This is a genomic window from Streptomyces sp. NPDC058470, from assembly GCF_042721055.1.
In the GTDB taxonomy this organism is placed as follows: domain Bacteria; phylum Actinomycetota; class Actinomycetes; order Streptomycetales; family Streptomycetaceae; genus Streptomyces.
Window position 1 is genome coordinate 1 of sequence record NZ_JBHXMF010000027.1, and the last position, 115,343, is coordinate 115,343.

Here is a 115,343-nt window from a genome sequence, read left to right on the forward strand (position 1 = left end):
GGCTGACGCCTGGCCCGTCCGGCGTTTGAGGACGAGCGCGTTCAGCGCGATATGGGGTCTGGGGCGGAGCCCCCAGGGGACGCCCGCACCCACCCCGGGTACCCCACCACCCCACAGCGAGCGCAGCGCCGACGTACGCTGGAGGACCCCGGCCCGGAACACGTGTCGGGTCGTTCGCGTTGCCCACTCCCCGGGATGGAAGCCCTTCATGAGCCTGCACGGTCTGCTCGACGCCGTCGTCAAGGACGCCGCCCTCACGGAAGCGGTGAAGGCCGCCGGCGACGGCAACCGGATGCACATCGACCTGGTCGGCCCGCCCGCGGCCCGTCCCTTCGCGGTGGCGGCACTGGCCCGTGAGGCCGGCCGCACCGTACTGGCGGTGACGGCGACGGGCCGCGAGGCCGAGGACCTGGCGGCCGCGCTGCGTTCCCTCCTCCCGTCGGAGGGAATCGTGGAGTACCCCGCCTGGGAGACGCTCCCGCACGAGCGGCTGTCCCCGAGGTCGGACACGGTGGGCCGCCGCCTGGCCGTACTGCGCCGCCTGGCGCACCCGCGCCCCGACGACCCGGAGACCGGCCCGGTCTCGGTCGTCGTCGCGCCGATCCGCTCCGTACTCCAGCCGCAGGTCAGGGGCCTCGGCGACCTGGAGCCCGTCGCCCTTCGCACGGGCCAGAGCGCCGACCTGGGCGAGATCGTCGAAGCGCTCGCGGCAGCCGCGTACTCCCGGGTCGAGCTGGTCGAGAGGCGCGGCGAGTTCGCGGTCCGCGGCGGCATCCTCGACGTCTTCCCGCCCACCGAGGAGCACCCCCTGCGGGTGGAGTTCTGGGGCGACGACGTCGAGGAGATCCGCTACTTCAAGGTCGCCGACCAGCGCTCGCTGGAGGTCGCCGCGCACGGGCTGTGGGCCGCGCCCTGCCGTGAACTGCTGCTCACGGACGAGGTACGGGAGCGGGCGGCGCGGCTGGCGGAGGAGCACCCGGAGCTGGGCGAGCTGCTCGGCAAGATCGCCGAGGGTATCGCCGTAGAGGGAATGGAATCGCTGGCTCCGGTCCTGGTCGACGACATGGAGCTGCTGATCGACGTACTGCCCGAGGGCTCGATGGCCGTCGTGTGCGACCCGGAGCGGGTGCGGACGCGGGCTTCGGACCTGGTGGCGACCTCGCAGGAGTTCCTGCAGGCGTCCTGGGCGGCGACCGCGGGCGGCGGCGAGGCGCCCATCGATGTCGATGCGGCGTCCCTGTGGTCCATCGCCGACGTACGGGGCCGGGCGCGCGAGCTGGACATGATGTGGTGGTCGGTGTCGCCCTTCGCCGCCGATGACGAGCTGGACGCGGACACGCTGAAGCTCGGTATGCACGCCCCGGAGACCTACCGCGGCGACACGGCCAGGGCGCTGGCCGACACCAAGGGCTGGCTGGCCGACGGCTGGTGCACGGTGTACGTCACCGAGGCGCACGGCCCGGCCGCCCGCACCGTCGAGGTCTTGGGCGGCGAGGGCATCGCGGCCCGGCTGGACACCGATGTGGCCGACATCAGCCCCTCGATCGTCCATGTCTCCTGCGGCTCGATCGACTACGGCTTCATCGACCCGGCCCTCAAGCTCGCCGTCCTGACGGAGACCGACCTCTCCGGCGCGAAGGCGGCCGGCAAGGACGGCGTGCGGATGCCGGCCCGCCGCCGCAAGACCATCGACCCGCTAACGCTGGAGATGGGCGACTACATCGTCCACGAGCAGCACGGCGTGGGCCGCTACATCGAGATGGTGCAGCGCACCGTCCAGGCCGCGACCCGCGAGTACCTGGTAGTCGAGTACGCCCCCGCCAAGCGCGGCCAGCCGGGCGACCGCCTTTACATCCCCACCGACCAGCTGGAACAGATCACCAAGTACGTCGGCGGAGAGTCCCCGACCCTGCACCGGCTCGGGGGCGCGGACTGGACGAAGACCAAGGCGCGGGCGAAGAAGGCGGTCAAGGAGATCGCCGCGGACCTCATCAAGCTGTACTCCGCCCGCATGGCGGCCCCCGGGCACGCGTTCGGTCCCGACACGCCCTGGCAGCGCGAGCTGGAGGACGCCTTCCCGTACGCGGAGACCCCCGACCAGCTCACCACCATCGCCGAGGTCAAGGACGACATGGAGAAGACGGTCCCGATGGACCGGCTGGTCTGCGGCGACGTCGGCTACGGCAAGACGGAGATCGCTGTCCGCGCCGCCTTCAAGGCCGTACAGGACGGCAAGCAGGTCGCGGTGCTCGTGCCCACCACGCTGCTCGTGCAGCAGCACTTCGGGACCTTCTCCGAGCGCTACTCCCAATTCCCGGTCAACGTACGGGCGTTGTCCCGCTTCCAGACGGACACGGAGGCGAAGGCGGTCCTTGAGGGCCTGCGCGAGGGCTCGGTGGACCTGGTCATCGGCACCCACCGGCTCTTCTCCGCGGATACCAAATTCAAGGACCTGGGCCTGGTCATCGTCGACGAGGAGCAGCGCTTCGGCGTCGAGCACAAGGAACAGCTGAAGAAGCTGCGCGCCAACGTGGACGTACTGACGATGTCGGCCACCCCCATTCCCCGCACGCTGGAAATGGCCGTGACCGGCATCCGCGAGATGTCGACGATCACCACCCCGCCGGAGGAACGCCACCCGGTGCTGACCTTCGTCGGCCCGTACGAGGAGAAGCAGATCGGCGCCGCGATCCGCCGCGAACTGCTGCGCGAGGGCCAGGTCTTCTACATCCACAACCGCGTCGAGTCGATCGACCGCGCGGCCGCCCGCCTCCGCGAGATCGTCCCCGAGGCGCGCATCGCCACCGCCCACGGTCAGATGTCGGAATCGTCCCTGGAACAGGTGGTCGTCGACTTCTGGGAGAACAAGTTCGACGTGCTCGTGTCGACGACGATCGTCGAGTCGGGCATCGACATCTCCAACGCGAACACGCTGATCGTGGAGCGCGGCGACAACTTCGGCCTCTCGCAACTGCACCAGTTGCGCGGGCGGGTCGGCCGAGGCCGTGAGCGCGGATACGCCTACTTCCTGTACCCGCCGGAGAAGCCCCTGACCGAGACGGCGCACGAGCGCCTCGCGACCATCGCCCAGCACACCGAGATGGGCGCGGGCATGTACGTCGCCATGAAGGACCTGGAGATCCGCGGCGCGGGCAACCTGCTCGGCGGCGAACAGTCGGGCCACATCGCGGGCGTCGGCTTCGACCTCTACGTACGCATGGTCGGCGAGGCGGTGGCCGACTACCGGGCGTCCCTGGAAGGCGGCGTCGTGGAAGAGCCGCCCCTGGAGGTCAGGATCGAGCTCCCGGTCGACGCACACGTCCCCCACGACTACGCGCCGGGCGAGCGGCTCCGCCTCCAGGCCTACCGCTCCATCGCCTCCGCCAACACGGAGGAGGACGTCAAGGCCGTACGCGAGGAACTCGTCGACCGCTACGGCAAGTTGCCTGAGCCGGTGGAGAACCTGCTGCTCGTCGCGGGCCTGCGGATGCTCGCCCGCGCCTGCGGAGTCGGCGAGGTCGTCCTCCAGGGCAACAACATCCGCTTCGCACCCGCGGAGTTGAGGGAGTCCCAGGAACTGCGGCTGAAGCGGCTGTACCCGGGCACGGTCATCAAGCCCACCGCACATCAGCTGCTGGTACCGCGCCCCAAGACGGCCAAGGTGGGGGGAAAGCCGTTGGTGGGCCGGGAGTTGCTGGGGTGGACCGGGGAGTTCTTGGCGACGATTCTCGGGTCGTAGGAGTCGTAGGAGTCGTAGGAGTCGTAGGCGTTTGGCGGGGTCGCGGGGGGTTTTGATGGGGTGGGGGGCAGTGGTGCGGATCGGTGAACTGGGGCGGGTTACGGGCGCGACTCCCCGCGCCCTGCGCCACTACGAGCACGCGGGTCTGATCGAGTCGCGGCGTGCGGCGAACGGCTACCGCCTCTACGAGGAAGGGACCGTCACCCGCGTACGCAACATCCGCCACCTCCTCGCCGCGGGCCTCACCCTCGACGACGTGCGCGTCTTCCTGCCCTGCTTGGACGGGGACATGACCTCCGGGCCCGCGTCCGGCAAGGCGCTCCAGGTCGCGCTGGAACGCCTTGCCGTGATCGACGAGCGGATCGCGGCGCAGCAGGCGGTTCGTGAGCGCCTGGCCGATGCCTTGCGCGAGGTCACGGGGCGGGTTGTGGGTCCTTCGGTCGGGTGAGGGCGGTTTCTGAGGCTTGTTCTACGTGGGGGCGGCTTCGTGTGGGGCTTCCTGCACGTGGGGACGGCTCTACGTGAGTACGGCGCCTCCGTCCACCGGGAGTACGACGCCGGTGACGAAGGAGGCTTCGGGGGAGGCGAGTCGGGTGATCGCCCAGGCCACTTCCTCGGGGCGGCCGATGCGGCCCAGCGGTGTGTGGGCGAGCTGCCACTCGCGCATCGCGGCGCTGTACTCCGGGGTGAAACCGGAGTGCTGGGCGATGGGTGTCGCAATGGCGCCGGGAGCGACCGCGCAGACGCGGATGCCGTGCGGGGCGAGTTCGACGGCCCAGCTGCGGGTGAGGAGTTCGAGGGCGGTCTTCGTGGCGGCGTAGAGGGAGTTGCCGGGCCAGGCGCGCTGGCCCACGGACGTACTCACGTTGATGATCACGCCCTTGCTCTCGGTGAGTGCCGGGAGGGCGGCCTGGGTCAGGAAGACCGGGGCGGTGAGGTTTGTGGCGAGCAGCGGGTCGATGGACGCGCGTGTGTAGCTGCCGAGGGACTCCGTCCGTACGATCCCCGCGTTGTTGACCAGGACGTCCAGGCGGCCGTGGGTGTCGAGGACGGTGCGGATGAGCTGGGCGGGGGCCCCGTCGGCGGTGATGTCGGCGGAGAGTGCGGTGATCCCCGGATGGCCTTCGGCCGTCTCGGCGAGGGGCTCCGGGCGACGGCCGACGACGATGACGCGGGCGCCCTGCGCGGCGAACGCGTGGGCGGTGGCGCGGCCTATGCCGGTGCCGGCTCCGGTGACGAGGACGGTTCTGGGGCTGTGCATGTCGCTTGTGCCGGTCGTGTTGATGGTGTGGTTCGCGGTGTTGGCGCTGGTTTCGTTCGTGTCGTTCGTGTCGTTCATGGAGAGATCGTCGAACCCTGACGCCGGCGTCAAGGTCAAGCCCGATTTCAAGGCCAGGGACTGAAGGCCAGGGACTGAGGGGCAAGAGGCAAGGCCAAGCCGGTCAGGCTGACTTGGGCCGGAACAGCATTTCCGACAGCGTGCGGAAAACCTCCTCGGGATCCTGGTCGCCGACCGGGCCGTCCAGGTTGTGGCCGAGGAGCAGCGTGGCGAAGCCGTGGGCCAGGGACCAGGCGGCGACTCCGGCGAGGCGGGCGTCGACGCCGCGGCCCTCGGGCGGGACGGCGGACACCGCGGTGCGCAGGCGTTCGCCCGCGAGGGTGCGGGCGGTGATCAGCTCCAGGTCGTTCGCGCGGAGCAGCTCCGGCGTGAACATCACCTGGAAGTGCGCCGGGTGCTCGCGTGCGAAGCGTACGTAGCGGACGCCCCCGTCCTTGAGATCCGCGGCCTCCGACAGCGTGGCCGCCAGCAGCTCGTAGCCCTCGGCCGCGATCGCGGTGAGCAGGCCGGTGCGGTCCTTGAAGTGGTGGGCCGGCGCCGCGTGCGAGACGTCGGCGCGGCGGGCCAGGTCACGCAGGCTCAGCGCGGACGGACCGTCGGCGCTGATGACGTCGAGCGCGGCATTGAGGATCGCGCGGCGCAGGTCGCCGTGGTGGTAGGGGCGGGGGCCCTCACCGGTCATGGCGATGGCATCGGTGTCGGCGCGGTTGGGGGTATCGCTACTCGCGTTGGTGTTGGCAGGGGCCATGGTCAGCAGCGTACGCGGAATCTAGGCATTGACAAGTTGCGGAGATTTCGGCAATCTTGTCAGTGTCAAGTTATGGGGTGCATCGCGACGATCGATGCGGGGCGAGGGGGTGGGTCATGTCTGAGAACGTCAGCGAGGCGAGCAAGCGTGGCGCGGTGGAAGGCGACCGCGTCGAACTCGGCCGGGTGCGCCAGCTGTGGCACCTGCTGGAGCCGCTGCACGCCGTGCTGTATTACGCACCGGAGGCCTTCGAGGAGGCGGCCGCGCTCGGGTACGGGATCGAGGAGCGCTGGCCGAGCTACTTCCCCTTCCGCGCTGCCCCGTTGGGGGAGACCGGGAGCGGGCGCGTGACCTCCGCCTTCTACAGCTTCAGCCCGCGCATGGTCAGCGAACACATGGACTCCGCGTGGCGGACAGCGACTGCTGAGCAGGTGCTGAGGGCACGGGAGCGGGCTGTCGACCGGGCTTACCGCGCGATATTCGGCGAGCGCATATCCAGTCCCGAACTGGCGCAGGCCGCCTCGCTGGCCCGCCGCGCAGCCGAGGCCGCGAACACCGCAGGTCGCCCACTGGCCGCCGCCAACGCGGAGTTGGCATGGCCGAAGGCTCCGCACCTCCAGCTGTGGCACGCGGCAACGATCCTGCGTGAGCACCGGGGAGACGGCCATCTCGCGGCCCTGCTTGTCGCGGGGCTGGACCCCGTCGAATCCCTCGTCTCCTTCGCGGCGATCGGCGCGGCCTCCGTGGAGCGCTTCGAGAGCCGTGGGTGGAACCCCGAGGAATGGGCCGCCGCACGCCAACGGCTCGTCGGGCGCGGCCTGTTGACCGAGACGGGTACCGCCACTGACGCCGGCCGCGAGCTGCGCCGCCAGGTCGAACAGCACACGGACGAGCTGGCCGCAGCTCCCTGGCAGGCGATCGGACCCGACGCCGTGGGACAACTCGCAGAACTTCTGGGTGAGTTCTGGGTCGCGGTGCTCGGCTCGGGGCTGCTGCCTTCGGAGACGACGCTGGGAATTGGGAAGGTTTGACGGGGGCTGGGGAGACTGACGCGTAGAAAAGAGGGGAGACGGGAGGGAGCCAGAAGGCGCTCATCCAGAGGTCCTTTCAGAGGTGACTCGCGCCGGCCGTGCACCCGGCGTGCACCTCTTGCCCGTTGAGGGCAGGTATGGCGCGAACATTCGGGCCGTTACCGTGGGGCCGGGGGACACGCGTTCGTACAGGTCCTAGACAGTTCGTACAGGTCCTAGACAAGGGGAGAGCGTCGTGGCGCGTCTGCGGGGTGGGGGTGCGGGGTCCGCGCTGATGGTGTTCGTAGTGGGCGTCAGCCTCGGTGTCAGTGGCTGCAAGGTCGAGCCCGAGGACGGAGCCGCGGGCCCGGAGGAGACGGTGGCAGGCGGCGCCGCTCTCACCGCCGTGGACTCACTGACCGTCAAGGGGCGTGCGCCCAAGACGGGTTACACCAGGGAGAAGTTCGGCACGGCCTGGGCCGACACGGACTCCAACGACTGCGACACCCGCGACGACATACTCAAACGGGACCTGGATGACGTGAAGTTCAGCGATGGCGACTGCAAGGTGTCCTCCGGGGTGCTCAACCCGGACCACTACACGGGCAAGGACGTGACGTTCACCCGCGGTCGCAGCCTGGTGGACATAGACCACGTCATCGCGCTCTCGGACGCCTGGCAGAAGGGCGCCAAGTACTGGGACGCCGGCAAGCGGATAGCTCTGGCCAACGACCCGCTCAACCTCCGTGCCGTCGACTCCAGCACCAACCGCAGCAAGGGCGACGGCGACGCGGCGACCTGGCTCCCGCCGAACAAGGCGTACCGCTGCACGTATGTCGCCGCCCAGGTGGCCGTCAAGAAGAAGTACGAGCTGTGGGTCACCAGCAGCGAGAAGGCCGCGATGAAGCGGGTACTCGCAAGCTGCCCCGACCAGAAAATACCGTCCGGCGGCAACCCGACGGACGCACCGGCCCGCTTTCACGCGGACTGAGGGCGGCGCCGGTGATGCTGGGCGCCATCTCGATCGTGGTCGCCCCGCACGCCCAGGGCGGCGGTCTGTCGGCCCGGATGCTCCGGGCGATGCGGGACAACGCCTACGCGCACGGCTTCGGTGAGATCGTCGCACCCGTCCGCCCCAGCGCCAAGCACCTGGAACCGCGGACGCCGATGGAGGAGTACGCGTTCCGCAAGCGCGCCGACGGGCTGCCGCACGACCCGTGGCTGCGCGTCCACGTCCGGGCCGGCGGTGTCATCGAGGCGGTGGCGCAGGCGTCGATGACCGTGGCGGCCTCGCTGGCGGAGTGGCGCGACTGGACGGGGCTGCCCTTCGACACGGAGGGCCTCGTCGAAGTTCTCGGCGTACTGGTGCCGGTGCACTGCGAACGGGGCCGGGGATACGCCGTGTACGTCGAGCCCAATGTGTGGGCGCGACACACCCTTTGACGCATGCCCTTTGACGCATGCCCTTGACGTATCCACGTGACGTATCAACCGCCACCCGGCCGAGCAACCGTCGAGTTCCAGAGACTCCCAGGGGGTCCTCAGGGACTCTCTGAGGTTCCCTGGACTCCCTGGGACGCGGGCGAAGTGATCGGCCCGGCAACGGTTCGGTACAAGCCGGGACCGGTTGTCCTTGTCGGCCTATACGCTCGGACTTCGAACTTGTCGGTCCTTCCTCATCAGTCCGTCCCCATCAGGTAACCGGGAGAAGTCATGTACGGCCACGGCGCGGCGCCGCCCTCCCGTAGTTCGGGCACCGTCATCACCCTCCGTGTGCTGATCGCCGCCGCCGGATTCCTCACCTGCGGACTGCTCGCGTGCGTCCCGCTGTTCAGGGTGGCCGTGCTGCGCGGCAAGTGGTTCGACTGGGCACTGGCCTGGGTGAGTCTGCCTCTCGCGATCGGCGGTCTCGCCGTGATCGGCTCGCTGCCCGAGGAGGACGCCAGGACCGACGTCGCGCTGGCCGTCATCCTGCTGCTCGGCGCGTTCGCCTCCGTGCACTTCCTGATCGCCGACATCCAGCACCACCGTCAGGGGCCCCCGTTCCCCGGCTACATACCCCAGCGGCCGCCGGTCGCCGGATACGGCTACCCACAGGCCGCTTCCCCGTACGCCGCCACGCACTCACAGACGCCGATACCGCCGACTCCCGCGCCGCACACCGCCGTTCCGCCGCACACCCCCGTCCCGCCGCACGCGCCGCCGCAGCGCCCCGCGCCCGCCCGGATAGACCAGGTGCGCGCCGAACTCGACGAGCTCAGCGACTACCTGCGCAAGCACGAGAGCAACCCCGAGGACGGCCGGTGAGCGTGGCGGCAAAGCGTATGGTCGCCGACCGCTATGAACTGTCCACGCTCATCGGGCAGGGCGGCATGGGCCAGGTGTGGACGGCCTACGACCAGCGCCTGGACCGACGTGTCGCGGTCAAACTGCTGCGCCCCGACAAGGTCGCGGGCCAGGAGGCCGACGAGCTGCGCCGCCGCTTCGTGCGCGAGTGCCGCGTCACCGCGCAGGTCGACCACCCCGGCCTGGTCACGGTTCACGACGCGGGCAGCGAGGGCGAGGAGCTGTTCCTCGTCATGCAGTACGTCGACGGGGCCGACCTCTCCGACCACCTCGCCGAACACGACCCCTACCCCTGGCAGTGGGCCGTCGCGGTCGCCGCGCAACTGTGCGCCGTGCTGAGCGCCGTGCACGCCGTCCCGATCGTCCACCGCGACCTGAAGCCGCGGAACGTGATGGTCAAGCAGGACGGCACGGTCACCGTCCTCGACCTCGGGGTCGCCTCCGTCATGGACACCGACACCACCCGCCTCACCCACACCGGCTCACCCATCGGCAGCCCCGCCTACATGGCACCCGAGCAGGCGATGGGCGGCGCGGTCGGGCCGTACACCGACCTGTACGCACTCGGCGTGCTCCTCCATGAACTCCTCAGCGGAGACGTGCCGTTCTCGGGCTCGACCGCCCTCGGCGTCCTGCACCGGCACCTCTACGAGCCGCCGCTCCCGGTGCGCCAACTGCGCGCCGAGGTCCCGCCCGCCCTGGAGGACCTCGTCCTGCGCCTGCTCTCCAAGGACCCCCAGCACCGGCCGGCGTCCGCGCAGGAGGCGTACGAGCAACTGCTCCCGCTGCTACCGGCGCGTGGCATGCCCACCGGCGCCCCACTTGACCCCATGCGCCCCTTCCTGCGCCCGCACGCCCCCTGGCCGGACCGTGCGCGCACGCCCGCTCCCCAGCCACAGGCCGCGCCCGCGGTGGAGAAAGCGGAGAGGCCGGACGTCGTGGGCGCCGTCGACGAGGTCAAGCGTCTCCTCGGTGAAGGGCGCATCACGCAGGCCGTCGACATCCTCGGCGCGATCCTCCCGGCGGCCGCCGCCGAGCACGGCGCGCACTCCGCCGTCGTACGCACCCTGCGCAAGCAGTACGCCGCCACGCTCATGGACGACGGCCAGTACCGGCGCGCGCTGCCCGAACTGCGCCGTCTCGCCGACGAACGGGCAAGCGAGGCGGGCCAGTCCGACCCGCAGTCCCTGCGCTTCCGCTACGAGGCCGCCCAGTGCCTCGAACAGCTCGGCGAACCCGCTGCCGCGCTCGCGGAGTACCGCGCGCTGCTGCCGTACTACGAGAACCAGTACGTCGCCGGTGACCCCGAAATCTCTCTCGAAGTCCGCCGTCGCATGGGCCACCTGCTGCTGGCGCTCGGCGACCGCGGCGCCGCACACGACACACTGGTCCGGCTGATGCACGACGTGGAACGCCTGTGCGGGCCCGGGTATCCGATGGTGGCGGAGATCAGGCGGACCTTGCAGTGGCTGGGGCAGGTGCGCGGATAGAGCGCGCACGGGGTGAGAACACGGACGGTTTTGCGCCGGCTTGGCCGATTCTTGTGATGATCAGGGCCCGGGGTTTTCCGAACGCGGGTGCGGCACCGGATACCGTGCGATCCGCCTCCGTGTCGCAGCGGACGCAAAGCCGGCACACAACCAGAGCGCGACCAGAGCGCCCAGAGAACTGCCAAGCACCAAGAACAACCTGAACACAACTAGGGGTGGGGTCACGCATGTCCAGCCATCGTCAGTCCAAGAAGCGCAGATACGTGGCATGGGCCACGGCCGGTGTTGCCGTGGTCGCCGGAGCCGGGATCGCCGCGCAGAACTCGATGGCGGCCACCACATGGCCCGCCCAGCGGACGTACACCGGCCGCGCCTTCGACGCCTGCACCGCGCCCTCCCTCAACGCGATGAAGGCGTGGCACGGCGGGCTCTACGGCGCCGCCGCCGTCTACATCGGCGGCAAGAACCGCGGCTGCGCCCAGCCCAACCTCACCGCCTCTTGGGTCAAGTCGGTCAGCACGGTCGGCTGGAAACTCATCCCGCTGTACGTCGGCGCCCAGCCGCCCTGCCAGACCGGCTCCAGCCCCGAGAAGATCACCGCCGCCACCGCCGCCTCACTCGGCGCCACCGACGCCGCGGACGCCGTGACGAAGGCCTCCGCCCTGGGTATGAAGGCCGGCAGCCCGATCTACCTGGACATGGAGGCGTACGACATCACCAACACGGCCTGCAACAAGGCGGTACTGACGTACGTGCGCGCCTTCGACAAGGCCCTGCGCGGCAAGATCTACCGCTCCGGCTACTACGGCTTCTCCAGCTCCAGCGCCAAGGCCATCGCCGTCGAGACCGACCGCACGGACCTGCCGGGCAACATGTGGTACGCCCTATGGGACAAGCAGAACAGCACCACGACCGACTGGCCCTTCGCGGCCAGCCTGTGGACCAACCACAGCCGCGCCCACCAGTACATGGTGAACAGCAAGGAGACCCGCGGCGGTTACACGATCACCGTGGACCGCAACGCGTGGGACGCGCCGGTGGCGATCACCGGCTGACGACGCGCTCCGGGGGCGGGTCAAGCCATGGGCTCAGGACGCGGGCTCAGGACGACGTGCTGGTGCGGCGGTGCCTGAACTGCTTGCGAATCGTTGGTCGAATGGGTGGCCGAGAGCTGGGCCACTGCCTACCATCGATCACCGCAAGACTTTGTGCACCGCCGCACAATCTCCTCGGGAGGCTTCCTTGCACCGCCGCCGCACCGCGCTCGTCCTGTCCGCCGCGATCGTCGCCGCGGCCCCCCTTCTCACCGCCTGCGGCAGCGAGGCGCACCCCGGTGCCGCGGCCGTCGTCGGCGGGCAGCGGATCACCGTCGCGCAGCTGGAGAGCCGCGTGAACGAGGTGCGCACGGCGCAGCGCGCCGCCTCCACGGACGAGGCCCAGTACAAGCAGGCCGTCTCCCAGACCAGCAGCCTCACCCGCGACACCCTGCACACCCTGGTCCTCGACCGGGTCCTCGACGAGGCCGCGGAGAGTGCGGGCGTGAGCGTCACCCGCAAGGACACCCAGCAACTGCGCACGTCCCTGGAGCAGCAGGCGGGCGGCGCGAAGGCGCTGGAGTCGGCCTGGCTGCAGCAGTACGGGGTGGCGCCCAAGCGTCTCGACGACAGCCTCCGCACCGAGATCGAGGCCCAGAAGCTCGCCGCTGCGATCGGCGCCGACATGAACACCACCGAGGGCCAGGCCACCTTCTGGAAGGCGATGTCCGAGGCCTCCAAGAAGCTGGACGTCGACCTGAACCCGCGCTACGGCGCCTGGGACGTCCAGAAGAGCAGCCGCGTCGACGTGAAGACGCCGTGGCTGCGGGAGGTTACGGCGGCCCAGACGCCGGAGACGGCGTAACGGACAGCCCGGAGGGCCGGGGCCGGGGCTGTGGATAAACGGTTCCGCGGCCGGGCCCGCTGCCGGTGTCGTGCGGCCGCCCGACCTGGGGACGGGCGGGGTGGCCGCCTGGCCTGTGGACAACTGGTGGGGTGGTCGGCGGCGTGGGTTACGTTCGAGGGGTGAACGCAACCAGCTTCGACGGCGGCCCGGACGCGACCGGCACCGGTACGCCGGTGCCCGACGCCGCTGCCCCCGCGCCCGGCACCGATGCCCTTGCCCCCGGCCGTATCGTCCTGCTCACCACCAGCCACCGCGTCGCCCCCGGTCTGCTGTCCTGGCCCGCCTGGCAGGCGTTGCGCGGCGCCGACCAGGTGCTGTGCGCGGACGGCGCGCACCCGCAGCTGCCCTACCTCCGCGAGGCGGGCATCACCGTCGACGAGACGGCGCCGCACGCGCAGGAACTGATCGACGCGTGTGCCGGCGGCCGCACCGTGGTCGTCGTCGCCACCGGTGAGGGTGAGCCCCGGCTGACCGACGGGCTGTCCCGGCTCGCGGGCTCCGGTCGCATACAGATGCCGGACCTGGAGCTGCTCCCCGCCTCGTACGACCTGCCGGGCGCCCGCTTCCTCGACCTCGTCCAGGTCATGGACCGCATTCGGGTCGAGTGCCCCTGGTCGTCCCAGCAGACCCACGAGGGCCTGGCGAAGTACGGCATCGAGGAGGCGTACGAGCTCGTCGAGGCGATCGAGGAGGGCGACCGGGACGAGCTGCGGGAGGAACTCGGCGATGTCCTGCTCCAGGTCGTCTTCCACGCCCGGATCGCCGAGGAAGGCGGTCCGGAGGACGAGGACGACCCCTTCTCCATCGACGACGTCGTCGGCGGCATCGTCACGAAGCTGATCCACCGCCACCCCCACGTCTTCGGCGACGAGACCGCCACGACCCCCGAGGAGGTCAAGGAGCACTGGCTGCGCACCAAGGCCGAGGAGAAGCGCCGGACGTCCGTGACAGAGGGGATCCCACTGGGCCAGCCGGGCCTGGCCCTGGCGGCAAAGCTGGCATCCCGGGTGCGCACGGCAGGACTTGAGGTCGAACTCCCCCGAGGAGAAGGCGTCGGATACGAGCTGTTGGCCATAGCCGCCCGCGCCGAGGCCGAGGGCGTGGACCCGGAAACAGCACTGCGAACGGCGGCCCGCGCCTACCGCGACGCAATCCGCGCGACGGAGCGACCCGGGGAGGGGTGAGGGGCGGGGCCGAGCAACCTGCCGGGTTGCGGGTCGGAGTCGAGTGACCGGTCGGGGTGCGGTCGGTCGGGGCCGGGGCAGCCGGGGGATAGGGCGGGCGGAGTGCGGCGACTCGGGTGGGTTGCGGGTCGGAGTCGGGTGACCCGCGGGGTGCGGTCGGTCGGGGCCGGCGTAACCGCCGGGGATGCGGGCGGCCGGAGCCAAGCCACCCGCCGAGGTGTGAGGTCCACCCCCGGCGCGGGGGGCACGCGCTCACGCGCTCACGCGCTCGGTGCGCGGCCCGACGGGTTGTGCCAGGTCGGCTGGGGACGGTCGAGCAGCCACTCCGCCGTGCCCAGCGGCCGGGTGCGGTCCTCGGCGGTCGGCGCCAGGACGTCGTGGAAGATCCGCTCGGCCGGAGTGCCCAGCCCGGGAAGCTCGGCGCCGATCTCCTCGACGAGCTTGGGCGGACCGGCCAGATAGACCTCGTGCCGCTCCCAGCCCGCGCGGTTGCCCAGCGCGGTCAGCAACCGCTCGGTCGCCTCCGCCTTGGGCCGGCCGGGCGCAGGGGTGATGAACGTGACGGAGAGCAGCGGAAGTCGGGCCTGAAGTCGTTCGACGGCGGACCGGTCGTAAAGATAGGAGGTGTCCCGGGCGACGAGGAAAAGCCGGGCCTCGTGCGTGGCGTCGAGCTGCTGCAGCAGCGCTTTGACGGGCGCCCACCCCGTACCGGCCGCGATGAAGGTCAGCGGCCGCTCGACGGGTGGCCGCAGGGTCATCCCGCCGCAGGGCGCGCCGAGCCGCAGGACGTCCCCCTCCCGCGTCTGCCGGACCAGGGCGGTGGAGAGCACCCCGCCCTCGACCCGGCTGATGTGCAGGTCGACGGTGTGGTCGGCGCGGGGCGCGTTGCCCAGCGAGTACGGCCGCCAGATGCCCGGCAGATGCGGGGCGTTGACGCTGACGTACTGGCCGGGGGAGAAGCACAGTCGCCGGTCGGGCCGCAGGGTCAGTACGGCGAGATCGTCACCGTGCCGGGTCCGGGCCACGACTTCGGCGTCCCACCAGGGCGGTTCACCGTCCTGCTGCGCCTCCCAGGCGCCCTGGAGCATGACATTGGCGATCGCCCCGTACGCCTCGGCCCACGCCTTCTCGACCTCTGTGTTCCACGCCGACCCCGCCACGAAGGTGAACGCGGCGATCAGGCTCGCCCCCACGGCGGCGTAATGGTCCGGCTCCGCCAGGTACTTCCGGTGATCTCGCCCCAACTCCCGCAGGTATCCCGGCAGTGCCGGATCCCCCAGTCGCTCCATCACATACGTCAGCGCCGCGAACAGCCGGTCCCGCTGCCGCTCCATGTCCTCCGGAAAGTCCAGCGGAAACAGCCCGCGTACGTCCGGGTTGTGCCGGAACAGATGCGAGTAGAAGTACTTGACCGCGAACTCGGCCCGTCTCTCGACGACCGCGAAGCTGGATCTGAGTATTTCGGGGTCCACTTCGCGACTGTAGGGACTTGCCGAGTCGCGAAGTCAACCAGCAGGTGATTTCCGGACAGCTCGGGGTGAAGAGGGTGAGAGACCGAGAGGGGATCGCTGAGTACCGTTGGCTGAGGGCGCTCGCCCAAGCCTCCCGCCTCCATGCGTACCGCTTCCGCGCTCTTCCGCTGCTCCGAGCCGGGCTGGTCAGCCTGCGTCAGGCAGACGTGAACTCCACAGGAAGGTTCCGCAGTCCGCGCATGATCAGGCCGCCACGCCAGCGCAAGTCCGCGGGGTCGGCGGCAAGCTGAAGATCGGGTAGGCGGCGCAGCAAGGTGGCCAGCGCGGTGCGGCCTTCGAGGCGGGCGAGCGGTGCGCCGATGCAGTAGTGGATGCCATGTCCGTATCCGAGGTGCTGGTTGTCCCGGCGGGAGAGGTCGAGTGTGTCCGGCTCATGGAAACGAGCCGGGTCACGGTCGGCAGCGGCGAGGACCACGAGCACGGGATCACCGGAAGCGATTCTCTGTCCGCCGATCGTGAGGGGCTCGGTTGCGTAGCGCCAAGTAGCGAGTTCGACCGCGCCGTCGTAACGAAGTAGTTCTTCGATGCCTGTGTCGAGCAGTTCCTGATCTCCGTGCTCGATCGACTTCTGTAGTTGTGCTCGCTGTGTCGGATTGCGCAGCAGCGCGTAGGTGCCGTTGCCGATCAGGTTCAATGTCGTTTCGAAACCTGCGAACAGTAGTACGAAACACATGGCTGCTGCTTCGTTCTCGGTGAGGTGCTCGCCGTGGTCGGAGGCGCGGATGAGCCCGGAGATGAGGTCTTCGCCGGGGCCGAGTGTGTCCGAGAGCGCCTCCCGCTTGCGCTGGATCAGCTCGGCGAGATAACTGCGCATCTTCTTCACGGACCGCCCGACACCGCCCCTGGGCCCACCGCCGTGCCGGATCATCATCCCCGCCCAGTCCCGGAAGTCGTCCTGGTCCTCGCGGGGGACGCCGAGTAGGTCGCAGATGGCGTAGATGGGGAGGGGGAAGGCGAACTCGTGAATGAGGTCGGCGCTTCCGGTATGCGCAAACTGATCGATGAGCTGGTCGGTCAACTCTTGGACTCTGGGCTCGAATTCGGCCACCCGGCGGGGTGTGAACGCCTTGGAGACGAGTCGGCGGAGCCGCGTGTGGTCCGGCGGGTCGATGTTGAGCAGATGGGTCATGAGGTTGGCGCTGCGCTCGCCGGGGATGCCCGTCTTGCTCTTGCCGTGGGCGTCTTCGGAATGGTGGGCGGGATTCTTCGAGAGCCGCTGGTCGGCGAGAGCCTCCTTGGCGTCCGCGTACCGGGTGATCAGCCAGGCCTCCACCCCACTGGGGAGCGTGGTTTGGTGCACGGGCGAATGCTCGCGGAGCCACGCGTAGGCAGGGTAGGGGTCGGTGGCGAACTCCCAGGTGAAGAGTTCGGGTTTGTTATGGGGGGCGTTCACGGGCTGACGGTACCGGGCGCCGTGTTGCGCGGGTGAGATCGCCGAATTGTGCAATTTCCCTTCAACTGCACAGAGTGACAGGGAAAGTTCCCCAAAACGGCACCGGCCCCAGCGCGCTTGCATCAGCGCAAAGGAGCCGGAACCTTCCCGCCGGTGCTCGAACACCCCGGGGACGGAACAGTCTCGGAGGACTGAACACGCCCACTGTGGTGCGCCCATGCCTTGCCGCCCCGGCGTCCGTGGTCCGTGGTGTGGTCGCTGAGGACACGGGGGCGCGGCGGTAGCCAAACCCAGTGCCGGGTCTGCGGCCGACTCATTTCGTGACACTCCGTGGCCCTGCACACCTCACCGAATTCGGCTTACCCCGCCTCCCCGCGCCGGGGAGGCCGGACCACCCGCCTCCCGACCTCCAACTCGCAAGGGATTCCGCCGATTTGCACTGACGCGGGGGGCGCATTATACGTGGATTGCGTACGATTCCAGTGGAGTTCACGGCTCCGCTCCAGTTGTCCGCCGGGTGGGCCTGAGGCGGTTCGGGGGCTGCGGAAAGCTGACGATCCATCAACATTGTGATCTTCACGTGATCTACGCTGCATCGACTTGTGACAAGCGTTCGCGTGCGGATACGTTCGACGAACAGCGCGGATCATGCGTCGCAGACGTCGGCTGGCGTCGCCGTATGTCGCTGTAGTCACCTGCTGTCACATGAAAGGGCTTCCGCATGCTCTCCGGGAACGGTCGCCATCGTCGCCCCCGTCAGGCCCCGGCTCTCCTTGTCGCGGCAGGAGTGACCGGATCGGCGATCGCGATCCCGTTGCTCGGTGCCGCGAGTGCGAGTGCGGCCGACACCACTACTTGGGACCGCGTCGCGGAGTGCGAGACGGGTGCCGCCTGGAGCGACAACGCCGGTGACGGGTACTACGGCGGGCTGCATGTGACCCAGTGGGACTGGGAGAACTACGGCGGCCTCGAGTACGCCCCGAGCGCCGACCAGGCCAGCCGCTCGCAGCAGATAGCCGTCGCCGAGAAGATCCTCGACGGCCGGGGGCTCGTCGCCTGGCCCACCTGCGGACCCCTCTCCGGGCTCAGCAAGGACTCCGCCTCGGTGGAGGTCGACACGGGCGTGGTGGACGACTCACCGTCGGCCACGCCCGGTTCCGCGGACCCGTCCGCATCGTCCAGCCCTTCCCCGTCCGCATCGTCCAGCCCCTCCCCGTCCGGCTCGCCCTCCGCGGACGCAACCGAGGACACCGGAAACCCCACCAACTCCGACGCTCCGGAGGTGGAGGCGAGTGCGGACGCGAGCGCCGACCCAAGTGCCACGAAAAGTGATGAATCGGATAAGTCCGCCCCGGCCGACGATTCTTCGAGTGCGCCCGAGGATGAGGCGACCGCCGGGCGTCACCGTGGTGACACCGCCACCGAGGGTGCGACCGACGGCCGTACGGACGACGCCACCTCCGGACGGCACGCCTCACGTGACTCCGACACGGCCCGCGCCGTCGTCGACGGCTCCTATGTCGTCCAGGCCGGCGACAGCCTCTCGGTCATCGCCGACGCCCTTGGCCTCGACGGCGGATGGACCCAGCTGTACGACGAGAACAAGGAGACGGTCGGCGCCGACGCGGACCTCATCCTCCCCGGTCAGAGCCTGGCAGTTGGTGCTGAATAGGGTGAAAAGCAGCGGGAGTTCGCGTCATGGTTCGCCATAGAATGTCCAGTTTGGCGAGAATGAGAGATGGATCTCAGACCCCCTGATCGTCTTTGATATTCCGCCGATCGCCTGCCTACGGTCGTGACCGCTCGCCACAGTGAGCCCCGACGGTCGCAACGCCGAATCCTGCCAGCGGCCGTACGGGAACAGTCGTCGCGTCAAGCGCCGTAGGCAGGAGCGGGGGACCCAAGGTAAGCGCCGCGCCCGGTAGTTGACCGGGAGTGGCTTGGGGTGAAGCCGTGCATCGAAGGGTGCGCGACCGGGCACTCACCCGCCCGAACCCGACAGCTCACCTCGTAGGCGTCGGTGAGGGGATCACTTCATGCTGCGTTCGTGCAAGGGCAAGCACCGTCGCCCGTCCAAAGTCACCCGTATCGCCACGCTCGCCGGAGTGACCGGCGTCGCCGTCGCCGCTCCGCTGATGGCGGCCGGCACCGCCTCCGCCGCCACCACCTCCGAGTGGGACACCGTCGCCCAGTGCGAGTCCGGTGGCAACTGGTCCATCAACACCGGCAACGGCTACTACGGCGGCCTGCAGTTCTCCTCCTCCACCTGGTCCGCGTACGGCGGCAGCTCGTACGCCTCCACCGCCGACCAGGCCTCCAAGTCCCAGCAGATATCCGTCGCCGAGAAGGTTCTCGCCGCGCAGGGCAAGGGCGCCTGGCCGACCTGCGGCACGGGCCTGTCGAACGCCGCGAACGACGCCGGCAGCACCACCCCTTCGCAGCCGAGCACGCCGAGCACGCCGAGCACGCCGAGTGCACCGAGCTCGGGGACCGACGAGCAGCGTGCCTCGCGTTCCTCGGAGCGGGAGACCGCCAAGAAGGAGACCGTCGAGACCCCGACCGGTAAGACGGTCAAGAAGGGTGACGGTGAGTACAAGGTGAAGAAGGACGACACCCTCAGCGAGATCGCCGAGGCGAAGAACGTCAAGGGCGGCTGGCAGAAGCTGTTCGAGCTGAACAAGGACATCATCGACGACGCGGACTTCATCTACCCGGGTCAGCAGCTGCACCTCAGCTGACGGCCCGGGTCGCCGGCCGACGGCGGTCGGCCGGCGACTGACAGGCAGCTCGCGGTTGAACCACAGCCCGCTCCCATACGTGGTCTCCATACTGAAGGCCTCGTGTGGGTCACCCCCGTCCCCCACGGGCTCCCCGCTCCGGTGCGTGTTCCCCCGTACGCACCGGGGCGGGGCTTTTCATTTCCGGCACCGGTCCCGGCGACGCCACCCTCTTCCCCACCTTTTTGTTCCGTTCGGGAACAATATGTGCTCTCAGTTCTGCACAAGAGGGGGTAGACCGGCTGGCCGATCCCTCGGAGCCGGTTAGGCTCATCTACGCGGGGCTGCCACAGTCCCGCGTACCCGCGTCACATTCCTGAAGGAGATGCTCGTGCCGTCCATCGACGTCGTCGTAGCCCGGGAAATCCTCGACTCGCGAGGGAACCCCACCGTCGAGGTCGAGGTCGGCCTCGATGACGGCAGCACCGGTCGTGCCGCCGTCCCGTCCGGCGCCTCCACCGGAGCCTTCGAGGCCATCGAGCTGCGTGACGGTGACCCCAACCGTTACGGCGGTAAGGGTGTCGAGAAGGCCGTCCTCGCCGTCATCGAGCAGATCGGCCCGGAGCTCGTCGGTTACGACGCCACCGAGCAGCGCCTGATCGACCAGGCGATGTTCGACCTGGACGCCACCGACAACAAGGGCTCGCTCGGCGCCAACGCCATCCTCGGCGTCTCCCTCGCCGTCGCGCACGCCGCCTCCGAGGCCAGCGACCTGCCCCTCTTCCGCTACCTGGGCGGCCCGAACGCGCACCTGCTGCCCGTCCCGATGATGAACATCCTGAACGGCGGGTCGCACGCCGACTCGAACGTGGACATCCAGGAGTTCATGATCGCCCCGATCGGTGCGGAGTCCTTCTCCGAGGCGCTGCGCTGGGGCGCCGAGGTCTACCACACCCTCAAGAAGGTGCTGAAGACCAAGGGCCTGTCCACCGGCCTCGGCGACGAGGGCGGCTTCGCCCCGAACCTGGAGTCCAACCGCGCCGCGCTCGACCTCATCATCGAGGCCATCAAGCAGGCCGGTTACATCCCCGGCGAGCAGATCGGGCTCGCGCTCGACGTCGCCGCGTCCGAGTTCTACAAGGACGGCAAGTACGAGTTCGAGGGCAAGTCCCGCTCGGCCGCCGAGATGACCGAGTACTACGAGGAGCTCGTCTCCGCGTACCCGCTGGTCTCCATCGAGGACCCGCTGTACGAGGACGACTGGGCCGGCTGGAAGGTCATCACCGACAAGCTGGGCGACAAGGTCCAGATCGTCGGCGACGACCTCTTCGTCACCAACCCGGAGCGGCTGGCCCGCGGCATCGAGGAGGGCTCCGCGAACGCCCTGCTCGTCAAGGTCAACCAGATCGGCTCGCTGACCGAGACCCTGGACGCCGTCGAGATGGCGCAGCGCAACGGCTTCAAGTGCATGATGTCCCACCGCTCCGGCGAGACCGAGGACACCACCATCGCCGACCTTGCCGTCGCGGTGAACTGCGGTCAGATCAAAACCGGCGCCCCGGCCCGCTCGGACCGCGTCGCCAAGTACAACCAGCTGCTGCGCATCGAGGAGATCCTCGACGACGCCGCGGTGTACGCCGGCCGTAGCGCGTTCCCCCGCTTCAAGGGCTGAGCCGGGCCTCGTAGGAAGCGTCGTACGTACGTCCCCGTACTCGGTCCCGTACCGTGTGCGGGGACGTACGCACGTGCTGGCAGGGACGTATCGGGGAGGCGGGATACATGGCCGTGAAGGACCGGGACCGGTTCTCCACCGCGACCAGGCTGAAGCTGCTCGGCGAGCAGACGGCGGCCCGGGTCTACCGCTCCCAGACCAAGCGGCAGGCCCGCCGCTCGCGGCTCACCGGGCGGGCGGCGCTCCTCGCCCTTGTCCTGTGCTCGCTGGTGGTGGCCCTCGCGTACCCGATAAGGCAGTACGTGTCCCAGCGCGCCGAGGTCTCCGACCTGGTGCGGGAGCGGGAGCAGGCCCGCGCGCGGGTCGAGCAGTTGCGTGACCTCAAGGCGCGCTGGCAGGACGACGCGTACGCGGAGCAGCAGATCCGGGACCGGCTGCACTATGTGATGCCGGGGGAGACCGGCTACATCGTGATCGACCCGGACGCGGCGAAGCAGTCCCGCGTCGACCAGGGGGCGGCCGACCGTCCCTGGTACGCGAACGTGTGGGACGGCGTGGACAGAGCCGACGCCACCGACCGGTGAACGAACCGATCGACCAGTTCACCGGTGGGCCGCTGACCGACCGGCTGGCTGAATCGGCGGACCGACCGGACCGACCGGACCGACCGGACCGATCGACTGACTGAATCGATCGACTGACTGAATCGGCAGACCGGCCGATTGACCGTTTGACTGACTGACCGTTTGGCTGACTGACCGTTTGACCGGCTGACCAGAAAGACATGTGACTCACGGCATGGAAACGCCACCGCCGCCCACCCCGCGCACCGAGCCGACCGACGCGGATGTCGAGGCCTTCAAGCAGCAGCTGGGGCGACCGCCGCGCGGGTTGCGCGCGATCGCGCACCGCTGTCCCTGCGGTCAGCCGGACGTGGTGGAGACGGCGCCCCGACTTCCCGACGGGACGCCGTTCCCGACGACGTACTACCTCACGTGCCCGCGTGCCGCCTCCGCGATCGGCACCTTGGAGGCCAACGGGGTCATGAAGGAGATGACGGACCGGCTGGCGAGCGATCCCGAGCTGGCCGCCGCGTATCGCGCCGCTCACGAGGACTACATCGCCCGGCGTGACTCCATCGAGGTCCTGGAGGGCTTCCCCAGTGCGGGCGGCATGCCGGACCGGGTGAAGTGCCTGCATGTGCTGGTGGGCCACTCGCTGGCGGCGGGGCCCGGCGTGAACCCGCTGGGCGACGAGGCCATCGCGATGCTGCCGGAGTGGTGGCGCAAGGGGGCCTGTGTGGTCCCGTCACCCGAGACGCATCAGCCCGGCACCCACCCCTCCCTCGCCGAAGAGGAGGCCGCCAAGTGACCCGTGTCGCCGCCGTCGACTGCGGTACGAACTCCATCCGCCTGCTCGTCGCCGACGCGGACCCGGCGACGGGGGAACTCGTCGACCTGGACCGGCGTATGACGATCGTCCGGCTCGGCCAGGGCGTCGACCGGACCGGGCGGCTCGCCCCCGAGGCGCTGGAGCGGACCTTCGCCGCCTGCCGCGAGTACGCGGCGGCCATCAAGGAACACGGCGCTCAGCGGGTGCGGTTCGTGGCGACCTCGGCTTCCCGTGACGCCGAGAACCGGGACGAGTTCGTGCGCGGGGTGCTGGACATCCTGGGCGTGGAGCCCGAGGTCGTCACCGGTGACCGGGAGGCGGAGTTCTCCTTCACCGGCGCGACCAAGGAGCTGACCGGCCGGGACGACCTCGCCAGGCCGTACCTGGTCGTGGACATCGGCGGCGGTTCCACGGAGTTCGTCGTGGGCGACGACCAGGTGCGTGCCGCCGCGTCCGTCGACATCGGCTGTGTACGGATGACCGAGCGCCACCTCGTGCACGACGGCAAGGTCAGTGACCCGCCGACGGCCGCCGAGGTCGAGGCGATCCGTGCCGACATCGAGGCGGCCCTGGATCTCGCCGAGCGGACCGTGCCGCTGCGAGAGGCGCGCACGCTGGTCGGGCTGGCCGGCTCGGTCACCACGGTCTCGGCGATCGCGCAGAACCTTCCCGTGTACGACTCGGCCGCCATCCACCACTCCCGGGTCTCCTACGACCGGGTCCGTGAGATCACCGAGTCCCTGCTGACCTCGACGCACGCCGAACGCGCCGCGATCCCCTCGATGCATCCGGGCCGCGTCGACGTCATCGCCGCCGGCGCCCTCGTACTGCTCGCGATCATGGAGCGGATCGGCGCGGCGGAGGTCGTGGTCAGCGAGCACGACATCCTCGACGGGATCGCGTGGAAAGCGGCGGAAGAGCTCGAGTAGCGCATCGCCCGCGCTGCCCGACGGGGTCGCGTGGGCGGTCGCGTAGCCGTGTGCTCGGCCTCTCCTGAGCAGGTCGAACAACGTATGAGCGCACTTGAGGGGTCCGGAAAACGCCTCGGCGACACGCCGCCGGAAAAGTTCGTGAAGTTCTTCACAAGGAAAAAGGCCCTGTTGGACGAGGATTTCGTTCCTCTGGCCCTTCGGGGCGGCTCACCGGGCAGGGGAGGGTGCTCACTGGAGCGTTCGGGGCGTGTTTCGGGCGTGTGAAACGGGGGCCGCTCCGGCCCGTTCGCGGGACCCTCGCGGAGGCGGAGCGGCAGCTCACGCGGTGTTGACAACGGTCCGAACCGTACGCGGGTTCCCTCGTGGCGACATGACCTCGGTCACGTGGGCGGCGCAGTGTAGCAGAGGTGCCGACCTTGCTTGTGAAGGGGCTCACGAGCGACCCCCCTGGGGCAGGTGGATACTCGATGGCATGAGCACCACGGAGCGTCCCAGGATCCTCGTAGTAGGCGGTGGGTACGTAGGCCTGTACGCAGCTCGGCGCATTCTCAAGAAGATGCGCTACGGAGAGGCGACCGTCACGGTTGTCGACCCCCGGTCGTACATGACCTACCAGCCCTTCCTCCCCGAAGCCGCCGCCGGCAGCATCTCCCCTCGGCATGTCGTCGTCCCGTTGCGACGCGTGCTGCCCAAGGCGGAGGTCCTCACCGGTCGGGTGACCACCATCGATCAGGACCGCAAGGTCGCGACGATCGCCCCCCTCGTGGGTGAGGCGTACGAGCTGCCTTTCGACTACCTCGTCATCGCGATGGGCGCGGTCTCGCGCACCTTCCCGATCCCCGGTCTCGCCGAGCAGGGCATCGGTATGAAGGGCATCGAGGAGGCCATCGGCCTGCGCAACCACGTCCTGGAGCAGCTCGACAAGGCCGACTCGACCACGGACGAGGAGGTCCGCCGCAAGGCGCTCACCTTCGTCTTCGTCGGCGGTGGCTTCGCGGGTGCGGAGACCATCGGCGAGGTCGAGGACATGGCCCGCGACGCGTCGAAGTACTACACCAGCGTGTCCCGTGAGGACATGCGCTTCGTCCTCGTCGACGCGGCGGACAAGATCCTTCCCGAGGTGGGCCCCAAGCTCGGCCTGTACGGCAAGGAGCACCTGGAGAGCCGGGGCGTGGAGATCTACCTCTCCACCTCCATGGACTCCTGCGTCGACGGCCACGTCGTGCTCAAGAACGGCCTCGAGGTCGACTCCAACACCATCGTCTGGACGGCCGGCGTCAAGCCGAACCCCGTCCTCTCCCGCTTCGGTCTGCCGCTCGGCCCGCGCGGTCACGTGGACACCCAGACCACCCTTCAGGTGCAGGGCACGGACTACGTCTGGGCCGCGGGCGACAACGCCCAGGTGCCGGACGTCGCCTCCCGCAAGGCCGGTGTCGAGAACGCCTGGTGCCCGCCGAACGCGCAGCACGCGCTGCGGCAGGCGAAGGTGCTCGGCGACAACGTGATCTCCGGTATGCGGGGCTTCCCGCAGAAGGAGTACGCGCACGCCAACAAGGGCGCGGTGGCCGGGCTCGGCCTCCACAAGGGCGTTGCGATGATCGTCATGGGCAAGGTGAAGATCAAGGTCAAGGGCCGTCTCGCCTGGTACATGCACCGCGGCTACCACGGTCTCGCCATGCCGACGTGGAACCGTAAGATCCGCGTCTTCGCGGACTGGACGCTCGCGATGTTCCTCAAGCGTGAGGTCGTCTCGCTCGGTGCCATGGAGACTCCTCGCGAGGAGTTCTACGAGGCCGCCAAGCCGGCGCCCGCCCGTGCTGCCGCGGCGGCGGCAGCGCCTGCCAAGACCGAGGAGAAGGCCAAGGCCTCCTGACCTCCGGTCGCCGAACGCCGGTCGCCGAACGACGAACGCCGAACGCCCCGAAGGGGCCTCCCGCCATCCGTGGTGCGGGAGGCCCCTTCGGCGTTTCCGCGCCCGCCGTACCGGCGATAAAAGCACCGCCCCTTCGACGTCGAAAGCATGGTCTCTGCACCTATTTTGCGAAGCCGTAACGCGGAAGAGGGACTGCACGAAGAGCATGTTGGTGTTTACGTGGGTGTTGGAGCGTTCGGGAGTGTCGTCACGGAGGTGTGCGCCATGCAGGACGCCGCGCTGCGGCTCAAGAGCCTTGTCGAACAGTTGCTGGGAGCCCCGCTCCCGCTGCGTATCCGCGCCTGGGACGGCTCGGAGGCAGGGCCGCCCGCCGCCCCCGTACTCGTCGTACGGAATCGACGGGCTGTACGGCGGCTGCTGTGGAAGCCGGGGGAACTCGGTCTCGCCAGGGCGTGGGTCGCCGGGGACCTCGGCGTGGAGGGCGACCTCTACACCGCCCTCGGCCTGATCTCCGGGCTCGTGTGGGAGCGGGGAGAGGACGCCAGGGGGTCGGCGGAGGCGCTGCGGGACCCCGAGGTACGTGCCGCTCTGCGTGGGCTGGTGAGGCTGGTCGGGCCGCTGCCGCCCGCCCCGCCCGGAGAGGAGGTGCGCAGACGCCGTCACCTGCACACCAAGCGCAGCGACCGGCGGGCCATCAGCCACCACTACGACGTGGGCAACGACTTCTACGAGGTCGTCCTCGGCCCGTCGATGGTCTACTCGTGTGCCTACTGGGAGTCCGGGGAAGCCCCTCTTGAGGACGCGCAGCGCGACAAGCTCGACCTCATCGCCCGCAAGCTGGACCTGAAGGCGGGGCAGCGGCTCCTCGACGTCGGCTGCGGCTGGGGTTCCATGGCCATCCACGCCGCCCGTGAGTACGGCGTCAGCGTGGTCGGCGTGACCCTGTCGCAGGAGCAGGCCGCGTACGCCCGCAAGCGGGTCGCGGAGGAGGGGCTGACCGACCGGGTGGAGATCCGGGTGCAGGACTACCGGGATGTCGCGGACGGGCCGTTCGACGCCATCTCCTCGATCGGCATGGCCGAACACGTGGGCGCCGAACGGTACTTGGAGTACGCCGAGGTGCTGCACCGGCTGCTGAGGCCCGGCGGGCGGCTGCTCAACCACCAGATCGCGCGCCCGCCGCGTCGGGACGAATCGGCCTACTCCGTCGACGAGTTCATCGACGCGTACGTCTTCCCGGACGGCGAACTCGCGCCGGTCGGGACGACGGTGACCCAGTTGGAGCGGGCCGGCTTCGAGGTCCGCGACGTCGAGTCGATCCGCGAGCACTACGCCCTCACCCTGCGCCGCTGGGTCGCCAACCTGGAAGCGCAGTGGGGGCGTGCCGTGCGGCTCACCAGCCCCGGCCGGGCCCGCGTCTGGCGGCTCTACATGGCCGCCTCCGCCCTCGCCTTCGAGCGCAACCGCATCAGCGTCAACCAGGTACTGGCGGTCAGGACACCGGAGGCTTCGGGGACGTCCGGGATGCCGCTGCGGGCGCGCACCTGGAACTGATCCCCGTACAGGAAGGCTGGATCCCGTACAGGAAAGCCTGATCCCGTACGAGAAAGGGGCCCCGTCCGATCGCCGGACGAGGCCCCATCTCGCGTCCCGCTATTCGGACTTGATGGCCGACAGCATGTTCAGGCGGGCCGCCCGCCATGCAGGCCACAGCGCGGCCAGTACGCCGACCGCCGCCGCGAGGAGCAGGAAGAAGCCCATCCTGGCCCAGGGCAGGACCAGTTCGTACGTCGGCATGCTGCTGCCGAGGAGTTCACCGGCGGCCCAGCCGAAGAACACGCCCAGGCCGATGCCCAGTACGCCGCCGAAGAGCGAGATGACCAGGGACTCCAGACGGACCATCCGCTTGATGCCCTTGCGGTCGAGGCCGATCGCGCGGAGCATCCCGATCTCCTGCGAGCGCTCGAAGACCGACATGGCCAGGGTGTTGATGACACCGAGGACGGCGACGATGACGGCCATCGCGAGCAGGCCGTAGAGCATGTTCAGCATCAGGGTGAAGATGCTCGCGATGCCGTCGGAGATGTCCTTCTTGTCCTGGACCTGGATGGCCGGGTTGTCGCCGAGAGCCTTCTCGATCCTGTTCTTCGTGGCGTCCGACGCGCCGCTCGCCGTCTTGAGCATGACCTGCATGTCGAAGGCGTCCGTGGTGTGCGGCGTGAGCGTCGAGTTGTCGAGCATGATGCCCGAGATCATCTCGTTGCCCTGGTAGACGCCGGCCACCGTCAACTGCTGCTTGCTGCCGTCCTCGTACGAGACGGTGAACTTCGAACCGGCCTTCCAGCCGTGCGACTCGGCGGTGCGGTCGTCGACCACGACCTGGGTCCCGCCGACCTTGAACGAGCCCTCGTCCAGGGTGAGCTCGGTGAGCTTGGCGATGGACGCGCCGTTGACGCCCGTCAGGTACTCGGACTTCTGGTCGATGCGCGAGGGCGAGTTGCGCAGCGCGCTGGTGTCCGTGACTCCGTCGAGGCCGGCGAGCGTCTTCTCGACGTCCGGCGAGAGGGGGCGGCCGTTCGCCATCGAGACGACGTAGTCCGCCTTGATCGCCGAGCTGGCCATCTTGTCGATCGACTTCTGCAGGCTGCCCGCCATCACCGTCATGCCGGTGATCAGGGTCAGGCCGATCATCAGCGCCGAGGCGGTCGCGGCGGTGCGGCGCGGGTTGCGCACCGAGTTCTGGCGGGCGAGCTTGCCGGAGACCCCGAAGATACGGAGCGCCGGGGAGGCGGCCGCGATCAGCGGGCGGGACAGCAGCGGCGTGAGGATGAAGACGCCGAGGATGAGCAGGACCGCGCCGAGACCCATCGGGGCCTGGCCGTCCGAGCCGCTCATGGTCGTCGCGTACAGGACGACGGCGATGCCAGCCCCCGCGAAGAGGGCGCCGATCGTGTTCCGCAGGACCAGGGACTTCGTGGTCGCCTGCGCGTGCACGCTGCTCATCGCGGCGACCGGCGGGATCTTCGCCGCGCGGCGGCCCGGCAGCCAGGCGGCGAGCATCGTGATGAGGATGCCGACGATCAGGGCCGTGGCGACGGTGCCGGGCGAGATCACCAGCGGGCCGTCCGGTACGGGTGCGCCGAGCGTGCCGATCAGGGAGCGCATCCCGGCGCCGATGCCGATGCCCGCGACCAGACCCGAGACCGCGGCGACCGCGCCGACGAAGAACGCCTCGACGAGTACGGACCGGGTGACCTGCCTGCGGGAGGCACCGACGGCGCGCAGCAGCGCAAGTTCCTTGGTGCGCTGGGCGACCAGCATGGTGAAGGTGTTGGCGATGATGAACGTACCGACGAACAGCGCGATGCCGGCGAAGACCAGCAGGCCCGTCTTCATGGCACTCATCCCCGAGGAGATCCGCTCGGCCTGGTCGGCGGCGGCCTTCTCGCCGGTCGTGGTGGAGGCGATGTCCTTGGGTACGACCTTGTCGAGCTGGTTCCGCAGGGCGGTCTGGCTGGTGCCGGCTGCCGCCTTCACATCGATCTCGCCGTAGCTGCCGACCGAGTCGAAGAGCTTCTGCGCGGTGGCCGTGTCGAAGAGGGCCAGGCTGCCGCCGGCCGCGACATTGCCGTCGTCGGTGGTGAAGATGCCGGTGACGGTGGGCGTGAGGACGGGCCCGTCGACGGACAGCCGTACGGTGTCGCCGACCTTGTACCCGGCCCGCTTCGCGGTCTCGGAGTCGATCGCGACCTCGTTCGGGCCGCGCGGGGCGCTGCCGCCGATCAGCGGATACCGGAGGTCCTTGTCCTCCCAGTAGTTCCCGCCCCGCGACTGGAAGCCGCTGCCGACGAGCTTGCCGTCCTTGTCGGCTATGGCGGTGAAGCCGTTGACGACGCCTATGGCGGAGGCGGCACCCGGGACGGCGGCGGTCTTGTCGAGCAGCTCCTGTGTGAGCTTCTGCTCCTTGCCGACCGTGTCGCCGGTGTCGTCCTGGTACTCCGGCTCGATGACGACGTCGATCTGGTCGAAGCCCTTGGCCGAGCTCTTCTGGTAGGCGTCCGAGATGGTGTTGGTGAAGACCAGGGTGCCGGACACGAACGCCACGCCGAGCATCACGGCGAGCACGGTCATCAGGAGCCTGGCCTTGTGCGCGAGTACGTTGCGCAAGGCGGTACGGAACATGGGGTTGTCTCAGTCCAGGGAGGTAGGAAGTCTTCGGGTCGGCGCGACGGGTGCGCGGCCCTGTCTTCGGGGCGTTGCGACGGTGCGCGGCCTTGTCTTCGGGACGGCGCGATACGTGCGCGGGCCTTGCCTTGGGAGCGGCGCGACGGGTGCGCGGCCGGATGGGCAGGCGGGCGGGCGGGCGAGCGTCAGCTCGTGCGGCCCTTCGCGTCGAACTGCTTCATCCGGTCGAGGACGGCGTCCGCGGTCGGCTTGAGCACCTCGTCGACGATCCGGCCGTCGGCCAGGAAGATGACGCGGTCGGCGTACGCGGCGGCCACCGGGTCGTGGGTGACCATGACGACGGTCTGCCCCAACTCCCGTACGGAGTTGCGCAGGAAGCCGAGTACCTCCGCGCCGGCGCGGGAGTCGAGGTTTCCGGTCGGCTCGTCGCCGAAGATGATGTCGGGCCGGGAGGCGAGCGCGCGGGCGACGGCGACGCGCTGCTGCTGGCCGCCGGAGAGCTGGGAGGGCCGGTGGGTCAGGCGGTCGGCGAGGCCGATCATCTCGATGACCGTGTTCAGCCACTCCTTGTCGGGCTTGCGGCCCGCGATGTCCATCGGGAGGGTGATGTTCTCCAGGGCGGTCAGGGTCGGCAGCAGGTTGAACGCCTGGAAGATGAAGCCGATCTTGTCCCGGCGCAACTTGGTGAGCTGCTTGTCCTTGAGGGAGCCGAGTTCCGTCTCGCCGATGCGCACGGAGCCGGAGGAGAACGAGTCCAGTCCGGCCACGCAGTGCATCAGCGTGGACTTGCCGGACCCCGAGGGACCCATGATCGCGGTGAACTCCGCCTGCCGGAAGTCGACGGTGACCTGGTCGAGGGCGACCACCTGGGTCTCGCCCTGTCCGTAGACCTTGGACAGTTCCGTGGCACGGGCGGCCACCGTGGTGGCCCGGTCGGCGGTGCGAGTGGCGGTCACGGGAGGGGTGGTCACGGGAGGGTGCTCCTGTCGGGACGACGACGATTTCCGGGGACGTGTTGTCCATCGTCCCGGCTGTTTCGGGCCGTGTAGTCACCCGCTGTTCCGGTTCCTAGGGCGACTTCGGTCGCACCACGAGCGCCCGTGTCATACCTGGGGATGAGGACCGTCCCTGAGAGCGCCGGTGACGGCTGCTGTGCGGGCCGGATGTTCGGACGGTGAAATTCCGTCATTCCGTATGCGGCGCCGGAAGTCACCCGAAAGGCTATCTGGCATGTGCGGATGGTCCGTACCGGGTGCTGATGGACCCTCAGACATCAATAAAATAAGACAACTTCGGTCCGACCGACCGGAGTTCGGGGGGTGAGCCCCGATAGGCTCGGGAGACCTCGATGCGGAGCCCATGGCCTGCCCGGATGGTGGAATGCAGACACGGCGAGCTTAAACCTCGCTGCCCCTCGCGGGCGTACCGGTTCAAGTCCGGTTCCGGGCACCTCCCGCACTTGCGACACAGGCGCGGGTCACGACGGGGTGAGGAGTCCTCCCCCCACGTGATCTTTGGTCGGGTCTGTTGAAATTCGAGTCTGTTGACAGAGGACGTACGCAGTCGGAGACTCAAGGCAGAAAATGGTGAAGGAAATTTCACTGGGCGAACGCAAGTGATCTGAGGAACGCGAAGGGGCGTGCCGATGCGTACCACCGTCGGGATCATCGGGGCCGGGCCGGCCGGGCTGTTGCTGGCGCGGCTGCTGCACAACGCGGGGATCGAGTCCGTGGTCCTGGAGAGCCGGGACCGGGCCTACGTGGAGCATCGGCAGCGGGCCGGGATCCTGGAGCAGGGGACCGTCGACGTGCTGCGGGCCGCTGGGGCCGGGGAGCGGATGGACCGGGAAGGGCTGCGGCACGACGGGATCGAGCTGCGGTTCCAGGGACGGCGGCATCGCGTCGACTTCCCCGGGCTCACCGGGGGCAGCTCCGTGATGGTGTACGCGCAGACCGAGGTGTGCAAGGACCTCATCGCCCTGCAGTTGAAGGAGGGCGGACCGCTGCTCTTCGAGGCCGAGGCGCTCGAGGTGGAGGGGGTCGAGGGGGACCGGCCGCGGATCCGGTTCACCTACGAGGGGCGCGAGGACGTGCTCGAGTGTGACTACGTGGTCGGGTGTGACGGTTTCTGGGGGGTCGCGCGGAACGCCGTGCCCGCCGATCTCTCCCGCGTCTTCGAGCGGACGTACCCCTTCGGCTGGCTCGGGATCCTCGCCGATGTCCCGCCCTCGCACGACGAGCTCGTCTACGCCCGCCACGACCGCGGCTTCGCCCTGCTGAGCATGCGCTCGCCCACCGTCTCTCGCCTCTACCTCCAGGTGCCCGAGGGCACGGACGCCGAGGCATGGGGCGACGAGGAGATCTGGGACGAACTGGAGCGGCGGTTCGAGACCGAGGACGGGTGGCAGCTCCGGCGTGGGCCCATCACCGCCAAGTCCGTCACCCCGATGCGCAGCTACGTCCACGAGCCGATGCGGCACGGGCGGCTCTTCCTCGCCGGGGACGCCGCGCACATCGTCCCGCCCACCGGCGCCAAGGGACTCAACCTCGCGGTCGGCGACGTCGTCACCTTCGCCCGTGCCCTGGTCCGGCTCCGTGACACCGGATCGGCCGAACTGCTCGACACCTACTCGGCGACCTGCCTGCGCCGGGTCTGGCAGGCCGAGCGGTTCTCGTACGACATGACGACCATGCTGCACCGCGCCCCCGAAGCGACCCCCTTCGAGGACCGGCTCCAACTCGCCCGTCTTGAGCGGGTCGTCGGCTCGCGGGCGGCCGAGACCGACCTCGCGGACGGGTACACCGGGTTCCCCCTGGACTGACCCGGATCCCTCGGTCCGATCATCGGCCGGTCTCGGTCGTGTCCCGGGTCGGTCATGGATTGGGTGCTCCGTCGCAGGGAATGAGGCCAGCACGTAGCGTGTTCCGCGTCACGACAAGGGAAAGATCCTCCCCAAGCACTAGGTTCTTCCCTTTGCCTACCTATTACTCTTGAGCCAACGCCACGCACGGTGGCCATGGAGGAGTGAAATGAGGAGCAGCAACCCGGTCTTCTCGCGACGGGGGTTCAGCCGCGACAACGGCTACGCGGGATTCAACGCGGCGCCGCAGGCCGGGGGACCCGCTGTCGGCACGCAGGCCAACCCGTACGCCCAGCAGGGCGGCGGCAATCCGTACGCGCAGAACCCTTACGCGCAGCAGGACCTGCAGCACGGCGCTCCGCCGCAGGCTCCGGTCACCACCGGCCGTATGACGATGGACGACGTCGTGATGCGCTCGGGCATGACGCTCGGCACCGTCGCCGTCGGCGCCATCCTGGCCTGGGCCCTGCTGCCGGTCACCAGCACCAGCTTCGGGCTCGCCATCGGCTCCGCCCTCATCGCCTTCGTCCTGGCGATGGTGCAGACCTTCAAGCGCACGGCCTCGCCCGCGCTGATCCTCGGTTACGCCGCCTTCGAGGGCGTCTTCCTCGGGGTCATCAGCGAGATGTACAACAGCCAGTGGTCCGGCGCGCCCTTCCAAGCGGTGCTCGGCACCATGGCGGTGTCCGGCGCGACCCTGCTGGTCTACAAGGCGGGCTGGATCCGTGTGACCGCGCGGTACGCGCGCATCGGCATGGCCATCGCCATCGCCTTCATCCTGGTCATGGCGGTCAACCTGCTGCTCGTCGCCTTCGGCGGGGTCGAGGACGGCGGACTGCGCAGCATGGGCCCGCTGGGCGCGATCGTCGGCATCATCGCGATCATCCTCGGCGCGTTCTTCCTCACCCTCGACTTCAAGCAGATCGAGGACGGCATCGCGTACGGTGCGCCGCGCGAGGAGGCCTGGCTGGCCGCGTTCGGCCTGACCATGACCCTGGTGTGGATCTACGTCGAGATGCTGCGGCTGGTCGCCATCTTCAGCGGTGACGACTAGTCGGGCCGGCCGGTAGCAGCACCGGTCGTCAGTGACTTGAGGGCCCGCGAACCCACCGGTTCGCGGGCCCTTTGTCATGCGGATGCCTGCCGTCTCGGTGGTGCGCGCTCAGAGCAGTTTGCGCGCGGCCCTCCTCAGGTCGTACTCGTGGATGATCGCCTTGGCATGGCCGTATGCGAGGTCGTGCTCGGCGCGGAGCCAGCTGACCTTTTCCTCGAAGCGGAAGAGCGCGGGGCCTTCGTCGACGGTGCGCAGCCAGTCGGAGATCTCACGACCGGTGCAATGGGGGATGCGGGCGAGCAGGTTGCGGTGGGTCTCCTGGGAGAACACTTGGGACATCGGCGCCTCCGGACGCAATGGGGATGTAAGCCGGTCCTTCACGCCACCGTGCCTGAGGGTTGGGTCGTTGGCAACAGTCCTGCTGCGGCGCGTACGCTCGCCGCGTGCTTGATACGACGCCTCTGACCCGTGCCGTGGACCACTTCGCCGACCGGCTGCGGGCCGCGCCACAGAGCCGGCTGCAGCGGGGGGCCGCCGCCGAGGCACTGGGCCTGGCCAGGGAGTTGGCACGGTGGGCCCAGCGTGTGGAGGACCCGTCCGGGGAGCCCCGGGAGATGCCGGACGCGGGGATGTTCGCCGCCGCCGACCAAATCATGGTCGCCGCGCATGATTTGGCGCTCGTACTGAAAGACGAGCGGGAGCTCGCGGAAGCGGTGGGGCTTGTGGCGGAGGCGCAGAAACGCGCCGGAGTCTGATCGACTCCGGCGCGGATGAGAGTTCGTGCGGCTCGTGACTCCTACTTCGTGCGGCTCGTGGCTCGTGGCTCGTGCTTCGTACAGCTCGTGCTTCGTGCGGCTCGTGCTTCGTACGGCTCGTAACTCTTGCCTTGTACGGCTCGCGGCTCCTACAGGGACGCTATGACGCGGTCCGCCAGGATGTAGATGTTCTCGTCGCCGCACGCGAAGGTCAGTGCGTACGCGCCCGAGACGCCGGAGCCGCCGAGGAGGACCGGGGCGGCGCCCGCGTGGAGGGCCGCGGCGAGTTGCTCCGCGGTCTCGCGGTGGCCCGGGGTCATGCACAGGGTCGTACCGTCGGCGAAGACGTAGACGTCGAGGGTGCCGAGCGGGCCGGGGCGGACGTCGGCCAGTGCCGTGCCGGACTCGGCGAGTTCCTCCAGGCAGGCCACCGTGCGCTCATGGTCGTTCACGACGGGTGACTGCACCGGGATGAAGTCCGGGTGGGAGGGGTGGCGGCGGCGGGCCGCGGCGAGTTCGGGGGAGTCCCCGGCGAAGTCGTCGGCGTCCGGGCCCGGCTCGGGCACCGGCTCCAGGTACTCGAGGCCGACGAAGTCCGAGTGGCGAGGCAGGAACGGTTCGCCGTCGGGCAGACCGAGCAGCGAGGGCAGATCGGAGGCGTCACGCGCCTCCTGGGCGGCCCAGAACGCCCGCGCCTCGGCAAGCTCCCGCTCCCGCTCCTCGGCGAGCGCCTCGGCCACGGCAGCGCGTATCTCGTCCGTGTCCGCGGCCGAGCGGGCGGCGGGCACGAGGCCTCTCGCAGCTGTGGCGCGGTTCGCGGCGAGTTCGGTGTGCAGGGCCGTGACCTGCCGGCGCAGTCCCTGAAGGGTGCGCAGAACGGCGACGCCCACGACCGCGGTGGCGGCCGTGGTGAGCAGCAAAGCAATCGGCATGGCGCTCACTGACGTACTCCCGGTTCAAAGTCGACCCCCGACTTCCTACATCAGCTTGAAGGGCGGACTATCCCGCTGTCAGTGCGTAACGTCACGAAAGGGACAGGACTTTGGGCCTGGTGTTTAGTCGCGCAACGGCTCTGACCTGCGTAAATCGCTCTCCGGAGGGAGATAGGTCACATCTTGGGGGGGATTGGATCACAAATCGGCCCAGAGTCCCTGCGGGTACAGGGATCCGGGCCGATTCGGTCACGCTGGGTTCAACTCCCGTGACAGGGACGGTACTAAGCCGTCCTAGCTGAGGCGCTCGATGACCATCGCCATGCCCTGGCCGCCGCCGACGCACATCGTCTCCAGGCCGAACTGCTTGTCGTGGAACTGAAGGCTGTTGATGAGCGTGCCGGTGATGCGGGCGCCGGTCATGCCGAAGGGGTGGCCGACGGCGATGGCGCCGCCGTTCACGTTCAGCTTGTCCAGCGGGATGTTCAGGTCGCGGTAGCTCGGGATCACCTGGGCGGCGAACGCCTCGTTGATCTCGAACAGGTCGATGTCGTCGACGGTGAGGCCGGCGCGCTTCAGGGCCTGCTTCGACGCCTCGACCGGGCCGAGGCCCATGATCTCGGGGGAGAGGCCGGTGACGCCGGTCGAGACGATGCGGGCGAGCGGGGTCAGGCCGAGCTCGCGGGCCTTCGTGTCGGACATGATCACGAGGGCGGCGGCGCCGTCGTTCAGGGGGCAGCAGTTGCCGGCCGTGACGAGTCCGTCGGGGCGGAAGACCGGCTTCAGCCCCTGGACGCCCTCCAGCGTCACACCCGCGCGGGGGCCGTCGTCCTTGGAGACGACCGTGCCGTCCGGCGTCGTGACCGGGGTGATCTCCCGCTCCCAGAAGCCGTTCTTGATGGCTTCCTCGGCGAGGTTCTGCGAGCGGACGCCGAACTCGTCCATGTCCTGGCGTGTGACCCCCTTGAGGCGGGCCAGGTTCTCGGCGGTCTGGCCCATCGCGATGTACGCGTCCGGGACGAGGCCGTCCTCGCGGGGGTCGTGCCAGCTCGCGCCCTCGCTGGCGGCCACGGCGGCGGTACGGGCCAGCGCCTCGGCGAAGAAGGGGTTCTGGGTGTCGGGAAGACCGTCGCTCGAGCCCTTGATGCTGCGCGACACCATCTCGACGCCCGCCGAGATGAAGACGTCGCCCTCGCCCGCCTTGATGGCGTGCAGGGCCATGCGGCTGGTCTGGAGCGACGACGAACAGTAGCGGGTGATGGTGCAGCCCGGGAGGTGGTCCATGCCCATCTGCACGGCGACGATGCGGCCGAGGTTGTAGCCCTGCTCGCCGCCGGGGAGGCCGCAGCCGAGCATCAGGTCGTCGATGTCCTTCGGGTCCAGCTCGGGGACCTTGGCGAGGGCGGCCTCGATGATCGTGGCGGTCAGGTCGTCGGGTCGCACCTCCTTGAGGGAGCCCTTGAAGGCGCGGCCGATCGGGGAGCGGGTGGCTGAGACGATCACGGCTTCGGGCATCGACGGCTCCATTGGCGTACGGGGGTTGGGTATGGCTGCTTGCGAAGTTACCCGTACGTACGGTGTAGGTCACGGGGGTGGGGGTGTGACTCGGGCCGCAATTTCTAAGCGCTTGCTTTTTTCTGGGTGGGCGCCTTTCACTGGCAGGGCGCCCTGCATCGGGGGCGCGGCCGGCTTCTTTCGCCCCCTCCGCCCCTTCCCGTCCCGTTCCTGGGGCTCCGCCCCAGACCCCGCTCCTCAAACGCCGGAGGGCTGAAATTCTTCAGCCAGCGGGGGTCTGGGGGCGGCAGCCCCCAGATACGGGACGGGTAGGGGCGGAGGGGGCGAAAAAACGCCCCTGCTCACGCCGACGGCGCCGGTGTCGGGTCGGTCGCCGGGACGCGGCGTCGGCGGCGGCGTTTGAGGAGGGCCCAGGGGCCGCGGGGGCCGGTGGGCATCGCGGCCGTCACCTCGGTGCCGGGCTCGGAGGCCGCCTCCGCCGCCGCGCGGGCGACCGGCAGGAAGCCCTCACGACGGGAGGCGTCCGGCCGCTCCTCCTCCGCAGGCCAGAGGCTGAGGGCTGCGCAGACCGTCGGGAGGAGCGCCATCGCGGCGGTGGCGTACCCCTCCGCCGAGGGGTGGTAGTTGTCGGGGCCGAACAGCTCCCGCGGATTCGCCGCGAACTCGGGACCCAGCAGGTCGCCCAGCGACACCGTACGACCGCCCTGCTCGACCGTACCGATCGTCTGCGCGGCGGCAAGCTGCCGCGAGGCCCGGCGCGCCAGCCACCGCAGCGGCTGCTGGACCTGCTCGACCGTGCCCAGGTCGGGACAGGTCCCCACGACGACCTCCGCACCGGCCGTGCGCAGCCGCCGTACCGCCGAGGACAGATGACGCACGGAACGCGTCGGCGGCATCCGATGCGTCACATCGTTCGCGCCAATCATGATGACGCAGATATCGGGTACCCGTGAGGTGTCCGCGAGGGTCAGCGCTACCTGGCGGTCCAGGTCGTCTGACTGGGCCCCGGGCAGCGCCACGTTCCGTAGCTCCACCGGACGCTCGGCCACCGCCGCGAGCCCGGACGCGATGAGCGCCCCCGGAGTCTGCCGGGCCCGGTGCACACCCTGGCCGGCGGCCGTCGAGTCCCCGAGCATGGTCAGCCGCAGCGGCGGACCGTCCTGCCCGGCGTATCCGTACCCGTACAGGCCCTCACCGCGCGGCGCGTGCGGTGTGTGTCCGTTGCCCACCACACGTTTCGCCATCTGTACCTCGGCCAGCAGCACGCCGACCGCGGCCGCGCCCACCAAACCGATCCCGCCACCGCCGTACGCAGCGCCCGCCGCGATCCGCCGGGCCACCCTCGCCCTCGACATACCCGCCATGCGTCGCCGTCACCTCCTCATAGCCGTACATCCAGTGCTTGCCCCGTGAAGGCCGTTCTCCAATCTCACCGGTGCGTGAACGGTCATCCGACGCCTTACGCTGACGGGACCATCCCTTTTGAAACACAGCTCCGGAGACAACGGTGCAATTCCACGACTCGATGATCAGCCTCGTCGGCAACACCCCGCTGGTGAGGCTCAACAACGTGACCGCGGGCATCCAGGCGACCGTCCTCGCGAAGGTTGAGTACTTCAACCCCGGCGGGTCCGTGAAGGACCGCATCGCCCTGCGGATGATCGAGGCCGCGGAAGAGAGCGGAGCCCTCCGGCCGGGGGGCACGATCGTCGAGCCGACCAGCGGAAACACCGGAGTCGGGCTCGCCATCGTGGCGCAGACGAAGGGGTACAAGTGCATCTTCGTGTGCCCCGACAAGGTGAGCACCGACAAGATCAATGTGCTCCGGGCGTACGGGGCCGAGGTCGTCGTCTGCCCCACCGCGGTCGACCCCGAGCACCCGGACTCGTACTACAACGTCTCCGACCGGCTCGTGCGCGAGACGCCCGGCGCGTGGAAGCCCGACCAGTACTCCAACCCCAACAATCCCCTCTCGCACTATCACTCCACCGGCCCCGAGCTGTGGGAGCAGACGGAGGGAAGGATCACCCACTTCGTGACGGGCGTGGGCACCGGCGGCACCATCTCCGGGACCGGGCGGTACCTGAAGGACGCCAGTGACGGCAGGGTGCAGGTCGTGGGCGCCGACCCCGAGGGGTCCGTGTACTCCGGCGGCTCCGGGCGGCCGTATCTGGTCGAGGGCGTGGGCGAGGACTTCTGGCCCACCGCGTACGACCGGTCCGTCGCCGACGAGATCGTCGCCGTGTCCGACAAGGACTCCTTCCAGATGACGCGCCGGCTCGCCAAGGAAGAGGGGCTGCTCGTCGGCGGTTCCTGCGGCATGGCCGTCGTCGCCGCGCTGCGGGTGGCCGAGCGGCTCGGGCCCGACGACGTCGTGGTCGTGCTGCTGCCGGACAGCGGGCGCGGCTACCTCAGCAAGATCTTCAACGACGAGTGGATGGCCGACTACGGGTTCCTGGAGGACACCGGGCCGAACGCGCGCGTCGCCGACGTCCTCAACGACAAGGAGCACGGCCGCATCCCGACGCTCGTCCACATGCATCCGGAGGAGACCGTCGGCGAGGCGATCGAGGTGCTCCGCGAGTACGGCGTCTCGCAGATGCCGATCGTCAAGCCGGGCGCCGGGCACCCGGACGTGATGGCCGCCGAGGTCATCGGGTCCGTCGTCGAACGGGAGCTGCTCGACGCGCTGTTCACCAAGCGGGCCTCCCTGGAGGACCCGCTGGAGAAGCACATGTCGGCGCCGCTGCCGCAGGTCGGTTCCGGTGAGCCGGTCGGCGACCTGATGACCGTGCTCGGCGTCGCCGACGCCGCGATCGTCCTCGTCGAGGGCAAGCCCACCGGGGTCGTCAGCCGCCAGGACCTGCTGTCCTTCCTCGCCAAGGGCGGGTCGAAGCAGTGACGGACCGGGGCGGCATCCGGGCCGACCTGGGCGAATGCTTCTGAGCGGCGCTTTCGGTAGGGAACTTCGCGGAAGTGGTACGAGCGCGTCACGTCCGCGCAGCACCGGCTTAACACGGATCCGGCACATTGGTGGATGTCGGCAAGGGCGGGAGCGGCTCCCCGCCCCGGCCGACACCAAAACGGCGTCAAGGACCTCCGGAGCGGCTCCCGGACCTCCATGGACGCCACGGACGCGTAAGCCCGGCCCTGACCCGGCTCGCGTCCCTCGCGGGGACCGCCGTCGTCCCGCCCCCCGGTATCGGGGGTGCGGCGGTCCCCGCGCAAGCTTCGAAGGGCCCGGCACCTGTTGATTCAGGTGGCCGGGCCCTCTTTGTGCCTCTTTGTGCCTCTTTGCGCCTAAACCGGCGCCGCTCTCGCGGACCTGGTTGCTCGCGGTCGTGGTTCCTCAATTGATGGCTGCGGCCGTCCTCGCTCTCAAGACAGCTCGCTCAGTTCTCCCAGTCGCTGTTCTGGGAGGACTTGCGGCGCCTGCCGAAGAAGTTCGGGTGGAGACGCGCGGCCTGGACGATGTTGACCCCCACGATGCCGCCCCAGGCGACCAGGAGGCCGGGCAGCCCCGCGACGCCGCCGCCGATCCCGGACAGGGGGATGGCGAGGACGAGAGAGACGATCCCGAAGCCGAAGCGCTCGCCGAAGGAGTCGCTGGACTGGGGGGTGCGCTCTCCGCGGGCCACCACCATCTGCGTTTCCGCGAGCTGGCGGCGCACCCGGCGGTCGACCACGCTGTCAAAGCGCTGTTCGACCTTCTCCAGGAACGAGTCGACCAAGGCGGACTCGTACTCTTCGCCCAGTTCCTTGCGTGCGTGCAAGGTGGCGTCGAGTTCCTTCTTCAGTTCGGCGTCGCCGTGGGTTTCCATACCGGTCATGGTGTCCACGTTAGGGAGCCGACGGCCCCGTGACACTGGGGTTAGCCCCCCTGTTCGGAGGGGGCTACGCCTCGTCGCCGCATCGGGCTCCGGCTATGTGGCCGACCCGTGCCTGGGGTCGGAGGGTCCTCGTCCTGTCCCTGACCGGAGGATCCGGCGAGTACGGTCACGCCGCCTTCCGGCATCCGCAGGGAGGGGGCGTGGACTGCTGTGGTGCCATTCGGGAAGCGATGGTTGACCGAGTCGAACTGGATTGTGCGGCGTGATGATGCGGTGCCCCTTGCTCGGTCTGCATATCGTCATGCAGAGTTCTCTATGTCTGAATAGGTTGCCAACGGTCAACGGTCCGGCGTTGATCGTCGGCTACTTATGGCCGTCGGGCGAGATCCAATGTTCGGAGTGAGGGAGTTTGCGCTCTATGTCGTCTCGGAATGTGGACGTGCCGAGTGGGGTGAACACCGGTCTCGTGGTGCTGGACGGCTGTAGCACGGGTGTTGCCGACATCGTCCGGCTCGCCGACGGGGCCGCGCGGCCGGTTCCCGGCACCGAGGCGATGAAGCGCGTCGAGGAATCCTGGGACGCGGCCCGGCAGATCGCCGCGAGCGGGCGCGTGTACGGGCGGTCCACCGGCGTGGGCGCCAACCGGAACGAGGATGTGCCGACGGCGTCCGCCGCGGGGCACGGTCTGCGTCTCCTGCGCAGCCACGCCGGGGCGATCGGCGAGGAGCTGCCCGCCCGGCAGGTCCGCGCGATGCTCGCCGTACGCGCCAATCAGCTTCTCGCGGGCGGGGCGGGGCTCCGGCCCACCGTCGTCACGGCCCTGTGCGAGGCACTGGAGACCGGGGTGTACCCGGTGGTGAACGAGTTCGGATCCGTGGGTACGGGGGATATCGCGGCGCTGGCGCAGGTGGGGCTCGCGCTGGCAGGGGAGCATCCTTGGCGGTCCTCCGGGGTGGGTGTCGGACGGTCTCCTGAGGTGGGTGCCGGATGGTCACCCGAGGGACGGTCACCCGACGGGCGGTCTTCAGAGGGACGATCTTCAAGGGGACGGTCTTCAAAGAGACGGTCCTCAGAGGGGCGCCCTGCTGAGGGGGTGGGCCCCGAGCCCCAGCCCCTCGACAACAACGACGCCCTCGCGCTCATCAGCAGTAACGCGCTCACCCTCGGGCAGTCCGCCCTGGCGCTGGACGAGTTGCGTGGGCTGATCGGGGCGACGCAGGTTGTCGCCGCGCTCTCGCTGATCGCGGTGGACGGCTCGCACGAGGCGTACGCGTCGCCCGTGCACGCCGCGCGGCCACACCGCGGGTCGGTCGAAGTGGCGCGGCGGATGCGGGAGTTGATCGGGGCGGCGGACCGGCCGGTGCCACCGCTCGGGCGGATCCAGGACCCGTACGGCTTCCGCTGCGTGCCGCAGATCCACGGGCCCGCGCAGGACGCGGCGGACGCACTGGAGGGCGTCCTCACCGTCGAGATCAACGCCGCCGCCGAGAACCCCCTGATCTCCCCCGAGGACATGGCCGCCTACCACCACGGCGGCTTCTATCAGGCCCAACTCGCCCTCGCCCTGGACCACTTCAGGCTGGCCGTCACACAGGTGGCCCGCCTGTCGACCTCCCGGCTCTCCACCCTCAACGAACCCGCCTACACCCGCCTGCGCCCCTTCCTCGCCGACAGCGAACCCGCGTCCTCCGGCGTGATGATCCTGGAGTACGCCGCCGCGGCCGCCCTCGGTGACCTGCGGGCCTTCTCCGCGCCCGCCTCCCTCGGCCACGCTGTACTCTCCCGGGGCGTCGAGGAACAGGCCAGCTTCGCCTCGCTCGCCGCACGTCAGACCCTGCGGGCCTGCGGTGCGTACCGTCTCGTCGTCGGCTGCGAACTCGTCGCCGCCGTACGGGCGTTGCGCCAGCGCCAGCTGCGGCCGGATCCGGAGCTGCCGGCCGGGCGGGCGCTGGAGCTCGCCGAGTCGGTGCTCGACCCGGAGCACGCCGACCGGCCGCTCACCGACGACGTGGGCGCGGCGGCCGCACTGCTCGACCGGTTCACGGACATCTGGAGGGGGAGCGCGTCATGAGCGGTGTGGACGCAGGTGCCGACGCGGGTGCAGACGCAAGTGCCGACGGGATCACGGGTGTTGACGGGAGTATCGGTATGACGACGGACGGTCCCGCCGCGCGGCTTCAGGCGCTCTTCGAGGGACACCGGCTGACGCCGACCCAGCGGCGGATCGCGCACAGCATGGTGCGGCGCGCCACCGACGTGCCGTTCCTGTCGAGCGTCGAGCTCGCCGAACTCGCCGGGGTCAGCCAGCCGTCCGTCACCCGCTTCGCGGTCGCGCTCGGCTTCGACGGCTACCCGGCGCTGCGCAAGCACCTGCGCGAGGTCGCGCCCGCCGAGCAGAGCGCGGGCTCCGCCTCGTACAACGAGTACCAGCAGGCCGTCGAGGCCGAGATCGAGAACCTGAAGCACCTGGCGGAGGTGCTGGCGGACCCGCGCCCGGTGGCTCGTGCCGGGCGGCTCCTCGCTGCGAGCAGACCGCTGCCCGTGCTCGGTCTGCGCGCCGCCGCCTCCCAGGCGTACGGCTTCGCGTACTTCGCCGCCAAGGTCCACCCCGACGTACGGCTGCTGCACGAGGGCGGCACGATGCTCCACGACCGCATCGACGCGGCCGTGCACGCCGGGGCCACGGCACTGCTCTGCTTCGCGCTGCCTCGGCATCCGCGCGAGGTGGTGGACTCGCTGGCGTACGCCAAGGCGGCCGGCCTGACGGTGGTGACGGTCGCGGACTCGGCGTTCGCGCCGGTGGCGAAGGTGTCGGACCTGCTGCTTCCGGCCGCCGTCGGTACCGGTCTCGCCTTCGACACGGCCTGCGCCCCGATGCTGCTCGGCCGCGTCCTGCTGGAGGCGATGTGCGACGACCTGCCGGACGCGCAGGCGCGCCTTGAGGAGTTCGACGCGCGGGCGGCCGCCCGGGGACTCTTCGTGGAGTAGATCGGATTGGACGGAGTGGGGTTGGAGTAGTCACGGTTTGGTTGAGCCGCCGTACTTCTCAGGTTCGTCTCACCTTCGCTCGCTAGCGTGCTCGCCCGGAGAACTGGGACGCACAAGGAGGCGGAACGTGGGGCGCGGAGGGCAGGGACTGGCCCGAGTGGCTGTCGTCGTGAGAGCGGGCGCCGCACCGCTGTGGTGGTGCGGAGTGTTCGCGGCGGGTATCGGCGTGGTGTTGCCGGGGATCACCGGGCGCCGGATCGGGGTCATGGCCGGGGCGGTGCTGTTCATCGTCGCGGCCGTCGTGGTGGCGTACCGGCGCAGGAAGCGGTACGCCGAACTGGCCCGCTCCGCCGCCCGCGCCAGCAAGCACGATGTGCTCCAGGACCGCGCGGTGACCGTACGGAACTGGCGCCGGGGGCACCGCTGGTGGCTGCTGCTCGCCTTCGTGGCCGCGCTGGGCAGCTCGTTCGCGGTGCCCGCCGCGGGCGGCATGCTGCTCGCCGGCGTGGGCGTCGGCCTGTGGCTGAAGGCGGGCTGGCTCGGGCGACGCGAACGTGCCGAGCAGGAGCTGATCTGGGTGCGCGTCGACTGGCTCGGCAGGGGTGCGGGCGGCCCCGCGGGCAAGCCGGTCAAGGCCTGCCGGGCCACCGGTGTGGCGGCCGGGGACGCCGCGCCCGGCGGAGCGCGGCGCCACTGACGGCGGCCCTGGCGGTACCGGCCGTTGGCCCACACCCGTTGACCAACAGTTGTTGGTCAACGGGTGTGGGCCATCATTCGTTGACCATCGGTTGTTTGCCATCAGCCGTTTGCCATCAGCCGTTGGCCGTTGGCCGTCGGCTTGGCTACACCTCCAGGTCCGCCTCGATCCGGCGCAGCTGGTGGCGGGCCATCGCCAGTCCCGTGGGCGTGTGGGCATCTGCCCGTCAGGCATGAGGGCATGAGGGCATGAGGGCATGAGGGCATGCGGGCATGGGGCATGCGGGGGTGGGCTGTGCGTGCTGCTGTCTGCCTGTTCCGGTGGTACGTCGGTCCGCGGTGCGTCGGTTCGCCGGGGCCGCCAGGAGCTGTCGTCAAATGTCACGCCCACATCAGCAGCGAGGCAAGGGTGACGGCGGCCTGGTAGGCGCCAACGCCGCGCACATGAAGGTCGAGGACTTCGGGCCGGCGCGCCTCAAGGCCCGGTCGACGTACGACTGTTCCTGACCTCACGGGCGTCCTGTGTGGCTTCCGTCGGGCGCGGCGTCGGCTGAACCTCCGGAGCGGGCGTTGCGTATCAGTTCCAGGGGGACAGCTCAGGTCTCCACCACGGGACGGAAGGAGAGCGCAGTGCCCGCACCGCCCGCGTCCGACCCACCGGACGACCGCCCAGCGCTGGAACCCATCCGCGTGCTGCGCCCGCGCCGCACCGACGCGCTGGCCCAGCTGCTCGACGAGATACGCCAGGACAAGGACTACCGCAGCCACGAGACCGTGACCGCACCCGTCCCACACTCCCGGACCGGCGGCAGGACGGAGGAACTCCCGCCTGTCCCTGGCGGCAGGACGGAGGAACTCCCGCCTGTCCCCGGCGGCAGGACGGAGGGACTCCCGCCTGTCCCTGGCGGCAAGGCGGAGGGACCCCCCGCAGCCGGCGGCGACGCCCGCCCGCCGCGTCCCGCAGGTCACCCGCGCCTCGGGCCAGGACAGCGCCGGGCAGCCGTGGTGATCGCGGTCGTCGCGGCGGCCGTCGTCGGCTTCGGCTGCTCCCTCCTGATCCCCGGCCGTACCGACACCACCCCGGCCGCACCCTCGCCGAACGCGTCGGCCGCCCCGACGCCGGCCGCCCCTGGCGTGGTCGGGTCCACCGACGTCCTGACCAACCCCGGCTTCGAGTCGGGCAACCTCGCGCCGTGGAGCTGCACCGGCAACCCGGGCTCGATCATCTCCTCCCCCGTCCACGCGGGCGCCAAGGCCCTCCAGGGGACGGTGAGTTCGAGCGACACCGCGCAGTGCAACCAGACCGTCGAGGTACGACCGAACACCACCTACTCACTCAGCGGCTGGGTCCGCGGCTCCAACGTCTACCTGGGCGTGAACGGCGGTGCCTCCACCTGGACCACTTCCCCCTCCGCATACAGCCCACTGACCGTCTCCTTCACCACAGGCCCCTCCCAGACCAGCGCAACAATCTACGTACACGGCTGGTACGCACAGGGCAGCTATTACGCCGACGACATCACCCTGGACGGGCCCGCCGACGACGGTGACGACTAGGTCGTGTTGTGGAAGTGGCTCCTGTGTCTCGCCTTGTGCCGTGATGATCTCGGCGTGGGTCGAGGGATCTATGGGATGGCCAGTGGACCACCTTGGAGCCGTTGTTGCCGGTCGCGGTGCTGGGCCGACCGTCGTCATGCCGGCGGAAATGGACCCTGGGCCGGGTCAGTACCCGATGGCCTCTCGGAGAAGCAGCACGGTGCCGCGCCCTGGGCGGGGTTCCGCGTTGAGGATGAGCAGGCGGTTGACGGCGCTGGGCATCCCGTACACCGCCTGGGCGCGGGCGTTCTCCAGCGGGAGGGCGTGCTCCTCGATGCGGCGCAGCGCTGTGCTCAGGTCGGGCACCACCTTTTGCGCGCCGACGATCCAGACCGCGTGGGCGGCGCCGCCCGCGTTGGCAGGGAGTTGGCTGCCGCTGCCCGAGGCAAGAACGAGCGAGCCGGTCTCGGTGACCGCGGCGACGCTGTTGACGACGAAGTCGGGGCCGGCGACCAGCCTTCGGATCTCGTCGGCGCCGGTGGCACGGTCGATGGCCAGGACGCGCGGCCTGATGGCGTCGTACCGGCCGCCGGCGTTGATGTCCTCGTCGATGCCGGACAGTCGGAGGGTCTCGCTGGCTCCGGTGAGTACGCCGGCGCCCTCGGGGACCAGGTCCTTGATGCGGGCGCGCGCTTCTGCGGCGTCGTCGAGGATCTCGGCGGCGAAGCCGTTGGCACGCAGCGCGGCGGCTACCCGCTCCAGTCGTTCGGCCGATGCCGGCTCGGTGAAGGATGCGGCCGGAGCCGGGGTGGCTGTGGCGTCGGCCGGGTTGGTCCCGGAGCCCCGCGCCGCGTGGGGCGCCGTACCTGCCAGCGGGGAGGTGTCGAGGTACCTGACCTCGTACGTCCGCTCGGCGAACTTCCAGCCCTCCTCGGTGCGCTGGTATCGGTCGTGGTAGACGGCGTAGTTCACACCCTGGCGTCCGTCGAGGGTGCGCGCGAGTTCCTGGATGTAGGCGCGGCCGGTCGCGGTGTCGCCGTCGAGCAGGATCGTGCCGGGGTGTGTGGTCTGCACGAAGAAGTCCCACTGGCTCTGCAGCCGCTCGCCCCCGGCACGGATCTCCTCTCGGCCGACCTGCTCGACGGGGATGTTGGGCATGCGCAGGGCACCGTCCGGTGTGAACAGCGACGCCAGGCGGGGTCGGTCGCGCATCATCGCCGCGTCGGTGAACTCGCCCCGCAGTGCCTCGATCTCGACGCGGTCCGCGATGGCCTGGAAGTCGTTCATCGAAGTCCCCTCTCCCTCTCGTCCGTCTTGTTGTCGTCCTCTCCGTTACGACAACGCAGCACTTCGGAATGTGAGGCGGCGCGTCGGCCTCACAGTCCGGTGCGCTGTCTTGTCGTAACGGGGAGAGGCACAGAAGCGAGCGAGGGAGACGGCCAGACCATGACCACCGGAGCCGGGCCCGGCGACGATCAGAGCGATCCGGGCCTCAGCGCGATCATGAGCGAGCGGCGCCGGCTGATCAACCTCGCCTATCGACTCCTCGGGTCCCTTGCCGACGCCGAGGACGTCGTGCAGGAGACCTACGCCCGCTGGTACGCCATGTCCGCTCGGGAGCGGCAGGCCATCGAGTCGCCCGGCGCCTGGCTGATGACGGTCGCCAGCCGCATCTGCCTGAACCTGCTCGGCTCGGCACGGGTCAGGCGGGAGACGTACGTGGGCGACTGGATCCCGGAACCGCTGCCCCAACCCACGGAGTGGATCAATGGGCGCTCCGACGTTGGCGGGATCGACCCGGCCGACCGGGTCACCCTCGACGAGTCGGTGACGATGGCCTTCCTGGTCGTCCTCGATTCGATGACCCCGGCCGAGCGCGTCGCGTTCGTCCTGCACGACGTCTTTCGCTACCCCTTCGGCGAGGTCGCCGAGATCGTCGGCCGCACTCCGGCGGCGTGCCGCCAACTGGCCTCGTCCGCCCGCCGTCGCATCCGCACTGCGCAGACCCCGGCGGGCCTGAGTGCCGGGCAGGCCGGCATCGTCAGGCAGTTCAGAACGGCGTGGGAGTCCAAGGACATCGACGCCCTGATCAGCCTGCTCGACCCCGATGCCACCGCGACCGCCGACGGCGGCGGCCTGGCCGTCACCCACCTTCACCCGATCGTGGGCGGTGAGCAGATCGCACGCGCCTACGCCAAGATCGCGCGTCTGTGGGGCGGCCGCACCACGTTCCGCGAGTGCACGGTCAACGGTCTGCCCGGCTTGGTGGCGCAGCAGGACGGCACCATCGCGACCGTGTTCGCGTTCGAGGTCGCGGGCGACCGGATCAGGCATATCTGGGCGGTGCGAAACCCCGAGAAGCTCCGACCCTGGCGGATCAGCTGAGGAGCGATCCGGACAGCAGCGATCGGATCGTGACCAGCACCAGCACCAGCACCAGCACCAGCACCAGCATCAGCCCGCACCGAGCCCACATGTACAACCTCACCCTCGCCACATGATCAGAACACTCGATCCCGGGTCCTGACCTGCCAGATCACCGGCTTCTGCAACACGCTTCAGAGCCCCGTGAGCGCCGAAGCTCGCGCCCCGCCCGACTCCGCGACGATCTCGTCGAGGGTCTGTGGCCTACGTGCGACGGCGAAGCGGACGCCGCCCCTGCCGTCCGGCGCGAAGCCGTAGATGCCCGGCCGGGCGAGGGAGTTGTACGCGTAGTGGTGGGCGAAGTAGTACGCGCCCGTGTCCAACGCGGCCGCGTAGTCGCCCTGTTCGAGCAGCGGCAGCGCGCGCCCCTCGGCGAGGAGGTCCCCCGCGAAGCAGGCGGGGCCCGCGATGTCCTGGACGACGTCCGGGCCGGCCTTGGGGCGCCCCTTCGCGTCGTACGCCGCGATCCGCAGCGGCCAGGACGCGGGCGCATACACCGTGCGGGCGGCGATCTGCACGCCCGCGTGTGTGACCGCGACCGCTCGGCCCCCGGCGGACTTCGTGTACTCGACCCGCGCGATCACGGTCCCGTGTTTGGCGAGGAGGGACCGCCCGAACTCGGTGACCAGCCCGTACCGCCCGTCGAACAGCCCCGGCATCACCCCGGCGAGCAGCCGCGCGTACTGCGCGTACGTCGGGGCGGTGGCGTCGGAACCGAAGTTGACCGGCAGCCCGCCGCCGATGTCGATCGTGTCGATCTGCCGCCGCCCGAGGTACTGGTTGATCTCCTCGGCCAGTGCGTACGTCTCCGCCACGCCCTGCGCCATCAGCGACAGCGGGACGCCCTGCGACCCGGTGTGCGCGTGCAGCCGGGTCAGCCAGGGGCGGTCGGCGTACGCCCGCACGATCCACTCCCGCGCCCCCTCGTCCCGCAGCGCGACCCCGAACTTGGAGGTCGCCGTGGCCGTCGACAGCGCCTCTATGGAACCTCCGCCGACCTGCGGGTTCACCCGGATTCCGAGGGGAGATCCGGTCGCCGCGGACCGTACCAGGGCGTCGATACGGTCCAGCTCCTGCGGGTTGTCCACGTTGACGGCGATGCCCAGCGCCAGTGCCTCCCTCAGCTCGGCGGGTGTCTTGGCGGGGGAGTCGAGGACCGTCTGCGCCGGTGCCACTCCGGCCGCCCGGGCGAGGGCGAGCTCCCCGGGGCTCGCCACCTCGGCGCCGATACCCTGCTCGCGCAGCAGCCGCAGCACGGGCACGAGCGGGGTCGCCTTCACCGCGAACGCGTGCAGCACGGGCGTGCCGGGAGCGGTCACCGCGTCGAAGGCGGCGCGCAGGGCGGCGGCCGAGGCCCGGATACCGGGGACGTCGAGGAGGGCGACGATGGGGGTCCCCGGTGTGAGGAGACCTTGCTCCACGGCGGCCCGGACGGCATCGTCGCGTCGCAGGACGCGATCGCCGTCCGTGTCGCCGGTTCGGCCTGAGGGGTTCGCCGCTGCGTCCGTGTCGCCGGTTCGGCCTGAGGGGTTCGCCGCTCCGGACGCATCGCCTGTACGGGCCGAGGAGTCCGCTGCCCCGGACGCATCGCCGCCCGTACGGCCCGACGAGTCCGCAGCCCCGATTGCTCCGTCTGCTCCGTGCACGTCGTTGCTCACCGGATTCCCCGCCCTGTCCCTGTCTGCGCCCATACGTACCAGCCAAACATCCACGGCGTGGCCGCGCTTGCCTGTGCGGCTATTGACTAGCTCTATTCAAGAAGTCAGGATGTGAATATCTACGGCAACAGTCCGCTTAGGAGGCAGACCATGTCAGGACCCCGCCCCGTACGAGCGCCGCGCGGTACGGAACTGAGTGCCCTGGGATGGCAGCAGGAAGCCGCCCTGCGGATGCTGCAGAACAACCTCGACCCCGAGGTCGCCGAGCACCCCGACAAGCTCGTCGTCTACGGCGGTACGGGCAAGGCCGCCCGTGACTGGCGCTCCTTCGACGCCATGGTGCGCACCCTGCGGACCCTGAAGCAGGACGAGACGATGCTCGTCCAGTCCGGCCGCCCCGTCGGCGTCATGCAGACCCACGAGTGGGCCCCGCGCGTCCTCATCGCCAACTCCAACCTGGTCGGTGACTGGGCGAACTGGGAGGAGTTCCGGCGCCTTGAGGCCCTCGGCCTGACCATGTACGGGCAGATGACCGCCGGTTCGTGGATCTACATCGGCACGCAGGGCATCCTCCAGGGCACGTACGAGACGTTCTCCGCCGTCGCCGCGAAGAAGTTCAACGGCACGCTCGCGGGGACGATCACCCTGACCGCCGGTCTCGGTGGCATGGGTGGCGCCCAGCCGCTCGCCGTGACGATGAACGACGGCGTCGCGATCTGTATCGACGTCGACCCGCGGGCCATCGAGCGCCGCATCGAGCACCGTTACCTCGACGTGAAGGCCGACTCCCTGGAGCACGCCCTCCAGCTCGCCGTCGAGGCGCGCGACGCCCGCCGTCCGCTGTCGATCGGCCTGCTCGGCAACGCCGCCGACCTGCTCCCGCGCATGCTCGCCGAGGGCGCCCCCATCGACATCGTCACCGACCAGACGTCGGCCCACGACCCGCTGGCCTACCTTCCCGTCGGCGTCGACCTCGACGACATGGCCTCGTACGCGGCGAAGGACCCGGCCGGGTTCACCACCCGCGCCCGTGAGTCCATGGCCCGTCACGTCGAAGCCATGGTCGGCTTCATGGACGCCGGTGCCGAGGTCTTCGACTACGGCAACTCGATCCGCGGCGAGGCCCAACTCGCCGGGTACGAGCGGGCGTTCGCCTTCCCCGGCTTCGTCCCCGCCTACATCCGGCCCCTCTTCTCCGAAGGCAAGGGCCCCTTCCGCTGGGCGGCCCTCTCCGGTGAGGCCTCGGACATCCACAAGACGGACAAGGCGATCCTCGACCTCTTCCCGGAGGCTGAATCCATTCAAAACGCGTCCCTGCACCGCTGGATCAAGCTGGCCGGCGAGCGCGTCCACTTCCAGGGCCTGCCCGCCCGTATCTGCTGGCTCGGCTACGGCGAGCGCGACAAGGCCGGCGAGCGTTTCAACGACATGGTCGCCTCCGGTGAGCTCGCGGCGCCCCTCGTCATCGGTCGCGACCACCTCGACTGCGGTTCCGTCGCCTCTCCGTACCGCGAGACCGAGGCCATGCTCGACGGCTCCGACGCGATCGCCGACTGGCCGCTGCTGAACGCCATGGTGAACGTCGCTTCGGGCGCGTCCTGGGTGTCCATCCACCACGGCGGCGGCGTCGGCATGGGCCGTTCCATCCACGCCGGCCAGGTCACCGTCGCCGACGGCACCGAGCTCGCCGGCGAGAAGATCCGCCGGGTCCTGACCAATGACCCAGGGATGGGAGTCATCCGGCACGTGGACGCGGGCTACGACATCGCCGAGTCCGTGGCGGACGAGCGCGGTGTGCGGATCCCCATGCGGGAAGGCGAGTCCGCGTGACCCAGCGAGAAGGCGCGCCCGCGGCGCGGGGCGGCAACCCCCCGCCGGGGGCGGACGCCTCGTCGCCGCCCGCGGGCCCGGCTGTGCCCACCCGTTCCGCCCTGCGGAACGACTGCCCACAGGCTGGAGCGGCTGGGATCGGCAACCATGCCCAGCCCTCCGGCCGGCCCGGACCGGCCGGCGCTGCCTCCTTCCACAAGATGTGGCATGACCTGAAGCCCATCGGCCGACACCCCGTCTCCGGTGGCTACCGGCGCTTCGCCTGGACTGGTGCCGACGCCGACTGTCGGGCCTGGTTCCGGGCGCAGGCCGAGGGCCGTGGGCTCGCTCATGAGATCGACCGGAACGGGAATCAGTGGGCGTGGCTCGGTGACCCGGCGGCAGGGAACGCCGTCGTCACCGGGTCCCACCTCGACTCCGTGCCGGACGGCGGGGCCTTCGACGGGCCCCTCGGGGTCGTGTCGTCGTTCGCCGCGCTGGACGAACTGCGCGCACGGCACGTGGAGTTCACCCGGCCCCTCGGCATCGTGAACTTCGGTGACGAGGAGGGCGCCCGGTTCGGGCTCGCGTGCGTCGGCTCGCGGCTCGCCGCCGGACAGCTCACCGTCGAGCAGGCGCACCGGCTGACGGACGCCGAGGGCATCACGCTGCCGCAGGCCATGGAGCGGGCCGGGTACGACCCGGGCACCCTCGGACCGGACCCCGAGCGGCTCGCCCGCATCGGCGCCTTCGTCGAGCTGCACGTCGAACAGGGCCGTGCTCTTGACCTCTCCGGCGACCGCGTGGGCATCGCGAGCGCCATCTGGCCGCACGGCCGCTGGCGGTTCGACTTCCGGGGCGAGGCCAATCACGCCGGCACCACCCGGCTGGCAGACCGCCGGGACCCGATGCTGTCGTATGCGGAGACCGTCCTGGCGGCCCGCCGCGAGGCCCGACTCGCCGGAGCCGTCGCCACCTTCGGCAAGATCGCCGTCGAGCCGAACGGGGTGAACGCCATCCCCTCCCTCGTCCGCGGCTGGCTCGACTCCCGCGCCGCCGACCAGGCGAGCCTGGACACGGTCGTCACCGGCATCGAGAAGGCGGCGCGCGAGTACGCGGCGGCGCAGGGCGTCGAACTCGACATCGTCCGTGAGTCGTTCACCCCCGTCGTCGAGTTCGAGCACGCCCTGCGTGACGAGCTCGCCCGCATCCTGGGCAAGGAGGCGGACCTGCGGGTTCCCGTCCTGGGCACCGGCGCCGGACACGACGCCGGAATCCTCTCCGGGACCGTCCCGACCGCCATGCTGTTCGTACGCAACCCCACGGGTGTCTCGCACTCCCCGGCCGAGTACGCCGCCGAGGACGACTGCGTGGCCGGGGTGACCGCACTCGCCGACGTACTTGAAGGGCTGGTCCGCAGGTGACGCAGACGTACTGGCTGGAACACGCCTGGCTCGACACCAACGTCGAGCCGGGCGTGGCTCTCGACGTCCACGACGGCCGCATCACCGCCGTCCGCACCGGCGTCGACACCCCGCCCCCCGGCGCCGAGATCCTCCGCGGCCTCACTCTCCCCGGGCTCGCGAACGCCCACAGCCACGCCTTCCACCGCGCCCTTCGCGGCATCGTCCAGGTCGGCTCGGGCACCTTCTGGACCTGGCGCGAGATCATGTACTCCGTCGCGGACAGGCTGACCCCGGACACCTACCACGCACTCGCCCGCGCCGTGTACGCGGAGATGGCGCTCGCCGGGGTCACGGCCGTCGGCGAGTTCCACTACGTGCACCACGCCCCGGGCGGCACCCCCTACGCCGACCCCAACGCGATGGGTGAGGCGCTCATCACGGCGGCGGGCGAGGCCGGGATCAGGATCACCCTCCTCGACACCGCCTACGTCTCCGCGGGCTTCGGACAGCCCCCGAACCGGCACCAGCTCCGCTTCTCCGACGGCAGCGCGGACGCCTGGGCGGAACGCTCTTCACTTCTCAAGGACCGTGATCACGCGCGGATCGGTGCGGCCATCCACTCCGTACGGGCCGTGCCGGCCGGGCAGTTGGCGACGGTGGCCCGGTGGGCCGAGGAACGGCGGGCCCCGCTGCATGTGCATCTGTCCGAGCAGACGGCGGAGAACGACGCCTGCCAGGCCGCGCACAGCCGCACCCCCACCCAACTGCTCGCCGACCACGGCGTCCTCGGCCCGCGCACGACCGGCGTCCACAACACGCACCTCACCCGTCAGGACATCTCCCTGATCGGCGGATCCGGGACCGGGACCTGTATGTGCCCGACCACCGAACGGGACCTGGCCGACGGCATCGGCCCCGCGGTCGCCCTGCAGAAAGCGGGCTCGCCGCTCTCCCTCGGCTCCGACAGCCACGCCGTCATCGACCTCCTCGAAGAGGCCCGCGCCCTGGAGCTGAACGAGCGCCTGCGCACCCGCACCCGCGGCCACTGGACGGCGGCCGCGCTCCTGCGCGCCGCCTCCGCCGACGGCCACGCGGCCCTGGGCTGGGACGGCGCGGGCAGCCTGGAGGCGGGCGCGCTCGCCGACTTCACGACGATCGCCCTCGACTCGGTCAGGACAGCGGGACCGGTGCCGCGCCTCGGCGCCGAGACGGCCGTATTCGCCGCGACGGCGGCTGACGTACGCCACACGATCGTCGGCGGGCGGCACGTCGTACGGGACGGCGCGCACACCCTCGTACCCGATGTGCCGACAGCTCTCGCGGAAGCCGTCGACGCCCTGCGCGCCTGATGACCGCCCACCGCAGCCCGAGCCCCCACGAGGACGCCATGAGCAGCACCACCGACACCACCGACACCAACGCCACGACCGGCACCAGCACCGTCATCACCAACATCGCCAGTCTGGTCACCAACGATCCCTCCCTCGGTGACAGGTCTCCCCTCGGTCTGATCCAGGACGCGGCGCTCGTCATCGACGGCGACCGCATCGCGTGGACCGGTGATTCAAGAAAAGCACCCGCCACTGACAACCGGGTCGACGCCGGAGGGCGGGCGGTGATCCCGGGCTTCGTGGACTCCCACTCGCACCTCGTCTTCGCGGGCGACCGCACGCAGGAGTTCAACGCCCGTATGTCGGGCCGCAGCTACACGGCCGGCGGCATCCGCACCACCGTCGCCGCCACCCGCGCCGCCTCCGACGAGGACCTGGAACGCAACCTCACGCGCTACCTCCGCGAGGCCCTGCGCCAGGGCACCACCACCTTCGAGACGAAGTCGGGCTACGGCCTCACCGTCGAGGACGAGGCACGAGCACTGCGCATCGCGGCGGCGCACACCGACGAGGTCACCTACCTCGGCGCGCACATCGTCCCGCCGGACCACGCCGACGACCCGGCCGCGTATGTCGCCCTGGTGACCGGCGAGATGCTCGACGCCTGTGCCCCGTACGCCCGTTGGATCGACGTCTTCTGTGAGAAGGGCGCCTTCGACGGCGACCAGGCCCGTGCGATCCTCACGGCGGGCAAGGCGAAGGGCCTGCACCCGCGCATCCACGCCAACCAGTTGTCCTACGGCCCCGGCGTCCAGCTCGCGGTCGAACTGGACGCGGCGAGCGCGGACCACTGCACGCACCTCACGGACGCCGACGTGGACGCCCTGGCCTGCGGGAACACCGTCGCGACCCTGCTCCCCGGCGCCGAGTTCTCCACCCGTGCCCAGTGGCCGAACGCCCGCCGACTGCTCGACGCGGGCGTCACCGTGGCCCTCTCCACCGACTGCAACCCGGGCTCGTCCTTCACCTCGTCCGTCCCGTTCTGTGTCGCGCTCGCGGTACGGGACATGGGGATGACCCCCGACGAGGCCCTCTGGTCGGCCACGGCGGGCGGAGCACGGGCCCTGCGGCGCACGGACATCGGCGCGCTGACCCCGGGTGCCCACGCCGACCTCGCGTTCCTCGACGCCCCGAGCCATGTCCACCTCGCCTACCGGCCGGGCGTGCCCCTGGTGTCGGAGGTCTGGCGGCGCGGGGTTCCGGTCACCTGACCGGTGAAGCGGGTCACTCGGCGGTGGCGCCGGCCTGCCACCGCTGTTCGTCGGTGTCCACATCCCCGTCCCGGATCAGCATGAGCCGGTCGCCGAACGGCGTGACCGCAAAGCCCGGGAAGATGTCCGCGCTGATCCTGCCGCGCGAGTCCACCGTGAAGTGCAGGTTCTTGCCGTTGGGCTCGTAGTCGTCGGCGGCCGTGCACTCCCAGACGCCGACGCCCTTGTCCGTGCCACCGCGGCTGTCCAGGCAGAAGCGGCCGTCGGCGTACGACTGGAGGACACCGCGCCCGGCGTCGACACGCCACAACTGGGAGCGGGACGAGGTACAGCCGGCCGCGACGACGTCCGTGCCCAGGCTCATGACGCCGTCGCGGACGTCCATGCAGAGTCCGGAGCCCACGTTCACGACCTGGGCGTAGGTGCTGTTCGGGGGGCGCGGGGTCGGTGACGGCTTCGGTGTCTTCGAGGGCGTGGGTGTCTTCGAGGGTGACGAAGTGGGCGTGGGGGATGGGGACTTGGTCGTCGGAGTGGGGGACGGCGGCGGAGTCACCGAGACCGTCGCGGTCACCGTCACCGGGGGTGGCGCCGCCGGTGTGCCCACCGTGCTCACCGCCTGGCCGGGGTCCGATCCGCCCGACGTCAGCAGGTACAGCAGCAGCGGCGCCAGCGCGACGCCGAGCGCGGCCGAGGCGAGGACGAGGCGCCGGGAGGGCGGCCAGGACGCCGAAGCCGCGCCGCGGGCCGCCGGGGCCCTGCCACCCGCGGCGCCCAGGACGTACGCGCCGCCGCCCCACGGCAGCAGTCCCTCGGCCAGTGCCGTGCGCGGGGTGTCGCGCAGGGCGCCCAGCTCCTCGTACGCGGCGGCGCAGTGCCCGCAGTGCACCATGTGGGCGTTCAAGTCGGGGCTGTAGCGCGGGTTCTCGGGGTGTGCCGCCTCCTCGATCAGCCGGCGGAAGTCCTGGCAGCGGGGGTTGCCGGAGCGGGCGAGGCGGGTCTTGAGACAGGCCTGGCGCAGGGCCTGGAACGCGGGCTGCTTGCCGTACGCCACGTCCTGCGGCACGGCCCCGATGAGGGCGGTGGTCCTGGCGTCGGGCTCCTCGTCCACGATGCCGTACCAGATGAGGCCCTGGACGCGGCTCGGGAGCGAGTGGAACGCGTCGAGCATGGGCGGTACGGGCCCCTCGGCACCGTCCGACTCGCGGAGCCGGGCGAGCAGACCCGGATCGAGGCGGCTCGCGCGATGGTCCAGGGGAGCGGCCCAGGAGGCGGCCACCCGGCCTGTCAGGAGCAGTAGTTGGTGGCGCCAGGGCCCCCGCGGGTCGATGCCGCGTGCCGTTTCGCGGGCGGCGAGCGCGAACGCCTGAGCCGTCAACTGCCGTGCGGCGGACTCGCCGACGGTGCACAGACGGGCGTACGAGAGGACCGCGGGTCTGTGGCGCAGGCGAAGTTCGCGCAGCGCCGGGTACGCGGTCGGGGTGTCGGCGCGCAGCAGTTCGGTGAGCTGCGCGTCGGACGCCGTGGAGTACATGCCACCGCTCCCGGAGCCGGAGCCGTCGTACGCGCCGTCTCCGTCGGACCCGTCGGACCCGCTGTACTCGTCGAATCCATCAGACCCGCTGTACCCGCCGTGTCCGCCGCGTCCGTCGGTCCGGCCGGACCCAGCCATCCCCGTGCCTCCTCGCACCCCGCGCTCTAGGCCCGCCGGGGTTGTGGGGTACCGGCGGTCATGGGGATGCTCATAGTGGTGGAAGGCAACTGGTGGGGAAAGAGGTTTCCCGGGGTAACCATGGCCCGCCGCCAAGCTGTGACTACGGCCCGCGCCCCCCAGCTACTACCGGGGCGCGGGCCGTAGTCACAGCTACCGGACGCGGTCACCGCTGCGGCACCGTCACTCCTCGACGGTCAGCCCCTTGCGCAGCCGCACCAGCGTGCGCGAGAGCAGCCGGGAGACATGCATCTGGGAGATGCCGAGTTCGTCGCCGATCTCGGACTGTGTCATGTTGGCGACGAAGCGGAGCGAGAGGATCTGGCGGTCGCGGGAGGGGAGTTCGGCGATCAGCGGCCTCAGGGACTCCACGTACTCGATGCCTTCGAGCCCGTGGTCCTCGTAGCCGATGCGGTCCGTGAGCGCGCCCTCGGAGTCGTCCTCCTCGGGCTGGGCGTCCAGCGAACTCGCCGTGTAGGCGTTCGAGGCGGCCATGCCTTCGACGACCTCTACGTTGGAGAGGCCCAGGTGCTCCGCCAGCTCTCCCACCGTCGGGGCGCGATCGAACTTCTGGGCGAGTTCGTCGCCCGCCTTGGCCAGGTCGAGGCGGAGTTCCTGCAGTCTGCGCGGTACGCGCACCGACCACGACGTGTCGCGGAAGAAGCGCTTGATCTCGCCGATGATGGTCGGCATCGCGAAGGTGGGGAACTCGACGCCGCGGCTCATCTCGAAGCGGTCGATCGCCTTGATCAGGCCGATGGTGCCGACCTGGATGATGTCCTCCATCGGCTCGCTGCGGGAGCGGAACCGAGAGGCGGCGAACTTGACCAGCGCGAGGTTGAGTTCGACCAGCGTGTTGCGGACGTACGAGTATTCGTAGGTGCCTTCTTCGAGGGACTCCAGCCGCTCGAAGAGAGTCTTGGACAGGGCCCGTGCGTCCACCGGCCCCACCTGGTCGAAGGGGGGGATCTCAGGAAGTCCCTCCAGCCCGACGAGGGAGCGAGAGTGTTCCGGAAGGGATGCCGACGTCGCCGTCTGGGTATGCGATTCGTCGAGCCGGGGTGACATGGTGTCCTCCATGGTTCTCGGCATAAGGCCGCCGATGCCAATGCGTGCACAGCTGTGTGCGGCGCCTCCGAAGCCGGTCGTGTCGAATAGGTGTCGCTACTAGCCCTACCCGCTCGCACGCGGTTGTCGCAAGTGTGCTTAGTAGTGAAATGTCCGATTCGTGGCGGTTGTTCGGGTGTCGGGGTGTGTAGAGAAGGCGTAGTGTTCGAGTGCCTATATCAACAGTCACGACGCTCAGGAGAGAGACGGCATGGACCGCGGGACAGTCGGCAGCGCCCAGTCGGGCCGACTTCTTGTCGAAGTGCGGGAAGAGGGCCTCAGTGCCGTCGTGACTCCCGCGGGTGAGCTCGATCACCACACGGCCGATTTGTTGCGTGAGCCACTCGATGACTGCCTCGAAAAGGGGTACGCGCGGCTGGTCGTCGACTGCTCACGCCTTGAGTTCTGTGATTCCACCGGGCTCAACGTGCTGCTCGGTGCCCGGCTGAAGGCCGAGGAAGCGGGTGGCGGGATCCATCTTGCCGCGATGCTGCCGGTGGTGGCCCGCGTCTTCGAGATCACCGGGGCGGAGGCCGTTTTCACGGTCCACGACACCCTCGCCGCGGCCTTGGCCGACTAGGGCGGGGCGGGTGGATCGTCTCAAGGGGCGGGTGGATCGTCTTAAAGTGATGCCCCGGATGTCCCAGTGTGATCGTCGGGTTACGCGCGTCACAGGTTTCGGGTCGAATAATTGGGTGTTCGGACGGTTCGGCCGGGCAGGAGACATCCTGGATATGTCGGCCGTCACAGTGGCGGCCACGTCGCGGACCGGTCAGGGAACCGGTCGGTGGCGGGTGGGCCCTCGATCAACGTACTGAGTGCTGAGTCTTGATTTGTGAACTGGTGAATCGGTGAGGTGAAGCGCTGATGAGCACCACCCGGCCTTACCCGCCGGGAGACCGCGGCCCGGAGTCGGGCGACGGCGGTGCTTCCGCGGTGTCCGGCACGGGCGCGTCCCCGGGCGACGCCCCCGCCTCCTCCGCAGGCACCGACGGCAGCAGCGGCACCGGGGTCCCTTCGGGTCGCCAGGCCCGCAGGCTGAGCTTCGAGGGCCAGGGCGGCGTTGTGCCGCTCGCTCGCGACTTCGCCCGCCAGGCGCTGTACGCGTGGGGCTGGCTGCCCGCCGAGAGCGCCGACCGCCGCGCCGCCGCCGAGGATGTCCTCCTTGTCGTCTCCGAACTCGTCACCAACGCCTGTCTGCACGCCGAGGGCCCGGAAGAGCTCCGGATCGCGTGCGACAGGAAGGTGCTCCGTGTCGAGGTCTCCGACCGTGGCGCCGGCCAGCCCGCCCCGCGCACCCCGCACCGCGCCGGGCGCCCGGGCGGTCACGGGATGTTCATCGTGCAGCGACTGTGCCTGGACTGGGGGGTCGTGCGGATCTCGGGGGTCGTGGGCAAGACCGTCTGGGCCGAACTCGGGGCGCCGGCATAGCGCTGCGGCCCACCCGGTAACTCCGACCTTGGGTTACCCGCGGTTCGCATCCTCATTCGCACACTGACTGGTATGCCACCGCCCGCGCGCCGGATCTCCTCACATCCGGCGCGCGCTTTGTCTTCCCTCCACAAGTCCCCGGGCGTACCTTGACGGCCGATCTGATGTTCCGTCAGATGTCCAGTCAGGAATGAGGCCCCGAGGTGTCGTACCGGACGTACCAGAAACGAACCGCCGCGCTCGCGTTCGCCGCGGCCCTGGCCGGCTCCGCGGTGCTGATGGCCGCCCCCGCCGCCCATGCCGACGTGGTGGACGTCAACTACCAGTGCAAGACGCCGATCGGTGACAAGAGCGCCGTCTCGCCCATCGACATCAAGAGTGTCAGGAGCGGCAGCGCCTACAAGCTCACCATGTCCTGGCAGAAGGGCGTCTCGTCCAGCCCGGTGGAGCTGGGCAAGGGGGCGATGAGCCCGAGCGCCGTGATCCAGGTGGGCGGCGCGGACAGCGGCACGGTGGCCGTGAGCGGCCCGGCCAACGCGGCCGCGATCCCGGCCAACACCCCCATCAAGATCAGTGACTTGAGCGGCACGTACACCCCGAAGGGGACCGGAGAGGTCACCTTCACCGCGGGCGTCCTGACCATCAAGGCACTGGGCACGACAACCACCTGCACCCCTTCGAACGATCCCGATCCCTCACTCACCCTCGACGTCGCGGCCGCGAGCGGAAGCAGCGGCGGCTCGACCTCGGGCGAGTCCCAGAGCGGCACGGACTCCGGCGGCGAACTCCCGCAGACCGGCCCCGAGGACTCCGCGATCGCCCTCGGCACGCTCGGCGGCACGGTGCTGCTCGCGGGCGCCGCTGGCGTGCTGTGGCTGACGCGCAGGCATCAGGCGGTACGCCGCTGAGAACGCGTACGCCCACCCGTCGCCCGACCGCCGCCCCTCAACGAGGCTCCCGCAGAGCCGCATGCCTGGAGGGACCCCCACCGCGCCGCCCCTTCTGAACGGGAGCCGCTGATGCCGTACGCCGTACCCCGTCTACTGGGCCTGGCCGCCGTGCTGTTGCTGGGCGCCGCACCCATCGCCGTGGCCGACGCGGGCTGGTCCGTCGTGCCGTCGGCGAACGGGCCGGAGGGGCGGCCGTACGTCTACGCGGAGGGCGTGCCCGGCACGGTCCTCCAGGACTCGGTGTCCGTGCTCAATCCGGGCGCCGCGCCGGTCACCGTCAAGCTGCGCGGCGCGGACGCGGACAACACGGCGGACGGCGGGTTCACGATCCGGGAGAAGTCGGCGGACGCGGGCGCGTGGATCAACTTCGCGGGCGGCACGAACGGAAGGCGGACCCCGGTGGCTTCGCTGTCCGTACGCGTCCCCGCACACACCCGCGCCGACGTCCCCTTCACGCTGAGCGTCCCGACGGGGGCTGTGCCCGGCAACCACCCTGGCGCGATCGTCGTGAGCGGCGACGACGGCCGGTCCTCGGCGGTCCGGGTCCAACTACGGGTGGCCGGACCGGCGTTGCCGGCGATCGCCGTCGAGCACGTCACCGTGCGCGCGCGGCGGATCTCGTACGAGCTGGTCAACCGTGGCACCACCGTCCTCACCCCGAAACTCGCCGTCCACGCCGACGGCGCCCTCGGCGAGCTCCTCGACCGCGCCCCGCGCACCCTGCCCGTCGAACTCCTGCCGGGCCGCCGCGTCACGCTCAGCGAACCGTGGCGCGTCACCCTCGCACTGGACGCGGTCGACGTGCGGCTGACGGTCACGGCGGCGGGCGGGGCACGCGACACGGCGTCCGCGTCGGTGCGGTTCGTGCCCTGGGGCGCGGTGGCGGGGATCGGGTGCGCGCTCGTGGCGGTCGCCGCGCTTCTCGTCGTACGGCGTCACAGGCGTCGTCCGACGGGTGGTGTACGGCGTCCGGGGCGTCGCGTGCTGGGTGGTGTACGGCGTCTCGGGCGTCGCGTGCTGGGTGGTGTACGGCGCTTCGGGCGTCGTTTGCCAGGTGCTGTACGGCATCCTGGGCGTCCTGCGCCTATCGGCGAGACGCGTGAACAGCCGCGTACGGAAGTCGAGTTGACAGGAGCGGTGTCGTGAGCGGAGTCGTGGGCGGCAGGGTACGGATGACGGTGCTGGCGGCGGTGCTCGCGCTCCTCGTGCCGACCCTCGTGGGGGCGCCCGCGGTCGGCGCGGACAAACCCTCCGTCAAGCTGTCCAAGTCCCAGGCCGGGACGGGGGGTTCGATCACCGTCACCGGTGCCGGATGGCGGCCGAAGACACTGCTGATGATGCTGATCTGCGGCCAGTCGGTGCCGTCCCGGGGTGTGATCGGCGGCACCAACTCCTGTGCCAACGCGGCCGGCCGGGCCGTCACCACCGATGCGAAGGGCGACTTCAGCAAGGAGCTGCCGGTCGCCGAGCCTCCCGAGCCGTGCCCGTGCGTGGTCCATGTCGCCACGGTCACCGGGGAGAAGGCGGAGGCGGACGCCATCTTCATGGTCGCGGGGCACTCGGTCGAGCCGCTGCCCGAGGAGGAGAGCGGCGCACGGCTCTCGGTGCTCACGGACACCCGACTCGACGGATCGAGCGGGCTGCTCACCTCCTTCGGCGCCCCGCCCTCCCGCACGCTCGTCTTCACGGTCGGCAACGTCGGTACCGCTGCCGTCAAGGACCCAATCTTCCAAGTCGGCACCTCCCACGGTGTGTTCGCCCCGCAGTGGGAGGAACAGCAGTGGCGCGGCACCATCGCACCCGGCAAGCGGGCACGGATCGAACTCCCCGTCGAAGTCGCGGCGGGGGCGCACGGGGACTACACGGTCTCGCTGAAGTACGGCGGGAAGATGCTCGCCGAGCAGCCGTGGGGCGTGGGCCGCCCCTGGGGTGTGACGCTCTTCTGGATCCTGCTCGGCGTGGTCGTACCGGCCGCGGTGTTCCGCGTCGGGATGGCCGCGGTGGACCGGCTGCGGCCGCGCAGGTCCGCCGGTCGCGGTCCCCGTCGCAGGAGCCCGCGGCTTCCCCAACTCACGTACCGCATGCCGAGGTTGAGTGCGTCCCCGGCACCCGAATCCCGAACGACCCCGGCACCGAACCCGACTTCGACGCGGCCCCTTCCGTGGTTCACCCCGGACAGCGGTCCGGGGACCCCGGCGGCCGGTCAGCTCTCCGCACCGCACGAGAACAGTCCGACGACCCCCACGAGGGAGGGCAACACGTGAGCAGGCAACGGAGAGTGGTACCGCCGGCGGGACGGAGAGCGAGCGCGGCCGGGGTCGCGCTGATGCTCGGCGGCGCGGGCATCCTGCTGGGGGTGGCCGCGGTCCCGGCGCAGGCCGCCGAGGTGTCGTACCTGACGGAGTGCATCCCGCCCGCGATCTCCGGTCTGCCGCCGGTCGAGGGCACGACGAAGGCGGACATCACCGCACCCGCCGAGGCGAAGGTGGGTGACGAGGTCACCATCACCTGGAAGTTCGTCCAGGCCGCGTCCAAGAACCCGGACATCCTCGATCTGGAGAAGGACACGGTGATGCCCACCGGCACGCTGAAGGCGGCCGGCGCGCAGACGGCCGACATCGCGATGGAGGGCCCTCGGCAGAACCCGGCGATCCCCAAGAACAGCGACATGAAGCTGTCCGACATGACGGGCACGCTGAAACTGACGACGGCGGGTGAAGTGACGCTGACGCCGGACGCGTACGACATCAATGTCAGCAAGCCGATCTCGACGGACACCAAGTGCGCCCCGAAGGAGACGGTGAAGCCGGCGGCGACGATCAAGGTGACGGAGGGCGGGGGCACTTCGGGCGGCACGACGGGCGGCGAGCCGACGGTGACACCGACGCCGCCCACCGGTACCCCGACACCGACCGGGAGCGAAGGTGACTCCACCGGCGGCTCGACCGGCGGCTCCACCGGCGGCGACGACGGCCAGACCGACTTCACCGGCAAGGAAGTCTCCGTCGCCTACGCCTGCAAGACGCCCATCGGAGACAAGAACGCCACGTCCCCCGTGCAGATCAACGCCAGCAAGAACGGCGGGAGTTACGACCTCACGGTTCAGTTCAAGGGGTCCGTGATGGACAGCCCGGCCGACATCCCCGCGGACTCGGTGAAGCCCTCCATGGAGGTCACCCTGGGCGGCTCCGACACGGGCAGCGTCCATGTCGAAGGCCCCACCAACGCCGAGGCGATCAAGACGGGCGACCCGATGGAGATCCCCGACCTGACGGGCACCTACAAGCCCGGAGCGACCGGCGAGTCGACCCTGTCGCCGGGCGTGCTGACGGTGGAGGCGCTCGGCACGACGACCACCTGCACCCCGTCGAAGACGGAGGTCTCGCTGACGCTGGACACCACCGAACAGGCGAGCGGCGCCGCAGGAGGCTCAGGAGCTTCAGGGGGCGACTCCGCAGGCTCCGCAAGCGGTACGTCGTCCGGTGGCGGCCTCGCGGAGACGGGCGCCGAGGGCCACAGTTCCCTGAAGGCCCTCGGGCTGGTCGCGGGGACGGCCGTCCTGCTCGGCGGAGCGGTGTTCACGTTCATGCCGGGGCGGCGCGTGCGCTGAGACTGGCCGCCCGTGCGCGGGAAACAGCGAAGGGCCACCGCACCAGGAGCGGTGCGGTGGCCCTTCGTACAACGAACTCAGCCGGTTCGTACAACGAACTCAGCCGGTTCGTACAACGAACTCAGCCGGTTCGTACGACGCACTCAGTCGGCGTACGTCAGCGGACGTCGCCCATGAGTGCCTTGACCTTGTTGCGGTACATCCACACCGCGAAACCGGCGATCACGGCGAGCGTGGCCTCCAGGGCGACGATGCCCATCTTGTTCAGGTCGACCCCGGCGATGGAGAGCAGACCGGTGGTGGCGTCACCGGCGGTGACGGCCAGGAACCAGACGCCCATCATCTGGGAGGCGTACTTCGCGGGCGCCATCTTCGTGGTGACGGAGAGGCCGACCGGGGAGAGCAGCAGCTCACCGACGGTCTGCACGAAGTAGATCGCGACCAGCCACATCGCGGCGGCCTTGGCTCCGCCGTCGGCGATGGACAGCGGGGCGAGGAAGACGAAGAACGACGCACCGACCAGCACGAGACCGGACGCGAACTTCACGATGGTGCTCGGCTCCTTGCCGCGCTTGTTCAGCGCCAGCCAGAACCAGGCGAAGATCGGGGCCAGCGCCATGATCAGCACCGGGTTCACCGACTGGTACCACGAGACCGGGAAATCCCAGCCGAAGACGGTGTTCTCGGCCGAGCCGTCGGCGAAGATCGACAGGGTCGAACCGCCCTGGTCGTAGATCATCCAGAACACGGCGGCGGCGACGAAGAACCAGATGTAGCCGGACATCTTCGACTGCTCGGCGCGGTCCAGGTCCTTGTCGCGCTTGATCCGCGCCAGCACCATGATCGGGATGATCACGCCGAGGAGGGTCAGCGGAACCAGGATCCAGTTCAGCGTGTAGTGACCGGTGGAGCCGACGAGGGCGTAGAAGACGACGGCGATGCCCGCCCAGATCGCGGCCTTGCGCAGCGTCGAGGACTTCTCCGCGGCGGACAGCGGCGTCGGGACCACGGCGGAGCGCTCGGCGAGGTTGCGGCTGCCGATCAGGAACTGGCCGAGGCCGATCGCCATGCCGAGCGCGGCGAGCGCGAAGCCCAGGTGCCAGTTGACGTTCTCACCGATGGTGCCGATGATCAGCGGCGCGGCGAACGCGCCGAGGTTGATGCCCATGTAGAAGACCGTGAAGCCACCGTCGCGGCGTGGGTCGTCCGGGCCGTCGTAGAGGTGGCCGACCATCGTCGAGATGTTGGCCTTCAGCAGACCCGAGCCGATCGCCACCAGGCCGAGGCCCGCGTAGAAGGTGCCCGACGACGGCAGGGCCAGCGTCAGGTGGCCGAGCATGATGACGCCGCCGGCGACGGCGACGGTCTTGCGGGGACCCCAGACCCGGTCGCCGAACCAGCCGCCGGGGAGGGCGAGCAGGTACACCATCGACACGTAGACGGAGTAGATCGCGGTCGCGGTGGTCGCGCTCAGGTGCAGGCCACCGGGTGCCACCAGGTACAACGGGAGCAGGGCCCGCATGCCGTAGTAGGAGAAACGCTCCCACATCTCGGTCATGAAGAGAGTGGCCAGTCCGCGGGGGTGGCCGAAGAAGGTGTGCTCGAAACCGGGGGTGCCCGGTTCTGTCGAGCCCTTCGTCAGGCTGGACGCCATGGTCGTTCCTTGCTGGTCGGGACGCGCGGGAAGTGGGGTCGCGCGCCCGGTGGGGGCGGCCGGCACCGGCGGGTTCCGGCCGTCCGTCCCCACGCCCACGGGGAGTCCGCTCCGGATTGCGAAGCGATGGAGGCCGACCACCGGGATCCACGCCCTTCACGCTTCGGTGCGCTCGGGCCCGGCCACAGGTCATTCCTTTCAAGGCTGGCGAATACCAGCCCGCACACAAAAGAGACCTTCAGCGTCAAATGCTGGCCAAAGGTCACCGTGGTGCTACAGGCGTCTGATCACCATACGACATGCCAATGTGGCATATGGAAGGACTTGAGAGATGGATCACAGGTGACAATGGAACCACAGGCGCCCATTCGAAGGTTGCCGTCAAGATCGCCTCCCACAGCCGCAGGCCACCCCACTCACAGGCGCGGGTAAGAATCACGGAGGCCGATCACCCCGCGAGTGTCGTCCGCGGCGGACTACCATCACCTCATGACCCGTGTACTGCTCGCCGAGGACGACGCGTCCATCTCGGAGCCACTGGCCCGTGCCCTGCGCAGGGAGGGCTACGAGGTCGAGGTGCGCGAGGACGGACCCACCGCGCTCGACGCCGGCATCCAGGGCGGCATCGACCTCTGTGTCCTGGACCTGGGCCTGCCCGGCATGGACGGCCTTGAAGTGGCCCGCCGACTGCGCGCCGAGGGCCACACCGTCCCGATCCTCATCCTGACCGCACGCGCCGACGAGGTGGACACCGTCGTAGGCCTCGACGCGGGCGCCGACGACTACGTGACCAAGCCGTTCCGGCTCGCCGAACTGCTCGCCCGTGTCCGGGCGTTGCTGCGACGCGGTGCCGCCGAGCCCCAGCAGCCGCCCGCCACGCACGGGGTGCGCATCGACGTCGAGTCGCACCGCGCCTGGATGGGCGACGAGGAACTCCAGCTCACCGCCAAGGAGTTCGACCTCCTGCGGGTCCTCGTCCGGGACGCGGGCCGCGTCGTCACCCGCGACCAGCTCATGCGCGAGGTCTGGGACACCACCTGGTGGTCCTCGACCAAGACCCTCGACATGCACATCTCCTGGCTCCGCAAGAAGCTCGGCGACGACGCGGCCAACCCTCGCTACATCGCGACGGTCCGGGGCGTCGGGTTCCGCTTCGAGAAGAGCTGAAGTCCAGTTCGAGAAGGGCTAAGTCCAGTTCGAGAAGAGCTGAGATCCAGCCGCTCCGGCGTTTGAGGAGCGGGGTCCGGGGCGGAGCCCCAGGAGGATGGGACGGGTAGGGGCGGCGGGGGCGGGAACTCCTCGCCCGGCCCACCCCGGCGTCAAGGCACACTGGTCCCCAAGCAAAGCCACCCGCCCGGAGGGCACCGTGCGTCGCCGTCTCATCCAGTCCACCCTCGCCGTCGTACTCGTCGTGATCGCCGTGTTCGGCGTCTCCCTCGTGATCGTCGAGACGCGGACGATCAGCAGCAGCGCCCAGGAGAGGGTGGATTCCGAGGCGCTGCGCCTGGCGAGCATCGTGGACAGCCGGATCATCGGGCACGAGGACATCACCGCGGAGATCCTGAAGGACCAGGTCACGGACGAGCGGTACGCCGTGATCAGGATCCCGGGCAGGGACCCGATCGAGATCGGGACCAAGCCCATCGGTGACGTCATCCACCACACGGCCCCCGGCGAGGAGGGCGAGAAGGTCACCGTCCAGGAGCCGCGCTCGTCCGTGACGAAGGAAGTCGGCCGTACGCTGCTGATCATCGCGGCGGTCGCCCTGCTCGCCATCATCGCCGCCGTCCTCCTCGCCGTACGGCAGGCCAACCGCCTCGCCTCTCCCCTCACCGACCTCGCGGAGACCGCGGAACGGCTCGGTTCCGGCGACCCCCGCCCGCGCCACAAGAGGTACGGCGTCCCGGAACTGGACCGCGTCGCGGACGTCCTGGACAGCAGCGCGGAGCGCATCGCACGGATGCTCACGGCGGAACGCCGGCTCGCCGCGGACGCCTCCCACCAGCTCCGTACGCCCCTCACGGCCCTCTCCATGCGCCTGGAGGAGATCACCCTCACCGATGACCCGGCCACGGTGAAGGAGGAGGCGACGATCGCGCTGACGCAGGTCGAGCGGCTCACGGACGTGGTGGAGCGGCTGCTCACCAACGCCCGCGACCCGCGCAACGGCTCCGCCGTCTCCTTCGATCTGGACGAGGTCATCAAGCAGCAGTTGGAGGAATGGCGCCCGGCCTACCGCAGCTCGGGCCGCGCCATCGTCAGCTCGGGCAAACGTCATCTGCGGGCCGTCGGAACCCCGGGCGCGGTCGCCCAGGTCCTCGCCGCGCTCATCGAGAACTCCCTCATGCACGGCGGCGGCACCGTCGCCCTGCGCACCCGCGTCACCGGCAACCAGTCCGTCGTCGAGGTCACCGACGAGGGCCCCGGCGTCCCCGCCGACCTCGGCGCCCGCATCTTCGAGCGCGCGATCAGCGGCCGTAACTCCACGGGCATCGGTCTCGCCGTCGCCCGCGACCTCGCGGAGGCCGACGGGGGCCGTCTGGAGTTGCTTCAGGCGCAGCCGCCGGTGTTCGGCCTGTTCCTGTCCCGTACGCCCTTGAAGAAGCCCCTGGTGGACGAGGAGCCGGAGCCCACGGTCAGGTAGCGGCGCTGCGGGAAGCGACGCGGCTCAGCTCACGTGCTGCGCGAGGGCGAGGGCCGCTGCCCGGGCTCGGCTTCGAGGAACGATTCCGCACTGGCCACCGCCTCGCGCGCGGGCAGCGCGCGGAACACCCAGGTGCGGTACGACCAGAAGCGGAACAGCGTCGCCACGCCGATCCCGAGGAACTTGAACACGTTGCTCTGCAGCGGGCTGTCCCAGCCGAAGCTGTACGTCGCCACGTACAGCACGCCGTTCTCGATGACCAGCCCCACCGCGCTGAACAGCAGGAACAGCGTCAGTTCCTTGGTGCGGCCACCCTTGTCACGGTCGCGGTACGTGAAGTAGCGGAACCCGATGTAGTTGAAGATGATGGCCACGACGGTGGCGATCACACTGGCCCGGACGACCTGCAGACCGGTCCCGTGGCGCACCAGGTTGAAGGTGAGAAGGTTGACGAGCAGCCCCACGCCGCCGACCGCGCCGAACTTGACGATCTCCCTCAGGAGCCGGTCGAAACGGCGCCGCACAGCGCTACGAGGCTGCTTGGTAGGGGGCCCTGAAGAACCACTGCCCATGGTGTCGCCAGCCCCCGTCGGTCGCCGTCAGTCGGATATATCAACCCAGCCATGCTAACCAGCGGCCCGCGCCATCGCCTGTCTAAGAACTCACAGGTAAGAAAAGTGACCGCCCACCCGGACAGCCGTCCACCCGGAAATACCGGCTCACAGGAGCGGAAACCGGCCGCCGTGGCGTGGCCGATACTCTTGGGGGGTGACGTTCCCGGTAGTCGGCATGGTCGGCGGGGGGCAGCTCGCTCGTATGACACACGAGGCGGGCATCCCGCTCGGCATCAAGTTCAAGCTCCTCAGTGACACCTCTCAGGATTCCGCGGCGCAGGTCGTCAGCGATGTCGTCATCGGCGACCATCGCGACCTCGACACGCTGCGTGAGTTCGCGCGGGGCTGCGATGTGATCACCTTCGATCACGAACACGTACCCATCGAGCATCTGCGTGCCCTGGAGGCGGACGGCATCCCCGTCCGCCCCGGGCCCGACGCCCTCGTGCACGCCCAGGACAAGGGCGTGATGCGCGCGAAGCTCGACGAGCTCGGTGTGCCGTGCCCGCGGCACCGGATCGTGAGCGACGTCGAGGACGTCGCCGCGTTCGCGGCGGAGGGCGACGGTTTCCCGGTCATCCTCAAGACCGTCCGCGGCGGTTACGACGGCAAGGGGGTCTGGTTCGTCCGCTCTCGCGCGGAAGCCGCCGACCCCTTCCGCGCCGGAGTCCCCGTCCTCGCCGAGGAGAAGGTCGACTTCGTACGCGAGCTCGCGGCGAACGTCGTCCGCTCGCCGCACGGCCAGGCGGTCGCGTACCCCGTCGTCGAGTCCCAGCAGGTCGACGGCGTCTGCGACACGGTGATCGCCCCTGCCCCCGGCATCGCGGAGGAGCTGGCCCTCCAGGCAAGCGAGCTGGCCCTGCGCATCGCCAAGGAACTCGGCGTCGTCGGCCACCTCGCCGTGGAGCTCTTCGAGACGGCCGACGGACGCATCCTCGTCAACGAACTGGCCATGCGCCCGCACAACTCGGGCCACTGGACCCAGGACGGCGCGATCACCTCCCAGTTCGCCAACCACGTACGCGCGGTCCTGGACCTCCCGCTGGGCGACCCGCGCCCGCGCGCCAAGTGGACGGTCATGGCCAACGTCCTCGGCGGCGACTACCCCGACATGTACTCCGCGTACCTGCACTGCATGGCCCGCGACCCCCAGCTGAAGATCCACATGTACGGCAAGGACGTGAAACCCGGCCGCAAGGTCGGCCACGTCAACACCTACGGCGACGACCTGGACGACGTACTGGAGCGCGCCCGGCACGCAGCCGGATATTTGAGAGGCACGATCACCGAATGAGCCCTGTCGTTGGAATCGTCATGGGGTCGGACTCCGACTGGTCCGTCATGGAGGCCGCCGCGCAGGCCCTGGACGAGTTCGAGATCGAGTACGAGGTCGACGTCGTCTCCGCGCACCGCATGCCGCGCGAGATGATCGCGTACGGCGAGCAGGCCGACGGCCGCGGCATCAAGGTGATCATCGCGGGCGCCGGCGGCGCTGCCCACCTGCCCGGCATGCTGGCGTCCGTGTCGCCGTTGCCGGTGATCGGCGTCCCGGTCCCGCTGAAGTACCTCGACGGCATGGACTCCCTGCTCTCGATCGTGCAGATGCCGGCCGGTGTGCCGGTCGCGACCGTCTCCGTCGCCGGCGCCCGCAACGCGGGCCTGCTGGCCGCCCGGATCCTCGCCGTGCACGACGAGGAACTCCTCGCCCGGATGCGGGAGTTCCAGCAGGAGCTGAACGAGCAGGCCACCGAGAAGGGCAAGCGGCTGCGCACCAAGGTCGAGGGCGCGGGCAGCGGCTTCGGCTTCGGGAAGTGACCGCCATGACCTCCCCGTCGCTCGACGAAGCCCTCGAACTCCTCGCCGAGTTCCCCGTGGTGGACGGCCACAACGACCTCCCCTGGGCCCTGCGCGAACAGGTCCGCTACGACCTCGACGCCCGCGACATCGCCACCGACCAGAGCGCACACCTGCACACGGACCTGGCGCGGCTGCGCGCGGGCGGGGTCGGCGCCCAGTTCTGGTCGGTGTACGTCCGCTCGGACCTGCCGGGAGCGGTCACCGCGACACTCGAACAGATCGACTGCGTACGGCAGCTGATCGACCGTCATCCGTCAGCCCTGCGGGCCGCGTTGACCGCCGCCGACATGGAGGCGGCGCGGAGTGCGGGACGTATCGCATCGTTGATGGGCGCCGAGGGCGGCCACTCGATCGACAACTCCCTCGGCACGCTGCGGGGGTTGTACGCGCTCGGCGTGCGCTACATGACCCTCACCCACAACGACAACATCGCCTGGGCGGACTCGGCGACCGACCACCCCGCCGTCGGCGGACTGTCGGCCTTCGGCCGTGAGGTCGTACGGGAGATGAACCGCGAGGGCATGCTCGTGGACCTCTCCCACGTGGCCGCGACGACCATGCGCGACGCGCTCGACACGACCGCCGCGCCGGTGATCTTCTCGCACTCCTCCTCCCGCGCGGTCTGCGACCACCCGCGCAACATCCCGGACGACGTCCTGGAGCGGCTGCCCGCCAACGGGGGAGTGGCGATGGTGACGTTCGTACCGAAGTTCGTCCTCCAGGCGGCGGTCGACTGGACGGCCGCGGCCGACGAGAACCTGCGCGCCAACGGCTTCCACCACCTCGACACGACCCCCGAGGGCATGAAGGTCCACCGCGTCTTCGAGGAGTCCAACCCCCGCCCGATCGCCACGGTGTCGACGGTCGCGGACCACCTGGACCACATGCGCGAGGTCGCCGGCATCGACCACCTCGGCATCGGCGGCGACTACGACGGCACGGCGTTCACCCCGGACGGCCTGAACGACGTGTCAGGCTACCCGAACCTCATCGCCGAGCTGTACGTCCGTGGCTGGTCCCGCGCCGACCTGGCCAAGCTGACCTGGCGGAACGCGGTACGGGTGCTGGGCGCGGCCGAGGACGTGGCCCGCGACCTCCAGGCACGGCGGGGACCGTCGAACGCGACGCTGGAGCAGCTTGACGGCTGAGGCACCTCCTGGTGGCCGTACCGGGTGGGGCGTACCCCCAAACGCCCCACCCACCAGGAAGCCCCCGGGCCTCCGTGCAACGGTGACGGTACTGCGATCACCCGTCCACCCAACGGAGCTCCGTCATGGCAGACCTGCAGGACGAACTGCACACGACCGCTGAGGTGGGCGAGCTGGACCGGCCGACTGTCTGGCCGGAGTCCGAGCCGCTGCCACTGGACACCACGGGGACCGTCCTGGAGGCCGGCGCCCTGCTGGAGGCCGGCGCCGACCCGTTGGAGCGGGCGCACGCCTTCCTGGCCGGCCACCCCGTCGCCGACGGCTACAGCGGTCTGCCCTGGGCGCTGCGCCACCTGCCCTGGTTCGACCTGGAGCTGGGCGAGAGCGCCGTGGACACGGATGTGCCGCGGATGCGGGAGGGGCACGTGGGCGCCCTGTTCTGGTCGCTGCACCTGCCCGAGGGACTCGCCGGGGACCGTGCCGTCGGCGCGACCCTGGAACAGCTCGACCTGGTGCAGACGGTGGTCCAGGCCCACCCCGAGGGCCTGCGCATGGCCCACACCGCGGCGGAGATCACCGACGCCCACCACTGCGGCCGCGTCGCCGTGGTCCTGGGGCCCGCCGGCGCGAGTGCGCTCGGCGACTCGCTCGGCATCCTGCGCAACCTGCACGCGCTGGGCCTGCGCATCCTCACCCTCTCCGGCACGACCTGGGCGAGCGGGACGGGCCTGACCCGGTTCGGCGAGGAGGTGCTCCGCGAGATGAACCGCCTCGGCGTGCTCGCCGATCTCTCCGGCACCTCGGAGGCCACGATCTGCCGCGCCCTCGCGGCCTCCAAGGCCCCGGTCCTGTTCACCCGCTCCGCCGCCCGCGCGCTGCGCCCCCACCCGGCCAACCTGCCCGACGACGTCCTCACCGAGCTGGGCACCGCCAAGGGCCTGTGCCTCGTCCCGCTCACCGCCGAGCAGACCGGCCCCTCCGTACGGGACGTCGCCGACCACCTCGAACACGTCCGCACACTCGCGGGCGCGGAGTGTGTCGGCCTCTCGGGGACGTACGACTCCGGAGCCGCCCACCCGCAGGACCTCGCCGACGCGTCCTGCTACCCGCACCTGATCGCCGAACTCCTCACCCGCGGCTGGTCCGAGACCGACCTCGCCCTGCTCACCTGGGGCAACGTCCAACGCGTCCTGCGCAGCGCGGACTTCACCGCCCGCGCGGCCCAGCAGCGCCGCGAGCCTTCCTCGGCGAAGATCGCGGAACTCGACGGCTGAGTCCTACTCCGGGTTCTCGATCCGGCAGAGGCAGAACGGATGCCCCGCCGGATCCGCGTACACCCGGAAGTCCTCCTTGTCCTCCTGGTGCAACGACCGGGCGCCGAGGGCGAACACCTTCTCCTCGGCCGCCTCGACGGCCTCCCAGGTGCTTCCGGCGTCGAGGTCGAGATGGAACTGCTGTGAGTTGCGGTCGGCCCGGGGCCACTCGGGCGGGACGAACCCGGGGGCCCGCTGGAACGCGAGCCGCGGCCCGTCCGGGACCTGTAGGACAACCCAGTCGTCGTCCTCGCCCTGAGGTGTGCCTCCCACCACGCGCGCGTAGAACTCGGCGAGTGCGCGGGGATCAGGACAGTCGAGTACGACGGAACGCATCCGTGCGACAGGTTCCACAGCTATCTCCTATCTCCTTCGGTCTCAGCAGGCGCAGAGGCAGAACGGGTGCCCCGCCGGATCGGCGTACACACGCCACCCGCGCGACCGGTCCTCCGCGTCGAGTACCCGCGCCCCGAGCGCGAGCACCCCCTTCTCGGCCGCGTCCAGGTCGCTCACGGTGAGGTCCAGATGGAGCTGCTGCGAGTCGTCGCCCGCGGGCCACTTCGGCGGTACGTGTCCGGGGGCGGCCTGGAACGCCAGCGACTGTCCGCCGGGCAGCTCCAGGTCGACCCAGTCCCCCTCGCCCCGGACCGTGCCGCCGAGCACCTCGGCGTAGAACCCGGCCAGGGCGCGGGGGTCGGGGCAGTCCAGGACGACGACACCGAGTTCGGCGAGAGCCATGACTTCCTCCGGGGTTACCCATAGATGCGGTCAACCAGTAACGGTTACTGCATACTCCCGCATTGGAGGTAACGTCGCAAGCATGAGTGAGAGAGCGTCGGCACCGGGGGGCCTGGCCCTGGTGGAGGCCCTGGTGAACACGGTCGACCTGGAGTCGGGCACCGACAAACTGGACACGGCCGAGGGGCGCGCCCACTTCGGCATCGCGGACCACGAGCTGGCGGCGGCCCGCGAGCTGCGGGAGTCCCTGCGCGCCGTATGCCTGGCCCACGCGGGCCACCCCCCGCACCGCGCGGTGACGCCGCTCGACGAACTGCTCGCGACGGCCCCGCTGCTGGTCACCGTCTCCGCCGCGGACGGCTCCGCGGCCCTGAGCCCCGCCCACCAGACCCCGCTCGCCTCCCGCGTCGCGGCGGCGATCGCGGAGGCACTCGTCGAGGGCACCTGGCCGCGACTGAAGGCCTGCGAGGCCCCGACCTGCCACTGGGCCTACTACGACCGCTCCCCGGCGGGCCGCGGCCGCTGGTGCTCGATGTCGGTCTGCGGGGCACGCGCGAAGATGCGCCGGTACCGCGCGAAGTAGCCCGTCCGGCCACGCCCAGGGGCAGGACGGTGGAGAATATGCGACGACGCCGATCCGGCCGACTGAGCCTCGGCCGGATCGGCGTCCTTGAATGACTACGCGGTGGGTCGCCCCATCGCCCGGTAGGTCCACCCGGCCCGCCGCCACACCTCCGGGTCGAGGGCGTTGCGCCCGTCCAGGACCAGCCGCGTCGTGACGGCCTCGCCGAGCACCGCCGGGTCCAGCTCGCGGAACTCGCGCCACTCGGTCAGGTGCAGTACGACATCCGCGCCGCGTACGGCAGCTATGGCGGAGTCGGCGTATCCGAGCGTCGGGAAGAGCCGGCGCGCGTTGTCCATGCCCTTCGGGTCGTAGACGGTGACCTGGCCGCCCTGGAGGTGGATCTGCCCGGCGACGTTCAGCGCGGGCGAGTCCCGTACGTCGTCCGAGTCGGGCTTGAAGGAGGCACCGAGCACGGCGACCCGCTTCCCCAGGAACGAACCGCCGCCGAGCGCCTGCCTCGTCAGCTCCACCATCTGCCCGCGCTGGCGCATGTTGATGGAGTCGATCTCGCGCAGGAAGGTCAGCGCCTGGTCGGCACCCAGCTCACCGGCGCGCGCCATGAAGGCGCGGATGTCCTTCGGCAGGCATCCGCCGCCGAAGCCGATCCCGGCCCGCAGGAACTTCTTCCCGATCCGGTCGTCGTGCCCGATGGCCTCGGCCAGCTTGGCCACATCGCCGTCGGCCGCCTCGCACACCTCGGCCATGGCGTTGATGAAGGAGATCTTGGTCGCGAGGAAGGAGTTCGCGGAGGTCTTCACCAGCTCGGCGGTCGGGAAGTCGGTCACCACGAACGGCGACCCCGCGGCGATCGGCGTCGTGTACACCTCGCGCAGCAGCTTCTCGGCGCGCTCGCTGCGTACGCCCACGACGATGCGGTCGGGGTGCAGGGTGTCGCCGACGGCGAAGCCCTCGCGCAGGAACTCCGGGTTCCACGCGAGCTCGGCGTCCTCACCGGCGGGCGCGAGCTCCGCGAGCCGGGCGGCCAGCCGCGCCGCGGAGCCGACGGGCACGGTGGACTTGCCGACGACGAGGGCGGGGCCGTGCAGGTGCGGGGCGAGCGACTCGAAGGCGGCATCGACGTAACTCATGTCGCACGCGTACTCGCCGTGCTTCTGCGGTGTGTTCACGCAGACGAAGTGGACGTCGCCGAACTCCCCGGCCTCGGCCCAGTCCATGGTGAAACGCAGCCGCCCGCTGGACCCCTCGATCCCGGCGACATGCTTGCGCAGCAGCTCTTCGAGTCCGGGCTCGTACATCGGGACCTGGCCCCGCTGAAGCATCTCGATCTTCTCTTCGACCACATCGAGCCCGAGCACCTCGAAGCCGAGCTCGGCCATGGCTGCGGCGTGCGTGGCGCCGAGATAGCCGGTGCCGATCACGGTGATCTTGAGGGCCATGGGGTGCTCCTGGGGTGCGAGGGGGGTGCGCGCCCGAGCATAACGGGGGCATGCGACGGCTCCTCAACGGGCAACTTTCCCTCTGTCGCCAAGCTCACGTATCCCTGGGGTGGGCAGGCCCCTAAAATTTGGGTTACTTAACGGTAGTTAGCGTGACCGTCACAGTGTTCAGCACCCTTATTCGCATCCTTGGAGCGTGAGAGACCTTGGCCGGATCGGCTGATTTCGACCTGTACCGCCCGTCCGAGGAGCACGACATGCTCCGTGACGCGATCCGTTCGCTGGCCGAGGCGAAGATCGCGCCGTTCGCGGCCGCGGTGGACGAGGAAGCCCGTTTCCCGCAGGAGGCGCTGGACGCCCTGGTCGCCTCCGATCTGCACGCGGTGCACGTACCCGAGTCGTACGGCGGCGCGGGCGCGGACGCGCTGGCCACGGTGATCGTGATCGAGGAGGTGGCCCGCGTCTGCGCGTCCTCCTCGCTGATCCCGGCGGTCAACAAGCTGGGCTCGCTCCCCGTGATCCTCTCCGGGTCCGAGGACCTCAAGAAGAAGTACCTGGGCCCGCTCGCCAAGGGTGACGCGATGTTCTCGTACGCCCTCTCCGAGCCGGACGCCGGCTCGGACGCGGCCGGCATGAAGACGAAGGCGGTCCGCGACGGCGACTTCTACGTCCTGAACGGCGTGAAGCGCTGGATCACCAACGCCGGCGAGTCCGAGTACTACACGGTGATGGCGGTCACGGACCCGACGAAGCGCTCGAAGGGCATCAGCGCCTTCGTGGTCGAGAAGTCCGACGAGGGCGTCTCCTTCGGCGCCCCGGAGAAGAAGCTCGGAATCAAGGGCTCCCCGACCCGCGAGGTCTACCTCGACAACGTCCGCATCCCCGCCGACCGCATGATCGGCGAGGAGGGCACCGGTTTCGCCACCGCCATGAAGACCCTGGACCACACCCGCATCACGATCGCGGCCCAGGCCCTCGGCATCGCCCAGGGCGCCCTGGACTACGCCAAGGGCTACGTCCAGGAGCGCAAGCAGTTCGGCAAGGCGATCGCCGAGTTCCAGGGCATCCAGTTCATGCTCGCCGACATGGCCATGAAGATCGAGGCCGCCCGCCAGCTGACGTACGCGGCAGCGGCGAAGTCGCAGCGCGTCGCCACCGGAGGTGGAGAGCGCGGCCTCACCTTCCAGGGCGCGGCCGCCAAGTGCTTCGCCTCGGACGTGGCGATGGAAGTCACCACGGACGCGGTGCAGTTGCTGGGCGGCTATGGCTACACCCGCGACTACCCGGTCGAGCGCATGATGCGCGACGCGAAAATCACGCAGATCTACGAAGGCACGAACCAGGTCCAGCGGATCGTGATGGCCCGCAACCTGCCGTAGGGCGCCTGGAACCGGTGAAGGGCACCCAGCAGTGGGTGCCCTTCACCGGTTTCGCCGCGAGGCCGGCCTCAGTCGCCCGTGACCGTCACCTTCTCGTCGTTCTTCAGCTCGTCCACGAGCGTCTTGACCTTCGCCTTGTCCCAGACGAGGTTGCCGCCGGTGGAGCCGGAGATCGGCATGTTCATGGACGTGCCGTCGCCGCCGCTGACGCTCTTCATGGCCCAGAACATGTCGGCGAGGTCGAACAGGCTCATGTCCTTGTCGACGATGAGGCTGTCGAGGCCGGCGCCCATGGTCGGGTAGAGCTTGAAGGGGTTCAGCACGGTGCCCGGCGTCGCAACCTGGTTGGCCAGGGCCGAGAGGAACTTCTGCTGGTTCTTCGTGCGGTCCAGGTCGCTGCCCGCGAGGGCGTAGCGGGTACGGACGAACGCGAGGGCCTGCTCGCCGTTGAGGGTCTGCTTGCCCGCCTCGAAGTCGGCGCCGGACTTGGTGTCCTTCATGCCGCCCTCGGGGATCTCGATCTCCACGCCGCCGACCGAGTCGACGATGTCCGCGAAGCCCGCGAAGCCGATCTCGACGTAGTGGTCGATGCGCAGACCGGTGTTGAACTCGACGGTGCGCACCAGCAGTTCGGGCCCGTCCTCCGCGTACGCCGCGTTGAGCTTCACCTCGCGGCCCGTGCCTTCGTACGTCTTGCCCGACTCGGAGCCGACGAAGGTCGGGATCTCGACGTTGGAGTCACGCGGCAGCGAGACCAGCGTGGAGCCGTTGTCACCGGTGTGCAGGATCATCATCGAGTCCGTGCGCTTGCCCTCGGCGGAGCCGGTGTGCAGATCCTTCTTCTCCGCCTCGGTCATGCCCTCGCGGCTGTCGGAACCGACGATCAGGTAGTTCGTGCCCTGGCCCGCCTCGGGGCGGTCGATGACCTTGGAGAGATCCACGTCACGGTGGAGCTTGGAGTCGGCCCAGAAGTACGTGCTGACGGAGACCACGACGAGCAGGGTGACCAGCGTGATGGCGGTCCACTTGATCCGGCGGCCCCAGTTCGGCGCCCGGCGCGGACCTCGTCCGCCGCCCGGCCCGCCGGGGCCCTGCGGACCGCCGCCGTTCGGCGTCCCGTAGACATGGCCCGAGTTGTAGCCGCTGTTGTCGTACTGGTCGCCGTACCCCTGCCCGTCGACGTACGTCGGCTGCTGGGGGACCCCGCCGTACGGGGGCGCGGACTGACCGGGGCCCGGCTGGCCACGGCGGACCTGCCGCATGACGCGCGCGCTCTCGGGCTGCGAGCCGGCGCTGCCGCGTCCGTAACGGTCGTTGCGGTTCTCGTCGGGCCAATCGTTCATGCGGACCAGTGTGCAGTGCCGCACTAGGCGCCATACAAGAGAGTGAGCAGATTCATGCCAGGCCTGTTGCAGATCTGATGCAAAGCGGACTTTGTGCGCCCCCGGCATAAGGTGGACGCCATGACAGACCAGGCCACCACCCCGGAATCCGATATTCCGGGTAAGCCGACCGCCGCGTCCCGGACCACCCTCAGCCACATCATGGGCCACAACGACACCAACCTTCTGGGCACGGTGCACGGTGGCGTGATCATGAAACTGGTGGACGACGCGGCGGGCGCGGTGGCCGGACGGCACTCCGGCGGACCCGCCGTCACCGCCTCCATGGACGAGATGGCCTTCCTGGAACCGGTCCGCGTGGGCGACCTGGTCCACGTGAAGGCCCAGGTGAACTGGACCGGCCGTACGTCCATGGAGGTCGGCGTCCGCGTCCTGGCCGAGCGCTGGAACGAGTCCACCCCGGCCCAGCAGGTCGGCACGGCCTACCTCGTCTTCGCCGCCGTAGACGCCGACGGCAAGCCGCGCCGGGTACCGCCGGTGCTCCCGGAGACCGAGCGCGACGAACGCCGCTACCAGGAGGCCCAGATCCGCCGCACCCACCGGCTCGCCCGGCGCCGCGCGATCATGGAGCTGCGCGAGAAGCGCGCGGCGGAGGGCCTGGACGAGTAACCCTCGTCGGCGACGGACTACGGACAGATCACCTCATCGCCCGTGGTCACCCCGAACTCCCCTTGATGCGGATCGTCGGCCCGCACCTTCCGTACCTCCTTGAAGTCCGCCCCCGCGGTCACCTTCAGCAGCGGCCCCCGCCCCTTGACCGCGCGCATTTCACTGCCGGGCAGGGCGGCGGCGAGGGATTTCGCCGAGCGGTCCCAGCGGGGGTCGTACCAGACGACGGTGCGCTTCAGGGTGCGGTCCTTCGCGCTGACGGGCTGGTGGGTCGTGCGGAAGCCGGTGGCGGCGAGTGCGCTGTCGACGCGCTTGCCGAGGCCCGCCGTGGCCGTCCCGTTCTCGACCTGGACACGGATCTGCTGCGGCGCCACGTCGACGCGCAGGGCGTTGCTGCGCGGCTTGTGCACCGCGAGCGGCTTGTCGTCGCGCAGGGCCTGGAAGAGCTTCGTCGACTTGGCGGGGTCCCACTTCAGGGTCGAGCCGACGTCCTTGACGACGTATCCCATCTGCCCGATCGGCACGGTCGTGAACTCGGAGGAGGAGGGCGAGAAGTCCCGCATCGCCCGCCCGAGATCGAGCAGTTCGTCGGTGCCGAACCCCTTGTCCGCGCGGACGGAGCCGAGCACGGCCCGGGTGACGTTGCGGAACTTCATCGGGTTCAGCAGGACCCCGGAGGAGGTGGCCCGCGAGATCAGCGCCGCAAGGAACCGCTGCTGGCGCTCCATTCGGCCGAGGTCGGAGGCCCCGTCGACATGCCGGGAGCGGACGTACTGGAGCGCCTGCCCGCCGGTCAGCCGGTGCGAGCCCGCGGGGAGGTCGAGTCCGGTGTAGGAGTCCTTCAGCGGCTTCACGGTGCAGATCTCCACGCCGCCGAGCTCGTCCACCGTCTTCATGAAACTGGTGAAGTCGACCTCCAGATAGTGGTCGATCTTCACGTGGGTCATGCTCTCGACCGTGCGTACGGTCAGCTGCGGACCGCCCTCGGCGTACGCCGCGTTGATCTTGATGGGGTGCGCGCCGTGCTTCTTGCCGGTGGTCTGGTCGGTGTGCGCGGGCGCCTCGGCGTACGAGTCGCGCGGCAGGCTCACGACACTGGCCCGCTCCCGGTCCTCCGAGATGTGCACGATCATGATGGTGTCGGTGCAGTGACAAGGCGCGCCGCCCAGGCGGTACTTGCGCCGCTCCGCCTCCGTGATGTCGTCCCGGCCGTCGGTGCCGACCAGCAGCACGTTCATGCCGTGGCCCGCCTCGGGACGGTTCTTCATGTCCTTGAAGGGGTCGACCCGGGCGATGTCCGCGTCCAGCCCGGTGACCACCGCGTGCCCGATACCCGCCGCGGCGAGCACGACCACCGAGAGCGTGGTCACCGCCCGCATGGCCCAACGCGGCTTCTTGCGCGGTACGGGGGGACGCTGCGGGCGACGGCTTGGCGGGCGTGCGGGAGAGCGGGGCGGCGTGGGCAAGGGGGGAACACCTCCGCGAGGGCCGGCCGTGGGATCCGTGAGCACCGTAGGCCCATACGATCTGTGGCCCGGCTCGGAGGGAGGGCGGCGCGCGACCGTGTCCCCCATTCGCGGTAACGTGACGTCCGATGAGCGAGAAGTCTGACGTGCGGTCTCCCGCCGTTTCTGTGATCATGCCCGTCCTCGACGAGGAGCGGCATCTGCGCGGGTCCGTCCAAGCGATCCTGGCGCAGGAGTACGACGGCGAGATGGAGGTGGTGCTCGCCATCGGTCCGTCCTCGGACCGTACGGAGGAGATCGCCGCCGAGCTCGTCCGTGAGGATCCACGCGTGCACACCGTGCCGAACCCGGCCGGTCGCACCCCCGCCGCGCTGAACGCCGCGATCAAGGCGTCCAGCCACCCCATCGTCGTACGCGTCGACGGGCACGGGATGCTCTCGCCCAACTACATCGCGACGGCCGTACGCCTGCTGGCGGAGACCGGTGCGCAGAACGTCGGCGGGATCATGCACGCCGAGGGTGAGAACGACTGGGAGCACGCGGTCGCCGCCGCGATGACCTCGAAGATCGGGGTGGGCAACGCGGTCTTCCACACGGGTGGTGAGGCCGGGCCCGCCGAGACCGTGTACCTCGGTGTCTTCCGGCGCGAGGCGCTGGAGCAACAGGGCGGCTACAACGAGGAGTTCATCCGCGCCCAGGACTGGGAGCTGAACTTCCGGATCAGGGAGGCGGGCGGCCTCATCTGGTTCTCGCCCGAGCTGCGGGTGTCGTACCGCCCGAGGCCCTCCATGCGCGCCCTCGCCAAGCAGTACAAGGACTACGGGCGCTGGCGCCATGTCGTCGCCCGCTTCCACGAGGGCTCCATCAACCTGCGCTACCTCGCCCCGCCGACCGCGGTGTGCGCGATCGTGGCGGGTGTCGTGGTGGGCGCGGCGCTGACGCCCTGGGGGTTCGTGATCCCCGGCGGCTACCTCGCGGCCATCGCGCTCGGCTCGCTGCTCACGGGCAAGGGGCTGCCGCTGAAGGCGCGGCTCCAGATCCCGCTCGCCCTCGCGACGATGCACATGTCGTGGGGCTGGGGTTTCCTCACCAGCCCGAAGTCGCTGGCGAAGAAGGTCATCGCGTCCCGGCGTCCGGCGGTGCTCAGCTCCAACTGAGGCCATGGGTGTACGAGTTGGGCCCCTCTCGGCAGGTCTCGACGAGAGGGGCCCAACTCGTGCTCTACCAGGTGTAGTTCGGGTTCACATGCATGCAGGCCTTGTCGTCGGCGCCGTTGAGGGCCTCCGCCGTGTCCGGAGTCGTGTTGTCCTCCGCCTCGGCCTTGTACGTCGTGCCCTCGCGCCAGTCGGCGCCGACCACGAGCGTGACGCCCGAGACGCTCGTCGACTTCTCCACCGAACTCATCGGAATCCCCAGCGACTTGGCGACCCGCTGGGCGTCACCCTCCAGGTCGGCGCTCGGATAGCGGATCAGCGTCTTGTCCTCGGCGGTCGCTTCCGTCTGCTCCGCCGATGCCTGGGTGAAGCCCTTGCCGACCAGCAGTTCGCTCACCTCACTCGCGCGCCCGCTGACCGGCGACTGCGTGGATGTCCGCGTGCCGTTCAGCACGGCCACGCCGATCTTGTCGTCCGCGGCGGCCGGATCCGAGGAAGTCTCCTCGACGGCCGTCTTCTCCTTGTCCTGGCCGTCGAGCGCGATGTCCTCGCGGACCAGGCGGAACAGCTTGTCCGCGTCGTCCGTGGGCTCCACGCGCGCGCCGACGTATCGATTCGGCATGGTGGTCATCGTGATCCGCTTCGGCTCGACCTTCCGCAGCTCGTTGCTGAGGTCGTAGAGCTCCTTCACGGTGCCGAGGCCCTTGTCGACGGTCAGCGCCTTGGTGGCCGTCTCGGCGAGACTGCGTAGCTTCGTCGGGTTGGAGACCGTGGCGTTGTCCCGCAGCTCGCGCACCATCGAGTTCATGTACTGGTGCTGGGCCTTGGCGCGCGCCAGGTCGCTGCCGTCCTCGAAGCCGTAACGGGTGCGCAGCCACTCCAGGGCCTGCTCGCCCTTGACGTACGTGGTGCCCTCCTCCAGCTTCAGCCCGGAGCCGTGGCCCTGGCTGTCCTTGGAGTAGATGTTGGCGTCCACGCAGACCGGGACGCCGCCGATCGCGTCCGCCATCGAGACCACACCCGAGAAGTCGATCTGCATGAAGTGGTCGATGTGGATGTCGGTCAGCTTCTCCCAGGTGGCCACCGTGCAGCCCGGGCCGCCGCGGCCGAGCGTCTGGTTGGTCATGGTGGGAACGGTGCTCGCCGCGTACGCCTTGCCGTTGTCCGGGTCGGTGCACTTGGGGATGTCCACCAGCGTGTCCCGCGGCATGCTGACCACCGACATGTTGGTGCGGTCGGCGGAGAGGTGCAACAGCATCTGGACGTCCGCGAGCGGGGTGCCGCCGAACGTCTCCTTCGCGCCGCCGAGTTCCTGGTTCTCCTCGGTGTCCCGGGCGTCCGAGCCGATCAGCAGGATGTTCAGCGGCGTCTGGCCGGCCGCGTTCGCCGCGGACTCGGCGGCGCGGTCCTTCGCGTCGCCGATGTTCAGGTCGTCCTTCTTGATGTTGTCGTTCAGGTGCTGGTAGTAGAGATAACCGGCACCCGCGGTGCCAAGTATCAGGACCGCCAGGACCATCGCCGACCAGCGAAGTATCCGGCGTCTGCGGCGCGGGCGTGCCGCGCCCCCGCGCCCGCCGCCGCTCCGGCCGATCCCCTGCGGTGTGAGGGCCATTGTGTCCTCGGCCGTCCGACCGTCGGTTCCCTGTGGCGTGAGGGCCATCGTGTCCTCGGCCGTCCGACCGTCGGTTCCCGAAGCCGGAGCACTGTCGGCGCGCTCACCGGAGTCGCCGTCCGCCCCCTGAGCGGGCTCCCCGCTCCCGTCGTACAGGCTGTCGTCCCAGCCGTGCTCACCGGCCCCCCGGCCGTTTGAGCGTGTTCCCTCTCCGCGCACACCACTTCGCGCCATCTCCCTGCCCCTCCCCACCCTGCGCCTGACAAACGGGACCGTCCCGCGCCCAGTTGAACGTTTCTCGCGCCCAAGTCGGACGCGCTCTCGTCCTGTTGGACGCCTGACGGACCCGTTAGGTCATCAGCTGGCGCACACTGTTTTGTCCGCGGTGGACTTCTCGACCGTGTCCGGCGCCGTTGTCGGAGCGGTCATGGACACCCCCGCGCCCTTGAAGTCCTTGCCCAGGGTCAGCACGATCGCGGGCAGACCCTGGTCGTTCGTCTCGCTCTTTCCAGGCTTCATCGCCGAGCCGGACAACCCCATGAGATCGGCCAGCTTGCGTGCCTGATCGGCCTGGTCGGGCGCGTACTCGAGGGTCGTCTTGCTGAGCGTCGCCTCGGCGTTGCCGAGCTGGCTGGACTTGAGCACGCCCTCATCATTCTGCAGCCAGTTAAGTGTTTCCTGTGCGGAGCCGGCGGGGGCGCCGCCGTTGTAGATGTTGACCCGGACGTCGGCGGCCGCGGACTGGGTGCCTTCGAGCCGGGCGGCGACCGAGGCCGCCTCCTCCTTCTTCTGCGCCTCCACCTCGGTGAACGACACGTCGTCCTTGATCATGTCGAAGACCGGCTGGGCATCGGACGGATGGACGACGACCGTTACGGGGGTTTCCTCGGCGGGGTTGTCGATGACCGGCGTCGTGAGGAAGGTGATGTTCTTCGTCGGCACCTTCTTCAGCTCCAGGGCCACGTCCTTGAGCGTGCTGACCTTGCCGATACCGGTGTCCACGGTCAGCGCCTTGGTGGCCGCCTCGGCCAGGCTCAGCAGCTTGGTCGGGTTGGTGAGGGTGTCGCTGGAGGCCATCTTGCGCATCAGCGAGGCCAGGAACTGCTGCTGGACCTTGATGCGGTCGAGGTCGCCCGAGTTGCCGAAGGCGTGCCGGGTGCGCAGGAAGGCGAGCGCCGTCTCACCCTCGATCGTGTGCGTGCCCGCCGAGAGCTTGAGATGCGAGTCGGGGTCGTCGACGTCCTCGGCGAGGCAGACCTCGACGCCGTCCACCGCGGTGGTCAGCGTCTTGACCGCGTTGAAGTCGGCCATCATGAAGTGGTTGGGCGTGATGCCGGTGACTTCCTTGACGGTACGCATGGTGCAGCCCGCGTCCCGGCCGTCCTGACCGAGGCTGGTGTTGAAGCGGACGCCGGTCGTGCCCGGGATGATCTTCTTGGAGCCGTCCGGCTGGATCGTCTCGCAGTCCGGAATATCGACGATCAGGTCGCGCGGAATGCTCAACGCGGTCGCGTTCGTACGGTCCTTGGAGACGTGCAGCAGGATGGTGGTGTCGGCGTGCCCGACGCTGCCGGAGTCGCCGTAGTCCTCGTTGCCCTCACCGGTTCGCTTGTCCGTACCGATGATGAGGATGTTGAAGGCCTCGTCCTTGCTGAAACTGCTGGACGCCGCGGTGCCGACGTCCGTCGTCTGGACGTTGCCCTCGAGGTGCTTGATGTAGAAGTACCCGGCGGCAGAGACGGCGACGAGCACGAAGGCCATCGTGCCGCCGGTCCACAGCAGTATCTTCTTCGCCTTCGACTTCTTCGGCTTGGTACGGCCCCGCCGTCGCCCAGGAGGCGGTTCGGCGGGCGCACCGCGGCGCCTGCGCGGCCCCGGCACATCGGTGTCGGGAACGCCGCCCGGAGCATCACCGGGCTCCCGGACGGGCGCGCTGCGGTTGCCCGTCGGGACGGCTCCCGTGTCACGGGCGGATCTGCGAGGACCGGGGACTGGTGATTGCGGTGCGGAAGGCCGCAGTCGCAGTTCGTAGTCGCCGGTGTTCGGGTTGAGTACCCACTGGTCTGCGGGGTCGATATCGTCCGCCCGCCCACGGCCTTGCGCGTCCACGGTTCTTGAGTCCTCCGTCGGGGCCACGCGGCGCCTTATTTCCCCCTACATAAAGGCGCTCGGTCACTCGGTCCAGCAGTGCGCGACCGCAGGACAGACCTGGAGGCCGGGTGCACCGGATCGCTCACACTATCCGCCCAGTTCAGCGTCAAGCGACGACAGTGAGAAATTCCACCTGCCTACAACTGGGCAATCCGCCCTATTTCTCAGAGAGTTCTAAGCTCAGCTGTTCCCCGCCTTGACGTGGGCTTTACCCGCACGCGTCCTCGGCCGCCGTGTTCCCCCGGAAAGTCGGCGCCGGGTCGGGAGTCCGCGGGGCTCCGCCGGGTCCCTTTCCGCCTGGTTTTCCGTCCTCGTACGAGTAATCGAAGGCGTCCGCGTCATAGCTCTCGCCGTCGCCCTCGCCGCCGCTCTCACGCCCGCTCTTGTGCGAGCTTTTTGTGGCGGAATCGGCTGAAACCTCCGGAAGATCCTTCGCGACCGCCACCGGCGCGTCCGCCCGCAGCCGCGTGAAGAGCTTCTCCGCCTCGGGCTTCACGAGCTGGTCGCGATTGGCGTTGTAGACGTACGACGTCCGGGGCACCGTCAGGAACTGCACCCGTTCCGTGGGGATGTCGCGCATCCCGCGCACGAGGTCGTACAGCCCGCGCAGGCTTGCCAGCGCCGGGTCCGTGGTGAGCGAGGAGGTGGCCGCGTCGAGCACGGGGTAGAGCTTCGTGGGGTTGAGCAGGACGTCGTTGCTGCGCACCTTGTTGACGAGGGCGCCGAGGAAGCGCTGCTGGCGGTCCATCCGATCGGTGTCGCTGCCGTTGCCGATGCTCTTGCGGGCGCGGACGTAGCCGAGGGCCTGTTCGCCGTTGAGCGTCACCTTGCCCGCGGGCAGCTTCAGCATGGCTTCCTTGTCGTCGATCGGCTCCTTCAGGCACACCCGGACACCGTCGACCGCGTCGACCATCTCCTTGAAACCGTTGAAGTCGACGACCATGTGGTGATCGACGCGGATGTTGGTGAGCTTCTCGACGGTACGGATCGTGCAGGCCGAACCACCCGCCTGGAAGGCGTAGTTGAACATCACGAACATCGGCTCGGTACGGGTGCCGTCCGGGCGGCGGCAACCGGGCACGTCCACCATCAGGTCGCGGGGGAGGGAGACGGCGGTCGCGCTGCGCCGGTCCGCGGCGAGGTGCAGCAGGATCGTGGTGTCGGACCGCTCCGTGCCGGAGTCCCGCCCGTACTGCGCGTTGCCGTCCCCGGCCCGCGAGTCCGACCCGATCAACAGGATGTTCTGCGCGCCGCGCACCAGAGCGGTGGGCCGTTCCTTCTCGTACCGGGCGAGCTCGGTCGCGGCGTCGTTGTCCGCCGTGATGTTCCCGTTCAGCTTCTCGTACGCCGCCCAGCCCGTCCCCGCGGCCCCGAGCAGCACGACCGCGACTCCGATCGCGGTATGACGCAGCCAGCGCCTGCGGCGACGTATGACACCGGCGCCGGTGGGGGTGGAGCCGAGTCCGGGACCCAGGGCGCCGGGAGTGGCCGTCTGCTCAGGCGCCCCGGAGGGCGTGCCTGCGGTGTCGGTCACGTCTGGGTCCACCCCTCATGGCGTGCGAGCGTGTCCTGCTCCTACGACCATGGCGTGGGGCGGGGGTGGGGGCGGGGCGCTGATGGGCCGAACGGATGACCCCGGGGGCGGGGAACCGGGCGGCCGGCCACAGGCGGCCCGCAGGCCACTGACGGCGTCACCGAGCCGTCGCCGAAACCCTCTCGCTCTCGATCCGCTTGGCCAGCGCATCCTCGCCCAACTGCTCCAGATGACGGCACAGCACCACGGACCCGCCGGTCGCGAGCGCCGCGTACAACCCGGCGCTGAGCCCCTCCCAGGTGTCGTACGGCAGCGCGGACAGGATCCGGGACCCGGGACCTGTCAGCCCGAGCACCGCCGCATCCGCACGCGCCCGCTCGACGAGCTCCGCACTCGTGTACTCCGCCCCGGCGACAATCAGCGCCGGCAGCTCCGGGTCCACGGGCGCGTACGGCTGGAAACGGTCCCCCTGCGTCGGCACCTCGACGGCGTAGTCGGCGTACCCGGCGGGTGGCGTCGGGAAGCGCCGGCCCAGCGGTGCGAGCGACAGTGCGATCCGGTCGCCGGAGCAGGCGAGGCCGGCCTCGAACTCGCCGGGTCCGGCGACGACGTGGTCCGCCGCAGCCGGGTCGCCCCCGACATCGGCGACGACACCCGCCGAGGAGCACGCCAGCAGCCAGACCGCCGTCTGCCAGTGCGCGGGCAGCAGCAGCGCGACCCGGTCACCGGGCTCGGCGGACAGCTCGTTCTGGAGCAGGTTGGCGGTCTTGGCCACCCAATTGGCGAAGGTGGCCACGGACAATTCGATCCGTTCGCCCGTGGCGTCGTCGTAGAAGGTCACCAGGGGGCGCGCGGGATCCGTGGCGAGCGCGGATCGCAGCAGGTCGGCGGGGGTGCGGTCGGTGGCGTTCACGTGGGCAAGGGTACGCGGGTGAGGGTGTGGGGCGGGTGCGGGTCCGGCCTGCCGGGCCACCGGTTCGGACGAGTGACGCCCGACGGTCCGTCAATTCCCGGATAGACAGATATGTATGACTATGTCCAGGATCAGGGGCATGCATGGATTCCTTGCTTCCTCGGTCAGCGTCACCTGTGCGGCCGCTCTCGCCCTGCCGCTGGCCCTGTCCGCTCCGGCGCAGGCCGGCCCATCGGCGGTGACGTCCGAACTCGCTGCCCCCGGCAGTACCCAGTCGCTGCCGCTCGTCCCGCTCACCGGCGAGCGCGCCCTCGGCTCCGCCGCCCCCGAACAAGGGCTCACCCGACGCGACGTACGGCCCTTCTCGCTCGTCGGCATCGTCTGGGACAACCCGGACAGCGAACTGCACGGCCGAGTCGAGGTCCGTACCCGGGCCGCCGCCACCGGCAACTGGTCGGGCTGGCAGGACGTCGAGACGCACAACCACGAACACGCGGCCGACCCGGACACCGCCGAAGGTGATTCGGGCCGGGTGCGCGGGTCCACGGCGCCGCTGTGGGTGGGCGACTCGGACGGCGTCGAGGTGCGCGTCCAGGCGGAGGTGGACGAGCGCGCGACGACAGCGGGCGATTCGCCGCTCCCCAGGGGGCTGCGTCTCGAACTTGTCGCGCCCGGCGCCGACGCCGCATCCCCGGGCGCGCAGCCGGACGCCCCCCACACCGGCGCACAACCGGGGCTTACGCGCTCCGGCGCACAGGTGCGCGCCCCACGGGCCGGCGCGCTCTCCGCCGCGTACGCCGGGTACGCCGCTGTCGACCCCGGCCGCCTCGACCCCACGAGCGCCACCGAGATCCCCGAGCTCGCCCCGAACGTGCTCCCCGCGCTCTCCCAGCAGGAGACGGAGCGCGAATTCCTCGCCGAGCGCCCCGGTGAGCAGCGCGTGAAGCCGTACATCGGCCCGCGTCCGCGCATCATCACGCGCAAGGGCTGGGGCGCGAACGAGAAGCTGCGCGAGCGCGGTTTCGTCTACTCGAAGAAGGTCAAGGCCGCCTTCGTGCACCACACCGCCTCGGGCAACAACTACAGCTGCTCGCAGGTCCCTTCGGTCATCCGCAGTATCTACCGCTACCACGTAGTGAGCAGCGGCTGGCGGGACATCGGCTACAACTTCCTCGTCGACAAGTGCGGAAACATCTACGAAGGCCGCGCCGGGGGCGTGGCGAAGGCCGTCACGGGCGCACACACTCTCGGTTTCAACACCGACAGCATGGGGATCGCCGTCCTCGGCAGCTTCGGCAAGAGCAAGCCGTCCGCATCCGCCGTCACCGCCATCGCGAAGCTCACGGCATGGAAGCTCGGCCTCTTCGGGGTCAATCCGCGCGGAAAGACATATCTGAAGTCCGGCGGTGGCAATCTCTACAAAAAAGGAAAGAACGTACGACTGAACGTGATCTCCGGCCATCGGGACGGGTTCAGCACGGAGTGTCCGGGCTGGCAGCTGTACAGCAAACTCGGCACGGCCCGTAAGGCGGCGGCCAAGTATCAGGGCAGGTAGAACGGCCGGCAGCACGGGAGGACCGCACCGCCGGCCGTCGAAAGCGCCATCGAACGGTCTGCATACACTGGCCGGCCGAAACACACTTCGGCCGGTCCCGGCAGGAAGCAGAGACGACAGGTGACAGAAGCGATCCTCCTGGTCGGCGGCAGAGGCACCAGACTGCGCCCGCTCACGGTGCACACCCCCAAGCCGATGGTTCCGGCGGCCGGGGTCCCCTTCCTCACCCACCAGCTGGCGCGGGCGAGGGCGGCGGGCGTCGAACACGTCGTCCTGGCGACCTCCTACCTGGCCGAGGTCTTCGAGCCCTACTTCGGCGACGGCTCCTCGCTCGGCCTCCACCTCGAGTACGTCACCGAGGAGGAGCCCCTGGGCACCGGCGGCGCCATCCGCAACGTGGCCTCCCGCCTGCGCTCGGGCCCCGACGAACCGGTCCTGATCTTCAACGGCGACATCCTGACCGGGCTGGACATCCCGGCCCTGGTCCGCACCCACGAGACGACGGGTGCGGACGTCTCCCTCCACCTCACCCGTGTCGAGGACCCGCGCGCGTTCGGCCTGGTCCCCACGGACGCCACCGGCCGCGTGACCGCCTTCCTGGAGAAACCCCAGACCCCCGAGGAGATCGTCACCGACCAGATCAACGCGGGGGCGTACGTCTTCCGCCGCTCGGTCATCGACACGATCCCCGAGGGCCGCCCGGTCTCGGTGGAGCGCGAGACCTTCCCGGAGCTCCTTGCCACCGGAGCCCATCTCCAGGGCATGGTCGACTCCACCTACTGGCTCGATCTGGGCACCCCGCAGGCCTTTGTACGGGGCTCGGCGGACCTGGTCCTCGGCCGCGCCCCCTCCCCGGCAGTCCCGGGCCGCTGCGGCGACCGCCTCGTCCTCCCCACCGCCATCGTCGCCCCGGACGCCAAGCTGACCGGCGGCACGGTCATCGGCGAGGGCGCGCACATCGGCGAGGGCGCCCGCATCACGGGCAGCACGATCCTCTCCGACGCCGTCGTGGAACCCGGCGCCGTCATCACCGACTCCTTCATCGGCGCCCGCGCCCGCATCGGCGAACGTTCGATCCTGGAGGGCGCGGTGATCGGTGACGGAGCGGTCATCGGCCCGGACAACGAACTGCGAGAGGGCGTACGGATCTGGTGCGACGCCAGGATCCCGGGAGGCTCGATCCGCTTCTCGTCGGACCAGTAGCACCGGCGGCCGAGATTTTCAGCCCGTCCGGCGTTTGAGGACGAGGCCGTTCAGGCCGATGCGGGGGTCTGGGGGCGGCAGCCCCCAGGAACAAGGGACGGGCGGGGGCGGAGGGGGCGAAAAGCACTCGGCCCGCCCCGCGCCCCGCTCAAAGCCGCCCGATATCCCCCCGAGGCATCTTCGGCACACGCCGAGCCGGCGCCCGCCCGGACAACAGAATCAGCCGAGCCGCCCGATGCCGCTGCCCCGCATAGGGCGCCAGCAACGCCAGCATCACGGAGTCGTCCGCGTCACGATCCCCGGCCAGGGCGTACCCCACGATGCCGGGCAGATGAAGATCCCCGACGGTGACGGAATCCGCCGCCCCATGACTGCGCTGCACAACCTCCGCAGACGTCCACGGCCCCACCCCGGACACCAACTCCAGCCGAGCCTGCGCCCGCACGGGGTCGAACAGCACCGCCTCCTCAAGCCGCGCAGCAACCCGTACGGCCCGAAGAATCGTAGAAGCCCGCTTGTTGTCGACCCCGGCCCGATGCCACTCCCAGGAGGGAATCAACGCCCAGGTCCGCGCCGCCGGCATGACGTACATCCGCTCCGGCGCGGGCCCCGGCGCCGGCTCCCCGTACTTCCGTACGAGCAACCGCCAGGCCCGGTACGCCTCGTCCGTGGTGACCTTCTGCTCCAGCACGGACGGAATCAGCGACTCCAGCACCAGGCCGGTACGGGTCAGCCGCAGCCCCGGCCGCCGATGCCGGGTGACCGCGACCAGCCGGTGCCGCGGTTCGAAGGCCTCCGGATCGTCCAGCGCCCCGAGCAACTCCGGGAGCCGGTCGAGCAACCACTCGCCCCCCGCTCCCCACGCCTCGCCGTGAACCACCCCGCCGCGCAGCGCGACCCGCAGCGTCCCGGGCCCGGCGGGCGTCCGGCAGGCCCGCCACACGGACCCGTCCGGCGTCGTACGGAAGGTGGGATCGCCCGGCCCGCGCCGCAGCGGGCCGAGCACGAGCCCGAGGTCGAGAGGCCAGGGCGGCGTCCAGGTACGCGTGCGCCCGGGTGCGGTAGCGGGCCGCGGCACGCTACCGGGCACCACGACATGCCCGCCGCGCACAGTCGTACGCGTCGGCCGAGGAGCGAAGCGTCCGGCCACGAATGAGGTCCTATGAGGTCTTAGGGGGTCCTGGAGATGCTCGGGAAACTCGGGATGCTCTGGATGCCGTACGAGAGTAGGCGCTCCGCCCGCCCCGAACGCACGGGTCACCGCACCTCGATGAACTCCCCGGCATCCCGCTCGGGCCGCGCCCTGGGCACCTCCGCCGCGTGCCCCACGGCCACCGCCCCCATCGGGTCCCACCCCTCCGGCAGCCCCAGCACCTCTCGTACGACATCCCGGCAGAACATCGTCGACGACACCCAGGCGGAGCCGAGCCGCTCCCCGGCGAGCGCGACGAGGAAGTTCTGCACGCCCGCTCCGGCGGCGACCACGAACATCTCGCGCTCGGCACCGTCCCGCCGTACGTCGCCGTACGTATGAGCCCCGTCCATCACCAGACACGGCACGACGAGGTACGGCGCGTTGCGCAGCACATCCCCGCGGCGCACCCGCTTGGCGATGGACTCCTCGGCCTTTCGGTCGCCCCGCAGGTCCGCGATCCACGCGTCCCGCATGGCGTCGAGCAGCCGCGTCCGGGACTCCTCGGACTCCAGGAGGACGAATCGCCAGGGAGTGGTGTGATGCGGCGCGGGCGCCGTGACGGCCGCGGCCACGGCCCGTCGTACGGCACCGGGGTCGACGGGCTCGTCGGTGAAGGCCCGTACGGTACGCCGCTGGGTCACCGCCTCCCGTACGGCCTCCGAGGTGCCGAGCCGGAACATGTCGTCGCGCCCGCCCCGTACCATCGCCCGCGCTCCCTCCCCGTCGTCCTCCGACACCACGTGCGGCAGCCCGCGCACCACGGCGACGGGCAGCCCGGCGGACTTGCCCTTGACCAGGTCACCGGCGGCGGCCAGTTCGTCTGCGGTGGCGACGACGGTCGCGCTCAGCGGATTGCCGTGCGCGTCCGTGCCGCCGCGCAGATCGTCGAGGACCCGTACGCCCGCGGCCCCGATGGCGACATCGGTGAGCCCGGTGCGCCAGGGCCGCCCGAAGGTGTCGGTGATCACGACACCGAGGTCCACGCCGAGGGCGTCCCGCAGTCCGTCCCGAATCGTGCGTGCGGAGGCGTCGGGGTCCGTGGGGAGCAACAGCACGGTTCCGGCAGGGGTGTTGGAGGCATCGACCCCGGCGGCGGCCATCACCAGCCCCTGCCGGTTCTCGACGATCCGCAGCGCTCCGCGACGCGCCACGACTCGTACGGTCTCCGCGTCGATGGCGGCCTCACGGTCGGCGGCCTCGACGATCCGTCCCTCCGCCTTGGACACGATCTTGGAGGTGACGAGGAGCACATCACCGTCGACGAGCCCCGGCTCGGCCGAGGCGATGACCTTGGCAAGGTCATCGCCCTCGCGAACCTCGGGAAGCCCGCTCAACGCCCAGACCCGATAGCCGGGAGAAACCCCGAACCCCACCGCGCCGCGCCGCCCGGCCCCCGCGGTGCCGGGCTCCGCGTTCACGTTGGTGGCTTGTGCGGTGCCGGGCTCCGCGTTCACGTTGGTGGCTTGTGCCGTGCCAAGCCCCGCACCCACCCCCGTGGCCGCCGCCGCACCAGGCTCCGCACCAAGCCCCGCACCCACCCCGGCGGGCCCCGCCGAACCCTGGCCGTCCCTGAACTCCTCCTCCGGAGGGAGCCCCGTGCTCAAGACGCCCGCACCTCCTCCGCCAGCGTCAGCGCCTCACGCGCCATCTGCGCCGTCGCGTCGAGGTCGGACATCATCAGCGGCACGGCCCGGCAGCGGATCCCGGCACTTTCCACCCGCTCCACGGCGGAGGCGTCCACCGTGTCGACGAGCCAGCCGTCCAGGAGCCCCGAGCCGTAGTGCTCGGCGACCGCGGCGGCCGTGGACTCGACGCCCACCGCCGCCAGCACCTTGTCGGCCATGCCGCGTACGGGCGCGTCACCGACGATGGGGGAGAGGCCGACCACGGGAACGCCCGCATCGGCGATCGCCTCCCGGATGCCCGGCACAGCGAGGATCGTGCCGACGGAGACGACGGGGTTGGACGGCGGGAAGAGGATGACGTCCGCCTCGGCGATGGCTTCGAGCACCCCGGGCGCCGGCTTGGCCTGCTCGGCGCCGACCGGCACGATGGCCTCGGCCGGCACGGAGGCCCGCAGCCGCACCCAGTACTCCTGGAAGTGAATGGCCTTGCGCTCACCGTCGATGTCGACGGCGACATGGGTTTCGATACGGTCGTCGGACATCGGGATGAGGCGGACGCCCGGCTTCCACCGGTCACACAGCGCCTCGGTGACGGCGCTGAGCGGGAAGCCCGCCCCGAGCATCTGCGTCCGCACGATGTGCGTCGCGAAGTCCCGGTCGCCGAGCCCGAACCACTCGGGCTCGACCCCGTACGCCCCGAGCTCCTCCTTCAGGTGGAAGGTCTCATTGTCCCGACCCCAGCCCTGCTCCTCGTTGATGCCGCCGCCGAGGGTGTACATCACCGTGTCGAGGTCCGGGCAGACCTTCAGCCCGAAAAGGTGGATGTCGTCCCCCGTGTTGCCGATGACCGTGATGTCGGCGTCCGGCGCGGTCTGCTTGAGACCACGCAGGAACCGGGCACCACCGATACCGCCTGCCAGAACCACAATGCGCATGGGAATCAGTCTTGCAGGCGGGTACGACAACACGGCAGGCGGTTACGAGACCTCAGCCGTACGAGACTCGGCTGCAGGAGGTCCCGAGAGTTCGGCGACCGCGCACCGGGCGGCGTGCATCGGCATCTCGGTCAGGCCCGGGTAGTACACGTGCAGGCTCACCGCCGGTTCGAGGGAGTCGTTGACGACCTCGTGGACGTAACCGGGCGCGAACACCCGCTGCGAACGGGTGCCCAACGCGCGCGTGCCGCGTTCCGTGCGTTCGGTCAGCGTGCCGTCCAGGACGGTCAGTACGCCGGAGGAGCCCCCGTGGTCGTGCAGCCCGCTGCCCTGTCCGGGCACCCAGGAGAGCAGCCACACCTCGTAGCCGGGCCCGGTGCTCAGCCGGTGGTACCAGCGCGAGGTGGCGTCGTACCGGACGAGGTGCTCCCACTGGGAGCGGTCGGCGGCGATGGAGCGCGCCAGGCCGGCGAACTCGGCCACGGTGGACGGGTGCTCGGGCGGCGGCTGGAGCAGGTGCGGTACTTCGAGGATGTCGCCGGCGATCTGGAGGTCGCTGTCGCTGTTCATGGGGTGCGGTGGTTCCTCGGCGGGAGAGTGCTGGGGTGTCGCGGACCATTTCCGCCCGGGTCACGGACGGGGGGTGTCGCCCGGGTGCGGGCGGGGGGTCGCTCCGCTACGGAGCGTCGGCTGGAGCGCGGTACGGCTCAACAGCTGGAACAGCAACAACAGCTACAGCGAGCGCGGACAGCACCGTGGGACCCGGCAGTGCGGGTCGAGGTGAGCGCCAAGTTCGCGAGCATGCCCACAAGCACATCGGTTCACACCTCGACTGTCAACTTCGGGCCCGCCATGTGGGAGATGTTTCACCACATCCGGTTCATCTGTGAGGCGAAAGGTTTGTTCAGGAGCCGCCCCGGACACATGGCGCACAACCGGGCGCACAATCCTCGCCGCGGGCCCGTGATTCGAATGTGATCCGGTTCGCTTCGTTGTTCGCGTCGGAACGAGATCGAACTCCTGGGCGTCCTCCCCTCTGAAGGGGGCGGGGGTCCGGCCTGGGCACCTTCGGCCGTCAGGGTTTATGCCGATTTGAACACTTTCCGCATAGCCTTGGTTCCGCAGAGTGAATAAGGGGCCCAATAGCAGATCTCGGCTTGACTGGCCCGGATCGGCACACTTGTAATTTCACTCGTGTCGTTCAGCCGAAATCGGTAACGGCAGCATCACGGGGACGCGAAAGACAGACGAGGGGCGCACATGACCGAGCTGGTGCAGCAACTGCTGGTCGACGACGCGGACGAGGAACTCGGCTGGCAGGAGCGCGCGCTGTGCGCCCAGACCGACCCCGAGTCCTTCTTTCCCGAGAAGGGCGGCTCCACCCGCGAGGCCAAGAAGGTCTGCCTCGCCTGTGAGGTCCGCTCCGAGTGCCTCGAATACGCGCTCGCCAACGACGAACGGTTCGGCATCTGGGGCGGCCTGTCCGAGCGTGAACGACGTCGCCTGAAGAAGGCCGCCGTCTGAGCGTGAACGACCCGGCCTGAAGAGGGCCCTGTCCGGCCAGAAGGTGCACACCCCTACGTACCGAGACGTAACGAACGGCCCGTCGCAGGTGGGTTATCCACAGGCGGCGGGCCGCCGTGTTGCCCAGCCGTTAGTGTGGGCCTCCGTCCGAGACGTCCCACTGCTCCCCGCGGGCACAGGCGTCCACCGCAGTCCATCGAACCGGGGCCCGTACCTCGATGTCCGTGCACAGCCATACGGCAGGCCAACACGACGCTGCCACTCCTGAGTTCCCGCGCCACGTGGTGACCGCGGTGCTGGTCTCCCATGACGGCGCCCGCTGGCTGCCCGAGGCGCTCGCCGGGCTGCTCGGCCAGGAGCGCCCCGTGCAGAACGCGGTGGCGGCCGACACCGGCAGCGCGGACGACTCCGCCCAGCTGCTCACCGAGGCGCTCGGCGCCGACCGCGTGGTGCACCTCGCCCGGCGCACCGGCTTCGGCCAGGCCGTCGAGGAGGCCACCCGCACCGCCGGTGTGCTCACCCCGGACGACCTGCCCTACCTGAAGCGCCCCAGCGGCTGGGACCCCGTCACCCGCACCTGGCGCGACGACGCGTACGACATGCCGGAGCTCCCGTACGGCGAGCCCGAACAGTGGCTCTGGCTGCTGCACGACGACTGCGCACCCGAGCCGGACGCCCTGTCGCAACTGCTGCGGGTCGTGGAGAACGAGTCGGAGCTCGGCAAGGAAGTCGCCGTGCTCGGGCCCAAGCTCCGCGGCTGGTACGACCGCCGGGCGCTCCTCGAAGTCGGCGTCACCATCGCCCACTCCGGCCGCCGCTGGACCGGCCTGGACCGCCGCGAGCAGGACCAGGGCCAACACGACCACGTACACCCGGTGCTGTCCGTGTCCACCGCCGGAATGCTGATCCGGCGCGATGTCTTCGAGGAACTCGGCGGCTTCGACCGCCGGCTGCCCCTGATGCGTGACGACGTCGACCTGTGCTGGCGGGCCCGGTCCGCAGGGCACAACGTCCTCGTCGCCCCCGAAGCGGTCGTACGACATGCCGAGGCCTCCTCCCGCGAGCGCCGCACCGTCGACTGCGTGGGCCGCACCGCCGCCTCCCCGCACAAGGTGGACAAGGCTGGCGCCACCTACACCCTCCTCGTCAACGCCCGTACCGCGGAGCTGCCCTGGATCCTGTTCCGGCTGGTCCTCGGCACCCTGCTGCGCACGGTCGCGTATCTCGTCGGCAAGGTCCCGGGACAGGCCGTCGACGAGATCCGCGGGCTCCTCGGGACGCTGCTGCGCCCCGAGCGGATCCTCGCGGGCCGCCGCACGCGCGGCCGCCCGCAGGTCGACAAGGACGAGCTGCGCCCGCTGTTCCCGCCGCCGGGCGCCACCGTGCGGGCCACCATCGAGCAGGCCGCGAGCAGCCTCGTGGGCAGCTCCGACCCCGAGGCCACCACCGGCGCCGGACGGCACGGCGGCGCGGTCGAGTCCGGGCCCGGCGGAGACGACGCCGACTTCCTGGAGGTCGAGCAGTTCGGCCGGGTCAAGCGCGTCGTGCGCAAGCCCGGACCCGTGCTCTTCGTCGTACTGCTCTTCGTCTCGCTCATCGCCTGCCGCGCGCTCGTCGGCAGCGGGGCGCTCGCGGGCGGCGCGCTGCTGCCCGCACCCGGCGACGCCTCCGAGCTCTGGTCGCGCTATCTCGACGGCTGGCACGCGGTGGGCGCGGGCGGGACACAGACGGCTCCGCCGTATCTGGCGCTCGTCGCGATGCTGTCCTCGCTGCTCTTCGGCTCCACCGGGCTCGCGGTCACCGTGCTCCTGGTGGCCTCCGTACCGCTGGCCGGTTTCACCGCGTACTTCGCCTCACGGCCGCTCGTCGAGTCCCGCCTGCTGCGCGCCTGGGCGTCCATCGTGTACGCCTTCCTGCCCGCCGCCACGGGCGCGCTCGCGAGCGGCCACATCGGCACCTCCGTCCTCGCGATCCTGCTGCCGCTCCTCGCGCGCGCGGGCATCGCCGCAAGCGGGCTGACGAACTCCTCCGGTGCGCGCGGCAGCTGGCGCGCCACCTGGGCGTACGCCCTGCTGCTGACGTTCACCACGGCCTTCACGCCGATCGTGTGGCCCATCGCGCTGGTTCTGGGAATCGCACTCCTCGTAGTGCGCAGGAAAGAGATCCCCACCCACGGACTGCGTTTCCTGGCCCAGCTCGGCACCCCGCTGCTGGTCCTCGCCCCCTGGTCACTGACGCTGCTCCCGTTCGGCTTCTTCAAGGAGGCCGGTCTGGAGTACGGGTCCGGCGCTGCCTCCGCGCTCGACCTGCTCGGCGCCAGCCCCGGCGGCCCCGGGACCGTCAGTGGGCTGATGCTCATCGGCGTCGTCCTGGCCGCGCTGGCCGCCCTGCTGCGCACCGAGCGCCAGGCGGGGATCTGGGCGGCCTGGGCCGTCGCCCTGGTGGCGATGGTCTTCGCCGTACTGTCCAACAGCTCCGCCTGGGCCGGCCCGGCGACCCTCGTCTACGGCCTCGCGCTGCTCGCCGCGGCCGCGGTCGGCGCCGACGGGGCACGCTCACGCGTGGCCGAACAGAGCTTCGGCTGGCGCCAGCCGGTGGCGGTGCTGATCGCGTTCACCGCCGCCGCGGGCCCCCTGCTCGTCGCGGCCGGCTGGATGATCGGCGGCGCCGACGGGCCTCTGGAGCGCCGCGACCCGGTGCAGGTGCCCGCCTTCGTCGCCGAGGAGAGCGGCACCCGCGACCAGGCACGCACCCTCGTCCTCGACAGCAGGTCGACCGCCGAGGTCGGCTACACCCTGGTCCGCGGCTCCGGCGCCCGCCTCGGCGACGCCGAACTCGCGGTGGCGGACGGTGAGAACGAGCAGCTGGCCAAGGTCGTCGCCAACCTCGTGGCGGGCTCCGGCGCCGACCAGGCCGACGAACTCGGCGACTTCGCCGTGCGCTATGTCCTCGTCCACAAGGGTGCGCCCCGTGAAATGACCAGCGTCCTGGACGCCACGCCCGGCCTGAGCCGGCTCAGCCAGGGGGACGGCAGCGCCCTGTGGCGCGTGGACCGGCAGGTCTCGCGCGCCGCCATCGTCCCCAAGACCGGCGACCCGCTGTCCATCGCCGCCGGACCCGTCGAACTGCACACCACCATCCCCGCCGGCGCCGACGGCCGCATCCTGCGCCTCGCCGACACGGCCGACGAGGGCTGGACGGCGAGCCTGGACGGCAAGCCGCTGACCCGCACCACGGTCGACGGCTGGGCGCAGGGCTTCGAACTGCCCACCGGCGGCGGCAAGCTGGACGTCACCTTCGAGGCCCCGCTGAGCCACACCGCATGGCTGTGGGCGCAGGGCGCCCTCGCCGTCGTCCTCGTGGTGATGGCCCTGCCCGGGCGCCGCCGTGACGTCGACGACGACCTCCCCGAAGAGGAGGAGGTCCTCGCCCAGGACGTCACGGGTGACGGCCGCCGCGCCCGCCGTCTGCGTGCCCAGGCGGAGGCCGAGCAGACCGCACAGGACGACGGCACCCTGCCTCCTCCGGAGGAGGAGGTCCCACTGGAGCCGGCCGCGGTCCCGCAGCAGCAGGCGTACGGCGAGTGGGACACCCCGAGCTACGCGGCCGCCGAGTACGGCACCTACGGCGCCGAGCAGTACCAGGGCCAGCAGCAGTACCAGACCGGCACGTACGAGCAGCCCTACCAGGCGGACCCCTACCAGAGCGGCCAGTACGACCCGTACGCATACGGCGGCCAGACGCAGTACGACCAGACGTACAACCAGGGCTACGACGCGAACGGCCAGGGCTACGACCCCGCGTACGACCCGTCGGCGCAGCCCCCGCAGCCTCAGATGCCCCCGCAGCCGCCGTACGGCCCTGACAGTGAGCGCCCCGACGGGAGCCAGCAGTGAACCGCACCACCCTGTCCCTGATCGTCGGCACGACCGCGCTGGCCGCCGTCACCGGCTTCGCCGCGCTCAGCGCGCCGGACGCGTCGGACGACACCGCCGTGAAGGCGGCCGCGCTGCTGCCCGTCGAGCGCACCAGCCTGCTCTGCCCGCAGCCCAGCACCTCCGACCTCGCGGAGACGGCGTACACGTCCTTCACGCCCGTCTCCGCGGGCACGGGCGACAGCGGCAAGGCCGAACTGCAGGTCGCGACCGAGGAGTCGGCGGACGGCGGCGCCGACGACAAGGCCGAAAAGCCGGTCCTGGAGGTCAAGGAGCCCGGCAAGCCGGCCACCGGCGACAACTCCGGTGCCGAGGCGCCCGCCCTGGTCGGCACCGCCGAGGGCAGGTTCGCGCCAGGCTGGACCGTCCAGGAGACCACCCAGGTCGCCGCGGGCACCGGCCGCGGCCTGCTCGGCACCAACTGCACCGCTCCGGACACCGAGTTCTGGTTCCCGGGCGCCAGCACCGCCGACGACCGCACCGACTATGTGCACTTGACCAACCCGGACGACTCCGCCGCCGTCGTCGACATCGAGCTGTACGGCAAGGACGGCGCCCTCAAGTCCACGCTGGGCGAGGGCATCACGGTCCAGCCGCACTCCAGCGACGCACTCCTCCTGAACACGCTGACGGGCGACCCGCTGGCGGACCTCACCGTGCACGTCACGGTCCGCAGCGGTCGCCTCGGAGCCGCCGTGCAGGCCCTGGACGACAAGACCGGCGGCGACTGGCTGGGCGCCTCCACCGACCCCGCGGGCAGCCTCGTGCTGCCCGGCATCCCGAAGGACGCCACGGAGGTGCGACTGGTCGCCTTCGCGCCCGGCGCCACCGACGCCGACCTGAAGGTGCGCCTCGCCTCGCCCACGGGACTGATCACGCCCGCGGGCAACGAGACCCTGCACGTGAAGTCCGGCATGACCGCCACCGCCGACCTCGGCGATCTGACACGCGGCGAAGCGGGCTCCCTGGTGCTCACCCCCACCGGCACATCGGTGCCGGTCGTCGCCGCTCTGCAGGTCGTACGCGGCAAGGGCGACAAGCAGGAGACCGCGTTCATCCCGGCCACCGGCCCGGTGGGCACGCGCGCGACGGTCGCCGACAACACCTCCAAGGCCTCCACCCTCGCCCTGACCGCCCCCGGCGAAGCCGCCGAGGTCAAGGTCACCGCGTCCGCGGGCAGCGAGGGCGGTACGGCGGTGACGAAGACGTTCACCATCAAGGGCGGCACGACGCAGAACATCGAGGCGCCGGTCCCGAGCGGCCTCAAGGGGACGTACGCGCTGACCGTCGAGCCGGTCTCCGGAGGCTCCGTCTACGCCTCCCGGATGCTCACCGCCGGCGTGAACGGCATCCCGGGCTTCACCATCCAGACCCTTCCGGACGACCACGGGACGGTGGAGGTGCCGAAGGCCAGGCAGGATCTCTCGGTGCTGCAGAAGTAGGCCGGCCGGAGAAAGCGGGTGCCCCGGTCGCCAGGGGAGTCAGTCCTCGCCGTACCGCGGATCCACGGTCTCCGGAGTGAGCCCCAGCACCTCCGCGACCTGCTCCACGACGACCTCGTGCACCAGGGCGGCACGCTCGTCACGGCCCTTGGTGCGGATCTCGACGGGGCGCCGGTAGACGACCACGCGCGCGGGGTGGCCCTCGCGCTCGGGGATCGTGCCGCCCAGGGGTACCGACTCGTCGGTCCAGCCGTCTCCCGAGCCCTCCAGACGGGGCACTTCAAGGACGACGAAATCGATGTCGGCGAGCTGCGGCCAGCGCCGCTCCAGCCGCTCCACGGAGTCCTGCACCAGGTCGGCGAACGCCTCGGCGCGGCTCGCGGCGAGCGGCACCTGGGGAGGCGCGACGGGGCCACGCATGCCCCTGCCATGGCGGTCACGACGGCGGGGCCCGGGTGTGGCGGCGCGGGGCGGTACAGGGTTGTCCATCACTGACGAAGAGTAGTCCTCGTCAGGGGCGTGCGCCCGACCCCCACGCGGCGGACCGCCGACGGCGCGGGGATCTTGACCCGCGGCCGTCCGGGATCTCTGTCCGTGACGAGCCGGACGCGACGCGTGGCTGTCCCGGACGCCAGGTGCGGCCGTTCCGGATGTCACGCGTGGTCGTTGTGGGTGGTGCGCGTGGCCGTTCCGGATGATGCGCGGTGACCACTCCTGATGTCGCCGGATGATCGTTCCAGCCAAGGTTGGCTCGATTCCGTATCCTCCAAGACCGCCCCTGGCATGGCAATTGACATGTTTTGCACCAAGTGGTAACCGGTTTCAGGTCTGTTCGGCATCGCGGCGCCCGATGTCGCCCCAGGTCAGGGCCGGGTGCACGGAGGCTCATGTGGGCGTTCTCACAGCACGACACGGTGGGGTGACCTGGGAGAGAGTCGTCGCGGCCCGCTCAGGAGTGCGGTACCGTCCAACGTCGTGAGCCCTGTACGTCGCTGTTCGCGCACCGCTTGCGGCCGCCCCGCCGTCGCGACGCTGACGTACGTCTACGCCGACTCGACCGCGGTCCTCGGCCCGCTCGCCACCTACGCCGAACCTCACTGCTACGACCTGTGTGCGGAGCACTCCGCGCGCCTCACCGCGCCGCGCGGCTGGGAGGTTGTCCGGCTCGCCGACCCTTCCGCTCCCTCCCGCCCCACCGGTGACGACCTGGAAGCGCTGGCCAACGCGGTACGCGAGGCGGCCCGTCCGCAGCAGCGCGCCGCCGGGGCCGGTGGCGGCAACGCGCGCACGGTGGACCCGATGGAGGTCGCGCGCCGCGGCCATCTGCGGGTGCTGCGCTCGCCGGACTCCTGAGCTCCTTGCTCCTGTTCGCCTGGCCGAACCCCCTTTCCCTGAGGGCGACTTCACCTCGGTGCACGTTCCGTGCACGTTTCACCCGGCGGTGCAGAGGTCTTGACGCGCACTTGTCGCGGACACGACCATTCCTCCGCCCGTGAGAAACCGCTTTCCGTATCGCGGAATCGGAGGAGGTGCCCGTGTACATCCAGGAACTGGAACCCGTGGCCGGTTCACTCGGCCTGTCCGCCCTCGTCGCGACCCTGCCCCTCGTCATCGTCCTGATCCTGCTCGGCGGCGTCCGCATGAAGGCCCACCAGGCCGGACTGATCGGCCTGCTGGCCGCCGCGCTGGTTGCCGGGCTCGCGTACGGCATGCCGGTCGGCCAGACACTCTCCAGCGCCGCTCAGGGGGCCGTCTTCGGCCTCTTCCCCATCCTGTGGATCGTCGTCAACGCCCTGTGGGTGTACCGGATGACGGTCCGCACCCAGCACTTCGACATCCTCCGCCGCTCCTTCGGGCGCCTGTCCGACGACCCGCGCATCCAGGCGCTCGTGATCGCGTTCTGCTTCGGCGCCCTCCTGGAAGCTCTCGCGGGCTTCGGCGCCCCGGTCGCGATCTGCTCGGTGATGCTGGTCGCGCTCGGCTTCGACCCGGTGCGCGCGGCGGTGGTCGCGCTCGTCGCCAACACCGCTCCGGTCGCCTTCGGCGCGATGGGCACCCCGGTCGTCACGCTCGCCCAAGTCACCGGCCTGCCACTGGATTCCGTCGCCTCCGTAGTGGGCCGCCAGACGCCACTGCTGGCCCTGGTCGTACCGCTCGTCCTCGTCTTCCTGGTCGACGGGCGGCGCGGGCTGCGCGAGACCTGGGTGCCGGCCCTCGTGTGCGGAACCGCCTTCGCCGTCGCCCAGTTCGCCGCCTCCAACTACGTCTCCGCGCAACTCGCCGACATCGGGGCCGCGTTGGTGGGTGCGGGCGCCCTCGTCGCCGTACCGGGGGCGCGCAGGCCGGCCGCCGAGCCCGTACGGGTGGCGGTTCTGACCGGCGTACGGAGCGAGGACCTGGACGAGGAGGACCCGCGGCCCGAAGTCGTGCGCGCCTACGCCCCGTACGCGCTGATCGTGGTCATCTTCTCCATCGCCCAGATCCCTGTCGTGAAGGACTGGCTGGCCGGCGCGACCCGCGTCTTCGACTGGCCCTTCCTGGACGTGGTCAATCCGGACGGCGAACCGGTCGGCGGCAATGTCTTCACGCTACCCCTGGTGTCGACCGGCGGCACGCTCGTCCTGCTCGCCGGGCTGGGCACGGCCGCCGTACTCGGGGTGCACGCGCGCGTGGCGGTCAAGGAATGGGCCGCGACCGTGCACGAGTTGAGGTTCGCGATCCTCACCGTGACGTCCGTACTGGCGCTCGCCTATGTCATGAACCTCTCCGGGCAGGCCGCCACGATCGGCCACTTCGTAGCGGCGGCCGGCGCGGGACTCGCCTTCCTGTCACCGGTCCTGGGCTGGTTCGGCGTGGCCGTGTCCGGCTCCGACACCTCGGCGAACGCCCTTTTCGGTGCCCTCCAGGTGAGCGCGGCCAGGGAGTCGGGTCTGTCTCCCGAACTGCTCGCCGCCGGCAACAGCTCGGGCGGCGTCCTCGGCAAGATGATCTCGCCACAGAACCTGACCATCGCCTGCGCGGCGGTCGGACTCGCGGGCCGCGAGGGCGACCTGCTGCGCAAGGTGCTGCCGTGGAGTCTCGGGCTGCTGCTGATCATGTGCCTGATCGTGGCGGGGCAGAGCACGCCGGTCCTGGGTTGGATGCTGCCCTGACAGAACGAGGATCGCATCCGTGCGGGAACGACGGCGGCTGTCGTGATGGAACGAGAGCCGCCGTGACGCGGTGCGTTACCACCAGGTGACGGACGAGTCCCCACAGGTGACGAAAGAAGCCCCCAGGTGACGGATGCGCATCCGCTGAGCCGCGGCACACCGGACTGTCAGTCCGTACAGGTAGTTTGAGGCGACCTAAGTGGACTTCTGGAGGGTTGGCCGTGACTGCTGATCTGTCGCAGCTCGTGAAGGCGTACGACGTACGCGGTGTGGTCCCCGACCAGTGGGACGAGCCGCTGGCCGAGCTGTTCGGGGCGGCCTTCGTCCAGGTGACCGGCGCGGACGCGATCGTGATCGGGCACGACATGCGGCCCTCGTCGCCCGGTCTGTCGCGCGCCTTCGCGAGCGGTGCGGCGGCGCGCGGCGTCGACGTCACCGAGATCGGGCTGTGTTCGACCGACCAGCTCTACTACGCGTCGGGCGCGTTCGGCCTGCCGGGCGCCATGTTCACGGCCTCGCACAACCCCGCCCAGTACAACGGCATCAAGATGTGCCGGGCGGGCGCGACCCCGGTCGGACAGGACACCGGCCTCTCCGAGATCCGTGAACTCGTCGAGTCCTGGCTCGACTCGGGCGCCCCGGCCCCCTCGGACGTCACACCGGGAACGATCACACAGCGTGACACGTTGAAGGACTACGCGGCGTACCTCCGCGGCCTTGTCGACCTGACCTCCATCCGCCCCCTGAAGGTCGTCGTCGACGCGGGCAACGGCATGGGCGGGCACACCGTCCCGACAGTCTTCGACGGACTGCCCCTCGACCTGGTGCCGATGTACTTCGAGCTGGACGGCACCTTCCCGAACCACGAGGCGAACCCGCTCGACCCGGCGAACATCGTCGACCTCCAGAAGCGGGTACGCGAGGAGGGCGCCGACCTCGGCATCGCCTTCGACGGCGACGCCGACCGCTGCTTCGTCGTCGACGAACAGGGCGACCCGGTCCCGCCCTCCGCGATCACGGCCCTGGTGGCCGCCCGCGAGCTCGCCAAGCACCCCGGCGGCACGGTCATCCACAACCTCATCACCTCCTGGTCGGTGCCCGAGGTCGTACGGGAGCACGGCGGCATCCCCGTCCGCACCCGCGTCGGCCACTCCTTCATCAAGGCCGAGATGGCCACGTCCGGTGCGATCTTCGGCGGCGAGCACTCCGCGCACTACTACTTCCGCGACTTCTGGAACGCGGACACAGGCATGCTGGCCGCCCTCCACGTCCTCGCCGCGCTCGGTGGCCAGGACGCCCCGCTCTCCCGGCTCGTCGCCGAATACGACCGTTACGCCGCCTCCGGCGAGATCAACTCCACGGTCGACGACCAGAAGGCCCGCCTCGCCGCGATCAGAGCCACCTACGAAGGCCGCGAGGACATCACCCTCGACGAACTCGACGGCCTCACGATCACCGCCGCCGACTGGTGGTTCAACGTCCGCCCCTCCAACACCGAGCCACTGCTCCGCCTCAACACAGAGGCACGCGACGAGGCGATGATGGCGAAGGTACGGGACGAGGTGCTGGAGATCATCAGGGCCTGACAGTCATGCCCTCCGGCGCTGGAGATCTTTCAGCCCGTTCGGCGATTGAGGACGAGCGCGTTCAGCGCGACGGCGGGGGTCTGGGGGCGGCAGCCCCAGGAACTAGAGACGGGCAGGGGCGGAGGGGGCGAAAAAGCAGAAACCCCCACCCCCACCCCGTCGACGAGGCCCAGCGCGCCCCCCCCCACAGGCCAGCGCCGCGCCCCCGCCCACAGCGGTACCCTGACCAGGCCGCATCCACCCGTTCGGAAGGACACCCCATGCCGCTCGAAGCCGGCCTCCTGGAGATCCTCGCCTGCCCGGCCTGCCACGCCCCGCTCAAGGAGCAGGAGAGCGAGCTGGTCTGCACGAGCAACGACTGCGGCCTCGCGTACCCCGTCCGGGACGGCATCCCCGTACTGCTCGTCGACGAGGCCCGCCGTCCCGCGTAACGACGATCCGGCGATCGGAGGCTGCCGCCCATGCTCGACGAATCGCTGTTCGACGCTCCCGAGGCACTGGCCCAGGCGGACCGCCGCGGCCTCCTCAGGGGCGCCGCCGAGGCAGGCGCCCATGTGCGCACCGCCGCCCGGCACGCCGCCGAGGCAGGCATCCCGGAGCTCAAACCGGACGGCCGCCCCCGCGCCGTCCTGATCGCGGGCCCAGGCACCGCCGCGACCTGTGTCGCCGACCTGCTCGGCACCCTCGCCGGAGCCGGCTGCCCGGTCACCCGGCTGAGCCCGACCGGCGTCGCCGCGGACGCGGGCGCCCTGCGCTGGGAGCTCCCCGGCTGGGCGGGCCCCGTGGACCTGCTCCTGATCGCCACCCCGGACGGTTATGAGCCCGGCCTCTCACTCCTGATCGAGCAGGCCTACCGGCGCGGCTGCACCGTCGCCGCCGTGGCCCCCGCCCACTCCCCGCTGCCCGAGTCGGTGGACGGCGCGCACGGCCTGTTCGTACCGCTGGCAACCACCCCGTACGAGCGGGAGGAGGTCGCGGCCGCGTCCGCCCCCGGCGTCCTGTGGGCGCTGCTCACCCCGCTGCTCGTACTCCTCGACCGCACCGGCCTGCTCACCGCGCCCCCGGAGGCCGTCCAGAAGGTCGCCGACCGCCTCGACCGGATCGCCGAGCGCTGCGGCCCGACCATCGCGACCTACAGCAACCCCGCCAAGACCCTCGCCGCCGAACTCGCCGAGGCGCTCCCGGTGATCTGGACCGAGGGCCCGTCCGCGGGCCCGGCGGGCCGCCGCTTCGCCGCCGCGCTCGCCGAGCTGGCCGGACGCCCCGCGCTCACCGCCGAGTTGCCGGAGGCGCTCGCCGCGCACACCGCGCTGCTGGCCGGCGCGCTGGCCGCCGGCGCCGACCCCGACGACTTCTTCCGCGACCGCGTCGAGGAGCAACAGGCCATCCACGCGCGCGTGGTGCTCCTGCGCGACCGCCCGGCAGGCGGCCTCACCGCCGCCCCGGCCGCCCGCGAACTCGCCCTCAGCCACGACACCGCGATCAGCGAACTCGAACCCGAGGAGGGCGGCGAACTCGAGACCCTCGCCGAACTGATCGCCATCACGGATTTCGCCGCCGTTTACCTGGCGCTCGCCTCAGGCGCCTGACCTTGACGCACACGGGGTAGCCCGCACCGGACCTCCGCGTGGTGAGAAACGCCCGCTGAGCAGCGTACGTACGGAGAAAAGCACACACTATGGACCGCCTCGACAACACCGTCCGCCCCTACGCCTGGGGTTCGACCACCGCCATCCCGCGGCTGCTCGGCGTGGAGCCGACCGGTGAACCGCAGGCGGAGATGTGGATGGGCGCCCACCCGGGCGCACCCTCGCGCACCGAACGCGGTCCGCTCACCGAGGTCATCGACGAGGACGCCGAGAAGGAACTCGGCCGCGCGGCGGTCGCCAAGTTCGGCCCCCGCCTGCCGTTCCTGCTGAAGATCCTCGCCGCGGGAGCCCCCCTCTCCCTCCAGGTCCACCCCAACCTCGAACAGGCGCAAGAGGGTTACGAGGACGAGGAGCGCCGCGGCGTTCCCATCGACGCCCCGCACCGCAACTACAAGGACGCCAACCACAAGCCCGAACTGATCTGCGCTCTCACGGAGTTCGACGGCCTGTGCGGTTTCCGCGCCCCCGCCGAGGCCGCCGAACTGCTCGCGGGCCTGGATGTCGACTCCCTCAAGCCGTACGTCGACCTGCTGCACGCCCACCCCGAAGAGGCCGCCCTGCGCGAGGTCCTCACGGCGCTGCTCTCTGCCGACCGCGACGACCTGGCCCACACGGTCACCGAGGCCGCGGCCGCCTGCGCCCGCCTCGGCGGCTCCTACGCCCCGTACGCCGAGATCGCCCACCACTACCCGGGCGACCCCGGCGTCATCGCCGCGATGCTCCTCAACTACGTTCAACTCCAGCCCGGCGAGGCCCTGTTCCTCGGCGCCGGCGTCCCGCACGCGTACCTGAACGGCCTGGGCGTCGAGATCATGGCCAACAGCGACAACGTCCTGCGCTGCGGCCTGACCCCCAAGCACGTCGACGTCCCCGAACTCCTGCGCGTCGTCCGCTTCGAGGCGAGCGACCCCGGCGTACTGCGCCCGGAGGCGTCCCCCGACGGCGAGGAGGTCTACGAGACCCCCATCGACGAGTTCCGCCTCTCCCGCTATGTCCTGCCCCAGGACGCGGCCCCACACGACCTCACCGCCGCGACCCCGCAGATCCTGCTGTGCACGGCCGGTTCCGTACGAGCGGACGGCAGCACGCTCGCCCCCGGCCAGTCCGTCTTCGTATCGGCGGGCGAAAAGGTCGAAGTGTCCGGCCCTGGCGCGATTTTCCGCGCGACGGTAGTGGCCTGATGTGACCACTGTGGCGGCCTGACGCGCCGTTGTCGGGGCAGGCTGCAACAATGGCCCACTGGCAAAAGGCAGGCAAAGCCCTGGACGGCGTACGAAGGGACAGCAGGAGCACATGAGCGCTTCAGGCGGCACCAAGGCGATCGTGGCGGCACTCGGCGCCAATCTCGCGATCGCGGTAGCGAAGTTCGTGGCGTTCCTCTTCAGCGGTTCGTCGTCGATGCTCGCCGAGTCCGTGCACTCGCTCGCCGACTCCGGCAACCAGGGCCTGCTCCTGCTCGGCGGCAAGAAGGCCAAGCGCGAGGCAACCCCGCAGCACCCCTTCGGCTACGGCCGCGAGCGCTACATCTACGCCTTCCTCGTCTCGATCGTGCTCTTCTCGGTCGGCGGCATGTTCGCGATCTACGAGGGCTACGAGAAAATCAGGCACCCGCACGAGATCGAGGCCTGGTACTGGCCGGTGGGCGTCCTCGTCTTCGCGATCATCGCGGAGTCCTTCTCCTTCCGGACGGCCATCAAGGAGTCCAACCCCCTGCGTGGCCAGAAGTCGTGGAAGGAGTTCGTCCGCCACGCCAAGGCTCCCGAACTGCCGGTCGTGCTCCTGGAGGACCTCGGCGCGTTGGTGGGCCTGGTCCTGGCGCTGGTCGGCGTGAGCATCGCCCTGGCCACCGGCGACGGCATCTGGGACGGCATCGGCACGCTCTGTATCGGCATCCTGCTCATCCTGATCGCGCTGGTCCTCGCCGTGGAGACCAAGTCCCTCCTCCTGGGCGAGTCCGCGGGCCTCGAAGAGGTCAAGAAGATCGAGGCAGCCATCGTCGACGGCAACACGGTCACCGGCATTATCCACATGCGCACCCTCCACCTCGGCCCGGAGGAACTCCTGGTCGCCGCCAAGATCGCCGTCCAGCACGACGACACCGCCACCGAGGTGGCCACCGCGATCAACGCCGCCGAGTCCCGCATCCGGGAAGCGGTCCCGATCGCCCGCGTCATCTACCTGGAGCCCGACATCTACAACGAGGCCGACGCGGCGAAGGGCCCGGCCCCAGAAGCAACACCGGGCGGCCCGGCACACCCCACCGAGCACTGATCTCCACTCGTACGTCCCCGGGGCCCGCCTGAAGTACAGGTGGGCCCCTTTCCGTCAGATCTGTGAGCCCCGTCAGACCTCACCCGTACCTCTGACCTGCACGGGCCACGGTTGACAGCAGGATCATGCCTTTCCCGGTCGTACGCGGACTGGGGAGGGCCGGGGTCACCGGTGTAGCTTGGTGGTTGAGCCAGACGTCGCTGCTGATGGCGGTCGGTCGGTCCCTTCCGCGGACCGGCCGAGGGAGAGAGGGCCTCCGACGGACTGCGTTGCGCGCACCGGGCACTCCTGTGCCCAGCGGGGCATGCGTATGCCCGCCGCCGCGCAGACCAGCCGTACCACCTCGCCCCAATCCCGAACCCGAGGAGCAGCTCGACATGACGACTGTCGACAACCGACAGGACTTCAAGGTCGCCGACCTCTCCCTGGCCGCCTTCGGCCGCAAGGAGATCACCCTCGCCGAGCACGAGATGCCCGGCCTGATGTCGATCCGCAAGGAGTACGCCGAGGCGCAGCCCCTCGCGGGCGCCCGCGTCACCGGCTCCCTGCACATGACGGTGCAGACCGCCGTCCTCATCGAGACCCTGGTCGCCCTCGGCGCCGAGGTCCGCTGGGCCTCCTGCAACATCTTCTCCACCCAGGACCACGCCGCCGCCGCCATCGCGGTCGGCCCGAACGGCACGCCCGAGAACCCGCAGGGCGTCCCGGTCTTCGCCTGGAAGGGCGAGACCCTGGAGGAGTACTGGTGGTGCACGGAGCAGGCCCTGACCTGGCCGAACACCCCCACCGGCGGCCCGAACATGATCCTGGACGACGGTGGTGACGCCACCATGCTCGTCCACAACGGCGTCCAGTTCGAGAAGGACGGCAAGGTCCCCTCCCTCGACACCGCCGAGTCCGACGAGCACCGCGTCGTTCTCGAGCTCCTCACCCGCACCATCACCGAGGGCTCACAGAAGTGGACTCAGGTCGCCTCGGAGATCCGCGGCGTGACCGAGGAGACCACGACCGGTGTCCACCGTCTCTACGAGATGCACCGCGACGGCACCCTCCTGTTCCCGGCGATCAACGTGAACGACGCCGTCACCAAGTCGAAGTTCGACAACAAGTACGGCTGCCGCCACTCCCTGATCGACGGCATCAACCGCGCCACCGACGTTCTCATCGGTGGCAAGACCGCGGTCGTCTTCGGCTACGGCGACGTGGGCAAGGGTTGCGCGGAATCCCTGCGCGGCCAGGGCGCCCGCGTGATCATCACCGAGATCGACCCGATCTGCGCGCTGCAGGCGGCGATGGACGGCTTCCAGGTCACGACCCTCGACGAGGTCGTCGACAAGGCCGACATCTTCGTCACCACGACCGGCAACAAGGACATCATCATGGCCGCCGACATGGCCAAGATGAAGCACCAGGCGATCGTGGGCAACATCGGCCACTTCGACAACGAGATCGACATGGCCGGCCTGGCGAAGATCGAGGGCATCGTCAAGGACGAGGTCAAGCCGCAGGTCCACACCTGGACGTTCCCCGACGGCAAGGTTCTCATCGTCCTCTCCGAGGGCCGCCTGCTGAACCTGGGCAACGCCACCGGTCACCCCTCCTTCGTGATGTCCAACTCGTTCGCGGACCAGACACTGGCCCAGATCGAGCTGTTCACCAAGCCCGAGGAGTACCCGACCGACGTGTACGTGCTGCCCAAGCACCTGGACGAGAAGGTCGCCCGTCTCCACCTCGACGCGCTCGGCGTGAAGCTGACGACGCTCCGCCCCGAGCAGGCCGCGTACCTCGGTATCGAGGTCGAGGGCCCGTACAAGTCAGACCACTACCGCTACTGAGCTCCCCCGCCGAGCAGCGGTACCACCGCTCGGCGTACGGATGTCAGCAGGCCCTCGCCCCCGCGGCGGGGGCCTGTCCCCGATGAGGACCTGAACTCCCATGCCACGCGGCCGTTATTCGCTCCATGATCCGCACGATCACACCCCCCTGGCTGAGGAACACTTCCACTGCGCGCCCGGCCCCTCCGGCTGGCGCTATGTCTCCCAACTCACCACCCCCTCCGGCGACCATGCAGGCTCCGTCGACCTTGCCCTCGACGACCTCGGCCGCCCCATCCGTCTCGAACTGAACGCCGCGAGCTGGCAGGTCCGCGGCGCCGCGCTCGACGGCGTCACCTGGGTCCGCACCGATCCCGCGGGCACGCAGGCCACCGAAGGCAATGTCCGCGCCCACGCCTTCACCGGCCCCTCTCCCGCGTTCCTCGTCGCCACCGCCCGCCTCCTTCGCCTCGCCCCGTCCGCCTCCGCGACCCGCGTACGCCTCGTCGCCTTCACCGACCCCGTCCTGGCCCCACGCACCCTCGACCAGTCCTGGGCCTTGATCTCGAGAGAAACACACGCCACTGACAACGGCCCCCTCACCGTGGACGAATACCAGGTCACAGCCCTGGACACCGGTGAGCAGCACGCCGTACACATCGCGGGAGACGTGGTGCTCGCGGCACCCGGCATCGAACTGGAACATCTCGAATCACCCCCGTCGGTATTCACCTGACGAGGTGCAGACAGACAAGCCCTAGGCGGGCGGTGCGAAGCCGGTCGAAGGACGGCCGCCCTGGTCGTGCTGCGGTGCGGCAGGCGGTGGCGGAACGGGCTGCGGTGCCATACCCGGCGGCGGCGACTGCTGCTGCGTCGCGAGAGGGGACGGGGTTCCCGGAGCGACCGACGCATAGGGGTAGGTGCCCGGTTGCACGGGAGCAGGTCCGACCGCGCCCGGCATCCCGATCGTCGGTCCACCCGGGCCGCCGTACGGAGCCACGGCAGGCCCGCCACCGAAGGACCGCCGGACCTCCCGTGCCTGCCGCTCCTGCACCACGGCCGCCAGATATGCGGCCGGTGGGACTCCGGGCGGCGCCGGAGTCCCCGTACGGGCGGCCAGATCCATGGCGAGCCGCTCCGCCATCGCCCCACCGACCTGCGGATCCAACTGCCGCATCCGCGTCAGGTACTGCCGGATGGCCAGCCACAGACCGTCCGGAACCGCGGACAGATCAAGCGCGGCGAATCGACCCGTCAGCCAGGGCGGCGGTGGAGGCACGAAGGGCGTACGGCCGGCCGGGATCCTTTCCCGCACGACAAGGGTCCCCGCGAACACGTCACCCAGCCGCCGCCCGCGCGCCGACACGAGAGAGGCGATGCACGCGACGATCCCGAACGTCATCAGAAGCTCGACCACACCGACGGCACCACGAACCAGCGCATGCCTGAACCGGATGGGCCCACCGTCGTCCCGCACCACCCGCAGCCCGAACGCCAGCTTCCCGAGCGAACGGCCGTGGCTGAGGGTCTCCACGGCAATCGGGCCGCCCACCAGAACGAGAAGGAAGCACGCGATCGAGAGGGCGACCTGCGCAGCCTCGTCCAGTCCACCCGTCGAAGCCACCAAGCCGATGGTCACGACGACATAGACGATCGTCGCCACGATCAGATCCAGCAGGACGGCCAGCGTCCGGCTCGGGAGTTTCGCGGGGCGCAACTCCAGCGCCACCGCCTCGCCCGTCACTAGCTCACTCACGCTCGCCGTCCTTCCCCTGGCCTGCCTTGCGAATGTCCAGTCTGCCAAGCTGAGGGCACATCGCGTCGCAGTACGACAAGCTGACACTCACGACGAGTAGCCGAGGAGCAGCAAACCAGATGGACCTCGACGTCTTCGTGTCCGCCCACCGCGCCGAGTGGGACCGGCTCGACGGACTGATCCGCCGCCAACGCCGCTTGACCGGAGCGGAGGCGGACGAACTCGTCGCCCTGTACCAACGCACCGCCACCCATCTCTCCCTGATCCAGTCAAGCGCCCCCGACCCTCAGCTGACGGGCCGCCTCAGCCAGCTGGTGGCACGCGCGCGTAGTGCCGTGACAGGCACGCGCCGCGCCTCCTGGAGTGATGTCACACGCTTCCTGACGCACGGCTTCCCGGCCGCGGTCTACCGCTCGCGCCACTGGTGGGTTCCCACGGCTCTCCTGTCCACCGTGATCGCGGCCCTCCTGGGGTGGTGGATCGGTACGCACCCCGAGGTCCAGTCCTCGATCGCGGCCCCCAGCGAACTGCGCGAACTCACGCGTCCCGGCGGCCAGTACGAGACCTACTACTCCAGCCATCCCGCCGCGTCCTTCGCGGCGCAGGTGTGGACGAACAACGCCCAGGCCGCCGCGATGTGCCTGGTCCTGGGTATCTTCCTGGGTCTCCCGGTCATCTGGATCCTGTTCCAGAACATGCTCAACCTGGGCGTCGGCATAGGCCTGATGTCCTCGGCCGGCCGCCTCGACACCTTCCTGGGCCTTGTCCTCCCGCACGGGCTCCTGGAACTGACGGCCGTCTTCGTCGCCGCGGGCACAGGCCTCCGACTGGGCTGGACGCTGATCGACCCTGGCCCTCGTCCCCGCAGCACGGCACTCGCCGAAGAGGGCCGAGCCGCCCTGGGTATGGCCATCGGCCTGGCCCTGATCCTCTTTGTCTCAGGCGCCATTGAAGGCTTCGTGACGCCGTCCGGCCTCCCCACCTGGGCCCGCATCGGCATCGGAATCGCCGCTGAACTGGTCTTCCTCGCGTACGTCTTTGTACTGGGCGGTCGTGCGGCACGGGCCGGTGAAACCGGTGACGTCGACGAGACAGAGCGCAGTGCCACCGTCCCGACAGCTGCCTG

At 70.2% G+C, this 115,343-nt stretch carries 93 protein-coding genes, 1 tRNA gene, 3 pseudogenes and 1 riboswitch (1 of these 98 running past the window's edge); of the genes and pseudogenes, 64 read left to right on the forward strand and 33 right to left on the reverse strand.

Going from position 1 to position 115,343, the window contains the following annotated elements:
* Window positions 1-208 precede the first annotated feature (208 nt).
* Window positions 209-3,739: a transcription-repair coupling factor gene (gene mfd, locus ACFWP7_RS20640; RefSeq protein WP_384382992.1), complete on the forward strand. Its 3,531-nt coding sequence runs from the start codon at window positions 209-211 to the stop codon at window positions 3,737-3,739.
* Window positions 3,740-3,812: 73 nt separating this feature from the next.
* Window positions 3,813-4,187, forward strand: coding sequence for a MerR family transcriptional regulator (locus ACFWP7_RS20645; RefSeq protein ID WP_384383066.1), 375 nt, complete (start codon window positions 3,813-3,815; stop codon window positions 4,185-4,187).
* Between the two features lie 69 nt (window positions 4,188-4,256).
* On the opposite strand, the gene ACFWP7_RS20650 is transcribed toward ACFWP7_RS20645, so the two are convergent.
* Entirely contained in the window at window positions 4,257-5,000 is a 744-nt protein-coding gene (locus ACFWP7_RS20650) for an SDR family NAD(P)-dependent oxidoreductase (RefSeq protein ID WP_384383067.1), read from the reverse strand.
* Between the two features lie 181 nt (window positions 5,001-5,181).
* Entirely contained in the window at window positions 5,182-5,760 is a 579-nt protein-coding gene (locus tag ACFWP7_RS20655; RefSeq protein WP_384383068.1) for a TetR/AcrR family transcriptional regulator, read from the reverse strand.
* 182 nt (window positions 5,761-5,942) lie between these two features.
* Between ACFWP7_RS20655 and ACFWP7_RS20660 the strand changes: the two genes are divergently transcribed.
* From ACFWP7_RS20660 to ACFWP7_RS20695, 8 genes and pseudogenes are all read left to right on the forward strand, one after another.
* Window positions 5,943-6,857 carry a hypothetical protein gene (locus ACFWP7_RS20660; protein WP_384382993.1) on the forward strand — a complete coding sequence of 305 codons (915 nt, stop codon included), beginning with the start codon at window positions 5,943-5,945 and terminating at the stop codon, window positions 6,855-6,857.
* A gap of 235 nt (window positions 6,858-7,092) precedes the next feature.
* Window positions 7,093-7,827 carry an HNH endonuclease family protein gene (locus tag ACFWP7_RS20665; RefSeq protein WP_384382994.1) on the forward strand — a complete coding sequence of 245 codons (735 nt, stop codon included), beginning with the start codon at window positions 7,093-7,095 and terminating at the stop codon, window positions 7,825-7,827.
* A 17-nt stretch (window positions 7,828-7,844) separates the two neighbouring features.
* Window positions 7,845-8,279 (forward strand): annotated as a pseudogene (locus tag ACFWP7_RS20670) (N-acetyltransferase); the annotation flags it as partial.
* A 270-nt stretch (window positions 8,280-8,549) separates the two neighbouring features.
* Window positions 8,550-9,143 carry a hypothetical protein gene (locus ACFWP7_RS20675; protein WP_384382995.1) on the forward strand — a complete coding sequence of 198 codons (594 nt, stop codon included), beginning with the start codon at window positions 8,550-8,552 and terminating at the stop codon, window positions 9,141-9,143.
* Between the two features lie 17 nt (window positions 9,144-9,160).
* On the forward strand, window positions 9,161-10,672 hold the full coding sequence (locus ACFWP7_RS20680) for a protein kinase (RefSeq protein WP_384383069.1): 1,512 nt from the start codon (window positions 9,161-9,163) through the stop codon (window positions 10,670-10,672).
* A 227-nt stretch (window positions 10,673-10,899) separates the two neighbouring features.
* Entirely contained in the window at window positions 10,900-11,727 is an 828-nt protein-coding gene (locus ACFWP7_RS20685) for a glycoside hydrolase domain-containing protein (RefSeq protein ID WP_384382996.1), read from the forward strand.
* 187 nt (window positions 11,728-11,914) lie between these two features.
* Complete coding sequence (locus ACFWP7_RS20690; protein ID WP_384382997.1) at window positions 11,915-12,571, forward strand: SurA N-terminal domain-containing protein; 657 nt, start codon at window positions 11,915-11,917, stop codon at window positions 12,569-12,571.
* A 161-nt stretch (window positions 12,572-12,732) separates the two neighbouring features.
* The gene (locus ACFWP7_RS20695) at window positions 12,733-13,797 is read left to right on the forward strand and encodes a nucleoside triphosphate pyrophosphohydrolase (protein WP_384382998.1); all 1,065 of its coding nucleotides are present in this window, start codon (window positions 12,733-12,735) and stop codon (window positions 13,795-13,797) included.
* A gap of 260 nt (window positions 13,798-14,057) precedes the next feature.
* Here ACFWP7_RS20695 and ACFWP7_RS20700 read toward each other — a convergent pair whose 3' ends face one another.
* Both ACFWP7_RS20700 and ACFWP7_RS20705 read right to left on the reverse strand, forming a co-directional pair.
* Window positions 14,058-15,269: a globin domain-containing protein gene (locus ACFWP7_RS20700; protein WP_384382999.1), complete on the reverse strand. Its 1,212-nt coding sequence runs from the start codon at window positions 15,267-15,269 to the stop codon at window positions 14,058-14,060.
* Window positions 15,270-15,465: 196 nt separating this feature from the next.
* Window positions 15,466-16,722: a cytochrome P450 gene (locus tag ACFWP7_RS20705; RefSeq protein WP_384383000.1), complete on the reverse strand. Its 1,257-nt coding sequence runs from the start codon at window positions 16,720-16,722 to the stop codon at window positions 15,466-15,468.
* A 721-nt stretch (window positions 16,723-17,443) separates the two neighbouring features.
* Between ACFWP7_RS20705 and ACFWP7_RS20710 the strand changes: the two genes are divergently transcribed.
* The 8 genes from ACFWP7_RS20710 to ACFWP7_RS20745 all read left to right on the forward strand — a co-directional run bounded on the left by ACFWP7_RS20710 (window position 17,444) and on the right by ACFWP7_RS20745 (window position 26,862).
* The gene (locus tag ACFWP7_RS20710; RefSeq protein WP_384383001.1) at window positions 17,444-18,394 is read left to right on the forward strand and encodes a transglycosylase family protein; all 951 of its coding nucleotides are present in this window, start codon (window positions 17,444-17,446) and stop codon (window positions 18,392-18,394) included.
* A gap of 195 nt (window positions 18,395-18,589) precedes the next feature.
* A riboswitch (cyclic di-AMP (ydaO/yuaA leader) is annotated at window positions 18,590-18,754 on the forward strand.
* 4 nt (window positions 18,755-18,758) lie between these two features.
* A complete protein-coding gene (locus ACFWP7_RS20715; RefSeq protein ID WP_384383002.1) occupies window positions 18,759-19,460 on the forward strand; it encodes a transglycosylase family protein in 702 nt (233 codons plus the stop codon).
* 364 nt (window positions 19,461-19,824) lie between these two features.
* Entirely contained in the window at window positions 19,825-21,111 is a 1,287-nt protein-coding gene (gene eno / locus ACFWP7_RS20720; RefSeq protein ID WP_384383003.1) for a phosphopyruvate hydratase, read from the forward strand.
* A 107-nt stretch (window positions 21,112-21,218) separates the two neighbouring features.
* Window positions 21,219-21,695, forward strand: coding sequence for a septum formation initiator family protein (locus ACFWP7_RS20725; RefSeq protein WP_384383004.1), 477 nt, complete (start codon window positions 21,219-21,221; stop codon window positions 21,693-21,695).
* Between the two features lie 214 nt (window positions 21,696-21,909).
* Window positions 21,910-22,482 (forward strand): DUF501 domain-containing protein, encoded by a 573-nt coding sequence (locus tag ACFWP7_RS20730; RefSeq protein WP_384383005.1) that lies wholly within the window; start codon window positions 21,910-21,912, stop codon window positions 22,480-22,482.
* Window positions 22,479-23,432 carry an exopolyphosphatase gene (locus ACFWP7_RS20735; RefSeq protein WP_384383006.1) on the forward strand — a complete coding sequence of 318 codons (954 nt, stop codon included), beginning with the start codon at window positions 22,479-22,481 and terminating at the stop codon, window positions 23,430-23,432. Before ACFWP7_RS20730 ends, ACFWP7_RS20735 begins: the two co-directional genes overlap by 4 nt.
* A 475-nt stretch (window positions 23,433-23,907) precedes the next feature.
* A complete protein-coding gene (locus ACFWP7_RS20740; RefSeq protein WP_384383007.1) occupies window positions 23,908-25,308 on the forward strand; it encodes an NAD(P)/FAD-dependent oxidoreductase in 1,401 nt (466 codons plus the stop codon).
* A gap of 264 nt (window positions 25,309-25,572) precedes the next feature.
* On the forward strand, window positions 25,573-26,862 hold the full coding sequence (locus tag ACFWP7_RS20745; RefSeq protein ID WP_384383008.1) for a class I SAM-dependent methyltransferase: 1,290 nt from the start codon (window positions 25,573-25,575) through the stop codon (window positions 26,860-26,862).
* Window positions 26,863-26,961: 99 nt separating this feature from the next.
* On the opposite strand, the gene ACFWP7_RS20750 is transcribed toward ACFWP7_RS20745, so the two are convergent.
* Both ACFWP7_RS20750 and ACFWP7_RS20755 read right to left on the reverse strand, forming a co-directional pair.
* On the reverse strand, window positions 26,962-29,490 hold the full coding sequence (locus tag ACFWP7_RS20750; RefSeq protein ID WP_384383009.1) for an ABC transporter permease: 2,529 nt from the start codon (window positions 29,488-29,490) through the stop codon (window positions 26,962-26,964).
* 188 nt (window positions 29,491-29,678) lie between these two features.
* Entirely contained in the window at window positions 29,679-30,449 is a 771-nt protein-coding gene (locus ACFWP7_RS20755) for an ABC transporter ATP-binding protein (RefSeq protein WP_384383070.1), read from the reverse strand.
* Window positions 30,450-30,859: 410 nt separating this feature from the next.
* Between ACFWP7_RS20755 and ACFWP7_RS20760 the strand changes: the two genes are divergently transcribed.
* From ACFWP7_RS20760 to ACFWP7_RS20770, 3 genes are all read left to right on the forward strand, one after another.
* Window positions 30,860-30,942 (forward strand) — tRNA-Leu (locus ACFWP7_RS20760).
* 196 nt (window positions 30,943-31,138) lie between these two features.
* Window positions 31,139-32,314: a 4-hydroxybenzoate 3-monooxygenase gene (locus ACFWP7_RS20765; RefSeq protein ID WP_384383010.1), complete on the forward strand. Its 1,176-nt coding sequence runs from the start codon at window positions 31,139-31,141 to the stop codon at window positions 32,312-32,314.
* A gap of 208 nt (window positions 32,315-32,522) precedes the next feature.
* A complete protein-coding gene (locus tag ACFWP7_RS20770) occupies window positions 32,523-33,407 on the forward strand; it encodes a Bax inhibitor-1/YccA family protein (RefSeq protein WP_384383011.1) in 885 nt (294 codons plus the stop codon).
* Between the two features lie 108 nt (window positions 33,408-33,515).
* Here ACFWP7_RS20770 and ACFWP7_RS20775 read toward each other — a convergent pair whose 3' ends face one another.
* Window positions 33,516-33,746, reverse strand: a complete 231-nt coding sequence (locus tag ACFWP7_RS20775; protein ID WP_148008763.1) for a DUF4287 domain-containing protein — start codon at window positions 33,744-33,746, stop codon at window positions 33,516-33,518.
* 104 nt (window positions 33,747-33,850) lie between these two features.
* On the opposite strand from ACFWP7_RS20775, the gene ACFWP7_RS20780 reads away from it, so the two are divergent.
* Window positions 33,851-34,162, forward strand: coding sequence for a hypothetical protein (locus ACFWP7_RS20780; protein WP_384383012.1), 312 nt, complete (start codon window positions 33,851-33,853; stop codon window positions 34,160-34,162).
* Window positions 34,163-34,311: 149 nt separating this feature from the next.
* On the opposite strand, the gene ACFWP7_RS20785 is transcribed toward ACFWP7_RS20780, so the two are convergent.
* From ACFWP7_RS20785 to ACFWP7_RS20795, 3 genes are all read right to left on the reverse strand, one after another.
* Window positions 34,312-35,094, reverse strand: a complete 783-nt coding sequence (locus ACFWP7_RS20785) for a hypothetical protein (protein ID WP_384383013.1) — start codon at window positions 35,092-35,094, stop codon at window positions 34,312-34,314.
* A gap of 294 nt (window positions 35,095-35,388) precedes the next feature.
* Complete coding sequence (locus tag ACFWP7_RS20790; RefSeq protein WP_384383014.1) at window positions 35,389-36,609, reverse strand: acetyl-CoA C-acetyltransferase; 1,221 nt, start codon at window positions 36,607-36,609, stop codon at window positions 35,389-35,391.
* Window positions 36,610-36,950: 341 nt separating this feature from the next.
* Window positions 36,951-37,973, reverse strand: a complete 1,023-nt coding sequence (locus ACFWP7_RS20795; protein ID WP_384383015.1) for an SGNH/GDSL hydrolase family protein — start codon at window positions 37,971-37,973, stop codon at window positions 36,951-36,953.
* A gap of 143 nt (window positions 37,974-38,116) precedes the next feature.
* Here ACFWP7_RS20795 and ACFWP7_RS20800 point away from each other — a divergent pair, with 143 nt between their 5' ends.
* Entirely contained in the window at window positions 38,117-39,511 is a 1,395-nt protein-coding gene (locus ACFWP7_RS20800) for a cystathionine beta-synthase (RefSeq protein WP_384383016.1), read from the forward strand.
* 490 nt (window positions 39,512-40,001) lie between these two features.
* On the opposite strand, the gene ACFWP7_RS20805 is transcribed toward ACFWP7_RS20800, so the two are convergent.
* Together ACFWP7_RS20805 and ACFWP7_RS20810 are read right to left on the reverse strand one after the other, a co-directional pair.
* Window positions 40,002-40,439 (reverse strand): hypothetical protein, encoded by a 438-nt coding sequence (locus tag ACFWP7_RS20805; RefSeq protein ID WP_384383017.1) that lies wholly within the window; start codon window positions 40,437-40,439, stop codon window positions 40,002-40,004.
* Between the two features lie 134 nt (window positions 40,440-40,573).
* Window positions 40,574-40,693 (reverse strand): annotated as a pseudogene (locus ACFWP7_RS20810) (ABC transporter ATP-binding protein); the annotation flags it as partial.
* Window positions 40,694-40,857: 164 nt separating this feature from the next.
* On the opposite strand from ACFWP7_RS20810, the gene ACFWP7_RS20815 reads away from it, so the two are divergent.
* The 5 genes and pseudogenes from ACFWP7_RS20815 to ACFWP7_RS20835 form a co-directional block, all read left to right on the forward strand.
* Window positions 40,858-42,510 (forward strand): aromatic amino acid ammonia-lyase, encoded by a 1,653-nt coding sequence (locus ACFWP7_RS20815; protein ID WP_384383018.1) that lies wholly within the window; start codon window positions 40,858-40,860, stop codon window positions 42,508-42,510.
* A 77-nt stretch (window positions 42,511-42,587) separates the two neighbouring features.
* Window positions 42,588-43,427 (forward strand): MurR/RpiR family transcriptional regulator, encoded by an 840-nt coding sequence (locus tag ACFWP7_RS20820; protein ID WP_384383019.1) that lies wholly within the window; start codon window positions 42,588-42,590, stop codon window positions 43,425-43,427.
* A 127-nt stretch (window positions 43,428-43,554) separates the two neighbouring features.
* A complete protein-coding gene (locus tag ACFWP7_RS20825; RefSeq protein ID WP_384383020.1) occupies window positions 43,555-44,124 on the forward strand; it encodes a hypothetical protein in 570 nt (189 codons plus the stop codon).
* 377 nt (window positions 44,125-44,501) lie between these two features.
* The gene (locus ACFWP7_RS20830; protein ID WP_384383021.1) at window positions 44,502-44,630 is read left to right on the forward strand and encodes a hypothetical protein; all 129 of its coding nucleotides are present in this window, start codon (window positions 44,502-44,504) and stop codon (window positions 44,628-44,630) included.
* A 642-nt stretch (window positions 44,631-45,272) separates the two neighbouring features.
* Window positions 45,273-45,671, forward strand: a pseudogene (locus tag ACFWP7_RS20835) (carbohydrate binding domain-containing protein); the annotation flags it as partial.
* Between the two features lie 174 nt (window positions 45,672-45,845).
* Here the strand turns inward: ACFWP7_RS20835 and ACFWP7_RS20840 are convergent.
* Window positions 45,846-46,946, reverse strand: coding sequence for an LUD domain-containing protein (locus ACFWP7_RS20840; RefSeq protein ID WP_384383022.1), 1,101 nt, complete (start codon window positions 46,944-46,946; stop codon window positions 45,846-45,848).
* Between the two features lie 159 nt (window positions 46,947-47,105).
* Here ACFWP7_RS20840 and sigJ point away from each other — a divergent pair, with 159 nt between their 5' ends.
* Window positions 47,106-48,044: an RNA polymerase sigma factor SigJ gene (sigJ, locus tag ACFWP7_RS20845; RefSeq protein WP_384383023.1), complete on the forward strand. Its 939-nt coding sequence runs from the start codon at window positions 47,106-47,108 to the stop codon at window positions 48,042-48,044.
* 173 nt (window positions 48,045-48,217) lie between these two features.
* On the opposite strand, the gene ACFWP7_RS20850 is transcribed toward sigJ, so the two are convergent.
* Entirely contained in the window at window positions 48,218-49,534 is a 1,317-nt protein-coding gene (locus tag ACFWP7_RS20850; protein ID WP_384383071.1) for a diaminopimelate decarboxylase, read from the reverse strand.
* Between the two features lie 357 nt (window positions 49,535-49,891).
* Here ACFWP7_RS20850 and hutU point away from each other — a divergent pair, with 357 nt between their 5' ends.
* From hutU to hutI, 4 genes are all read left to right on the forward strand, one after another.
* Complete coding sequence (gene hutU, locus ACFWP7_RS20855; protein WP_384383024.1) at window positions 49,892-51,571, forward strand: urocanate hydratase; 1,680 nt, start codon at window positions 49,892-49,894, stop codon at window positions 51,569-51,571.
* Between the two features lie 200 nt (window positions 51,572-51,771).
* Entirely contained in the window at window positions 51,772-52,974 is a 1,203-nt protein-coding gene (locus tag ACFWP7_RS20860; protein WP_384383072.1) for an allantoate amidohydrolase, read from the forward strand.
* Window positions 52,971-54,305 (forward strand): formimidoylglutamate deiminase, encoded by a 1,335-nt coding sequence (locus ACFWP7_RS20865; RefSeq protein WP_384383025.1) that lies wholly within the window; start codon window positions 52,971-52,973, stop codon window positions 54,303-54,305. The genes ACFWP7_RS20860 and ACFWP7_RS20865 overlap by 4 nt, the downstream gene beginning before the upstream one ends.
* A 38-nt stretch (window positions 54,306-54,343) precedes the next feature.
* A complete protein-coding gene (hutI, locus tag ACFWP7_RS20870; RefSeq protein ID WP_384383026.1) occupies window positions 54,344-55,558 on the forward strand; it encodes an imidazolonepropionase in 1,215 nt (404 codons plus the stop codon).
* Between the two features lie 13 nt (window positions 55,559-55,571).
* Here the strand turns inward: hutI and ACFWP7_RS20875 are convergent, their stop codons facing one another.
* Window positions 55,572-57,089 carry an RICIN domain-containing protein gene (locus tag ACFWP7_RS20875; protein ID WP_384383073.1) on the reverse strand — a complete coding sequence of 506 codons (1,518 nt, stop codon included), beginning with the start codon at window positions 57,087-57,089 and terminating at the stop codon, window positions 55,572-55,574.
* A 360-nt stretch (window positions 57,090-57,449) separates the two neighbouring features.
* Window positions 57,450-58,346, reverse strand: a complete 897-nt coding sequence (locus tag ACFWP7_RS20880; RefSeq protein WP_384383027.1) for an RNA polymerase sigma factor SigF — start codon at window positions 58,344-58,346, stop codon at window positions 57,450-57,452.
* A 238-nt stretch (window positions 58,347-58,584) separates the two neighbouring features.
* Between ACFWP7_RS20880 and ACFWP7_RS20885 the strand changes: the two genes are divergently transcribed.
* From ACFWP7_RS20885 to ACFWP7_RS20910, 6 genes are all read left to right on the forward strand, one after another.
* Window positions 58,585-58,953: an STAS domain-containing protein gene (locus ACFWP7_RS20885; RefSeq protein WP_384383028.1), complete on the forward strand. Its 369-nt coding sequence runs from the start codon at window positions 58,585-58,587 to the stop codon at window positions 58,951-58,953.
* Window positions 58,954-59,240: 287 nt separating this feature from the next.
* Window positions 59,241-59,804 (forward strand): ATP-binding protein, encoded by a 564-nt coding sequence (locus ACFWP7_RS20890; RefSeq protein WP_384383029.1) that lies wholly within the window; start codon window positions 59,241-59,243, stop codon window positions 59,802-59,804.
* A 203-nt stretch (window positions 59,805-60,007) separates the two neighbouring features.
* Window positions 60,008-60,712: an LPXTG cell wall anchor domain-containing protein gene (locus tag ACFWP7_RS20895; RefSeq protein ID WP_384383030.1), complete on the forward strand. Its 705-nt coding sequence runs from the start codon at window positions 60,008-60,010 to the stop codon at window positions 60,710-60,712.
* 111 nt (window positions 60,713-60,823) lie between these two features.
* Window positions 60,824-61,900, forward strand: a complete 1,077-nt coding sequence (locus tag ACFWP7_RS20900; RefSeq protein ID WP_384383031.1) for a hypothetical protein — start codon at window positions 60,824-60,826, stop codon at window positions 61,898-61,900.
* 26 nt (window positions 61,901-61,926) lie between these two features.
* The gene (locus tag ACFWP7_RS20905) at window positions 61,927-63,018 is read left to right on the forward strand and encodes a hypothetical protein (protein WP_384383074.1); all 1,092 of its coding nucleotides are present in this window, start codon (window positions 61,927-61,929) and stop codon (window positions 63,016-63,018) included.
* A 62-nt stretch (window positions 63,019-63,080) separates the two neighbouring features.
* Window positions 63,081-64,364, forward strand: coding sequence for a hypothetical protein (locus ACFWP7_RS20910; protein WP_384383075.1), 1,284 nt, complete (start codon window positions 63,081-63,083; stop codon window positions 64,362-64,364).
* A 157-nt stretch (window positions 64,365-64,521) separates the two neighbouring features.
* Here ACFWP7_RS20910 and ACFWP7_RS20915 read toward each other — a convergent pair whose 3' ends face one another.
* Window positions 64,522-66,018, reverse strand: coding sequence for an oligopeptide:H+ symporter (locus ACFWP7_RS20915; RefSeq protein ID WP_384383032.1), 1,497 nt, complete (start codon window positions 66,016-66,018; stop codon window positions 64,522-64,524).
* Between the two features lie 489 nt (window positions 66,019-66,507).
* On the opposite strand from ACFWP7_RS20915, the gene ACFWP7_RS20920 reads away from it, so the two are divergent.
* Together ACFWP7_RS20920 and ACFWP7_RS20925 are read left to right on the forward strand one after the other, a co-directional pair.
* Window positions 66,508-67,185: a response regulator transcription factor gene (locus tag ACFWP7_RS20920; protein WP_037748267.1), complete on the forward strand. Its 678-nt coding sequence runs from the start codon at window positions 66,508-66,510 to the stop codon at window positions 67,183-67,185.
* Window positions 67,186-67,384: 199 nt separating this feature from the next.
* A complete protein-coding gene (locus ACFWP7_RS20925) occupies window positions 67,385-68,662 on the forward strand; it encodes an ATP-binding protein (RefSeq protein ID WP_384383033.1) in 1,278 nt (425 codons plus the stop codon).
* Window positions 68,663-68,691: 29 nt separating this feature from the next.
* Here ACFWP7_RS20925 and ACFWP7_RS20930 read toward each other — a convergent pair whose 3' ends face one another.
* On the reverse strand, window positions 68,692-69,234 hold the full coding sequence (locus ACFWP7_RS20930; RefSeq protein ID WP_384383034.1) for a GtrA family protein: 543 nt from the start codon (window positions 69,232-69,234) through the stop codon (window positions 68,692-68,694).
* 196 nt (window positions 69,235-69,430) lie between these two features.
* Here ACFWP7_RS20930 and ACFWP7_RS20935 point away from each other — a divergent pair, with 196 nt between their 5' ends.
* The 4 genes from ACFWP7_RS20935 to ACFWP7_RS20950 all read left to right on the forward strand — a co-directional run bounded on the left by ACFWP7_RS20935 (window position 69,431) and on the right by ACFWP7_RS20950 (window position 73,555).
* Window positions 69,431-70,570 (forward strand): 5-(carboxyamino)imidazole ribonucleotide synthase, encoded by a 1,140-nt coding sequence (locus ACFWP7_RS20935; RefSeq protein WP_384383035.1) that lies wholly within the window; start codon window positions 69,431-69,433, stop codon window positions 70,568-70,570.
* Window positions 70,567-71,091: a 5-(carboxyamino)imidazole ribonucleotide mutase gene (gene purE, locus ACFWP7_RS20940; protein ID WP_384383036.1), complete on the forward strand. Its 525-nt coding sequence runs from the start codon at window positions 70,567-70,569 to the stop codon at window positions 71,089-71,091. Before ACFWP7_RS20935 ends, purE begins: the two co-directional genes overlap by 4 nt.
* 5 nt (window positions 71,092-71,096) lie before the next feature.
* A complete protein-coding gene (locus tag ACFWP7_RS20945) occupies window positions 71,097-72,281 on the forward strand; it encodes a dipeptidase (RefSeq protein ID WP_384383076.1) in 1,185 nt (394 codons plus the stop codon).
* Between the two features lie 125 nt (window positions 72,282-72,406).
* The gene (locus ACFWP7_RS20950) at window positions 72,407-73,555 is read left to right on the forward strand and encodes a dipeptidase (RefSeq protein WP_384383037.1); all 1,149 of its coding nucleotides are present in this window, start codon (window positions 72,407-72,409) and stop codon (window positions 73,553-73,555) included.
* Window positions 73,556-73,558: 3 nt separating this feature from the next.
* On the opposite strand, the gene ACFWP7_RS20955 is transcribed toward ACFWP7_RS20950, so the two are convergent.
* Window positions 73,559-73,930, reverse strand: coding sequence for a VOC family protein (locus tag ACFWP7_RS20955; RefSeq protein ID WP_384383077.1), 372 nt, complete (start codon window positions 73,928-73,930; stop codon window positions 73,559-73,561).
* A gap of 42 nt (window positions 73,931-73,972) precedes the next feature.
* Window positions 73,973-74,332: a VOC family protein gene (locus tag ACFWP7_RS20960; protein WP_384383038.1), complete on the reverse strand. Its 360-nt coding sequence runs from the start codon at window positions 74,330-74,332 to the stop codon at window positions 73,973-73,975.
* An 82-nt stretch (window positions 74,333-74,414) separates the two neighbouring features.
* On the opposite strand from ACFWP7_RS20960, the gene ACFWP7_RS20965 reads away from it, so the two are divergent.
* Window positions 74,415-74,915 carry a CGNR zinc finger domain-containing protein gene (locus tag ACFWP7_RS20965; protein ID WP_384383039.1) on the forward strand — a complete coding sequence of 167 codons (501 nt, stop codon included), beginning with the start codon at window positions 74,415-74,417 and terminating at the stop codon, window positions 74,913-74,915.
* Between the two features lie 95 nt (window positions 74,916-75,010).
* On the opposite strand, the gene ACFWP7_RS20970 is transcribed toward ACFWP7_RS20965, so the two are convergent.
* Window positions 75,011-76,354 (reverse strand): UDP-glucose dehydrogenase family protein, encoded by a 1,344-nt coding sequence (locus ACFWP7_RS20970; RefSeq protein WP_384383040.1) that lies wholly within the window; start codon window positions 76,352-76,354, stop codon window positions 75,011-75,013.
* Between the two features lie 206 nt (window positions 76,355-76,560).
* Between ACFWP7_RS20970 and ACFWP7_RS20975 the strand changes: the two genes are divergently transcribed.
* Window positions 76,561-77,733, forward strand: a complete 1,173-nt coding sequence (locus tag ACFWP7_RS20975; protein ID WP_384383041.1) for an acyl-CoA dehydrogenase family protein — start codon at window positions 76,561-76,563, stop codon at window positions 77,731-77,733.
* Between the two features lie 68 nt (window positions 77,734-77,801).
* Here the strand turns inward: ACFWP7_RS20975 and ACFWP7_RS20980 are convergent, their stop codons facing one another.
* Window positions 77,802-79,076, reverse strand: a complete 1,275-nt coding sequence (locus ACFWP7_RS20980; RefSeq protein ID WP_384383042.1) for an LCP family protein — start codon at window positions 79,074-79,076, stop codon at window positions 77,802-77,804.
* A gap of 120 nt (window positions 79,077-79,196) precedes the next feature.
* Between ACFWP7_RS20980 and ACFWP7_RS20985 the strand changes: the two genes are divergently transcribed.
* Window positions 79,197-79,745 (forward strand): acyl-CoA thioesterase, encoded by a 549-nt coding sequence (locus ACFWP7_RS20985; RefSeq protein ID WP_384383043.1) that lies wholly within the window; start codon window positions 79,197-79,199, stop codon window positions 79,743-79,745.
* 17 nt (window positions 79,746-79,762) lie between these two features.
* Here ACFWP7_RS20985 and ACFWP7_RS20990 read toward each other — a convergent pair whose 3' ends face one another.
* Window positions 79,763-81,124 carry an LCP family protein gene (locus ACFWP7_RS20990; RefSeq protein WP_384383044.1) on the reverse strand — a complete coding sequence of 454 codons (1,362 nt, stop codon included), beginning with the start codon at window positions 81,122-81,124 and terminating at the stop codon, window positions 79,763-79,765.
* 215 nt (window positions 81,125-81,339) lie between these two features.
* Here ACFWP7_RS20990 and ACFWP7_RS20995 point away from each other — a divergent pair, with 215 nt between their 5' ends.
* Window positions 81,340-82,368, forward strand: a complete 1,029-nt coding sequence (locus tag ACFWP7_RS20995) for a glycosyltransferase family 2 protein (protein ID WP_384383045.1) — start codon at window positions 81,340-81,342, stop codon at window positions 82,366-82,368.
* Between the two features lie 64 nt (window positions 82,369-82,432).
* On the opposite strand, the gene ACFWP7_RS21000 is transcribed toward ACFWP7_RS20995, so the two are convergent.
* The 4 genes from ACFWP7_RS21000 to ACFWP7_RS21015 form a co-directional block, all read right to left on the reverse strand.
* Entirely contained in the window at window positions 82,433-84,211 is a 1,779-nt protein-coding gene (locus ACFWP7_RS21000; RefSeq protein WP_384383046.1) for an LCP family protein, read from the reverse strand.
* A gap of 123 nt (window positions 84,212-84,334) precedes the next feature.
* Window positions 84,335-86,086, reverse strand: a complete 1,752-nt coding sequence (locus ACFWP7_RS21005; RefSeq protein WP_384383047.1) for an LCP family protein — start codon at window positions 86,084-86,086, stop codon at window positions 84,335-84,337.
* 250 nt (window positions 86,087-86,336) lie between these two features.
* Window positions 86,337-87,662 carry an LCP family protein gene (locus tag ACFWP7_RS21010; RefSeq protein ID WP_384383048.1) on the reverse strand — a complete coding sequence of 442 codons (1,326 nt, stop codon included), beginning with the start codon at window positions 87,660-87,662 and terminating at the stop codon, window positions 86,337-86,339.
* A 157-nt stretch (window positions 87,663-87,819) separates the two neighbouring features.
* Window positions 87,820-88,575, reverse strand: coding sequence for a TIGR03089 family protein (locus ACFWP7_RS21015; protein ID WP_384383049.1), 756 nt, complete (start codon window positions 88,573-88,575; stop codon window positions 87,820-87,822).
* 139 nt (window positions 88,576-88,714) lie between these two features.
* On the opposite strand from ACFWP7_RS21015, the gene ACFWP7_RS21020 reads away from it, so the two are divergent.
* Complete coding sequence (locus tag ACFWP7_RS21020; protein WP_384383050.1) at window positions 88,715-90,130, forward strand: N-acetylmuramoyl-L-alanine amidase; 1,416 nt, start codon at window positions 88,715-88,717, stop codon at window positions 90,128-90,130.
* 120 nt (window positions 90,131-90,250) lie between these two features.
* Window positions 90,251-91,333 (forward strand): sugar phosphate nucleotidyltransferase, encoded by a 1,083-nt coding sequence (locus ACFWP7_RS21025; protein ID WP_384383051.1) that lies wholly within the window; start codon window positions 90,251-90,253, stop codon window positions 91,331-91,333.
* Between the two features lie 148 nt (window positions 91,334-91,481).
* Here ACFWP7_RS21025 and ACFWP7_RS21030 read toward each other — a convergent pair whose 3' ends face one another.
* The 4 genes from ACFWP7_RS21030 to ACFWP7_RS21045 form a co-directional block, all read right to left on the reverse strand.
* Window positions 91,482-92,483 carry a DNA-3-methyladenine glycosylase family protein gene (locus ACFWP7_RS21030; RefSeq protein WP_384383052.1) on the reverse strand — a complete coding sequence of 334 codons (1,002 nt, stop codon included), beginning with the start codon at window positions 92,481-92,483 and terminating at the stop codon, window positions 91,482-91,484.
* Between the two features lie 107 nt (window positions 92,484-92,590).
* Window positions 92,591-93,901 carry a coenzyme F420-0:L-glutamate ligase gene (locus ACFWP7_RS21035; RefSeq protein ID WP_384383078.1) on the reverse strand — a complete coding sequence of 437 codons (1,311 nt, stop codon included), beginning with the start codon at window positions 93,899-93,901 and terminating at the stop codon, window positions 92,591-92,593.
* A gap of 227 nt (window positions 93,902-94,128) precedes the next feature.
* Window positions 94,129-95,088, reverse strand: coding sequence for a 2-phospho-L-lactate transferase (gene cofD / locus ACFWP7_RS21040; protein ID WP_384383053.1), 960 nt, complete (start codon window positions 95,086-95,088; stop codon window positions 94,129-94,131).
* Window positions 95,089-95,130: 42 nt separating this feature from the next.
* Window positions 95,131-95,658, reverse strand: a complete 528-nt coding sequence (locus ACFWP7_RS21045; RefSeq protein WP_384383054.1) for a cysteine dioxygenase — start codon at window positions 95,656-95,658, stop codon at window positions 95,131-95,133.
* Window positions 95,659-96,348: 690 nt separating this feature from the next.
* Here ACFWP7_RS21045 and ACFWP7_RS21050 point away from each other — a divergent pair.
* The 3 genes from ACFWP7_RS21050 to ACFWP7_RS21060 all read left to right on the forward strand — a co-directional run bounded on the left by ACFWP7_RS21050 (window position 96,349) and on the right by ACFWP7_RS21060 (window position 101,989).
* A complete protein-coding gene (locus tag ACFWP7_RS21050) occupies window positions 96,349-96,612 on the forward strand; it encodes a WhiB family transcriptional regulator (RefSeq protein WP_003975777.1) in 264 nt (87 codons plus the stop codon).
* A gap of 218 nt (window positions 96,613-96,830) precedes the next feature.
* Window positions 96,831-100,508: a glycosyltransferase gene (locus ACFWP7_RS21055; RefSeq protein WP_384383055.1), complete on the forward strand. Its 3,678-nt coding sequence runs from the start codon at window positions 96,831-96,833 to the stop codon at window positions 100,506-100,508.
* The gene (locus tag ACFWP7_RS21060; protein WP_384383056.1) at window positions 100,505-101,989 is read left to right on the forward strand and encodes a DUF5719 family protein; all 1,485 of its coding nucleotides are present in this window, start codon (window positions 100,505-100,507) and stop codon (window positions 101,987-101,989) included. The genes ACFWP7_RS21055 and ACFWP7_RS21060 overlap by 4 nt, the downstream gene beginning before the upstream one ends.
* Before the next feature lie 39 nt (window positions 101,990-102,028).
* Here the strand turns inward: ACFWP7_RS21060 and ACFWP7_RS21065 are convergent, their stop codons facing one another.
* Complete coding sequence (locus ACFWP7_RS21065) at window positions 102,029-102,478, reverse strand: metallopeptidase family protein (protein WP_384383079.1); 450 nt, start codon at window positions 102,476-102,478, stop codon at window positions 102,029-102,031.
* Between the two features lie 435 nt (window positions 102,479-102,913).
* Between ACFWP7_RS21065 and ACFWP7_RS21070 the strand changes: the two genes are divergently transcribed.
* The 9 genes from ACFWP7_RS21070 to ACFWP7_RS21110 all read left to right on the forward strand — a co-directional run bounded on the left by ACFWP7_RS21070 (window position 102,914) and on the right by ACFWP7_RS21110 (window position 113,197).
* Window positions 102,914-103,342: a DUF3499 domain-containing protein gene (locus ACFWP7_RS21070; RefSeq protein WP_384383080.1), complete on the forward strand. Its 429-nt coding sequence runs from the start codon at window positions 102,914-102,916 to the stop codon at window positions 103,340-103,342.
* Between the two features lie 182 nt (window positions 103,343-103,524).
* Entirely contained in the window at window positions 103,525-105,141 is a 1,617-nt protein-coding gene (locus tag ACFWP7_RS21075) for an L-lactate permease (RefSeq protein WP_384383057.1), read from the forward strand.
* 221 nt (window positions 105,142-105,362) lie between these two features.
* On the forward strand, window positions 105,363-106,727 hold the full coding sequence (locus tag ACFWP7_RS21080) for a phosphomannomutase/phosphoglucomutase (protein WP_384383058.1): 1,365 nt from the start codon (window positions 105,363-105,365) through the stop codon (window positions 106,725-106,727).
* Window positions 106,728-106,987: 260 nt separating this feature from the next.
* Window positions 106,988-107,158 (forward strand): Trm112 family protein, encoded by a 171-nt coding sequence (locus ACFWP7_RS21085; protein WP_365442229.1) that lies wholly within the window; start codon window positions 106,988-106,990, stop codon window positions 107,156-107,158.
* A gap of 30 nt (window positions 107,159-107,188) precedes the next feature.
* Window positions 107,189-108,316, forward strand: a complete 1,128-nt coding sequence (locus ACFWP7_RS21090; protein ID WP_384383059.1) for an SIS domain-containing protein — start codon at window positions 107,189-107,191, stop codon at window positions 108,314-108,316.
* 89 nt (window positions 108,317-108,405) lie between these two features.
* Window positions 108,406-109,557 (forward strand): mannose-6-phosphate isomerase, class I, encoded by a 1,152-nt coding sequence (gene manA / locus ACFWP7_RS21095; protein ID WP_384383060.1) that lies wholly within the window; start codon window positions 108,406-108,408, stop codon window positions 109,555-109,557.
* 112 nt (window positions 109,558-109,669) lie between these two features.
* Complete coding sequence (locus ACFWP7_RS21100; protein WP_384383061.1) at window positions 109,670-110,647, forward strand: cation diffusion facilitator family transporter; 978 nt, start codon at window positions 109,670-109,672, stop codon at window positions 110,645-110,647.
* A gap of 377 nt (window positions 110,648-111,024) precedes the next feature.
* The gene (gene ahcY, locus ACFWP7_RS21105) at window positions 111,025-112,482 is read left to right on the forward strand and encodes an adenosylhomocysteinase (protein WP_384383062.1); all 1,458 of its coding nucleotides are present in this window, start codon (window positions 111,025-111,027) and stop codon (window positions 112,480-112,482) included.
* A gap of 100 nt (window positions 112,483-112,582) precedes the next feature.
* Window positions 112,583-113,197 carry a hypothetical protein gene (locus tag ACFWP7_RS21110; RefSeq protein ID WP_384383063.1) on the forward strand — a complete coding sequence of 205 codons (615 nt, stop codon included), beginning with the start codon at window positions 112,583-112,585 and terminating at the stop codon, window positions 113,195-113,197.
* A 21-nt stretch (window positions 113,198-113,218) separates the two neighbouring features.
* On the opposite strand, the gene ACFWP7_RS21115 is transcribed toward ACFWP7_RS21110, so the two are convergent.
* Window positions 113,219-114,217: an RDD family protein gene (locus tag ACFWP7_RS21115; RefSeq protein ID WP_384383064.1), complete on the reverse strand. Its 999-nt coding sequence runs from the start codon at window positions 114,215-114,217 to the stop codon at window positions 113,219-113,221.
* Window positions 114,218-114,336: 119 nt separating this feature from the next.
* Between ACFWP7_RS21115 and ACFWP7_RS21120 the strand changes: the two genes are divergently transcribed.
* Window positions 114,337-115,343, forward strand: partial view of a stage II sporulation protein M gene (locus ACFWP7_RS21120; RefSeq protein WP_384383065.1) — the 5' portion only. The gene runs 1 nt beyond the window's last position; 1,007 of the gene's 1,008 nt are visible here — the first part of the coding sequence; the start codon lies at window positions 114,337-114,339; its stop codon straddles the right edge of the window (only 2 of its three bases are visible, at window positions 115,342-115,343).

Excerpts from the sequence above, each read along its gene's own strand:
- mfd (WP_384382992.1), top strand. The coding sequence starts at position 209 with ATGAGCCTGCACGGTCTGCTCGACGCCGTCGTCAAGGACGCCGCCCTC.
- ACFWP7_RS20650 (WP_384383067.1), bottom strand. The coding sequence starts at position 5,000 with ATGCACAGCCCCAGAACCGTCCTCGTCACCGGAGCCGGCACCGGCATA.
- ACFWP7_RS20655 (WP_384383068.1), bottom strand. The coding sequence starts at position 5,760 with ATGACCGGTGAGGGCCCCCGCCCCTACCACCACGGCGACCTGCGCCGC.
- ACFWP7_RS20660 (WP_384382993.1), top strand. The coding sequence starts at position 5,943 with ATGTCTGAGAACGTCAGCGAGGCGAGCAAGCGTGGCGCGGTGGAAGGC.
- ACFWP7_RS20675 (WP_384382995.1), top strand. The coding sequence starts at position 8,550 with ATGTACGGCCACGGCGCGGCGCCGCCCTCCCGTAGTTCGGGCACCGTC.
- ACFWP7_RS20680 (WP_384383069.1), top strand. The coding sequence starts at position 9,161 with ATGGTCGCCGACCGCTATGAACTGTCCACGCTCATCGGGCAGGGCGGC.
- ACFWP7_RS20685 (WP_384382996.1), top strand. The coding sequence starts at position 10,900 with ATGTCCAGCCATCGTCAGTCCAAGAAGCGCAGATACGTGGCATGGGCC.
- ACFWP7_RS20710 (WP_384383001.1), top strand. The coding sequence starts at position 17,444 with ATGCTCTCCGGGAACGGTCGCCATCGTCGCCCCCGTCAGGCCCCGGCT.
- ACFWP7_RS20715 (WP_384383002.1), top strand. The coding sequence starts at position 18,759 with ATGCTGCGTTCGTGCAAGGGCAAGCACCGTCGCCCGTCCAAAGTCACC.
- eno (WP_384383003.1), top strand. The coding sequence starts at position 19,825 with ATGCTCGTGCCGTCCATCGACGTCGTCGTAGCCCGGGAAATCCTCGAC.
- ACFWP7_RS20725 (WP_384383004.1), top strand. The coding sequence starts at position 21,219 with ATGGCCGTGAAGGACCGGGACCGGTTCTCCACCGCGACCAGGCTGAAG.
- ACFWP7_RS20730 (WP_384383005.1), top strand. The coding sequence starts at position 21,910 with ATGGAAACGCCACCGCCGCCCACCCCGCGCACCGAGCCGACCGACGCG.
- ACFWP7_RS20740 (WP_384383007.1), top strand. The coding sequence starts at position 23,908 with ATGAGCACCACGGAGCGTCCCAGGATCCTCGTAGTAGGCGGTGGGTAC.
- ACFWP7_RS20745 (WP_384383008.1), top strand. The coding sequence starts at position 25,573 with ATGCAGGACGCCGCGCTGCGGCTCAAGAGCCTTGTCGAACAGTTGCTG.
- ACFWP7_RS20750 (WP_384383009.1), bottom strand. The coding sequence starts at position 29,490 with ATGTTCCGTACCGCCTTGCGCAACGTACTCGCGCACAAGGCCAGGCTC.
- ACFWP7_RS20765 (WP_384383010.1), top strand. The coding sequence starts at position 31,139 with ATGCGTACCACCGTCGGGATCATCGGGGCCGGGCCGGCCGGGCTGTTG.
- ACFWP7_RS20770 (WP_384383011.1), top strand. The coding sequence starts at position 32,523 with ATGAGGAGCAGCAACCCGGTCTTCTCGCGACGGGGGTTCAGCCGCGAC.
- ACFWP7_RS20775 (WP_148008763.1), bottom strand. The coding sequence starts at position 33,746 with ATGTCCCAAGTGTTCTCCCAGGAGACCCACCGCAACCTGCTCGCCCGC.
- ACFWP7_RS20785 (WP_384383013.1), bottom strand. The coding sequence starts at position 35,094 with ATGCCGATTGCTTTGCTGCTCACCACGGCCGCCACCGCGGTCGTGGGC.
- ACFWP7_RS20790 (WP_384383014.1), bottom strand. The coding sequence starts at position 36,609 with ATGCCCGAAGCCGTGATCGTCTCAGCCACCCGCTCCCCGATCGGCCGC.
- ACFWP7_RS20795 (WP_384383015.1), bottom strand. The coding sequence starts at position 37,973 with ATGGCGGGTATGTCGAGGGCGAGGGTGGCCCGGCGGATCGCGGCGGGC.
- ACFWP7_RS20805 (WP_384383017.1), bottom strand. The coding sequence starts at position 40,439 with ATGACCGGTATGGAAACCCACGGCGACGCCGAACTGAAGAAGGAACTC.
- ACFWP7_RS20815 (WP_384383018.1), top strand. The coding sequence starts at position 40,858 with ATGTCGTCTCGGAATGTGGACGTGCCGAGTGGGGTGAACACCGGTCTC.
- ACFWP7_RS20820 (WP_384383019.1), top strand. The coding sequence starts at position 42,588 with ATGACGACGGACGGTCCCGCCGCGCGGCTTCAGGCGCTCTTCGAGGGA.
- ACFWP7_RS20830 (WP_384383021.1), top strand. The coding sequence starts at position 44,502 with ATGTCACGCCCACATCAGCAGCGAGGCAAGGGTGACGGCGGCCTGGTA.
- ACFWP7_RS20840 (WP_384383022.1), bottom strand. The coding sequence starts at position 46,946 with ATGAACGACTTCCAGGCCATCGCGGACCGCGTCGAGATCGAGGCACTG.
- sigJ (WP_384383023.1), top strand. The coding sequence starts at position 47,106 with ATGACCACCGGAGCCGGGCCCGGCGACGATCAGAGCGATCCGGGCCTC.
- hutU (WP_384383024.1), top strand. The coding sequence starts at position 49,892 with ATGTCAGGACCCCGCCCCGTACGAGCGCCGCGCGGTACGGAACTGAGT.
- ACFWP7_RS20860 (WP_384383072.1), top strand. The coding sequence starts at position 51,772 with ATGTGGCATGACCTGAAGCCCATCGGCCGACACCCCGTCTCCGGTGGC.
- hutI (WP_384383026.1), top strand. The coding sequence starts at position 54,344 with ATGAGCAGCACCACCGACACCACCGACACCAACGCCACGACCGGCACC.
- ACFWP7_RS20875 (WP_384383073.1), bottom strand. The coding sequence starts at position 57,089 with ATGTACTCCACGGCGTCCGACGCGCAGCTCACCGAACTGCTGCGCGCC.
- ACFWP7_RS20880 (WP_384383027.1), bottom strand. The coding sequence starts at position 58,346 with ATGGAGGACACCATGTCACCCCGGCTCGACGAATCGCATACCCAGACG.
- ACFWP7_RS20885 (WP_384383028.1), top strand. The coding sequence starts at position 58,585 with ATGGACCGCGGGACAGTCGGCAGCGCCCAGTCGGGCCGACTTCTTGTC.
- ACFWP7_RS20890 (WP_384383029.1), top strand. The coding sequence starts at position 59,241 with ATGAGCACCACCCGGCCTTACCCGCCGGGAGACCGCGGCCCGGAGTCG.
- ACFWP7_RS20900 (WP_384383031.1), top strand. The coding sequence starts at position 60,824 with ATGCCGTACGCCGTACCCCGTCTACTGGGCCTGGCCGCCGTGCTGTTG.
- ACFWP7_RS20905 (WP_384383074.1), top strand. The coding sequence starts at position 61,927 with ATGACGGTGCTGGCGGCGGTGCTCGCGCTCCTCGTGCCGACCCTCGTG.
- ACFWP7_RS20910 (WP_384383075.1), top strand. The coding sequence starts at position 63,081 with ATGCTCGGCGGCGCGGGCATCCTGCTGGGGGTGGCCGCGGTCCCGGCG.
- ACFWP7_RS20915 (WP_384383032.1), bottom strand. The coding sequence starts at position 66,018 with ATGGCGTCCAGCCTGACGAAGGGCTCGACAGAACCGGGCACCCCCGGT.
- ACFWP7_RS20920 (WP_037748267.1), top strand. The coding sequence starts at position 66,508 with ATGACCCGTGTACTGCTCGCCGAGGACGACGCGTCCATCTCGGAGCCA.
- ACFWP7_RS20930 (WP_384383034.1), bottom strand. The coding sequence starts at position 69,234 with ATGGGCAGTGGTTCTTCAGGGCCCCCTACCAAGCAGCCTCGTAGCGCT.
- purE (WP_384383036.1), top strand. The coding sequence starts at position 70,567 with ATGAGCCCTGTCGTTGGAATCGTCATGGGGTCGGACTCCGACTGGTCC.
- ACFWP7_RS20945 (WP_384383076.1), top strand. The coding sequence starts at position 71,097 with ATGACCTCCCCGTCGCTCGACGAAGCCCTCGAACTCCTCGCCGAGTTC.
- ACFWP7_RS20950 (WP_384383037.1), top strand. The coding sequence starts at position 72,407 with ATGGCAGACCTGCAGGACGAACTGCACACGACCGCTGAGGTGGGCGAG.
- ACFWP7_RS20955 (WP_384383077.1), bottom strand. The coding sequence starts at position 73,930 with ATGCGTTCCGTCGTACTCGACTGTCCTGATCCCCGCGCACTCGCCGAG.
- ACFWP7_RS20960 (WP_384383038.1), bottom strand. The coding sequence starts at position 74,332 with ATGGCTCTCGCCGAACTCGGTGTCGTCGTCCTGGACTGCCCCGACCCC.
- ACFWP7_RS20965 (WP_384383039.1), top strand. The coding sequence starts at position 74,415 with ATGAGTGAGAGAGCGTCGGCACCGGGGGGCCTGGCCCTGGTGGAGGCC.
- ACFWP7_RS20970 (WP_384383040.1), bottom strand. The coding sequence starts at position 76,354 with ATGGCCCTCAAGATCACCGTGATCGGCACCGGCTATCTCGGCGCCACG.
- ACFWP7_RS20980 (WP_384383042.1), bottom strand. The coding sequence starts at position 79,076 with ATGAACGATTGGCCCGACGAGAACCGCAACGACCGTTACGGACGCGGC.
- ACFWP7_RS20985 (WP_384383043.1), top strand. The coding sequence starts at position 79,197 with ATGACAGACCAGGCCACCACCCCGGAATCCGATATTCCGGGTAAGCCG.
- ACFWP7_RS20990 (WP_384383044.1), bottom strand. The coding sequence starts at position 81,124 with ATGCGGGCGGTGACCACGCTCTCGGTGGTCGTGCTCGCCGCGGCGGGT.
- ACFWP7_RS20995 (WP_384383045.1), top strand. The coding sequence starts at position 81,340 with ATGAGCGAGAAGTCTGACGTGCGGTCTCCCGCCGTTTCTGTGATCATG.
- ACFWP7_RS21000 (WP_384383046.1), bottom strand. The coding sequence starts at position 84,211 with ATGGCGCGAAGTGGTGTGCGCGGAGAGGGAACACGCTCAAACGGCCGG.
- ACFWP7_RS21020 (WP_384383050.1), top strand. The coding sequence starts at position 88,715 with ATGCATGGATTCCTTGCTTCCTCGGTCAGCGTCACCTGTGCGGCCGCT.
- cofD (WP_384383053.1), bottom strand. The coding sequence starts at position 95,088 with ATGCGCATTGTGGTTCTGGCAGGCGGTATCGGTGGTGCCCGGTTCCTG.
- ACFWP7_RS21045 (WP_384383054.1), bottom strand. The coding sequence starts at position 95,658 with ATGAACAGCGACAGCGACCTCCAGATCGCCGGCGACATCCTCGAAGTA.
- ACFWP7_RS21050 (WP_003975777.1), top strand. The coding sequence starts at position 96,349 with ATGACCGAGCTGGTGCAGCAACTGCTGGTCGACGACGCGGACGAGGAA.
- ACFWP7_RS21055 (WP_384383055.1), top strand. The coding sequence starts at position 96,831 with ATGTCCGTGCACAGCCATACGGCAGGCCAACACGACGCTGCCACTCCT.
- ACFWP7_RS21065 (WP_384383079.1), bottom strand. The coding sequence starts at position 102,478 with ATGGACAACCCTGTACCGCCCCGCGCCGCCACACCCGGGCCCCGCCGT.
- ACFWP7_RS21085 (WP_365442229.1), top strand. The coding sequence starts at position 106,988 with ATGCCGCTCGAAGCCGGCCTCCTGGAGATCCTCGCCTGCCCGGCCTGC.
- ACFWP7_RS21090 (WP_384383059.1), top strand. The coding sequence starts at position 107,189 with ATGCTCGACGAATCGCTGTTCGACGCTCCCGAGGCACTGGCCCAGGCG.
- manA (WP_384383060.1), top strand. The coding sequence starts at position 108,406 with ATGGACCGCCTCGACAACACCGTCCGCCCCTACGCCTGGGGTTCGACC.
- ACFWP7_RS21100 (WP_384383061.1), top strand. The coding sequence starts at position 109,670 with ATGAGCGCTTCAGGCGGCACCAAGGCGATCGTGGCGGCACTCGGCGCC.
- ahcY (WP_384383062.1), top strand. The coding sequence starts at position 111,025 with ATGACGACTGTCGACAACCGACAGGACTTCAAGGTCGCCGACCTCTCC.
- ACFWP7_RS21110 (WP_384383063.1), top strand. The coding sequence starts at position 112,583 with ATGCCACGCGGCCGTTATTCGCTCCATGATCCGCACGATCACACCCCC.